The sequence below is a fragment of the Rhizobium pisi genome (assembly GCF_003938655.1).
GTDB lineage: Bacteria > Pseudomonadota > Alphaproteobacteria > Rhizobiales > Rhizobiaceae > Rhizobium > Rhizobium pisi.
The window spans coordinates 1-115,343 of the sequence record NZ_RJJT01000005.1; the positions used below are offsets into that span (position 1 = coordinate 1).

91 protein-coding genes and 2 pseudogenes (1 of these 93 running past the window's edge) are annotated in these 115,343 nt (G+C 60.6%); 62 read left to right on the forward strand and 31 right to left on the reverse strand.

The window, feature by feature from the left end; genetic code table 11:
• Positions 1-208: 208 nt before the first annotated feature.
• Positions 209-1,105, forward strand: a complete 897-nt coding sequence (locus EFD55_RS08050) for a LysR family transcriptional regulator (protein WP_125844121.1) — start codon at positions 209-211, stop codon at positions 1,103-1,105.
• 41 nt (positions 1,106-1,146) lie between these two features.
• Here the strand turns inward: EFD55_RS08050 and EFD55_RS08055 are convergent, their stop codons facing one another.
• Positions 1,147-1,827 (reverse strand): SDR family NAD(P)-dependent oxidoreductase, encoded by a 681-nt coding sequence (locus tag EFD55_RS08055; protein WP_245438424.1) that lies wholly within the window; start codon positions 1,825-1,827, stop codon positions 1,147-1,149.
• Here EFD55_RS08055 and EFD55_RS33665 point away from each other — a divergent pair.
• Positions 1,816-1,938 (forward strand): annotated as a pseudogene (locus EFD55_RS33665) (winged helix-turn-helix transcriptional regulator); the annotation flags it as partial. The gene EFD55_RS08055 and the pseudogene EFD55_RS33665 sit on opposite strands and share 12 nt — an antisense overlap.
• Before the next feature lie 84 nt (positions 1,939-2,022).
• Here EFD55_RS33665 and EFD55_RS08065 read toward each other — a convergent pair.
• Positions 2,023-2,517 (reverse strand): Lrp/AsnC family transcriptional regulator, encoded by a 495-nt coding sequence (locus EFD55_RS08065; RefSeq protein ID WP_125844123.1) that lies wholly within the window; start codon positions 2,515-2,517, stop codon positions 2,023-2,025.
• A gap of 173 nt (positions 2,518-2,690) precedes the next feature.
• Between EFD55_RS08065 and EFD55_RS08070 the strand changes: the two genes are divergently transcribed.
• The 3 genes from EFD55_RS08070 to EFD55_RS08080 all read left to right on the forward strand — a co-directional run bounded on the left by EFD55_RS08070 (position 2,691) and on the right by EFD55_RS08080 (position 9,432).
• Positions 2,691-2,897 (forward strand): hypothetical protein, encoded by a 207-nt coding sequence (locus tag EFD55_RS08070; RefSeq protein WP_125844125.1) that lies wholly within the window; start codon positions 2,691-2,693, stop codon positions 2,895-2,897.
• A 27-nt stretch (positions 2,898-2,924) separates the two neighbouring features.
• A complete protein-coding gene (putA, locus tag EFD55_RS08075; RefSeq protein ID WP_125844127.1) occupies positions 2,925-6,623 on the forward strand; it encodes a trifunctional transcriptional regulator/proline dehydrogenase/L-glutamate gamma-semialdehyde dehydrogenase in 3,699 nt (1,232 codons plus the stop codon).
• Between the two features lie 265 nt (positions 6,624-6,888).
• Complete coding sequence (locus tag EFD55_RS08080; RefSeq protein ID WP_125844128.1) at positions 6,889-9,432, forward strand: methyl-accepting chemotaxis protein; 2,544 nt, start codon at positions 6,889-6,891, stop codon at positions 9,430-9,432.
• Positions 9,433-9,546: 114 nt separating this feature from the next.
• Here EFD55_RS08080 and EFD55_RS08085 read toward each other — a convergent pair whose 3' ends face one another.
• Entirely contained in the window at positions 9,547-9,858 is a 312-nt protein-coding gene (locus EFD55_RS08085; RefSeq protein ID WP_125844130.1) for a hypothetical protein, read from the reverse strand.
• 255 nt (positions 9,859-10,113) lie between these two features.
• On the opposite strand from EFD55_RS08085, the gene EFD55_RS08090 reads away from it, so the two are divergent.
• Genes EFD55_RS08090 through EFD55_RS08100 form a run of 3 tightly spaced genes read left to right on the forward strand, consistent with a single transcriptional unit; the run spans position 10,114 to position 12,512 of the window.
• Positions 10,114-11,019, forward strand: coding sequence for a LysR substrate-binding domain-containing protein (locus tag EFD55_RS08090; protein WP_125844132.1), 906 nt, complete (start codon positions 10,114-10,116; stop codon positions 11,017-11,019).
• A 52-nt stretch (positions 11,020-11,071) separates the two neighbouring features.
• Positions 11,072-12,202 carry an HPP family protein gene (locus EFD55_RS08095; protein ID WP_125844134.1) on the forward strand — a complete coding sequence of 377 codons (1,131 nt, stop codon included), beginning with the start codon at positions 11,072-11,074 and terminating at the stop codon, positions 12,200-12,202.
• A gap of 31 nt (positions 12,203-12,233) precedes the next feature.
• Complete coding sequence (locus tag EFD55_RS08100; RefSeq protein ID WP_125844136.1) at positions 12,234-12,512, forward strand: DUF6522 family protein; 279 nt, start codon at positions 12,234-12,236, stop codon at positions 12,510-12,512.
• A gap of 91 nt (positions 12,513-12,603) precedes the next feature.
• On the opposite strand, the gene EFD55_RS08105 is transcribed toward EFD55_RS08100, so the two are convergent.
• The 3 genes from EFD55_RS08105 to EFD55_RS08115 all read right to left on the reverse strand — a co-directional run bounded on the left by EFD55_RS08105 (position 12,604) and on the right by EFD55_RS08115 (position 14,998).
• Positions 12,604-12,855, reverse strand: coding sequence for a hypothetical protein (locus tag EFD55_RS08105; protein ID WP_125844138.1), 252 nt, complete (start codon positions 12,853-12,855; stop codon positions 12,604-12,606).
• A gap of 51 nt (positions 12,856-12,906) precedes the next feature.
• On the reverse strand, positions 12,907-14,535 hold the full coding sequence (gene groL / locus EFD55_RS08110) for a chaperonin GroEL (protein WP_125844139.1): 1,629 nt from the start codon (positions 14,533-14,535) through the stop codon (positions 12,907-12,909).
• A 148-nt stretch (positions 14,536-14,683) separates the two neighbouring features.
• On the reverse strand, positions 14,684-14,998 hold the full coding sequence (locus EFD55_RS08115) for a co-chaperone GroES (RefSeq protein WP_125844141.1): 315 nt from the start codon (positions 14,996-14,998) through the stop codon (positions 14,684-14,686).
• Between the two features lie 395 nt (positions 14,999-15,393).
• On the opposite strand from EFD55_RS08115, the gene EFD55_RS08120 reads away from it, so the two are divergent.
• The 4 genes from EFD55_RS08120 (at position 15,394) to EFD55_RS08135 (ending at position 17,068) form a co-directional block, all read left to right on the forward strand.
• Positions 15,394-15,684 carry a hypothetical protein gene (locus EFD55_RS08120; RefSeq protein WP_125844143.1) on the forward strand — a complete coding sequence of 97 codons (291 nt, stop codon included), beginning with the start codon at positions 15,394-15,396 and terminating at the stop codon, positions 15,682-15,684.
• A gap of 189 nt (positions 15,685-15,873) precedes the next feature.
• Positions 15,874-16,227: a hypothetical protein gene (locus EFD55_RS08125; protein WP_125844146.1), complete on the forward strand. Its 354-nt coding sequence runs from the start codon at positions 15,874-15,876 to the stop codon at positions 16,225-16,227.
• Between the two features lie 89 nt (positions 16,228-16,316).
• Positions 16,317-16,643 carry a DUF2934 domain-containing protein gene (locus tag EFD55_RS08130; protein ID WP_125844148.1) on the forward strand — a complete coding sequence of 109 codons (327 nt, stop codon included), beginning with the start codon at positions 16,317-16,319 and terminating at the stop codon, positions 16,641-16,643.
• A 5-nt stretch (positions 16,644-16,648) separates the two neighbouring features.
• Complete coding sequence (locus EFD55_RS08135) at positions 16,649-17,068, forward strand: HD domain-containing protein (RefSeq protein WP_125844150.1); 420 nt, start codon at positions 16,649-16,651, stop codon at positions 17,066-17,068.
• A 121-nt stretch (positions 17,069-17,189) separates the two neighbouring features.
• Here EFD55_RS08135 and EFD55_RS08140 read toward each other — a convergent pair whose 3' ends face one another.
• Positions 17,190-18,197: a LacI family DNA-binding transcriptional regulator gene (locus EFD55_RS08140; protein WP_125844151.1), complete on the reverse strand. Its 1,008-nt coding sequence runs from the start codon at positions 18,195-18,197 to the stop codon at positions 17,190-17,192.
• Between the two features lie 205 nt (positions 18,198-18,402).
• Here EFD55_RS08140 and EFD55_RS08145 point away from each other — a divergent pair, with 205 nt between their 5' ends.
• The 6 genes from EFD55_RS08145 (at position 18,403) to EFD55_RS08170 (ending at position 26,199) form a co-directional block, all read left to right on the forward strand.
• Positions 18,403-19,731: an alpha-L-fucosidase gene (locus EFD55_RS08145; protein ID WP_125844153.1), complete on the forward strand. Its 1,329-nt coding sequence runs from the start codon at positions 18,403-18,405 to the stop codon at positions 19,729-19,731.
• Positions 19,732-19,779: 48 nt separating this feature from the next.
• Positions 19,780-21,000, forward strand: a complete 1,221-nt coding sequence (locus EFD55_RS08150) for an ABC transporter substrate-binding protein (protein WP_125844155.1) — start codon at positions 19,780-19,782, stop codon at positions 20,998-21,000.
• 79 nt (positions 21,001-21,079) lie between these two features.
• Positions 21,080-22,054 carry a carbohydrate ABC transporter permease gene (locus tag EFD55_RS08155; protein ID WP_183736887.1) on the forward strand — a complete coding sequence of 325 codons (975 nt, stop codon included), beginning with the start codon at positions 21,080-21,082 and terminating at the stop codon, positions 22,052-22,054.
• The gene (locus tag EFD55_RS08160; protein ID WP_125844157.1) at positions 22,044-22,928 is read left to right on the forward strand and encodes a carbohydrate ABC transporter permease; all 885 of its coding nucleotides are present in this window, start codon (positions 22,044-22,046) and stop codon (positions 22,926-22,928) included. Before EFD55_RS08155 ends, EFD55_RS08160 begins: the two co-directional genes overlap by 11 nt.
• A 180-nt stretch (positions 22,929-23,108) precedes the next feature.
• Positions 23,109-24,038 (forward strand): substrate-binding domain-containing protein, encoded by a 930-nt coding sequence (locus EFD55_RS08165; protein WP_125844159.1) that lies wholly within the window; start codon positions 23,109-23,111, stop codon positions 24,036-24,038.
• 16 nt (positions 24,039-24,054) lie between these two features.
• Complete coding sequence (locus EFD55_RS08170) at positions 24,055-26,199, forward strand: methyl-accepting chemotaxis protein (RefSeq protein ID WP_125844161.1); 2,145 nt, start codon at positions 24,055-24,057, stop codon at positions 26,197-26,199.
• 157 nt (positions 26,200-26,356) lie between these two features.
• Here EFD55_RS08170 and EFD55_RS08175 read toward each other — a convergent pair whose 3' ends face one another.
• Complete coding sequence (locus EFD55_RS08175) at positions 26,357-26,725, reverse strand: antibiotic biosynthesis monooxygenase family protein (RefSeq protein WP_183736889.1); 369 nt, start codon at positions 26,723-26,725, stop codon at positions 26,357-26,359.
• Positions 26,726-26,822: 97 nt separating this feature from the next.
• Between EFD55_RS08175 and EFD55_RS08180 the strand changes: the two genes are divergently transcribed.
• A complete protein-coding gene (locus EFD55_RS08180; RefSeq protein WP_125844165.1) occupies positions 26,823-27,299 on the forward strand; it encodes a MarR family winged helix-turn-helix transcriptional regulator in 477 nt (158 codons plus the stop codon).
• A 243-nt stretch (positions 27,300-27,542) separates the two neighbouring features.
• Here EFD55_RS08180 and fcl read toward each other — a convergent pair whose 3' ends face one another.
• Genes fcl through EFD55_RS08210 form a run of 6 tightly spaced genes read right to left on the reverse strand, consistent with a single transcriptional unit; the run spans position 27,543 to position 35,148 of the window.
• Positions 27,543-28,613, reverse strand: coding sequence for a GDP-L-fucose synthase (gene fcl, locus EFD55_RS08185; protein ID WP_125844167.1), 1,071 nt, complete (start codon positions 28,611-28,613; stop codon positions 27,543-27,545).
• A complete protein-coding gene (gene gmd / locus EFD55_RS08190; RefSeq protein WP_125844169.1) occupies positions 28,606-29,709 on the reverse strand; it encodes a GDP-mannose 4,6-dehydratase in 1,104 nt (367 codons plus the stop codon). The genes fcl and gmd overlap by 8 nt, the downstream gene beginning before the upstream one ends.
• 54 nt (positions 29,710-29,763) lie before the next feature.
• On the reverse strand, positions 29,764-31,968 hold the full coding sequence (locus EFD55_RS08195; protein ID WP_125844171.1) for a GumC family protein: 2,205 nt from the start codon (positions 31,966-31,968) through the stop codon (positions 29,764-29,766).
• Positions 31,965-33,107 carry a glycosyltransferase gene (locus EFD55_RS08200; protein ID WP_125844173.1) on the reverse strand — a complete coding sequence of 381 codons (1,143 nt, stop codon included), beginning with the start codon at positions 33,105-33,107 and terminating at the stop codon, positions 31,965-31,967. The genes EFD55_RS08195 and EFD55_RS08200 overlap by 4 nt, the downstream gene beginning before the upstream one ends.
• A complete protein-coding gene (locus tag EFD55_RS08205) occupies positions 33,101-34,201 on the reverse strand; it encodes a glycosyltransferase family 4 protein (RefSeq protein WP_125844175.1) in 1,101 nt (366 codons plus the stop codon). Before EFD55_RS08205 ends, EFD55_RS08200 begins: the two co-directional genes overlap by 7 nt.
• The gene (locus tag EFD55_RS08210; RefSeq protein WP_125844177.1) at positions 34,198-35,148 is read right to left on the reverse strand and encodes a glycosyltransferase family 2 protein; all 951 of its coding nucleotides are present in this window, start codon (positions 35,146-35,148) and stop codon (positions 34,198-34,200) included. Before EFD55_RS08210 ends, EFD55_RS08205 begins: the two co-directional genes overlap by 4 nt.
• A gap of 621 nt (positions 35,149-35,769) precedes the next feature.
• Here EFD55_RS08210 and EFD55_RS08220 point away from each other — a divergent pair.
• The 6 genes from EFD55_RS08220 (at position 35,770) to EFD55_RS08245 (ending at position 44,884) form a co-directional block, all read left to right on the forward strand.
• Complete coding sequence (locus EFD55_RS08220) at positions 35,770-37,089, forward strand: O-antigen ligase family protein (RefSeq protein WP_125844181.1); 1,320 nt, start codon at positions 35,770-35,772, stop codon at positions 37,087-37,089.
• The gene (locus EFD55_RS08225; RefSeq protein ID WP_125844183.1) at positions 37,086-39,212 is read left to right on the forward strand and encodes a right-handed parallel beta-helix repeat-containing protein; all 2,127 of its coding nucleotides are present in this window, start codon (positions 37,086-37,088) and stop codon (positions 39,210-39,212) included. The genes EFD55_RS08220 and EFD55_RS08225 overlap by 4 nt, the downstream gene beginning before the upstream one ends.
• 397 nt (positions 39,213-39,609) lie before the next feature.
• Positions 39,610-40,464, forward strand: coding sequence for a WecB/TagA/CpsF family glycosyltransferase (locus EFD55_RS08230; RefSeq protein ID WP_125844185.1), 855 nt, complete (start codon positions 39,610-39,612; stop codon positions 40,462-40,464).
• 18 nt (positions 40,465-40,482) lie between these two features.
• On the forward strand, positions 40,483-41,970 hold the full coding sequence (locus EFD55_RS08235) for a sugar transferase (protein ID WP_125844187.1): 1,488 nt from the start codon (positions 40,483-40,485) through the stop codon (positions 41,968-41,970).
• A 45-nt stretch (positions 41,971-42,015) separates the two neighbouring features.
• Positions 42,016-43,059: a UDP-glucuronic acid decarboxylase family protein gene (locus EFD55_RS08240; RefSeq protein WP_125844189.1), complete on the forward strand. Its 1,044-nt coding sequence runs from the start codon at positions 42,016-42,018 to the stop codon at positions 43,057-43,059.
• A gap of 4 nt (positions 43,060-43,063) precedes the next feature.
• Positions 43,064-44,884, forward strand: a complete 1,821-nt coding sequence (locus tag EFD55_RS08245) for a glycosyltransferase family protein (protein WP_125844191.1) — start codon at positions 43,064-43,066, stop codon at positions 44,882-44,884.
• 294 nt (positions 44,885-45,178) lie between these two features.
• On the opposite strand, the gene EFD55_RS08250 is transcribed toward EFD55_RS08245, so the two are convergent.
• Complete coding sequence (locus tag EFD55_RS08250; protein ID WP_125844193.1) at positions 45,179-45,958, reverse strand: response regulator transcription factor; 780 nt, start codon at positions 45,956-45,958, stop codon at positions 45,179-45,181.
• A gap of 552 nt (positions 45,959-46,510) precedes the next feature.
• Between EFD55_RS08250 and EFD55_RS08255 the strand changes: the two genes are divergently transcribed.
• The 6 genes from EFD55_RS08255 to EFD55_RS08280 are packed head-to-tail and all read left to right on the forward strand — an operon-like array spanning position 46,511 to position 52,042.
• Positions 46,511-47,017 carry an acyltransferase gene (locus EFD55_RS08255; RefSeq protein ID WP_125844195.1) on the forward strand — a complete coding sequence of 169 codons (507 nt, stop codon included), beginning with the start codon at positions 46,511-46,513 and terminating at the stop codon, positions 47,015-47,017.
• The gene (locus tag EFD55_RS08260) at positions 47,014-48,051 is read left to right on the forward strand and encodes a Gfo/Idh/MocA family protein (protein ID WP_125844197.1); all 1,038 of its coding nucleotides are present in this window, start codon (positions 47,014-47,016) and stop codon (positions 48,049-48,051) included. The genes EFD55_RS08255 and EFD55_RS08260 overlap by 4 nt, the downstream gene beginning before the upstream one ends.
• Positions 48,048-49,151: a DegT/DnrJ/EryC1/StrS family aminotransferase gene (locus EFD55_RS08265; RefSeq protein ID WP_125844199.1), complete on the forward strand. Its 1,104-nt coding sequence runs from the start codon at positions 48,048-48,050 to the stop codon at positions 49,149-49,151. Before EFD55_RS08260 ends, EFD55_RS08265 begins: the two co-directional genes overlap by 4 nt.
• Positions 49,141-49,860, forward strand: coding sequence for an acyltransferase (locus EFD55_RS08270; protein ID WP_125844201.1), 720 nt, complete (start codon positions 49,141-49,143; stop codon positions 49,858-49,860). Before EFD55_RS08265 ends, EFD55_RS08270 begins: the two co-directional genes overlap by 11 nt.
• Entirely contained in the window at positions 49,857-50,828 is a 972-nt protein-coding gene (locus tag EFD55_RS08275) for an NAD-dependent epimerase/dehydratase family protein (protein WP_125844203.1), read from the forward strand. Before EFD55_RS08270 ends, EFD55_RS08275 begins: the two co-directional genes overlap by 4 nt.
• Positions 50,825-52,042, forward strand: coding sequence for a DegT/DnrJ/EryC1/StrS family aminotransferase (locus EFD55_RS08280; protein ID WP_125844205.1), 1,218 nt, complete (start codon positions 50,825-50,827; stop codon positions 52,040-52,042). Before EFD55_RS08275 ends, EFD55_RS08280 begins: the two co-directional genes overlap by 4 nt.
• Positions 52,043-52,113: 71 nt before the next feature.
• Here the strand turns inward: EFD55_RS08280 and EFD55_RS08285 are convergent, their stop codons facing one another.
• Together EFD55_RS08285 and EFD55_RS08290 are read right to left on the reverse strand one after the other, a co-directional pair.
• A complete protein-coding gene (locus EFD55_RS08285) occupies positions 52,114-53,622 on the reverse strand; it encodes an O-antigen translocase (protein ID WP_125844207.1) in 1,509 nt (502 codons plus the stop codon).
• A gap of 136 nt (positions 53,623-53,758) precedes the next feature.
• Complete coding sequence (locus EFD55_RS08290) at positions 53,759-55,084, reverse strand: polysaccharide biosynthesis/export family protein (RefSeq protein WP_183736891.1); 1,326 nt, start codon at positions 55,082-55,084, stop codon at positions 53,759-53,761.
• A gap of 574 nt (positions 55,085-55,658) precedes the next feature.
• On the opposite strand from EFD55_RS08290, the gene EFD55_RS08295 reads away from it, so the two are divergent.
• Together EFD55_RS08295 and EFD55_RS08300 are read left to right on the forward strand one after the other, a co-directional pair.
• Complete coding sequence (locus EFD55_RS08295) at positions 55,659-62,690, forward strand: DUF4082 domain-containing protein (protein ID WP_125844211.1); 7,032 nt, start codon at positions 55,659-55,661, stop codon at positions 62,688-62,690.
• Between the two features lie 101 nt (positions 62,691-62,791).
• Positions 62,792-63,976, forward strand: a complete 1,185-nt coding sequence (locus EFD55_RS08300; protein ID WP_125844213.1) for a GTP-binding protein — start codon at positions 62,792-62,794, stop codon at positions 63,974-63,976.
• A 101-nt stretch (positions 63,977-64,077) separates the two neighbouring features.
• Here the strand turns inward: EFD55_RS08300 and EFD55_RS08305 are convergent, their stop codons facing one another.
• Entirely contained in the window at positions 64,078-64,428 is a 351-nt protein-coding gene (locus EFD55_RS08305) for a hypothetical protein (protein ID WP_245438426.1), read from the reverse strand.
• Positions 64,429-64,843: 415 nt separating this feature from the next.
• Between EFD55_RS08305 and EFD55_RS08310 the strand changes: the two genes are divergently transcribed.
• The 7 genes from EFD55_RS08310 (at position 64,844) to EFD55_RS08340 (ending at position 77,101) form a co-directional block, all read left to right on the forward strand.
• Positions 64,844-70,180: a DUF4082 domain-containing protein gene (locus tag EFD55_RS08310; protein WP_183736748.1), complete on the forward strand. Its 5,337-nt coding sequence runs from the start codon at positions 64,844-64,846 to the stop codon at positions 70,178-70,180.
• Positions 70,181-70,225: 45 nt separating this feature from the next.
• On the forward strand, positions 70,226-71,452 hold the full coding sequence (locus tag EFD55_RS08315; RefSeq protein WP_125844217.1) for a GTP-binding protein: 1,227 nt from the start codon (positions 70,226-70,228) through the stop codon (positions 71,450-71,452).
• 33 nt (positions 71,453-71,485) lie between these two features.
• The gene (locus EFD55_RS08320; protein WP_125844219.1) at positions 71,486-71,794 is read left to right on the forward strand and encodes a hypothetical protein; all 309 of its coding nucleotides are present in this window, start codon (positions 71,486-71,488) and stop codon (positions 71,792-71,794) included.
• Between the two features lie 40 nt (positions 71,795-71,834).
• The gene (locus EFD55_RS08325) at positions 71,835-73,979 is read left to right on the forward strand and encodes a peptidase domain-containing ABC transporter (protein ID WP_125844221.1); all 2,145 of its coding nucleotides are present in this window, start codon (positions 71,835-71,837) and stop codon (positions 73,977-73,979) included.
• A complete protein-coding gene (locus EFD55_RS08330; RefSeq protein ID WP_125844223.1) occupies positions 73,976-75,418 on the forward strand; it encodes an HlyD family type I secretion periplasmic adaptor subunit in 1,443 nt (480 codons plus the stop codon). Before EFD55_RS08325 ends, EFD55_RS08330 begins: the two co-directional genes overlap by 4 nt.
• Before the next feature lie 237 nt (positions 75,419-75,655).
• Positions 75,656-76,405: an NYN domain-containing protein gene (locus tag EFD55_RS08335; RefSeq protein WP_125844225.1), complete on the forward strand. Its 750-nt coding sequence runs from the start codon at positions 75,656-75,658 to the stop codon at positions 76,403-76,405.
• A 255-nt stretch (positions 76,406-76,660) separates the two neighbouring features.
• Positions 76,661-77,101 (forward strand): lipid-binding SYLF domain-containing protein, encoded by a 441-nt coding sequence (locus EFD55_RS08340; protein ID WP_125844227.1) that lies wholly within the window; start codon positions 76,661-76,663, stop codon positions 77,099-77,101.
• A gap of 180 nt (positions 77,102-77,281) precedes the next feature.
• On the opposite strand, the gene EFD55_RS08345 is transcribed toward EFD55_RS08340, so the two are convergent.
• From EFD55_RS08345 to EFD55_RS08360, 4 genes are all read right to left on the reverse strand, one after another.
• Entirely contained in the window at positions 77,282-78,073 is a 792-nt protein-coding gene (locus tag EFD55_RS08345; protein WP_125844228.1) for an SDR family NAD(P)-dependent oxidoreductase, read from the reverse strand.
• 121 nt (positions 78,074-78,194) lie between these two features.
• Entirely contained in the window at positions 78,195-79,013 is an 819-nt protein-coding gene (locus tag EFD55_RS08350) for a GNAT family N-acetyltransferase (RefSeq protein WP_125844230.1), read from the reverse strand.
• Between the two features lie 106 nt (positions 79,014-79,119).
• A complete protein-coding gene (locus tag EFD55_RS08355) occupies positions 79,120-79,746 on the reverse strand; it encodes a pyridoxamine 5'-phosphate oxidase family protein (RefSeq protein WP_125844232.1) in 627 nt (208 codons plus the stop codon).
• A gap of 98 nt (positions 79,747-79,844) precedes the next feature.
• Positions 79,845-80,819: an alpha/beta fold hydrolase gene (locus tag EFD55_RS08360; RefSeq protein WP_125844234.1), complete on the reverse strand. Its 975-nt coding sequence runs from the start codon at positions 80,817-80,819 to the stop codon at positions 79,845-79,847.
• A gap of 442 nt (positions 80,820-81,261) precedes the next feature.
• Between EFD55_RS08360 and EFD55_RS08365 the strand changes: the two genes are divergently transcribed.
• Together EFD55_RS08365 and EFD55_RS08370 are read left to right on the forward strand one after the other, a co-directional pair.
• Positions 81,262-83,169, forward strand: coding sequence for a PAS domain-containing sensor histidine kinase (locus EFD55_RS08365; protein ID WP_125844236.1), 1,908 nt, complete (start codon positions 81,262-81,264; stop codon positions 83,167-83,169).
• Complete coding sequence (locus tag EFD55_RS08370; RefSeq protein ID WP_125844605.1) at positions 83,159-83,782, forward strand: response regulator transcription factor; 624 nt, start codon at positions 83,159-83,161, stop codon at positions 83,780-83,782. Before EFD55_RS08365 ends, EFD55_RS08370 begins: the two co-directional genes overlap by 11 nt.
• Positions 83,783-83,952: 170 nt before the next feature.
• Here the strand turns inward: EFD55_RS08370 and EFD55_RS08375 are convergent, their stop codons facing one another.
• Positions 83,953-84,273: a DoxX family protein gene (locus EFD55_RS08375; RefSeq protein ID WP_125844238.1), complete on the reverse strand. Its 321-nt coding sequence runs from the start codon at positions 84,271-84,273 to the stop codon at positions 83,953-83,955.
• 1 nt (position 84,274) lies between these two features.
• The gene (locus EFD55_RS08380) at positions 84,275-84,655 is read right to left on the reverse strand and encodes a DUF4267 domain-containing protein (protein WP_125844240.1); all 381 of its coding nucleotides are present in this window, start codon (positions 84,653-84,655) and stop codon (positions 84,275-84,277) included.
• Positions 84,656-84,774: 119 nt separating this feature from the next.
• Between EFD55_RS08380 and EFD55_RS08385 the strand changes: the two genes are divergently transcribed.
• Complete coding sequence (locus EFD55_RS08385) at positions 84,775-85,386, forward strand: TetR/AcrR family transcriptional regulator (RefSeq protein WP_125844242.1); 612 nt, start codon at positions 84,775-84,777, stop codon at positions 85,384-85,386.
• A gap of 151 nt (positions 85,387-85,537) precedes the next feature.
• Positions 85,538-86,455, forward strand: coding sequence for a DUF1003 domain-containing protein (locus EFD55_RS08390; protein WP_125844244.1), 918 nt, complete (start codon positions 85,538-85,540; stop codon positions 86,453-86,455).
• A 134-nt stretch (positions 86,456-86,589) separates the two neighbouring features.
• Here EFD55_RS08390 and EFD55_RS08395 read toward each other — a convergent pair whose 3' ends face one another.
• Positions 86,590-87,852 carry a DUF3422 domain-containing protein gene (locus EFD55_RS08395; RefSeq protein WP_125844245.1) on the reverse strand — a complete coding sequence of 421 codons (1,263 nt, stop codon included), beginning with the start codon at positions 87,850-87,852 and terminating at the stop codon, positions 86,590-86,592.
• Between the two features lie 293 nt (positions 87,853-88,145).
• Positions 88,146-89,432 (reverse strand): ABC transporter substrate-binding protein, encoded by a 1,287-nt coding sequence (locus tag EFD55_RS08400; protein WP_125844247.1) that lies wholly within the window; start codon positions 89,430-89,432, stop codon positions 88,146-88,148.
• A 190-nt stretch (positions 89,433-89,622) separates the two neighbouring features.
• Between EFD55_RS08400 and EFD55_RS08405 the strand changes: the two genes are divergently transcribed.
• The 10 genes and pseudogenes from EFD55_RS08405 to EFD55_RS34280 form a co-directional block, all read left to right on the forward strand.
• Positions 89,623-92,145: a hypothetical protein gene (locus EFD55_RS08405; RefSeq protein ID WP_125844249.1), complete on the forward strand. Its 2,523-nt coding sequence runs from the start codon at positions 89,623-89,625 to the stop codon at positions 92,143-92,145.
• A gap of 16 nt (positions 92,146-92,161) precedes the next feature.
• Positions 92,162-93,256 carry a beta-galactosidase BglB gene (gene bglB, locus EFD55_RS08410; protein WP_125844251.1) on the forward strand — a complete coding sequence of 365 codons (1,095 nt, stop codon included), beginning with the start codon at positions 92,162-92,164 and terminating at the stop codon, positions 93,254-93,256.
• The gene (pglB, locus tag EFD55_RS08415) at positions 93,253-94,617 is read left to right on the forward strand and encodes a polygalacturonase PglB (protein ID WP_125844253.1); all 1,365 of its coding nucleotides are present in this window, start codon (positions 93,253-93,255) and stop codon (positions 94,615-94,617) included. Before bglB ends, pglB begins: the two co-directional genes overlap by 4 nt.
• Positions 94,605-95,711, forward strand: a complete 1,107-nt coding sequence (locus tag EFD55_RS08420; RefSeq protein WP_125844255.1) for an ABC transporter ATP-binding protein — start codon at positions 94,605-94,607, stop codon at positions 95,709-95,711. The genes pglB and EFD55_RS08420 overlap by 13 nt, the downstream gene beginning before the upstream one ends.
• Positions 95,712-95,713: 2 nt before the next feature.
• A complete protein-coding gene (locus tag EFD55_RS08425) occupies positions 95,714-96,700 on the forward strand; it encodes a carbohydrate ABC transporter permease (RefSeq protein ID WP_125844257.1) in 987 nt (328 codons plus the stop codon).
• A 1-nt stretch (position 96,701) separates the two neighbouring features.
• The gene (locus tag EFD55_RS08430) at positions 96,702-97,748 is read left to right on the forward strand and encodes a carbohydrate ABC transporter permease (RefSeq protein ID WP_125844259.1); all 1,047 of its coding nucleotides are present in this window, start codon (positions 96,702-96,704) and stop codon (positions 97,746-97,748) included.
• 152 nt (positions 97,749-97,900) lie between these two features.
• Positions 97,901-98,122 carry a hypothetical protein gene (locus EFD55_RS08435; RefSeq protein WP_125844261.1) on the forward strand — a complete coding sequence of 74 codons (222 nt, stop codon included), beginning with the start codon at positions 97,901-97,903 and terminating at the stop codon, positions 98,120-98,122.
• Between the two features lie 229 nt (positions 98,123-98,351).
• The gene (locus EFD55_RS08440) at positions 98,352-98,492 is read left to right on the forward strand and encodes a hypothetical protein (RefSeq protein WP_245438427.1); all 141 of its coding nucleotides are present in this window, start codon (positions 98,352-98,354) and stop codon (positions 98,490-98,492) included.
• Positions 98,493-98,506: 14 nt separating this feature from the next.
• The gene (locus EFD55_RS08445) at positions 98,507-98,815 is read left to right on the forward strand and encodes an excisionase family DNA-binding protein (RefSeq protein ID WP_148102903.1); all 309 of its coding nucleotides are present in this window, start codon (positions 98,507-98,509) and stop codon (positions 98,813-98,815) included.
• A gap of 193 nt (positions 98,816-99,008) precedes the next feature.
• Positions 99,009-99,137 (forward strand): annotated as a pseudogene (locus EFD55_RS34280) (PIN domain-containing protein); the annotation flags it as partial.
• A 255-nt stretch (positions 99,138-99,392) separates the two neighbouring features.
• Here EFD55_RS34280 and EFD55_RS08455 read toward each other — a convergent pair.
• Both EFD55_RS08455 and EFD55_RS08460 read right to left on the reverse strand, forming a co-directional pair.
• Complete coding sequence (locus tag EFD55_RS08455; protein WP_125844266.1) at positions 99,393-100,430, reverse strand: LacI family DNA-binding transcriptional regulator; 1,038 nt, start codon at positions 100,428-100,430, stop codon at positions 99,393-99,395.
• A gap of 467 nt (positions 100,431-100,897) precedes the next feature.
• A complete protein-coding gene (locus EFD55_RS08460; protein WP_125844268.1) occupies positions 100,898-101,530 on the reverse strand; it encodes a TetR/AcrR family transcriptional regulator in 633 nt (210 codons plus the stop codon).
• 111 nt (positions 101,531-101,641) lie between these two features.
• Between EFD55_RS08460 and EFD55_RS08465 the strand changes: the two genes are divergently transcribed.
• The 5 genes from EFD55_RS08465 to EFD55_RS08485 all read left to right on the forward strand — a co-directional run bounded on the left by EFD55_RS08465 (position 101,642) and on the right by EFD55_RS08485 (position 109,761).
• A complete protein-coding gene (locus tag EFD55_RS08465; RefSeq protein ID WP_125844270.1) occupies positions 101,642-102,715 on the forward strand; it encodes an efflux RND transporter periplasmic adaptor subunit in 1,074 nt (357 codons plus the stop codon).
• Positions 102,712-103,797: an efflux RND transporter periplasmic adaptor subunit gene (locus tag EFD55_RS08470; RefSeq protein ID WP_125844272.1), complete on the forward strand. Its 1,086-nt coding sequence runs from the start codon at positions 102,712-102,714 to the stop codon at positions 103,795-103,797. The genes EFD55_RS08465 and EFD55_RS08470 overlap by 4 nt, the downstream gene beginning before the upstream one ends.
• Positions 103,794-106,865, forward strand: coding sequence for an efflux RND transporter permease subunit (locus EFD55_RS08475; RefSeq protein WP_125844274.1), 3,072 nt, complete (start codon positions 103,794-103,796; stop codon positions 106,863-106,865). Before EFD55_RS08470 ends, EFD55_RS08475 begins: the two co-directional genes overlap by 4 nt.
• A gap of 179 nt (positions 106,866-107,044) precedes the next feature.
• A complete protein-coding gene (locus EFD55_RS08480; protein WP_125844276.1) occupies positions 107,045-108,196 on the forward strand; it encodes an alpha/beta hydrolase in 1,152 nt (383 codons plus the stop codon).
• Positions 108,197-108,309: 113 nt separating this feature from the next.
• Positions 108,310-109,761 (forward strand): NCS1 family nucleobase:cation symporter-1, encoded by a 1,452-nt coding sequence (locus EFD55_RS08485; protein WP_125844278.1) that lies wholly within the window; start codon positions 108,310-108,312, stop codon positions 109,759-109,761.
• Positions 109,762-109,835: 74 nt separating this feature from the next.
• Here EFD55_RS08485 and EFD55_RS08490 read toward each other — a convergent pair whose 3' ends face one another.
• On the reverse strand, positions 109,836-111,719 hold the full coding sequence (locus EFD55_RS08490) for a HAMP domain-containing methyl-accepting chemotaxis protein (RefSeq protein WP_125844280.1): 1,884 nt from the start codon (positions 111,717-111,719) through the stop codon (positions 109,836-109,838).
• 268 nt (positions 111,720-111,987) lie between these two features.
• On the opposite strand from EFD55_RS08490, the gene EFD55_RS08495 reads away from it, so the two are divergent.
• From EFD55_RS08495 to corA, 3 genes are all read left to right on the forward strand, one after another.
• Complete coding sequence (locus EFD55_RS08495) at positions 111,988-112,272, forward strand: type II toxin-antitoxin system TacA family antitoxin (RefSeq protein ID WP_125844282.1); 285 nt, start codon at positions 111,988-111,990, stop codon at positions 112,270-112,272.
• 207 nt (positions 112,273-112,479) lie between these two features.
• Positions 112,480-112,785: a GNAT family N-acetyltransferase gene (locus EFD55_RS34285; RefSeq protein WP_376774097.1), complete on the forward strand. Its 306-nt coding sequence runs from the start codon at positions 112,480-112,482 to the stop codon at positions 112,783-112,785.
• A 200-nt stretch (positions 112,786-112,985) separates the two neighbouring features.
• Positions 112,986-114,032 (forward strand): magnesium/cobalt transporter CorA, encoded by a 1,047-nt coding sequence (gene corA, locus EFD55_RS08505; protein WP_125844284.1) that lies wholly within the window; start codon positions 112,986-112,988, stop codon positions 114,030-114,032.
• Here the strand turns inward: corA and EFD55_RS08510 are convergent, their stop codons facing one another.
• The gene (locus tag EFD55_RS08510; protein ID WP_125844286.1) at positions 114,033-114,806 is read right to left on the reverse strand and encodes a phosphotransferase enzyme family protein; all 774 of its coding nucleotides are present in this window, start codon (positions 114,804-114,806) and stop codon (positions 114,033-114,035) included.
• Between the two features lie 27 nt (positions 114,807-114,833).
• A protein-coding gene (locus EFD55_RS08515) for an MBL fold metallo-hydrolase (protein ID WP_125844288.1) crosses the window boundary here: on the reverse strand, positions 114,834-115,343 show its 3' portion. 366 nt of this gene lie beyond the right edge of the window; 510 of the gene's 876 nt are visible here — the last part of the coding sequence; its start codon lies off the right edge, out of view — the gene reads right to left on this strand; the stop codon is at positions 114,834-114,836.

Here is a 115,343-nt window from a genome sequence, read left to right on the forward strand (position 1 = left end):
CCATGAGTTCGCGAAAACCCAAGTAAGGTAGGCCAAACAGCGCAAGGCGTGACTGTCCCAAGATCATCTGCATCTCAGAAATCCGTTCTCTCAATGCTGGGCGCGGCCTCTTTCATGCCACCTCCTGTCCGTTGCCTAAGAGATAGCCGGGCTGGTTTTGCGCGACTAGAAGCTATAATCTGAACGCCGTGATGAAGGAGATTCAACAATGCGGCGCGACGAATTCACCGAGATGCGTGCGTTCCTGGAGGTGGCTCGGGAGCGGAGTTTCACGCGGGCTGCATCGAAGCTGGGCGTCACGCGCTCGGCGCTCAGCCATACGATCAGCGCGCTCGAAGCACGGCTCGGCGTCCGCCTTCTTTCCCGCACGACGCGTGACGTGGCGCCTACGGCGGCCGGTGCGCGCCTGGTGGAAAGCATTCAGCCGCACTTCGAAGGCATCGCTGCGGAAGTCAGCGCCATCCGCGCACTACGCGACAAACCCTCGGGTCACATCAGGGTCGTGTGTCCCGACGATGCCGTCGACCTCGTATTCCGTTCAAGGCTGCCGGCATTTCTGCGGGATTACCCCGATATCAGCGTTGAACTCATCGTCGACAACGGTTTCACGAATATCGTCGAGCGTCAGTTCGATGCCGGTGTGCGGCTCGGCGAAGCAATTGCGCGCGACATGGTGGCTGTGCGCATCGGTCCCGATGTCTCCTATGCTGTCGTGGGATCGCCGGGATATTTTGAGGGCCGCGCTGCACCTGCGACCCCGCACGATTTGACGGACCACAATTGCGTCAACCTGCGGCTTCCCAGCTCAGGCGCGCTCTACGCCTGGGAGTTCGAAAAGGACGGGCGCGAGTTCAGCGTTCGTGTGGAAGGCCAACTTGTGATGACCAACATAGGATCGGCGATCAATGCCGCTCTCGATGGCGCGGGGCTATCCTATGTCCCGAGGGACCTCGTCCGGCACTATTACGACAGCGGTCAGTTGAAGGAAGTGCTCGTAGACTGGGCGCCAACGTTTCAGGGCTATCATCTCTACTATCCGAGCCGGCGCCATCCATCCCCTGCTTTCTCCGCTTTCGTCGAAGCCTTCCGCCACCGGCAACGGTAAGCCGAAGGGGCGCGCGCCCCGCGCCCCTTGCTTGCTGGTGGTTATCGGGCGCTGTCGATGATTGCCCCGCCGTCGGGGGTGAGGCTGTAGCCCGTGATGAACTGCGAATCCTTGCTGGCAAGGAACAGGACCACCGGGGCAATGTCCTCTTCCGGCGAGCCGAAACGAGCGAGCGCACTCATCGGCGGAGGAACATCCTTTTCCGCAGCCCCCCAGGTGTCGGCGATCGGCAGGACGTTGTTTACGGTGATCTTGTCAGCACCCCATTCACGGGCCGCCGTGCGGGTCAGCGCGCGCACCGCCTCCTTGGCCATGTTGTACGGGCCATAACCAGCCAGCCCGCTGGTGGCGGCCATCGAGCCGAAGTTGATGATCCGGCCTTCGCCGCTTTCCCTGAGATGAGGATAGCAGGCCTGCATGAAGCTGAGATAGGCGATCGGCCCGGTATCGAAGTTCCGTTGCAATTGCTCGACCGAGAGGTCGATGACCGAAGACAAGACCGCGGAACCATCGAAAGCATTGTTCACGAGAATGTCGATACGACCGTACGCCGCGACAACCTTGTCCACTGCGGCGGTGATCTGCTCGGCCTCACCGACGTCGCAGACGATGCCGACTGCCGTGCCGCCCGCTTCGACGATGTCAGCGGCGACACGTTCGACGCCTTCGGATGTGCGTGAGAGAATTTCGACCTTTGCGCCTTCGGCTGTGAGATCACGCAAAAAGCGCGGGGTCTCGGCCCCACGATGGAAGCTTTGACGGCGTGGTGGAACGAGTATGGCAAAAGCGTCCCGGTGAAGCCGAGCGCACGCGGCCGGAAAGCGAGAGTATGATGCTGAAAAGTGGGCGGGGTTTTCCGACGACTCCCTATTCTGGGAGATGGCTGAACTGCTTCTGGCCCATCGCCGGCAACAGGCTCAGGAAAGACTCGACCCGAACTTGTCCCAGCCTTCCTTGATCGTCTCCATCGCGACATTGGTCGAGGTGTTGGCAACGTGGGGCAGCGTCGAGATGCGCTCGCCGAGGACGCGGCGGTAGCGGCCGATATCGCGGGTGCGGATTTTCAGGAGATAGTCGAACCTGCCGGCGATCATGTGGCACTCCTCGACTTCGCTGATCTTCTTGATGGCGTCGTTGAAGCTTTTCAGCGCATCTTCGCGGGTATCGGATAGCTTCACTTCGACGAAGGCGATGTGGTCGAGCTGCATTTTCGATGGATTGAGGACGGCCTTGAAGCCTTCGATATAGCCTTCGCTGATCAGCCGCTTGAAGCGGAGCTGGCACGGCGTCTTCGACAGGCCGACGCGCGCTGCAAGATCGGTGATCGACAGCCTTCCATCCTCGGCGAGAGCCGCGAGGATTTTTCTGTCGAACTGGTCCAATTCACTAAAGATGTCGGGTTCGCTAGCCATTTGAACTTTCAAGTGCCATTTAATAAGTTCATACAGGTTGAAAATGGCGAAAATCAAGTGAGATCGCGATCGGCGATCTGTGATACCTTATGCGTCGGCAATGGGATGGAAGGCGCAGGCGCTTGACGCATCGTCAGGATCGCATCGGTGCCGCACGCAAAACGGGGTCATGCATGCCTAGGGAAGAACCGGATGACGATCAGAAGCCGGACCTGCTCGCTCACTACCGGCCAGTGGCGATAAGAGCGGTAGCAGCCGCACTCACCCTCAAGCGCGATAAGCCGGATGCGCGCCCGCTCAGCGAGACGGAATATTCCGGCCCTGCTGTCACGGACGATGCGCTCTCAGACGACGAGCCCGGCGTTTCATTCATCCGTTAAACCAGTCTTCGATTGATAGGTATCTTCATGTTGAACGCAGCGATCGACAACACGCCATCCAATGATCCCGCGCCGTTCTCGGCGTTTGCGCCGCCGATCCGGCCGCAATCGGGGCTTCGCCAGGCCATCACGGCTGCCTATCGCCGACCGGAAACGGAATGCCTGCCGCCGCTCGTTGCTGCCGCGCGCGTCTCCGAGGCGAAGCGTTACGACATCCGCAGCACGGCCCGCACCCTGATCGAGGCCCTGCGCGCCAAGCATAAGGGCACCGGCGTCGAGGGGCTGGTGCAGGAATATTCGCTTTCCAGCCAGGAAGGCGTGGCGCTCATGTGTCTCGCCGAAGCGCTGCTGCGCATTCCCGATACGGAAACCCGCGATGCGCTGATCCGCGACAAGATCGCCGAGGGCAACTGGACCTCGCATATTGGCGGCGGCAAATCCATGTTCGTCAACGCCGCCACCTGGGGGCTCGTCGTCACCGGCAAGCTCACCTCGACGGTCAACGACCGCAGCCTGTCAGCGGCGCTGACGCGGCTGATCGCGCGCGCCGGCGAGCCGGTCATCCGCCGCGGCGTCGATATGGCCATGCGTATGATGGGCGAGCAGTTCGTCACCGGTGAAACGATCGAAGAGGCGCTGAAGCGCGCACGCCCGTTGGAAGCGCGCGGCTTCCGCTATTCCTATGACATGCTGGGCGAGGCCGCGACGACCGCCGCCGATGCCGAGCGCTATTTCAAGGACTACGAAAAGGCGATCCACGCCATCGGCAAGGCGTCGAACGGGCGCGGGATCTTTGACGGCCCCGGCATCTCGATCAAGCTTTCGGCCCTGCACCCCCGCTATGTCAGAGCGCAGGCCGGCCGGGTGATGGGAGAGCTGCTGCCGAAGGTCAAGGCGCTCGCCGTTCTCGCCAAGTCCTATGATATCGGCCTCAATATCGACGCCGAGGAAGCCGACCGGCTGGAGCTTTCGCTCGATCTGCTCGAAGAGCTCTGCTTTGACTCGGAACTGGCGGGATGGAACGGCCTCGGTTTTGTCGTGCAGGCCTATGGCAAGCGTTGCCCCTTCGTCCTCGACTACATCATCGATCTCGCGCGCCGTTCCGGACGTCGGATGATGGTCCGTCTCGTCAAGGGCGCCTATTGGGATGCGGAGATCAAGCGCGCCCAGTTGGACGGTCTCGACGATTATCCGGTCTATACCCGCAAGATCTACACCGACGTCGCCTATATCGCATGTGCTCGCAAGCTGCTTGCCGCCGCCGATGCCGTTTTCCCGCAGTTCGCCACCCATAATGCGCAGACGCTCGCCACGATCTATCATCTGGCCGGTCCCGATTTCGCGGTCGGCAAATATGAATTCCAGTGCCTGCACGGCATGGGCGAACCTCTCTATGACGAAGTGGTCGGTAAGGAAAAGCTCGACCGGCCCTGCCGCATCTATGCGCCTGTTGGAACGCATGAGACGCTGCTCGCCTATCTGGTGCGGCGCCTTCTCGAAAACGGCGCCAATTCCTCCTTCGTGCACCGCATCTCCGATCCGAACGTTTCGGTCGAGGCGCTGATCGCCGATCCGGCCGAGACCGTCTCGGCCATGCCCGTCGTCGGTGCGCCGCATGTGCAGATCGCCGCGCCGAAGGCCCTTTACGGCAGTGCCCGCGCCAATTCGAGCGGCCTCGATCTCTCGAGCGAGGCGACGCTTGCAGATCTGGCGCAGACGCTCGCCTCCACCGCCACGGCCCCGTGGCATGCGCTTCCGATCCTCGCCGACGGTTCCGCCGATGGGGTGACGCGTGACGTCCTCAATCCGGCCGATCACCGTGACGTCGTCGGCACGGTCACCGAACTGAAGATCGAGGAGGCTGCCCGTGTCGTTGCGATGGCGGCCGAATATGCACCGCAATGGGCTGCCGTGCCGCCGGCCGAGCGCGCCGCCTGCCTCGATCGGGCGGCCGACATCATGCAGGCCCGCATCAAGGTGCTGATGGGCATCATCATGCGCGAGGCCGGCAAATCCGCGGCCAATGCGGTCGGCGAGGTGCGCGAGGCGGTGGATTTCCTGCGCTACTATGCCGATCAGGCCCGCAAGACGCTCGGCCCATCACATCTGCCGCTCGGCCCGATCGTCTGCATCAGCCCATGGAATTTTCCGCTGGCGATCTTCACCGGGCAGGTTGCCGCCGCACTCGTGGCCGGCAATCCCGTACTGGCGAAACCCGCCGGCGTCACGCCGATCATCGCCTCGGAAAGCGTCAAGATCCTCCATGAGGCCGGCGTGCCTGTCGGCGCCCTGCAGTTCGTGCCGGGCAGCGGTCGCCTCGGCGCCGGCATGGTCGGGGCTCAGGAAACGGCGGGCGTCATGTTCACCGGCTCGACCGAAGTTGCCCGCATGATCCAGGCGCAACTGGCCGAACGGCTGTCGGCGACCGGTAAGCCGATCCCGCTGATTGCCGAAACCGGCGGTCAGAACGGCATGATCGTCGACTCGTCGGCCCTGGCCGAACAGGTGGTGGCCGACGTCGTGACATCGGCCTTCGACAGTGCCGGCCAGCGCTGCTCGGCTCTGCGCGTGCTCTGCCTGCAGGACGATGTGGCCGACAGGACGCTTGCCATGCTGAAGGGCGCCTTCCGTGAACTGACGATCGGCCGCACCGATCGGCTGAGCATCGATGTCGGGCCTGTCATCAACGACGGCGCGAAGGCGGAGATCGACCAGCATATCGAAACGATGCGCGGCGCCGGCCGCAAGGTGGATCAGCTGCCGCTGCCGGAAAGTGCGGCGGCCGGGACCTTCGTTCCGCCGACGATCATCGAGATCAAGTCGCTGTCGGACCTCACGAAGGAGGTCTTCGGACCCGTCCTGCATGTCGTCCGCTTCAAGAGAAACGGGCTCGACCGCCTGATCGACGATATCAACGCCTCGGGTTACGGGCTGACATTCGGGCTTCACACCCGCCTCGACGAAACGATCGCGCATGTGACGAGCCGCATCAAGGCCGGAAACCTCTACGTCAACCGCAACATCATCGGCGCGGTCGTCGGCGTCCAGCCCTTCGGCGGCCGCGGCCTGTCGGGAACCGGCCCGAAGGCCGGCGGCCCGCTCTATATCGGCCGGCTGGTGCAGCCTGCGCCCGTACCGCCGCAGCAGGATTCCGTTCATACGGATCTCGCCCTTCGCGACTACATCATCTGGCTCGACAAGAAGGGCTTGCCAGGTGAGGGCGAAGCCGCGCGCTTCTATGCGAGCCGCTCGGCGCTCGGGCTCGAACGCGAACTCACCGGCCCCGTCGGGGAGCGCAATCTCTACGCACTCCATCCCCGCGGCCGCATTCTTCTTGTGCCGCAGACCGAAAGCGGGCTCTATCGCCAGATCGCCGCTGCCCTTTCTACGGGCAACCATGTGGTCGTCGACGCGGCTTCCATATCGACGTCGGTGCTGGCGGATCTTCCGGCGGCTGTCGCCGGCCGGATTTCCTGGACATCGGATTGGGAAAAGGACGGGCCATTCTCGGGCGCGCTCGTCGAAGGAGATCGCGACAGGGTTCTTGCCGTCAACCGCAGGATTGCCGCGCTGCCCGGCCCGCTTCTTCTGGTCCAGGCCGCAACCACTGAGGAACTGGCGAGCGATCCGGAGATCTATTGCCTCAACTGGCTGCTGGAGGAGGTGTCGACCTCGATCAACACCGCGGCTGCCGGCGGCAATGCGAGCCTCATGGCTATCGGCTAATTGGAGACTTGGAGAGTGCAGACATGCGCTCTCCAGGCTGCGGACAAGACTGCCAACTCCTCTTTCGTCATGCTCGGGCTTGTGCCCCAAGCATCTGCGGCGGTCGAGATGTGGTAGATCCTCGGCGCAAGGCCTGGGACGACGTAGGATGGGCCGTCGACCGTGCCAACGGCTCTCAACAAACTCGACACCATTGACCATTTTTTTAGCAGTTGCGGCTATGGTCGCGCCATCAGGCGTGAGCATTCCTGGGCGGGGCTATTTTATGGCATTCATTGATCGACTGTTGCAGCGCATGCGGATCGTGACGAAGGTTCTCTTCTTCGTGGTGCCGCTGATCGTCCTCATCGCCGGCATTGGTCTTTTCGGCTATTTCACCGCCGGTACGCTCAAGGGCCAGATGACGCTCACTCGCCAGACGATCGACACCCTTTCCAGTTTCCAGCAGCTGCGATCCTCCCTGACGGCCTTTACCGACCTTCCGACAGCGGCCACGCGCGATCGGCTGATCGCCGGAATTTCCGATCAGGAAAAGGGCGCTGCGACGCTCGACGCCATGCTCTCCGATCCCGCGCAGAAGCAGCAGATCTCCGCAGTGCGCGAACTCGGCGGCAAGATGCAGGGCAGCGCCGACGCGCTGTGGGCAGTGTCGCAAGAGCGCGCGAATACCGAACACGAGATCGATGATGCCGTGGCGCAGCTTTTCAAGGAAAGCCAGACCGCGCGCAAGCAGCTCGACGTTCTCCAGGATCAGGCGAACGGAAAGGAAGCCTTCGTCCGGGCGCTTCTTCTCGATGCCTCAGCCTACAAGAATATCGCGCAACGTATTGCGAAGTTGCGCAAGGCGACCGCGCAGGCCACCGCGCCTGCGGATCTCGCAGAGGCTCTCGGCAGCCTCCTGCCGCCGCTCGTCAAGGAGATGGGCGGGAGCGCCGCAGTCGCCTCCGACAAGGCCCAAAGCCAGATTGCCGCGCTGAAGCCGGTATCGGACAAGCTCGCGGCGATGGCCAAGGACAGCGCCAACCTGACGCTCGAGGGTTATGCTCCCGTCGACCAGGATCTGCAGGGCTTTGAGGAGAAGTTCGGAAAGCTCGCCTCCGGGAATGCGGATACTGCTATCGAGCGTTTTGTCGGCATGGATGCGAACATCGCCACGCTCCGCTCGATGGTGACGATCGTCAACACCGCTTTCAAATCGATCGACGATCTGCGCCTGCACCTAAGTGAACTGAACAGGCGGGTTGACGGCCAAGCGCGGGATGCCGTTCTCGCCGATCTCAAGGCGCTGCGCGAAAGCGCTGCACAGCTCGTACCCTTGAGCGGGAAAAACGCGGCCTTGCAGGAACTTGCGAAGAAGATCGAGCCATCTCTTGCCTCGATCGAAAAGGACAGCTCGCTTCTGATATCGATCGCGGACCGGTGGCAGAAGAACAGAGAAGCGGCGACCGAGCTCGTGGCGGCGGCAAGTCACACGCTGGAACAATTCGTCAGCACGGCGCAGGAGAGCGGCAGGGAAATCAGCCAGCGCTCGGCGACGATGTCGCTCTCGACCATGATAGCCGGCACCGTGCTTGCGATCATCGGCGGCCTGATGCTGATCGAAACGCTGCGCGGACCGCTGAAGCGGATCACCCAGACGATGATGCGGCTTGCAGACGGCGATCTGAACGTCGCGATCGGCGACGGCAAGCGCGGCGACGAGATCGGCGACATGATCCGCTCGGTAACCGTCTTCCGCGACCAGGCGCTGGAGAAAACCAGGCTGGAAGAGGTCGCCGAGGCAAACAGGACACGTGACGAACAGGAGCAGGCCCGCCGCGCGGCCGAGCAGGCGCGTATCGAGGCCGAACAGAGCGAGGCTCTGAGCGCCCTGTCGGATATGCTCGGCAAGCTTGCCAACGGCAATCTCACCGCCGAGATGAGCGAAGATCTCGCCGCGGAATATGTCGCGATGGCGCGGACCTACAATCACGCCATCGATGCGCTGCGCCTGACGCTCGCGGAGGTTCGCAACACGACCTACGAGATCGCCGAGGGCAGCACCAACCTTTCGGGTGCCGCCGACGATCTGGCCCGCCGCACGGAACAGCAGGCCGCGGCCCTCGAGGACAGCTCGCGCGTGCTCGGCGAACTCACAGTCAGCGTGCGGACGACGGCCGAAAACGCGAACCAGACGTCGCGCTCGGTCGCCGAGGCATACCGACAGGCGGAGCATTCCGCGGCCGTCGTCGCCAAGGCCGTCGATGCCATGGGGGCAATCAACCGGTCGTCAGAGAAGGTCAGCAGCATCATCGGCGTGATCGACGAGATCGCCTTCCAGACCAATCTTCTCGCGCTCAATGCGGGCGTGGAAGCCGCCCGTGCGGGAGAGGCCGGCAGGGGCTTTGCCGTCGTCGCGCAGGAAGTTCGCGAGCTTGCGCAGCGTTGCGCCACCGCCGCCCGCGAGATCAAGGGGCTCATCTCCACCAGCGCATCGCAGGTCGGCGCGGGCGTCAAGCTCGTCGAGGAGACCGGCCAAGCGCTGTCGGCGATCATGGAGCACTTCACCTCGATCAACGGGCTGGTGCAGGTCATCACGTCCTCCACGACCACGCAATACAAGGGTATCGAGGAGGTCAACAACGCCGTTCGCGATGTCGAGCACATCACCCAGCACAACGCTGCCATGGTGGAAGAAAACACCGCGGAAATTCACAGGCTTCGCCATCAGGTGGAAGTCCTGAACGAAAGAATCTCGCACTTCCAGACCGCTGTCGCCGATGGCCGCAGGACGTACGCGGCCGGCCAGTCGATGTCCTTTGCTTCCTGAGGGTAACGCCGATTGCGAGAAACCGCTGGGGGTTTCTCGCTGGGAAACGATCACCTCGACTTTAGCTTCGATACCACAGGGTAGGCCGTATTGCCGCGCAGCCTGCCGGACGGCTCAGCCGATCGAACGCAACCCGAGATAGGCGGCGAGGCTGACGACGGAAAGCGCGATCGTCAGCTTCGGCTTCGCATCGTCAAAGGTGGCCGCCAGGAAAAGGCCGAGCATCAGGATGACGGATTTTGCCCAGAGATTCTGATCGGAGACGGTGAAGGCGATCGCGGCCAGAAAGACGGCGCTTGCAACGACCGTCACCGGGGCGGACTTCTCGGCGAGGTCGCCGCCCTGGAAATAGGGCAGAAGAAAACGCCGCATGCTCAGGCCCGAAGCGACGCTCAGGAGAAGACAGGTCAAGACAAGGTGCAACATGGGCCGTCGCCGATCAATCTGCAGATAGACTTGTGGATGCAAACCCCATGCCAGCCGCAAACCCCGGAATTGTCTTCCGGCAGAGGCAATATCGCGGCTTCCTGGCTATTCCCTCGGCGTCGCGATCCTTTTTTCGGCAATTACTTCCCGCTTCGCTTGATCGGCTCCAATTATATCGTGATACGACTTGAGCTGCGGAAATGATTTTTATATAGAGAATTATCCGCCTCCATAATTCCGGAAACGAGATTTTCATTGGATCTTTCGTCGATCGAGATATTCCTCGCCGTCGCCAGCGATCGCAGCGTCACGAAGGCCGCCAGGGCCGTCGGGCGGGTGCCTTCGAATGTGACGACGCGCATCCAGCAGCTGGAGGAAGATCTCGGCACGTCCCTCTTCAGCCGCGACGGCAAGAAGATGACGTTGACACGGGAGGGCGAAACCTTCCTCGCCTATGCCAACAAGCTGACGGCGCTTGCGCTGGAGGCGCGCCAGGCCGTGCGGCCGGTCGCCCCGTCCGGGACATTGCGGGTCGGCACGATGGAAAGCACGGCGGCAAGCCGGCTGCCGCCGGCGCTGACCCAATTCAAGCAGATGTGGCCCGATGTCTCGCTTCACCTGACGATGGGCGCCTCCCGCGATCTTGCTCGCGACGTGCTGGCCGATGCGCTGGATTGTGCGCTGATTGCCCGCCTGCCCAAGGCGATGCGCGGGGAAGACGCTGGTTTCGATGCCGAGCTCATAGCGCTCGACATGGAGCCGATCTTCGTCGAAGAGCTGCTGATCGTTCTGCCGTCGGGCCATCCCTCGATCAAATCGGCTGCCGACCTCCGCGTCGGCGCGCTCGCCGCTTTGGAGCCCGGCTGCACCTATCGCCGGATCGCCGAAAGCTGGGCGCGCAAATCGAACACCCTGCCGACGAGCGAACTCGGCTCCTATCATGCGATCCTGGCGAGCGTTGCGACCGGCAACATGGCGGGCGTCATACCGAAATCCGTTCTCGATCTCATGCACTGGCAAACTGTGGTTCAAACCCATCCGCTGGGGCCTGTCGAGACACTGCTCGTCACTCGCAAGAACGACCGCCCCAGCGCGTTCAATGCATTCCATGAAGTCCTCAGCGCGACAAAAAGTAGAGATCCCAGGCTGTCTACGAACTAGCGCCTCTCTTCCCCTGGTCCGCCGAATAATCCTCATCAACATTGGTCTTGTCATGCAGTATCCCGTTTCCCCCAAGGTGGGGCAGAGCCGCTTCCGGCGCTTTCGCTTGTTCTCGCCGATCCTGGCGGGCGCGACCTTGCGGGAGCGATTGATCGCCTGTTTCGGCGCCTTGCTGGCGATCGGCCTCACCGGTGTCATCAGCGGCTATCTCTTCGGGCAGGGACCACATCTTCCGCTGATCGTCGCCCCAATGGGCGCGTCGGCGGTGCTTCTCTTCGCGGTGCCGGCAAGTCCGCTGGCGCAGCCGTGGTCGATCATCGGCGGCAACACCATTTCCGCCATGATGGGCATCATCGCTTCCTATTTCTTCAGAGATCCGATCATCGCGACCGGCGTTGGGGTGTCGCTTGCCATCGGCGCGATGTCCTTCACGCGCTGCCTTCATCCGCCGGGAGGGGCAGCGGCGTTGACCGCCGTCCTCGGCGGTCCCGTCGTTGCCGGCTGGGGCTTTCTCTTTCCCTTCGTGCCGGTCGCGTTGAATTCCTGCATCCTCGTCGGTCTCGGCCTGCTGTTTCACAAACTTTCCAGGCGAAACTATCCGCACGTCGTTCCCAAGCCCGCCGAGAACACGCATCAGACCGTCGACCTGCCGTCCGCAGCGCGGATCGGCTTCCGCGACGAGGATGTCGATGCGGCTCTCGAAGCGCTTGATGAAACCTTCGATATCGACCGGGCGGATTTGAGCCGGCTGCTGCAGCAGGTCGAGCTGCAGGCGGTCATCCGCTCGAACGCTGGGATCAGCTGCGCCGATATCATGTCGCGTGACGTGATCGCCGTCGGCGAAGCTTCCGAACCGGAATCCGCGCGGCATCTGCTCCTGAAGCACAATATCCGCACGCTGCCGGTGAAGGACCCGGAGGGCCGCCTGATCGGCACCGTCGGCTTGCGGGAACTGGCGACGAGCACCGAAACGATCTCGGGCGCAATCGCAAGACCGGCGGTCGCAAGGCCTTCAGATGCCGCTCTTTCGCTGCTGCCTGTGCTGACGGACGGGCGCACCCATGCCGTCATTATCGTCGACGACGATTACCGGATCCTCGGCCTGATATCGCAGACGGATCTGCTGAGCGCCGTGGCGCGGCTGCTGCCGAACGACAGCGCCGCCATCCCTGATGTCGCATGAGCAACGGTTGTGAACCACTGGAGAAAAACCGATGCTGATCGAACGCGACGCGAACGGCGATTTTATCCTTGATTCATCCGAGCTCGCGGAGCGGTTCGGTCTGTCGCTGGCCGATCTTCGCCGCCACATGCGCCATGGCGCCGTCGTCAGTTCCGTGGAAATCGGCACCGCCGAACACGCGGGCACAAAGCGGGTGTCACTTCGCCTCGGCAACAGGCTTTGGCGCGCAGTGCTGAACGACCAGAACGAAGTGCAGCATGAGGAGATGAGCGTCATTCGCCCGAACTCGCCCGGGCGGCGCCTGCGCTGACATAGGTCATGCAGGCCGTGCCACGGCTTGTTGAGCGGCGAGAGCGAAGTCCTCCCCGTTTTCCCGTCTCGGCAAATCCGCTTTCGGGCAATCAGGCCTTCGGTTCATCACCGCTTTCAGGTTCGAACAGGCCGCGTGCTGCCTCGACCATCGCGCTTAGGTGATTGGGATCGCGTACGCCCTGCCGGTAGAGATCGATGATGATGCTCGCCATTCGTTCGGCTTCGTCACTGTCCTTTGCCACCGCGTGGTCGGCGCTGATCTTGTCGAAGACGCGCTGGCAGGTTTCCAGATCGCAGGAATCCAGCGGCACCTGCGATCGGTTTCTGATCGGTTGAACCATCTTCATTCCCTCGGAAAGGCCTGTCCGGCGATGCGGGCAGGCCGGTGCTTGTCAGTAATCCATGCCGCCGCCGGGAGGCATCGCCGGCGTGGCGTCCTTCTTGGGTTTCTCGGCGATCATGGCTTCCGTCGTGACGAGGAGACCGGCAATCGACGAGGCATCCTGAAGTGCGGTGCGAACGACCTTGGCCGGATCGATGACGCCCTGTGCGTAGAGGTCGCCATATTCGCCGGTCTGGGCGTTCCAGCCATAGGAGAACTCGGTCTTTTCGCGCAGCTTGCCGACGATGACCGAGCCTTCCGCTCCGGCGTTTTCGGCGATCTGGCGCGCCGGCGCCTCGAGTGCGCGGCGGACGATGTCGATCCCGACACGCTGCTCGTCATTGGCGGTTTTGATGCCGTCGAGCGCCTTGACGGAGCGCAGCAGCGCCACGCCGCCGCCCGGCAGGATGCCTTCCTCGACCGCCGCGCGGGTCGCATGAAGGGCGTCGTCGACGCGATCCTTCTTTTCCTTGACTTCGACTTCCGTCGAGCCGCCGACGCGGATGACGGCAACGCCGCCGGCAAGCTTGGCAAGACGTTCCTGCAGCTTCTCGCGGTCGTAGTCGGAGGTTGTCTCTTCGATCTGCGCCTTGATCTGGGCGATGCGGCCGGAGATATCGGATTTCGACCCGACGCCGTCGATGATGGTCGTATTCTCCTTTTCGATCGACACTTTCTTGGCCCGGCCGAGCATGTCGAGTGTCACGGATTCGAGCTTGATGCCAAGGTCTTCGGCGATGACGGTGCCGGCGGTCAGGACGGCGATGTCTTCGAGCATGGCCTTGCGGCGATCGCCAAAGCCCGGAGCCTTGACGGCAGCGATCTTCAGGCCGCCGCGCAGCTTGTTGACGACGAGCGTTGCAAGGGCTTCGCCTTCGACGTCTTCAGCGATGATGAGGAGCGGCTTGCCGGTCTGGACGACGGCTTCGAGAACCGGCAGCATCGACTGCAGGTTCGACAGCTTCTTTTCGTGCAGCAGGATATAGGGATCCTCGAACTCGGCCCGCATCTTGTCGGGATTGGTGACGAAATAGGGGCTCAAATAGCCGCGGTCGAACTGCATGCCTTCGACGACTTCGAGTTCGGTCTCGGCGGTCTTGGCTTCTTCAACCGTGATGACGCCGTCATTGCCGACCCTTTCCATGGCTTCTGCCAGGAAGCGGCCGATTTCGGCGTCGCCGTTTGCCGAGATCGTGCCGACCTGGGCGATTTCCGCATTGTTGGAGATCTTGCGGGCATTGGTCTTCAGTTCGCCGACGATGGCGCTGACCGCAAGATCGATGCCGCGCTTCAGGTCCATCGGGTTCATGCCGGCGGCAACTGCCTTGGCGCCTTCGCGAACGATCGCCTGGGCAAGAACCGTTGCGGTCGTCGTACCGTCGCCGGCGATGTCGCTGGTCTTCGACGCGACTTCGCGGACCATCTGGGCGCCCATGTTTTCGAACTTGTCTTCGAGCTCGATTTCCTTGGCGACCGAAACACCGTCCTTGGTGACGCGCGGAGCGCCGAAGGACTTGTCGATCACGACGTTGCGGCCCTTCGGGCCGAGCGTGACCTTGACCGCATCGGCAAGAATATCGACGCCGCGCAACAGCTTGTCGCGGGCTTCGATGCTGAATTTGACTTCTTTAGCAGCCATGTCCTCACTCCTTCATGGGCAACTGGTGCAATTCCAGGAAAAGTGCGAAGCGGTTTTCCGTTCGGAATTGCGTAAAAACAAAAGGTTGGAGCGGTTCTCCGTTTTCATGAAAGCCGAAGCGCCCCAGTGTTGATCTGTGCAGCTTGTCTCAGGCGGCCTGTCGCTTTTCGTCCTGCGCCTCGATGATGCCCATCACATCGCTTTCCTTCATGATCAGCAGCTCCTCGCCGGCGATCTTGATCTCGGTACCGGACCACTTGCCAAACAGGATGCGGTCGCCAACCTTGACGTCGAGTGCCTGGATTTGGCCGGCGTCGTTGCGCGCGCCGGGACCGGCGGCAATGACTTCGCCTTCCTGCGGCTTCTCCTTAGCGGTGTCGGGAATGATAATGCCGCCCTTGGTCTTTTCCTCGGAGCTGACCCGGCGGACGAGAATGCGATCGTGAAGCGGTCGGAACGACATGTCTTCCTCCATGAATAAACGATGCTGCGTTGTTCCCCCGCCGGACCGGATGATCAGTCCAGGCGGAGTGGCAAAACTTCGCTGGGCGGCCTGCAGAACCCGCGCGGGCGGGGGCGGAGCCGCGAGCGCTTTGTGCAATTGATCTGGTTTGGCGGGGTTCGATTTCAAGAGGTTAGAGGAAAAATTTAGCACTCTCGGTCGTTGACTGCTAACGCGCCGAGGGAACGGAAAAACGGCTTTCGCGTTGGAAACAACGGCGACAGTCGTCGCGCTCGGATTTCGAAGGCGAGTTCAAGTCGCCGCAAGGCTTGAATCCGGATTTCGGCATTCCCAGCTCTTGGGTGATCGAGGCTTGATGAGCTCGATTGTACCCCACGTCTAAAGGAGTGGCTGAAATGGAAGAGAAGACCAATCTAATCAAAGACCTCAGCATCGAGGAACGCGAGGAAATCTTCGTCGATATCGCTCGTACGCTGGAAGACACGGCGCGTGAGGCGCTGGTCGAGGGCAACAGGCAGTTTGCGGCCGTTTCCACCAATATGGCCGAAGCGATCCGCGTCAACGCCGACGAACTCGCCCGTGAGGATCCCGAGAATGCCGAGCGTGTATTGCAGGAAGCAACGGCTGTGATTTTGCAGTTCGAGGCCGTGCATCCTTATCGCATGGTGAGCATGGCCGTTCATTGATGCCGGCCGGGCGCCCGACCTCAATCAATCCTCACTTCTATCATCGCCGGCCGGAACTCTCTGGGCCTGCAAGGGTTATTGGATCACAACAGCGAAAGCTGATCCATGATGCCCGCCGCTGCTCGGATCATGCTTCCGCGCGGCGGCAAGCCATGGGCGCCTTCGCATGAAGGGAAGGAGGACCACGGCATGATTTCGATATCCACCGTGCCGCCGGAAAGCGGCACCGACGATGCGCGTTGCGCTGACACGGAAGAGGCCGAAAACGATCGCAAAAGGGCATTGGAAAACGCCCACCGCAATGCGAGAGAGGCGTCGGTTCGCGGGCGAGACACCGAAACCCCGAGCTTGAGGCTTGCCAGGGAATATCTGCGTCTTGGCGGCCATCGCCGCTCCAAGATCGACGACAACATCATCACAGTTCGCCTTTGGGAGGAGGATCCGCCGGAGGCCGAGCGCTTCTGGAAGGAGCGCGTGGAGACGCTTTCAGGGTATGAGCGCCACCAGGTGGAGCATTTTCTCCCGACCATCAACACGCCCTGAGGGCGTCGATACCTGCCGATGCTGCGCTGGAGGCTGCCGCGAGACGGCAGCCTGACGTTCTCGATCGGCCGCGCGAATTGGAGTAGATCATGGCCACAGACAAGCACGAGCAGATACGTCGCCGCGCCTACGAGATCTGGGAGGCTGAGGGCCGACCCGAGGGCGCGGAGTTGCGCCATTGGCTGCAGGCCTGCGACGAGCTGGCCGGCGAGGACGAAGATAAGACGCTGCAGGATCTGATCGACCAGGACGACCGGGACGATGCGGCTCTGCTTCAAGGGGCAGGCGAGAGCGGTGATTTCGATCCGCCTCGCGCCGGCGCCGGCCGGGCTGTCGAAGCGACCGTGCCCGAAATCGAGATCACGACCGGCGAAAAGCTTTCCCGGCCGAAGATCGGGAAGATCGAAGGACAGTGATTGCCATGCAGCATCTCGACCATGCCATTCAGATCGCTCACGACGCGCATGAGAGACAGATGGACAAGACCGGCGGCCCCTACTTTGCGCATTGCCAGAGGGTCGCGGGTCTCGTTTCCGGCGACGAGGAACGAACGATCGCCTATCTCCATGACGTCGTCGAGAAAGGCAGCGGCTGGACGCTCGACAGGCTGAGGGAAGAGGGCTTTCCGCCAGCGGTGGTCTCCGCCGTCGACGCACTGACGCGGCGGCCGGACGAGGCGGACGATCAATTCGTCCGACGGGCAGCCTCGAACCCGCTTGCTTTGCCGGTCAAGCAGGCAGACCTCGAAGACAATCTTCAGCAGGCCGAACAAGCGGGTAAAAACCCAGAAAAATACCAGCGTGGCCTCGACCTCCTCCGCGACATCAGGAACGGGCGATAAGCCTGCTCGGCAGATGGCGGCGAGATCGGAGGGCAACGCAGAAGCTTTGCCTGGCATGAGATCCCAACGTCGGTGCCAGCCAAGCGCAACTCATCGAATGGCTCTCCTCTACGGGGTTATCTCACAGCCGCCTGGTTGATTCCCCGCGCACGAATCTCGGCGTCAGGATGATGTCCTGTGGCGGCTCGGCGGCGGCCTCGGGGCTTGCAATTCTGGCCAGCAGCCGCTGTGCGGCCAGTTGGCCGAGCTTGTGCGCATCCTGGACGACCATGGTGATGCGGGGCGTAATGACGTTGCTCCAGGGCACGTCGTCGACCATGGCCAGCGATACGTCGTCGGGGCAGCGGAAGCCCATCTCCTGCATCACCTGCAGGGCTGCCAGGCCCGTCATGTTGTTGGCGCCGATGATGGCAGTCGGCCGGTCGCGGCGGGTCAGCAGCCGCATCGCCTGCGCGTGGCCGCCGCTCCTGGTAAAGCCGCCCTCGACCACCAGCGAAGGATCGACTTCGACCCCGGCGCCGGCCATCGTGTTCAAGAATCCCGTCAGGCGCTCGTTGGCGGTGTGCAGGCTGCTCGGGCCGGAAATCAAGGCGATGCGCCGATGGCCGAGCTGCAGCAGGTGCTCCGTCAGGATGGTCGTCGTCAGCGGATTGTCGGAGCCGATGAAATCGCGTCCGGCACCCTCCACCTTCTGGTCGAACATCACGATCGGCGTCTTAAAGTCGCGCAGGAAGGTTGCGTATTCCTCGCCGTGCCCGTTTGCCGCCAGCGCGATGCCGGCGATCTTCTGCGCCTCCAGCCGTTCCAGCAGCGCCCGTTCGAGATCGGCCCTGCCGGCGGAATCCGCAATCAGGACGAAATAGCCGTTGTCGAGCGCTTGATGCTCGATCTCTCGGCGGATGTCGCCGAAGAACATGTTGCCGAGATTGGCCGCAACGAAGCCGAGCAGCGAGCTTCGCCCGCGCGCCAGCGTCTGGGCCACCGGATCGATGCGGTAGCCCGTTGATTTTATCGCCTGCTGGATGCGGTCGAGCGTTTCCGCGCCGACCCGCTTCGGGCTGTTGAGCGCCAGCGAGACGGTCGAGATTGAAACCCCCGCAAGGCGCGCGACGTCTCGTATGGTCGTCATATCTATCGAACCGGTTCTAAACCTTTCTTTTGTCAGATTTTATGCGCCGTTGCAATACATCTGACCAAATTACGCCCTCTATAGGCGCTTCCTCCAAAGTTTTGCGACTATCGAATTTCGGCTTGACAGGAGCAGGTTCAGGAAAGATGATCCATCACCGAACCGGTTCGACATGATGTTGGCCGGAAACAGGGAGGAGTAACCTGTGACGATTTCGGAGCGTTTCCCGGAAAATCCGGCATTGAAAGGGGCGGGAAAGCACGCCTGGTTCAGCCACGATCGCCTCGGCATGTTCATCCATTGGGGCCTCTATGCGCTGGGCGCCAGGCATGAGTGGTTGAAGAACCGCGAAGAGCTGACCGACGAGCATTACCAGCGCTATTTCGACAATTTCGATCCCGATCTCTACGATCCCAAGGAGTGGGCGCGCCGTGCGCGTCTCGCCGGCATGAAATATGTCGTGGTGACGACCAAGCATCACGAGGGTTTCTGCCTCTGGGACAGCAAGTTTACCGATTACAAGGCGCCGAACACGCCCTGCGGCAAGGATCTTCTGACGCCGCTGGTCGAGGCCTTCCGCGCCGAGGGACTGAAGATCGGCTTCTATTATTCGCTGCTCGACTGGCATCATCCGGATTTCCCGATCGACCTCCACCATCCCTTGCGCAACCATCCTGACGCCAAGGCGCTGAATGCCGGCCGCAACGTCGCCAACTATGCGGCCTATATGCGCGAACAGGTGCGCGAGCTTCTGACCGGCTTCGGCCGCGTCGACATCATCTGGTTCGATTTCAGCTATCCCGGACCCGCGCGCGAATATCGCGGCCTTCCCGGCAAGGGACGCAACGACTGGCAAAGCGAGCGGCTGGTAGAGCTGGCGCGCGAGCTGCAGCCCGAAATCATCATCAACAACCGCCTCGATCTGCCGCCGGGAACTTTGCCCGACATAACCACGCCGGAGCAATATACGCCGCGCGTGGCACCTGCCATCGCCAGCCAGGGTGTGCTTTGGGAAGCTTGCCACACCTTCAGCGGCTCCTGGGGTTATCACCGTGACGAGGATAGCTGGAAGAGCCCGGAACAGATCATCCAGCTGCTGATCGATTCCGTTGCGCTCGGCGGGAACCTCCTGATGAATGTCGGCCCGACCGGGCGGGGCACGTTCGATGCCCGCGCCATCGACGCGCTCGAAGTCTACCAGAACTGGATGGCCGTCAACGCACGCGCCATCTACGGAGCCGGCCCGTCCAAACTTCCGGCGCCGGCCGGCTGCCGCTACACCCAGCGCGGCAACCGCCTCTACCTGCATGTCTACAACTGGCCTTACCGCCACATCCACATCGAGGGCATCGCCGACAGGATCGCCTATGTGCAGTTCCTGCATGATGCCAGCGAGATCCACTGGGTCACCCACACCAGGGATGTGGATCCCAATGTCGGCGTGATGGTGCCGGAAGGCATTGTCATGTTGGAACTGCCGGTTCGGCGGCCTGATGTCACCGTGCCGGTGATCGAGATCGTCCTCAAGGCGTAGTCGATCCCACGTGCGTGTCCATTGCATTCATGGAGGGAGGAGAAACCCATGAAGGTTCTGAAGAAGACGCTTATGCTTGCCGCAATCGGTGGCAGCCTTTTTGCTACAGCCGCATCGGCCGAACAGGTCAACCTGACCTGGCAGATGTGGACCGGTTCCGATGCCGATACCAAGAGCTGGCAGCACCTCGCCGACATGGTGACTGCCAGATATCCCGATATCAAAGTGACGCTGACAACGACAGGCTGGGTCGACTATTGGACGCGGCTGCCGGTGTTGGCGGCATCGGGCCAGCTCGCCGACATCGTTTCCATGCAGTCGCTGCGCATGCCGAACTTCTATTCGCTGCTCGAGCCGCTGAACGACCGCATCGCGGCCGACAAGTTCGACGTCGCCGCCTTCACTCCGTCGATCATCGGCGGCATGTCGGTCGACAAGCAGCTATATGGGCTACCCTATGACGTCGGTCCGTGGGTCATCTACTACAATCAGGACGTCTTCGATGCCGCCGGCATTCCGCTGCCGAAACCGGGTTGGACGCTGGCCGAGTTTACCGATGCCGCCAAGAAGCTGACGAAGGACGGCAAGTACGGCTTCGGCATTACTCCGCAGAACTATTCGGTCCTGGCCTCGGCCTGGGGCGATAAATACGTCAACGATTCAGGGGCGCTCGACCTTACCAATCCCGGCGCCGTTGCCGCCGCCGACAAGGTGATCGGCTTTGCCGCCAAGGACAAGATCGCGCCGCTGGTACCCTCCAGCGCGGATGCCGGCAACGTCATCCAGGGCCGGTTCTATTCGGGTAATGTCGCCATGTATGTCGACGGTCCGTGGTCGATCATCGGTATGAAGGACAAGGTCAAGTTCAAAGTTGGTTCCACCACCCTGCCGCGCGGAGAGGGAGAGCTTACCGCCGTCACTGCGGGCTCAGGCTTCGGCATCTCAACGGCGAGCAAGAACAAGGATGCGGCCTGGAAGGCGATCCAGGTGCTGACCAGCCCGGAAGCGCTGGCTTACCTTGCCGAGGGAGGGCGTGCCCTGCCGGCGCGCACCGCCTCGCAATCCTCCTGGTACAAGGTGGCGGCCAAGGACATCACCAATGGCGGCGAGGCGATCGACTATTCCCTGGCGCATTCCGTGCCCTACGTGATCACCAATAACTGGGCGGCGGTGGAAAACCTCTTCAACCAGTATTTCCCGCCCGCCTTCGCCGGCAGCGCCGGTGCCAAGCAGACGATGGACGCCATCCAAAGCCTCGCGCAGCAATAAGGCGCCGTGCGTCGCGAGACGCGCCGTTTCCTTGAATCCGCGCATGACCCTTCCGGAATCGATTTCTACTTGAGGGGTCATGCGCCAGCTCTCGCTGCGGCAGGAATTGCCGTGCATGGAGGAAGATATGTCGGAAAGCGCCGTCGCCGAACTTCCCTTGCAGCCGGTTCAATCACGGCGCTTCCTGAAGCCTGAAACGCGGACGGCGATGGTGTTCCTGCTGCCGAGCTTCCTCGGCTTCATGATCTTCATGGCCCTGCCGATCGTGGCGTCGCTGGCGCTCTCCTTCACCAGCTGGCAGCTGATCTCGACGCCGTCCTTCGTCGGCTTTCAGAATTACGTCAGGCTCTTCACCGTCGATCCTGCCTTCTACACCATCTTGAGGAACACCCTGTTCTTCGCCGTCGAGTATCTGGCGCTGAACATCATCGTGTCGCTGACGCTCGCCGTCTGGATATCGAGCGTCAAACACGGCAAGGCGATCTTCCGGGTGATCTTCTTCCTGCCGACCTTTACGCCGACGATCGCGGCCTCCGTGGTGTGGCTGCTGATCTTCACGCCGGACGGGCTGGCCGACACCATCATCCGCGCGCTCGGTCTCGGCCTGCCGAATTTCCTGCTGAACCCGAGCTGGGCGATGCAGGCGATCGTGCTCGTCACGCTCTGGGCGAATGTCGGCTACAACGTCGTGATGTTCAACGCGGCACTCGATCTGGTGCCGAAGCATTATCTGGAAGCCGCGACGATCGACGGCGCCAATGCCTGGCAACGCTTCTGGCGCATCCGCCTGCCGCTCATCTCGCCCACCATCTTTTTCGCCACTGTCATGACGGCCATCACCTCGCTGCAGGTCTTCGACGAGATCTATGCGATGACACGCGGCGGCCCGGGTTCGGCGACGGCCACACTCGGCTTTGCCATCTACCAGAAAGGCTTCGCCAATTTCCAGATGGGCTATGCCTCCGCTCTCGCCTGGGTGATGTTCGTCATGATCATGGCGCTCACCGTCCTGCAGTTCCGCATGCAGCGCAAATGGGTGCACTATGACGAATAGCCCAACCTCACGGCATCCGCATTCCGTCTCGGCGAACCGGCGTCGCCTGTTGTGGCGCATCGGCGTCTTTACCAGCTACGCCGGGCTTTCGCTGGTCGCGCTGCTGTTCCTCTTCCCCTTCTTCTGGATGGTGTCGAATGCGGTGCGCTCCGATACCGAGGTGCTGGCCGTGCCCGTTCGCATCTTTCCCGAGGAATATCAGTGGGGCAACTTCGTCGAGGCTTTGGTTTCGCTGCCCTTCGGAACCTTCCTGCTGAATTCCTTGGTCGTCGCCTGCGGCGTCACCGCGATCGTGATCGTGGTATCCTGCCTCTCGGCCTATGCTTTCGCCCGGCTGCGATTCCCCGGTCGGGAGGGGTTGCTGCTCACCTATCTCAGCACGCTGATGATCCCGCAGGTGATGCTGGTCATTCCGCTCTTTCTCGTCGTCAGCAAGCTCGGCTGGATCAACACCTATCACGGCATGATCCTGCCGGTCGCCTTCTCTTCCTTCGGCACCTTCCTGCTGCGCCAGTTCATCCTCGGCATTCCCAAGGATCTCGACGAGGCGGCGATGATGGACGGGGCTTCGCGCCTGCGTATTCTGGTCACGGTCATCGTTCCCCTTGCCATGCCGGCGATCGGCCTGCTCGCGCTCTTCACTTTCATCGCGCAGTGGAAAAGCTTCCTCTGGCCGCTGATCGCCACCAGCGGCGTCGAAAAAGCCACGCTGCCGCTCGGCCTCACCCTGTTCCAGACGCAGCAGGGCACCGCCTGGAACTACATCATGGCGGGCGCCACCATTTCGATGGTGCCGGGCGTCATCCTGGCGATCGTGCTGCAGCGGGTGATCTACAAGGGCATCAGCGTCAGCTCCGGCTTTGGTGGTCGTTGATATCTAAAAAAACCAAAGGCTTACGGTCACCTCATCAAGTCTAGCTTGAGCCATTCCAAACCAGTCGGCTAACGTGGCGGGACCACGCCCCGATCCGTTACTTCTCCTTTGCCGGCGCAAAGTAAAATTTAACTATGTTTTGACATAACGGCATTGCATTCACATCGCGCAGGAAAATTCATGAAAACGGCCACCCTTGCATCCATCGCCCTGGCGATGTCGGTCACTGCCGCCAGTGCCCAGACGATCGGTATCTCGATGTCCAATCTCGACAAATTCAGGACGGCGCTCCTGAACGGCGTCGTCTCGCACGGGCAGACGATATCCGGCCTCAAGCTCGTCACCGAAAACGCCAAGGGCGACAACGAGGTGCAGAAGCAGCAGGTCCAGAAGCTCATCGCCGACAAGGTTGATGCGATCATCCTTGCCGTCTCCGATGGCGATCTCGGGCCGCAAATGACCAAGATGGCGGCGGATGCCGGCATTCCGCTTGTTTATATCAACAACGTCCCCTCCAACCTGCTCGACCTGCCCGAAAATCAGGTGGTGGTTGCCTCCGACGAGAAGGAATCCGGAACGCTGGAGACGAAGCAGGTCTGCGCGCTTCTCAAGGGCAAGGGCCGCGTCGTCGTGCTGATGGGCGAAACCTTCCATGCGGCCGCTCGCGCCCGCACCCAGGACATATCGGACGTCATTGCCACGCCGGAATGCAAGGGCCTCGAGATCGTTGAGCGGCAGGCGGCTTATTGGTCGCGCGATTATGCGGACCAGCAGATGCAGGAATGGCTCTCGGCCGGCGTCAAGTTCGACGCTGTTATCGCCAACAATGACGAGATGGCGCTCGGCGCGATCCGCGCCATGAAGAAGGCCGGCATGCCGATGAAGGATGTCGTCGTCGCCGGCGTCGATGCGACCGACGACGCGCTTGCCGCGATGGTATCAGGCGATCTCGACGTCACCATTCTCCAGAGCGCCGTCGGCCAAGGCGCGGCAGCTGTCGACGCTGCCGTGAAGCTCGCGAACAAGGAGAAGGTGCCGCGCGAAAATAGCGTTCCCTTCGAGCTCGTGACACCCGAGAACATCTCCAAATATCTGCCGAAGAGCCAGTGAGCGTAAGAGAGCTATCATGTTGCATTTCTGGAATAAATTCGGCATTCGCGCGCAGATCACTTCGGGCTTCGTGCCGCTGATCCTGCTGATGAGCCTGCTGACCGTCAGCGCGATCTCGGGCATGAACGGGCTTGCCTCGATCTTTGCCTCCTACCGCGCCACAGCAGGCCAGAGCCTCGCCATCTCCGATTACAGCAACCAGCTGCACGAGATCCAGATGTCGGCGGAAGCCTTCCGCTCCACGCCGACCCAGGCCGTCGTCGACAGCTTCCGCGCCGGCGTGAAGGCCTTCGATGCCGACGATCCGCGTTTTGCTGGCAACAAGGACCTGCAGTCCGGTCTTGTCGCGATCCGCGAGCACATTGCCGCCTACGGCAAGGCGTTCGAACAGATTGTCTCCCTTCAGGCTCGCCGCGACCTGCTGATCTCCAAGGTCACCGAATTCGGCCCCTGGACCAGCATCGCGCTCAACGACGTCATGCGCAGTGCCTGGCGCCAGAACGACGTGGCTCTGCTGCACATGACGGCGGCGACGCTGGAGGCCCTGAACCGCAGCCTCTATTTCTCCGAGCGTTTCGTGCATTCCAACGATTTTGCCGCTTACGACACGGCGCAGGCAGCCCTTGCCGAAGCGGTTTCGCTCAACGATGCCGCCGCCGCGGCCGCAAAGAACGAGCTGCAGAAGAAGCGCCTGATGGGCGCCGGCCAGCTCATGCAGAACTACACCGCCCGCCTCAGCGACATGAAGGACGTGCTGCAGGCCTCCGGCAATATCCGCCAGACGCAGCTCAACGTGCTGGCGCCGAAGATATCGGACGAGTTCAAGGATCTGCAGGCGACGGTATCAGGCGCGCAGAAGAACCTGGACGGTTCCGTCGAATCCATGGTTTCCTCCGCGACCAGCACGACCCTCGTCATCAGCGGCTTCCTGATCGTCATCGGCCTCGTGCTGTCCTACTTCGTCGGCCGGCTGATTTCCTCGGCGGTGCGCAACATGGCGCATTCCATGGAGCAGCTTGCCCGTGGCGAGGAAAAGATCGTCGTTACCGGCGTCGAGCACCGCCACGAACTCGGCGCCATGGCGCGGTCGCTGAAGGTGTTCCAGGAGACGGGACGCGCCAAGCTGATCGCCGAAGCCAATGCTGAGCGCGCACGCCTCGCCGCGGAAGAAGAGCGGTTGCGCCAGGAAGCCGAGCGGCTCTCCGACGCGCAGGTGATGGAGCATGCCTTCCGCCAGATTTCACTGGGCCTGGACGCACTCTCCAAGGGCGACCTCACCGTCCGCGTCGGCGAAGTCGACGCGCGTTATGTCAGAATCCGCGATCATTTCAACAACTCGGTCGCGAGCCTCGAAGAGGCGATCGACTCCGTCATCCGCGCGGTTACCACGATCCGCTCCGGCCTTGCGGAAATCTCCACCGCCTCCAACGATCTCGCCCGCCGCACCGAACAGCAGGCCGCTTCGCTCGAACAAACCGTTGCGGCGCTCGGTGACGTCACCCGCGGGGTCAACGGAACGGCTGAGGGCGCAGGCCGCGCCCAGGCCGTCGTGGCGACGGCCCGCACCAATGCCGAAAAGGGCGGCGAGATCGTCTCCCGCGCCATCGCCGCGATGACGGAGATCCAGAATTCGTCGTCGAAGATCGGCAACATCATCAGCGTCATCGACGAGATCGCCTTCCAGACCAATTTGCTGGCGCTGAACGCCGGCGTCGAAGCGGCGCGTGCCGGCGAAGCCGGCAAGGGCTTTGCCGTCGTCGCCCAGGAAGTGCGCGAGCTTGCCCAGCGCTCGGCCAATGCGGCAAGGGAGATCAAGCAGCTGATCTCCACCTCTTCGACGCAGGTCAAGACGGGTGTCGAGCTGGTCGGCGAATCCGGCGTCTCGCTCGAGCAGATCGTCGAGCAGGTGACCGCTATGAGTGCGACGGTCGCCGAGATCGCGGTCGCCGCCCGCGAGCAGGCCACAAGCCTGCGAGAGGTCTCGGCCGCCGGCGACCAGATGGACAAGGTGACGCAGCAGAACGCCGCGATGGTCGAAGAGACCACGGCGGCCGCCCAGAGCCTGACGCATGAAACCGAAAGCCTCGCAGAACTGCTGGCCCGGTTCAGGACGGGCAGCGGCCGGGCATCGGAACATCGCCATTACGCCATGGCGTCCTGACGACACCGCATGCGTGTCAGACTTTCCCGCCGGAGCAAGCCGGCGGGAAGAGTGACGTCATCCAAACGCGAAAGCTTCGATATGGATGCGGGCAGGGATATGCCCGCTTTTCGCAGATCTGCGATCATCACCCGCGAGGGCGCCGCCGGCCTCTGAGCTAGGCGACGCAGATGCCTGCTACTGCGACCTTCTGGAAAAGGTGCGGTGACGCAACCGAGGAGGAGGGATAGGCCGACATTTTCGCCCTGAACTCAGGATGGACAAAAGCGGCTTGGAAATGCGCGGTGGATTCCCAGACTGCGTAGTTGAGATAGGTCGGGTTTTCGCCGAGTGCGCGGTGCAGTTGCGTGGAGATGAAGCCGGGCTGTCGCTTCATAAAGGCGGCGTCGTCCTGCCAGACCTCAAGGAATTTCGGTTCGTCCACTTTGTCGAGGGTGAAAAGGTTGATCAGCACGACCGGGGAGGCTTCGAGCCCGAGTTGCCGGTCGATTGGGAAGGCGGGATCCATCGGACGAAAATGTGACATGACTTGCTCCATTCGATATGGTTCCATGATGTCAATTCGACATGAAAGAAACATATGATATTGACATTATGATGTCAATGTAATTGCATGGTGACAAATGGCCGAAACCGAGCGAACCGCTGCTGGATCCGCATTGACCAAACTCATCCTTGATTTGTTTCGGCTGAATAACCGGATGCTCACATCAGGTGACAGGCTCGTCGCCCCTCTCGGGCTAACGAGTGCACGCTGGCATGTTCTCGGCACCATCGGAGCGTCGGAACGTCCGCAGCCGGTCGCCTGGCTGGCGCGCGACATGGGAGCCAACCGGCAGAACGTGCAGCGCATCGTCAACGATCTGGAAAAAGAGGGGCTCGTCGCCTTTGCAGCCAACCCCCATCACCGGCGCGCGCAGCTCGTCGTGCTGACGGAGAGGGGACGCAACACCTACGACGCGGCAATGCACCTCCAGGCTCCCTGGGCGAGTGGTCTCGCCGACGGTCTCGAGGTCTCCGAGATCGAGACAACGCACCACGTCATGAAGGCGCTTCTTTGCAAGCTGGAAGGAAGCGAAGACGTCGGGGAACAGGCCTGAGGTCCGCTTGCGGCAGGCTGCGTGGCACTGCGATTTTTATCTGTGCTTTAGGCGCTGCTGGACTATCCGCTTAATAGCGTGACAAGCGATGTCGGCATTTCGGCCGGGAAAAGATCCATTACAGCACCGATAATTATCACCCACGCCGCTATTACGAAAATGAGTGCTGCGATCCTGATTTCTACTGGTCCCAGCATATGCCTCCCCCCAAGCAAAACCTTCTTCACCGCTGGCTCAAATTCGCTATCGCGAGGGATGATGTGCGACTGTCGCGTGCGTGGGCGCATGCCGCGCGGAGGTCTTGGCTCTCTCAAAACTGATGTCGCTTTGACCCATCAAATCGCCGGACACAGTCCCGTTGCTTCGCTCGAGATAATGCCCATCAAGGAAGGCGTGGTAGGCGTCTGCAATGCCCTCCTTCAGTCCTATTTTCGGTGACCAGCCGAGCGCGCGGAGCTTGTCGGCGCTCATGAGCTTGCGTGGCGTGCCGTCCGGTTTGGTGAGATCGCGCGTGATCTGGCCTTCAAATCCGACGACCTCTGCGACAAGCCCCGCCAATTCGAGGATGCTGATGTCTTCGCCTGAGCCGACATTCACGTGACTTTCGGCGGAATAGGTCTTCATCAGATGGATGCAGGCGTCGGCGCAATCGTCGACATGCAGGAACTCGCGCAGCGGCGTTCCGGTGCCCCAGATGCGTATTTCCTTCTCGCCTTTGACCTTGGCCTCATGCGCCTTGCGGATCAGCGCAGGCATGACATGGCTTGAATCGAGGTCAAAATTGTCGCCTGGCCCATAGAGATTGGTGGGCATGGCCGAGATGAAATCCTTGCCATGCTGTTTTCGGTAGGCAGCGCAAAGCTTCAGTCCGGCAATTTTGGCGATCGCATAGGATTCATTCGTGGGTTCGAGCGATCCGCTGAGAAGCGCCTCTTCGACGATCGGCTGATCGGCGAACTTCGGGTAGATACAGGACGAACCCAGAAACATCAGCTTTTCGACGCGAACTTTATAAGCGGCGTGAATGACGTTCGCCTCGAGGATCAGGTTGTCGTAGAGGAAATCGGCCGGATAGGTATGGTTGGCGAGGATACCGCCAACCTTCGCAGCCGCCAGGAAGACGGCATCGGGACGGTTTTTTCCCATCCATGCCTCCACCTGATCCTGCCGTCTCAGATCGACCTCGGCGTGCAGGGCCGTCAGGATCTCGCAGCCCTCGGACGCGAGACGCCGCACGATCGCAGAGCCCACCATGCCGCGGTGCCCCGCGACATAGACTTTCTTTCCGGCAAGGCTGTAGATGACCTCAGGCATGGACCAAGCCCCTGTTCGCGCCGACCAACGGAACATTGCGGGCCATGACTTTCAGGTCCTCGCGAACCATCTCAGAAACCAGCTGGTCAAGACTGATCTCGTGTTTCCAGCCGAGCTTTGTGTGCGCCTTCGTCGGATCGCCAAGCAGAAGGTCGACTTCAGTGGGCCGAAAATAGGCCGGATCGACCTCCACCACGCAGCGGCCGGATATCTTGTCGTATCCCTTTTCCTCAGGCCCCTCCCCACGCCAATCAATCGGCATGCCTACCCTGGCAAAGGCCTTCTCGACAAAGGAGCGAACCGAATGCGTTTCGCCGGTGGCAAGAACATAATCCTCCGGTTCGTCCTGCTGCAGCATCAGCCACATGCCGCGGACATATTCTCGTGCATGTCCCCAATCGCGCTTGGCATCCAGATTGCCGAGATAGAGCCGGTCCTGCAGGCCGAGATGGATGGCAGCCACCGCCCGGGTGATTTTGCGCGTCACGAAGGTTTCGCCGCGGATCGGGCTTTCGTGATTGAACAGGATGCCGTTCGAGGCATGCATGCCATAGGCCTCGCGATAGTTCACGACGATCCAATAGGCATAGAGCTTGGCAGCGGCGTAAGGGGATCTCGGGTAGAAAGGCGTCGTTTCGTTCTGCGGGACCGCCTGAACTTTGCCGTAGAGTTCGGAGGTGGATGCCTGGTAGAAACGGGTCTTCCTGGTCAGGCCCAGCAGGCGAATGGCTTCAAGCAGCCGCAGGGTGCCCGTCCCATCCGCGTTGGCGGTATATTCCGGCGTCTCGAAAGACACCTGGACGTGGCTTTGTGCGGCAAGATTGTAGATCTCGTCGGGCTGCGTTTCCTGGACGATCCGGATGAGGTTTGTTGAGTCGGTCATATCCCCGTAGTGCAGGATGAAGCGCGGGTTCTCGACATGAGGATCCTCGTAGAGATGCTCGATGCGACTGGTATTGAAGGACGACGAACGCCGCTTGACGCCGTGAACAATGTAGCCCTTGTCCAGGAGCAACTCGGCCAGATAAGCACCGTCCTGACCTGTTACGCCGGTAATCAGTGCAACTTTCCTGTCATGTCTCATTCCGGTATCCATGATGCTCTCCAACTCGAGTACGAATGCAGAAGCGGATGATTCTGTATGATGTATTTAGGATTTTAAGCTATAGTACTTCATAAGAGATCTAGAAAATAACTCCGAATCACTGAAGTTATACAAGGCGTGTATCTTGGGATCCACGTTGTTGATCGCCACAACTATTTCCGAATTTCGCGAGCCTTTCATTTGCTGCAGGCTGAACTCGAATGCGCGGCGGCTCGTTTTTCCCCATCTGACAACTGCCAGCGTTCTTTCCGCCAGGGCAGCCAGATGCACGGTGTCTGCCGAGGCGAGCACCGGCGCGCTGTCGAAGATGACAATCCGGCCGGCCGCGCTCCCCAACTCGATGATGTCTGCCAGGCCGTTCGAACGAACGCGCCGCTGGAGACTGAATCTTCCGGATGGAATGAAATCGATACCGCTTGGATGGTGGTAGACGATGTCGCGGAGATCGGCCTGACCGTTCAGGAATTCGTTCAGTCCGTGCGTTAACCCCGACCTGAAAAAGGAATCGAGTTTTCCCCGCCGAAGGTCGCCATCGACCAGCAGCACTGGAATTGCGGCGGCGGCAAGTTCGATAGCCAGCGATCTCGCGACAAGCGACTTGCCGTCCCCGCTGTGGGCCGAGGTAACGACGATACTGCTCGGCAACTTGCCGCCGTTGGACTGCTTGAGTGAAAGCACCACGGTCCGGATTGCTTCGTCAAACATCGGGACTGGCATATGCTCGAACATCGTTTTTGAATTTTCCCGCCGCGCCAGACGCGGGATAAGGCCAGCCGGTATCGTGCGCGCCATTCCAGCTATTTGGTCGAAACTCCGAACCGTCCGGTCCCACATTTCGATCACGAAAGCAGCCGTTACGGCTGCCGAGATTGCAGCCAGGAGGGCGCCTATCAGATAGAAAAGCCGTCCACGCCCCTGTGGCGTGAGCGGCACTGAAGCCGGCGAGAAAACCTCCAATTCCGCCCCCGGCAACCTGGCCTTGGCGGCAAGGTCGCGGCGCTGGTCCTCAAGCTTGTCGAGTGCCGCTTGCTCCTTCTCGGCAATACGCTGCAGTCGCGTCAATTCCGTCTGCGCCAGGGCATCGCGCGTGCGCTTTTCCTGAGCATCAGCCAAGAGGGATTCCAATGCGCTAGCTTCATGGTCAAGTGCGGCGAGCTTGGCGCGCATCGTTTGCAGATATTGCTTGGTCGCACGGTCGAGATCGGCACGGGATTGTTCGATCTTCCCACGTAAATCCACCACGGCCTCGGCATTGCCGTCATATGTTTCAAGAAGACGGGCGAGATCTTGCTCCTGCGCGTGAAGGTCGCGTTGCTTTGTAGCAATGTTGTCGGGAACGGCGATATTCTGCGCCGCGGCAGAAGCGTTATCCGCTCCTTCCAGCGTGGATATCGTCGCCTTTACCTCAACCCGGCTTTCCTCGATTTTCCCTTCGCGGCCAGTCAGTTCCAGGAGTGATTTGATACGTTCATCCTGAGCATCCTCTTTCGAGACGATGTCCATCGATTCTTGATAGTTGCGGGCAGCGTCGCGAGCGGTATCTGCGCGAGCCTGCTGTTCGGCGACGCGCTGTCGGAGCCAGTCTCCCGCTGAAACCAGGCGGCCACGGACACTGTCTTTCCGCTCATCGAGGTAAATGCTGACGACCCGGTTCGGAACCGCGGCTGCGAGTTCAGCATCACTCGCAGTGAAGCTGATCTGGATAACTTCACTCTTATCTTCGTGCCACACGCCGAGCGCCTGATAATATTCCGGGATGGTGGCTTCGATGCCGTCTCCTGCCGGCAAGGTGGGTTTTTTCGCGTCGAACAGGCCGCGCAACGTCGCTCGGATCCTGTCAATGAACGAGATCTTCCGCAGCGCTGGATTGAATTCCTGCAGCTCGTTAAGCCGCAGCTCGCGGACGACTCGCTCTGTGATACCTCTGGATAGAAGCCGCTCGGTCTCCGATTTCACGTCAATGAGATCATTGCGGCTGGTATCGTCCACACCAAGTAATGTTGCGAGAGGCTGGCGGATAATCAATCGGGCCGATCCCTGATAGGCGGGCTTCAACCCAGAGATCATCATCGCTGCGGGCACCATCAGCAAAACCGCTATCGTGATGATCATGATCATTCTTCGCCGGACGAGACCGACGGCGGCTGCCAGATCGAATTGGTCCGCCTTGGTCTCGACCTGAAAGCGAGGATCATAGCGCATCGGCGAGATCGGAAGGTTGCGGTCCGGCGGAAGAGTGGAAATCGTCATCGTGCGCCAACCATTGCTTGAGGTTTTGCGGAAACGGTTTCGTAAAGTTTCTCGATCGACCGCATATAGGCCCTCATGCTGAAGTGGTTGAGGTAATGCGCGCGCCCCTGGGCCGCGAGCCGGATGCAGATTTCAGGATCGGACACCAGCTTCGCCAGAGCTGCAGCCAGGGCATTCGGGTCCCCGACGGGGACGAAGATCCCGGTTTCGCCGTCGGTAATGACTTCGTCATGCGCCCCGACACGCGTGGTAACGACCGCGAGCCCGTGGGACAGCCCTTCGAGCACGGCCATTGCCAGACCCTCGGCGTGCGAGGGCAAGACCAGGATATCTGCGCGCGCGCACAAGGCCCGCGCCTCACCGGCGTCAAGCCAGCCGGGCATTTCTACCAGATCTGAAAGCGCCAAGGCGCCAGCCTGACGGCGATAATCCTCGACAGGTCCGTCGCCTGCCAGCACAGCCCGCCACTGGAGTGCTCTCATGACCGGATGGCTGAGCGCCAACAGAAGCTCCGTGACACCTTTGCGTTCGCTCAACCGGCCGAGGAATACGATCAAGGGCGTCTGGCCGACGCGTATAGTGTGCGCCCCGGGGTCGGGGACGCAATTATGGGCCACGACCGTGCGGCGCTCATCAACGCCAAGAAGTGTCGTCAGCGTCAAGCGATCGCGCTCGCCCAGCGCCACAACGCAATCGGCGTTCTGAAACATCCGGCGGATGAGCCGCTGTTGACGCGGCGAGCGTTGCGCAAAGTCGCCGGCGTAATCGTAGTCGTGCAGGTGCAACATGTGGCAGCATCCGAACAAGCGGGCGGCCTCCGTCAGGATCAATTTTCGGGAGGTGCTGCCGCGGCCGGCGATATGGATATGGTGAATGCGGGCTGGCGCAACGATCCGGTCCTTTGCCATCGTCAGGATGGCGCCGAGCAGGCGTGCGGGTGACGTCACCTTCGACCATCGAGCCCCTCTGGTATCGGTGACGAAATGTTTCGTGCCGGTCTCTTTCGCCGTCTCTGTTATATAGCCGACCAGCCTGCCAATGCCGCCGCCGTTCTCGCAACCGCCCGGAACATAGTGGCGCACGCTAGCCGCGCACCCTACAGCCATTCGATTTCTGTCCGTAAGGGCCTCCATCAGCATGATCCGACCACCTCCCGATAAACAGCCGCAGCCTGGGCGCCGACCCGTTCTGGCGAATTCGGTCCTTTGGCCCATTCGAGCGCGTTGTCGCCGAAAATGCTTCTAAGCGCGCCGTTGTCTGCCAATGTCCTGATCGCTGCCGCGAGCTCTTTGGCATCTCCGGGAGGGACCACTAATCCCAGCCCATTGGGCTGAACCGTGTCTCGCAACTCGCCGACGTCAGTAACGATGACCGGTTTGCCAAATGCCGCGGCAAGGTTGAGCACACCGCTTTGAGATGCTTCCGTGTAGGGAAGCACGACGATGTCGGTGTCCAGGAAGAGCTGGGCGACCTCTGCATCCTCGATAAAGCGATTGCGAATATCGTAGCGGTTGGCATCTCCCATAAGCGGCTTGAATATCAGCGGATTGTCGCCACGGCCTGCGACCGTGATGCGCAGGTTGGGAAGCGCGTCCTTGAGCATCGCCTCGGCTCGGACCAGATGTTCCAGGCCCTTGTAGGCAAAAATCCGTCCAAAGAGCAGGACGCGGACAGTTCCATCCGCTTCACGCGGCGCCATTTTCAGTTGCCGGGCGAGCTCCGCATAACGAAGGATGGAGGGATGCGACAGGACATGGACACAGCCCGGCGATTTCGAATATCGGTCGAGCACCAGCCGCTTCAGGCCCTCGCCGTGGACGACGATATGTCCGGATTGCTTCACCATCAATTCGGGGGCCCAGCCGGGCAGCGTACGCGTATCGGAATCGCCGGGGTGGATTGCCACGTCATGAACGGTCGTCACAAGCGGGATCGGGCGCCAGAACGGCACGGCGAGGTTCAGCCAAAGTGTAGAATTGCTGAGGAGATGAATGAGGTTCGGCTGTTCCTGCCGGATCAGACGCGTGAGATGGTACAGAAACCAGGGATTGGAGAGAGAACGGTGTCTCGGCCAGTCCAGAAGGTGTAGATCGACAGCCGGATCGATGGAGGAGGCGAGATGTGCGTAGCGCCGGCGCGGCACGGCAAGCACAACGTCCAGGTGTTGGGCAACGCCGCTGGCAAACGAGATGGTGTAGTCTTCCAGTTCGGAAACCAAGAGCAGCGCCTTCATGTCGCCGCCTCCGACAAGCCGACGTCCAGACCGAGCCGTGACAGGCCGCGCGCCGCGCGCAAACTATCGCGCGTCCGCCTGAGCAGGTTTGGTTCGCCGGCAAAGAAGAGCCCTTCGACAGCAAGCTTGAACCGGGTGCGTGCATCGGCTCCCTGCAACTTTGCCGACGCGATGCGATAGGGATAGTGATCCGTCAGATGTAGTCTTGCCGGCAGTTGATGGGCTGAGAGAAACAGGTTCGTTGCTTCAACGGTCCGCTGCCAGTGCGTCATCCGCCTCCTTAACGTGGTGGCATCCTCCGTCGAGCGATACCAGTTGTTATTGTGGATGCGGTAGAATCCCAGCGGATCCGGCATGGCAATGACGTCCCCCAGAAACGGATAGATCCCCACGAGCCAGGAGTCGGCTGATATGCGGAATTGCTCGGGAATGCTGCCCGCGGCATCCCACGCGCTACGTCGTACCGCGACGGCTGACGTCATCGGAAAGGGCCACCAGCCGGCCGATCTGGTGAGGAGCGGCGACAAAGCGCCCGAACACAGGGTCCGAGGGATCGGCTTGGAAGTCGGCGTGCCATCGATAAGCGTTGGCTGCAGTCGGTGATAGACGAGCGATGCCTGAGGGTTTGCGCGGAACGCTGCAGCGGTCGCCGACAGCTTGCCCGGCGCCCACCAGTCGTCGGCATCGAGAAAACAGAGGATCTCGCCCATGCTTGATGCCACCGCGGTATTGATCGCGGCGGCCTGTCCTGCGTTCTCCTGAAAGATCACCTTTATGCGGCTGCCATAGGCTTCCAGAACAGACCGCGACTGGTCGGTAGAGCCGTCATCGACGACGATTATCTCGACGTTGCCAGCGTCTTGGCTCAACACGCTGTCTATCGCCCGCCCAACGAAGCGAGCGTAGTTGTAATTGTTGATGAGGACACTGAGGGCCGGCCGCTCCATGACGCGCCCTCAGGCGGGTTGCCGCGATGCACGGCTGTACAGCTGTGCAAAGTTGCTCATGAGGCCGACCTTTACACCGCCACCGAGGTTTTGAGCCTCGGTGATGGTGATGTCCAAAATACCTTGCCGGCCGAACAGCATCTCCCGCAGAGCCGATGAGATCGTTACGACGAGTAGAGGGCCCGTCGTGGTGCACAGAGAACTAGGATCATGACGCAGAAACATAGCAATCCTAAACCTTCCAGGCTTCGACTGCAGAGTGAACCTCTGTCAGAATTGTTGCCTCATTCCAATGAAATCGCGGCTTACCCACCACGCGTCGCAGGACATTCATCGCCACGGTAGCGGTGAACGGACATGCGCAACATCTGCTCTTAAGGGCAATCTCCGGTCATGAAGACCCGTCTTTTGGGTAAACACCGGCTGAAAGCTTACGCACAACATCGTCTTTGGGTGGAGCGAAGGTGCATTAGGCGTAGCCCGCCCTTCACTAGGACAGGTTGACTGTGGATGTGCCTGGATGATTGCTTGAGAGCAGTGCAGCCACGAAGGCCGAGCACCTGTTTTTTGATCCGCCGCGATCAATAGTCGCTTGTCTGTTCAAGTCAGTCGAGACAGATAATGAGAGTAGATAGCCTCAAAACTGCCGGCGGACCAAGCATCAGTTGGCGGGCCATAGAATGCTGGGGCGCCGGTATATCCCTTTTTTTTCAGGCAGGCGCCGTTCTGCCGCTTATCCTTGCAGATGCGGACGGAGCACTCAGCGATTCTGCCAGATCTATACTGCGTATTCCTTGCCTTCCTGTGTATGCATTTACAATCGTGATCCTGATACGCAATTTTCCGCAATTTCTAACGGCGCTCAGGCGAAATCTGATTGTTCCCTCGATCCTTTTCTTGCCGTTTTTGTCTACCCTATGGTCAATAGGACCTCCAACGAGCTTGAGGCGGGCAATCGGCCTTTTGTTTTGCGTGCTTCTTTCCTATGTCCTGGCGATACGTTTCACGCCAAGGCAGTTGCTGCTCCTGTTATTTGTGACCTTGGGAAGCTGTATCGTCCTCAGTGTGGCTATGTCAGTGGTGTCACCAAGCCTTGCCAATATGCCGGATGGTACTATGCGGGGCGTCTTCATTCATAAGAACGTCCTGGGCTGGTACTCGTCTCTGATGATCTTGGTGGCGTCGGCCGTGCTGATCGACGGGACGCTCGGCCTGCGACGAACCGCGTTCACCTTATTGGCCGCGGGCGTGATCTGCCTTGCAAGCTCCGGATCGATGACCGCGATCATTGCAACGATAGTGGCCTATTGCCTGATCGGCTTTTATTCCCTCCTGCAAAGAAGCAGCAGCATCGGCCGCGTCGTCATCGTCCTATTTTTCGTTCAGCTGGCTGTCGGCATTCTGATTTCGCTTCACGAGTTCCTGGTTCCGGCTCTTGAAGCGCTCGGCAAGGACGCGACTCTGACGGGTCGGGTGCCATTGTGGGAGTTGGTTGACCGCGAAATATCCGATCGCTGGATGCTTGGTTATGGTTACCAGGTTTTTTGGACAGTCGAGAACCCCGTAGCGACGCACATCTGGTTAATGCTCGGATGGGCGGCGCCCCACGCGCATAATGGATATCGCGATATCTTGTTGAGCTTTGGAATCATGGGGATGATTCCGTTTGTTGTGCTGCTTCTCCATGCAATCCGCCAGGGCGCGAGCCTTCAATGTCATGATCCGCAGTACGGGTGGCTCTGGCTCAATGTTTTGACGATCATGATTCTGGTGATGAATCTGACCGAGAGTATTTTTTTCGCTCAGAATGACGCCATCTTCATCCTCTTTACCGCAGCCATCATCATGTTTTCGCTGTACGCGCCCGTGGTTTCGACCAGCCATTCGCCATCTTGGCAGGCGCCCTCGCGTGGCCTTGCGAGCGGGTTGCAGATATCATGAGGCGGCGTTTTGGATTGGTCCTGAGCGTTTTGCCTGCCATGCTTTTTCCGCAGTCCGGCAATCCGGCTTCCGTCGGAACAGAGATAGATGCGCCCGAGCACCTTCAGATGCTTGTCAGGGAGGCGACTTGCGCGGAAGCTCCCGCGACTTCATCAGCCAGGTTGAATGGGACTTCTTTAAGCGGCGTATTGAGCGGCAGCACCGCGGCGCGGACGATATTTTACGTTTCGCCCGATGGCAAAGACAGCTGGAGTGGCCGCCTTCCGATTGCGGATCAGCAAGGAGACGATGGCCCTTTCGCCAGCATTGAAAGGGCTCGCGATGCTGCCCGTGAGAAGGGCGGCACCAACACGATCGCGCTGGGTAAAGGCGATTACTACCTTACTCAACCGATCGCCTTTGACGCCCGCGATGCGGGTTTGATCCTCACCGCAAGATGCAATGAAGCACCGATTTTGCATGGGGGGCTGCGCGTGCGCGACTGGGCACAGCAGGCCGATGGCCGCTGGACGGCGCCGCTGAAATTGCCACCGGATGAAGGGGTCGGTGACCTCTTCATCAATGGGACACGCCAAACTCGAGCTCGATTCCCCAACGCTCCCGCTGATGGCGATCCACGCAAGGGATGGTTGTTTGCCGCGAAGTGCGAGCCGGCCATCGACATGCGGGAAGCAAACACGCGCTTTTGTTTTCATGCCGGCGATCTTCCGGCAGTGGGGGATGCAAGCGGACTGGTCGTGGACATCGTTGGAGGGTATCAACCTGGAAGCCAGTGGGGCAATGATACGCTCCCGGTCGTATCCATCGATGGCCCGGGCCGGACTGTCCATACGAAAGGCACAGGCTATTTCTTTACCGCTGAAGGCAGCCGTTATTTCCTGACAGGAGCCAAGGCCTTGCTCGATGCTCCCGCAGAGTGGTGGTACGACCTAGGCGCGGGCCAGATTTATTATGTCCCCGTCGATCAGGCGTTCTCCAACTCCGTCGTTGTTGCCGGGGTTCTGCCGACATTCTTCAAGTTGGACGGGGCCAATGGGATGGTTATCTCAGGGCTCGAGCTCAGAGATGGAGCTCCTGAAGGCAGCGGCAAGTTCAATACGGAGACCAGAGGATTTGGCGCCATACGGATCGAACGCGCTGACGGCGTCAACATTCTCGGCAACACTATCGAAAATGTCGGCGTCGGCGTCCATGTGTCGGAAAGCAAGGATGCGTTGATTGCCGGTAATGTGATTGCGGATGTGGCCGGCAACGGGATTTACGTCGGCACAAATTATGGCACGTTCGGTAAGTCGAACGGCGCCAGGATCCTTTCAAACCATATCCATGACATCGGAAAGGTTTACATTGAAACTGCCGGAATATGGTTCCAGGCGGCTGACAATGTCAGGATCGCCGACAACCTGATCGAAAACACGGCGCAGTTCGGGATATCAGGCGGTTCGCTGTGGGGTTCCAATGACGCCGTCTATAACGCTGTCATCGAGCACAACGTGATCCATAACGCCAATCAGCAGACGGCAGATGGCGGCGCCATCAAGATGATGGGCGAGCAGGGCGACTCTCTGAAGAGCATTATCCGCTCCAATCTCGTGACCGGAACGGATCAACTTATGAACAGGGCCGATGGGACGTTCTGGCCTCCCGGATATGAGAATACCGGCGAATGGCCGTCTCCCATCAGTTGGGCGATCTATACGGATGGGAAGGCGAGTGGTCTGCGGATCGAGGGAAATACACTCTCCGGCAACATCACGGCGATCGGCATCAACGGCGGTTGGAGCAACCTGGTGGTGGGAAACGTCATCACAGACGGATCGGGCGCGGCTTTTCGCGTTGATGACAGCACCGGCAGGGGCTGGCGTCCGCCATGGGCAAGCCCTAATCGTATCGAGGGTAATACCGTGTCGATCGACAGTAGCAGTGGGCTTGCAGCTTATGTCTACGCTCCTGACCACGGGCCTGGATACGTACAGTTCGCGCATAACCGCTACATCGGCAATTTGAACGACAAGAGCTTCCGAATATCTCCGGGGATCATGCGTTCAGGAGAATTTGGCAGTCTGCTGGATCTTCAGAAGGCTGGGGCGGACACCGGAAGCGTAGTCGCGCCGGCCGACTGACAAAAGGGCGCCGCGCGGTATTCGCAGGCACACGCCGATACAGAGTATCTACATCAAATTCCCGACCGGGAAACCCGCTTGGTTGCGACCATTTTCCGGCTGAGCAGCTCTCACGGCTTGTTCTCCATCCCTCTCTCCCAGCTTTGTCCGCGCGATAGCGGCTATCTCCCGCGGCTTTGCGAAGATGAAACCGCTCTTTCGGAACGGTACTCATCAAAAAGAGCAACCGCAAAAGTAGTAGGGGTACATTACCTTACTTCTAATATTGTAACTTATCCCGGCGTAAGGCGTAGAAATATGAAGTCTCATCTACGTCCAATAGTTGGAACTGCAAGTATGGAGGCAAACGCTTTGAAAGCATATTCTAATGACAGTTTAGAACGCGAAAGCGCATGTCATGAGAAAACAAACAGAAGACAGCGGCCAAACTTCAGTTCTTAATTCGAAGGGCTCCATGGGATGGACTAATGTCCTTGGTGTTCGCATTTCGGCAGTAAATCTCAAAAGCGCGACTGGATTTATTCAAAAAGCGATCGAAGACGGCAGGAAGGAATATGTGTGCGTTCGCGACGCACACGGCGTCGTCCGGTGTCAGGATGATCCGGAGCTTCGGTCGATCCATAACCGGGCGTTTCTCGTGACCCCCGACGGCATGCCGTTGGTATGGGCATTGAAGCGCGCCGGCCATTTGGAGAGCGACAGGGTCTATGGACCTGACCTGATGCTGTCTGTTTTCGAGGCCTGCACATCGAAGGGTATTCGCCACTTCCTTTATGGCGCAACAGCCGAGACGCTGCAGCAGTTGCAGGCGCGCCTTCTCGCGAGATTCCCAGGAGCTGAGATAGCCGGCTCCTATGCACCGCCTTTTCATAAACTGTCACCGCAAGAGGAAGCCGATATTGCAGACCGCCTCAATCGGTCCGGCGCCGATATCATCTGGGTCGGGCTGAGCAGTCCCAAGCAGGAGCTCTGGATGGCGCGCATGCGCGATCGTCTGGACGCATCGATGCTCATCGGCGTCGGAGCTGCATTCGACTTCCACGCCGGCCTGAAGCGGCAAGCTCCAAGGTTCATTCAAAGAAGCGGCTTCGAATGGGCGTTTCGGCTTCTGTGCGAACCGCGACGGCTGTGGCGGCGCTATGCGCTCGTCGTGCCGGCCTTCATCTCACTGACAGCATTCCAGAGACTGGGTCTTCGGAAGTTTCCGATCGAAGACGCCGTTTCTGGATCGGGTGCGTCGGGACAAATTTAGTAGAGGAGTAAAAGCGTCATGTTTGCGCCGTCAGCGATGACTACAGGCCGGTCGAAGCCATCCACATCAAATGACATGACGTCGCGGGCGATTGCGGCAAGTTCCGTGCCGCCTATAGCATCCAGGACCGTTGATCCCTTTATACAAGCAGGGTTGAATACTTCAGCTGCACTACGGCGCCGCTTTCCTCGGCTTGCAACGTCGTCCTTTCTGGTCGCCGGCGACATTGCAAGCTATTTGATTGCCTATTTTGTTCTGCTGTCCTTTCTCCCCGGTAGTTTGGAGGGCACGATAGCGGAGCGGGCGTTCACGATCGCGGCACTGTCGGCGATCGTTCTTTACGCATCGGCCGGCCTCTATCCTGGATATCGGCTGCATGGCCACGAACATCTGCGGCGGCGCACGATAGCTGCCGTCAAAGTGGCTGTCCTGACGGCATTCGGAGCCATTATCCTGCCGGAGGCGGAACGACTGCCACTTGCCATGATTGTATTTCTCGGTCTCGGGCTGATTATTCAGCCACTCGTACATTGGCTCGCACGTGGCCTGTGCTTTAGACTTGGAATGTGGGGGGAGCGCGCGGTTGTGATCGGAGGGCGCAACCTTACTCCGGCGCTCGTGGCGCATTTCACGGACCACTGGCAGTCTGGCATCAGGCCGGAGCCCTTTTCCCCCGATACTTTGGAGGCATTGCCCGATGGCGGACCATCCATTGCCGTCATTGCGGGCGACGCAGGTTCGCTTGTGCCCGACTTGGCGGCGATGCGTCGGAAGTTCACCGAAGTCATCTTGCTGTGCGACACGCCGAGCCTCAAGGTCAGCGGATTGCGACCTGCAGATGTCGGCGGAGAGATCGGTATTCGCCTGACCACCGGCGGGAGTTCGGTCAACTCGGATCTGGTTCGCCGGATCTTCGATCTCGCAATCGCCATCCCTGCAGCGATCGTGGTCACGCCATTCATCGGGATTGCAGCGGCCGCAATCTATGCCATCGATCCAGGCCCCGTCTTCTTCCGGCATACCCGGGAAGGACGGTTCGGCAAGCCGGTGCATGTCCTGAAATTAAGGACGATGTACCAGGATGCAGAACAGCGCCTTGAAGCACTGTTCCGAGACAACCCTGCCATGCGCGCCGAGTGGCTGAGCCACTTCAAGCTCAAGGACGATCCGCGCATCCTTCCGGTTATAGGACATATGCTGCGCTCTTCGAGCATCGACGAGCTCCCGCAACTGGCGAACATCATCGCGGGCCAGATGGCCATCGTCGGACCGCGTCCATTTCCGGAATATCACCTCTCGGCGATGGATAGCGAATTTCGAGACAAGCGCCGTTCCGTCACGCCGGGTCTCACGGGCCTTTGGCAAATATCCGAACGAAGCGATGCGGATATCGAGCTGCAGCAGCAACTCGACGGCTTCTACATCGACAACCGGTCCTTGTGGTTCGACTGGCACATCCTTCTCAGCACAATTCCCGCGGTCTTAAAGGGCAAGGGAGCTTGCTGACCTGTTTCTCGTCCTGAAGGCAATCATCAACAACGGAGCACACCAATGCACGGACACAAGCGTATTATGGTCACCGGCGGCACCGGATTTCTGGGGTCATTCCTGTGCGAAAGGCTTTTGCGAGAGGGCAATGACGTCCTCTGCGTGGACAATTACTACACCGGTTCGCGCGACAATGTGCTGCATCTTCTCGACGATCCTCGCTTCGAGATCCTTCGCCATGACATTACCTTCCCGCTTTATGTGGAGGTCGACGAGATCTTCAATCTCGCCTGCCCGGCATCTCCGGTCCACTATCAGCACGATCCCGTGCAGACGGTGAAGACCAATGTGCATGGTGCCATCAATATGCTCGGCTTGGCCAAACGCACCAAGGCGAAGATCTTCCAGGCATCCACCAGCGAAGTTTATGGCGATCCGGCAGTCCACCCTCAACCGGAGGAGTATCGAGGCAGCGTTAATCCCATCGGTCCGCGGGCATGCTATGACGAAGGCAAGCGATGCGCCGAGACCCTGTTCTTCGACTATCATCGCCAATATGGCGTGGAAATTCGCGTGGCGCGGATCTTTAATACCTATGGGCCGCGCATGCAGACCAATGACGGCCGCGTCGTCTCCAATTTTATCGTTCAGGCGCTTCAAAACGAGCCGATCACCATCTTCGGAGCCGGTACGCAAACACGCTCCTTCTGCTATGTGGATGATCTGATTGAAGGCTTCATCCGCCTGATGGGCGCGCCTGATGGCGTGACCGGTCCGATCAACCTCGGCAACCCCGGGGAGTTCACGGTTCGGGAACTGGCCGAAATGGTCGTCGAGATGACGGGGTCGAGGTCAAGCATTGTCTTCAAGCCTCTTCCGATCGACGATCCGACGCAGCGCAAACCGGATATCAGCCGCGCAAAGCAGGAACTGGGCTGGCAGCCGACGGTGAACCTGCGTGAAGGGCTTGAGAAAACGATCGCTTATTTCGAGTGGAAGCTCTCCGGCGGATCGAGGAACATGCCTACCGTCAGGCCCGCGCAACCGGCTTATACGCATCTGCCTGTTCCGGTGGTCGGTCTTCCTGTTTCGGAAGCCACGCGATAGGGACATGAACAGTATCGACACTCATCGCAAACCGAAGCTCGTTTTCTTTCAATGGGATCATCAGCCCAATGCGAACGCAGCCGGTTACCTGCTGCTGCATATGCAGCAGCAGGTCAAATGCCTCAGCACGCACTTTGAGGTCGTCGTTGTAAACCGTGACTGCGACTGCGCCGAGATATGCGAAAGATACGAACCGGACCTGACGCTGTTTGAGAGCGGCTACCGGTCACATGGCTCACGGCGGATAAAAATCACCAATACCGGTGCTTGCGCCGGCGTTCCGAAGCTGGGACTTCATAACGCCGATCCATGGTGCGACCGGCGCAGTGGCTTCCTTTCCGATATGGAGCAGTGGGGCATCGAGACATATTTCTCTATTGCGACTCTGGCTCCGGAATATATGCCGGCGGTGAAGGACAACCTGTTCGTCTGGCCGAATTTCATCGATCCCGAAGTCTTTCAAGACTATCACCATCACAAGATCATACCTGTGACGCTCACGGGCCAGGTCAACGGCCTTTACCCTTGGCGGCAGAAGGTCTTTCCGATCATCCGCGACCACTATCCCTGCCTCGTTTCGCCGCAACATAGCTATGAGAGCAAGCTTGCCTCCCAGCTGCTGTCTGGAGAAGCCTATGCGCGCGCACTCAACGCCAGCCTCTTCGTGCCGACATGTGGAACCATGGCCGGCGAAGTCGTGCGAAAGCATTTTGAGATACCTGCGGCGAATTCCTGTCTCGTGACGGAACGGACGGCCGGGCTGCAGGCTGCAGGCTTTGTCGATATGGAGAATTGTGTTTTTACCGACCACCACGACGTGGTTGAGCGATTGGAATACCTCTTTGCCCATCCCGCCGAGATACAGCGCATTTCGGCGGCGGGTCATAGTTTGGTCCACGCGCGTCATACGCTGAACCACAGACCCCAAATATATCAATGGTTCATGTTGAACAGAGGCCTGCGATCTGGCGAAAAGATCATCCAGCTCGGGCCTTTCGCCGACCTTGCAAAGGTCGAACGCACCTCACAGCAAGAGAGCATCCATGTTGTTGGTGAGGCGGGCGATCGCGCCTTGCTGAAGCAGGGCGATTTGCTTCTTGAGCAGGGCAGGGTGGAGGAGGCCAAATGCTGCTACCTCAGCTGTCTGGGCTATGTGTCCTACCTGCCGGAGGCTAAACTCCGTCTTGCCATCTGCGCATTGTGCGAGGGCGATGCTGATCACGCCTATGACCTTATGGTGAACCTGATCACGATTACGATGATCGACTACGGGGCGTCTGACCCGGATCCGGTCGAATGGGCTTATTTCCTCCTTGCTTTGGTCTGCAAGGGGCATTTCGAACGTGCGCGGAGGTTGCAGGACTTCTATCCGTGCCTGTCCCACGATGAACTCAGGCGCGTGCGCCTCATCCTCGAGCAGCCGGGCAATCGGGCTGCTTCGGGAGGGCCCCGGAATGATCGAAAAAGCATCCACCAGCTTCCCAGGCGCAGCGATCACGAATGGTTTTCATGGGTTGCCGATATTCTCGAGCGTTGTCAGAAGCCGGATCTTGCGAACGCTCTTCGTCATGTCCCCGTTGTCGTAAACGAAACTGGCGAGCGTTTGGGATCTCGACGCTTCAAACGCGATCTTGGCTGGCCCCTACGATTCTTCCTGGGCATAGATGGCCTGATGATCAAACTGCGTCTGAACAGCCTAAGGCCGAACGTGCCACCTTTGCCGGAGTTCCGATATGTCAGGTATCTCGCAAGGGGCCTGGTTCCCCGTTCACAAAGAACTCGGTTACGCAAGATCCGAATGGCGCTTTCCAGGCCTTCTTCGTGACCGCTGGCAATTGACTTATGTACGCGAGGCGGCCTTACCAGCGAAGCCGCGCGTCACGACTTCCGCAAACTCCGGCCGATGCTGCACGGCCTGACGCAGCGCGGCGCTAAAGCGCGCCGCATCGAACTGGATTCGTGCAACGCGCTTTAGCTCGTTGTTTTCACACCTGTCGGCATTCCTTCCGGGCGACTTGAATCGGATCGCTGCTTCGGCGGCAAATTCGCTTTGGGCCGCCGAGGACAGTTTAAGGCAAGATGCGCTTGTAAGGTGAAAGAGACTTGATTGGCTGCGCTATCAGCACAGTTCCCTGTTCATTCCCGAGCCGGCGAGACTATCGGGATAGAGATCGTTGAGCTTGAACACGACCTCGGTCCTATTCGTTGCCTTGACCTTTTTCATGATGTTGCGAACATGCACCTTGACGGTGCTTTCCCGCAGATTGAGCTCATAGGCAATGATCTTGTTTGCCTTTCCGCGCCGCAGTGCCGCTACGACTTCGGCCTGACGATCTGTGAATATCCCGGCCATCGGGTGCACTGTCGAGCTGCTCGACTGCAGCAAGTGACGCATGGCGAACAGGGCGCTTGCGGGAACAAAAAGTCCTCCTGCTACAGACAGCGCGATCAGCTCCATGCAGACGCTGATGCTGACGGTGGCAGGTATGTAGCCCTTAGCTCCAAAGTCGATCGCCCGCACGATTTGGGCGAAATCGTCGCTATCAGCCAATATGATGACCGGTGTCGACGCAAATTCTGACGAAAGGTTCTTGATCTGCTCCGAAACGACAGGATCGTCGACCATCCTGCCGCCGACGTTCAAGATGATTGCCGAAAGTGGAGGATATTCTTCGCGCTTTTGCTTCCACTCCTCAATGGATCCAAATGCAAGAACAAGAAAATCTTTCGTGTGGGCGGCCATGCATTGTGCAAGGCAGTGCCGGTCAAGTTCCCTCTTGTCGAGAATGACAAGTGAGTGTTTTGGACCTGGCGGCCGGGTAAGCATTGTCGAACCGCTTTCTATCTCCAGGGGAAGAGATATGTTTTCCTGCCGGTGGTTTATATTTACTGAGTCCAAAGCCCGATCCTCCCGAGTTTTTTCACGCCATAAACCAAAAGTCGAATATTCATACACCCTCTAAACATGGAGTGTTTTTTAGCAAAAGTGCTGATTTAATACCACACTTCCGTGGTTCTAACAGTAACCAATAGTGGCTATACCAAGACTTAAGTCCCATAATACGGTTTAAGTTTTTAAGCTGATCATTCCGTTTTCTAAGTCGTTGGCATGTCTCTATATGAAGCTGCCGTATATATTCAATTGACTTCGCTAAACCCATGTAAACCATGCCCGTCTTCGGCTTATGGACGGAATCGAACGGGGCGTGATCTTTCGTCGTCACCGGGCGATGGTCCATAAACTTCGGCATGCGACCCTCATCCAACCTTTGTAAGTCCCTACTCCTTTAGGCGGATTAGTTTAAACGTTTTGTTTCTTTACTTGGGTGGAGAAAACAATTCTTTTTGAAGGAGAAGAAATATTTCGCTCTGCTGAAACGAAACCTTGGATCCATCATGCGGTCATCGTTTTTCAGCCAAAAGCAGGGCTTGTTGAAGGGGTGCAGGCGTAATGATTGCATCGAACGTTAAGCTGGATGATGACTGCGTCATCCATCATCGAGATCTCGTGAATCTCTATGGGTGCACGATCGGCGCGAGAACGCGCATCGGCACCTTCGTTGAAATCCAGAAAAACGTCCTCGTCGGAAAAGACTGCAAGATCTCCAGCCATTCCTTCCTGTGCGAAGGCGTGACGCTGGAAGACGGCGTTTTCATCGGCCACGGGGTCATGTTCACCAATGATACTTATCCGCGCGCCGTCAATACGGATGGCGGTCTGCAGACCGAAGCCGACTGGGTTGTCATCCCCACTCTGGTCAAGCGCCACGCGTCGATTGGCAGCAACGCCACCATTCTGCCTGGCGTGATCATCGGAGAAGCCGCACAGGTCGGCGCCGGCGCAGTCGTAACCAAGGATGTGCCCGACGGCGCCATTGTCGTCGGCGTTCCGGCCAGGATCATCGGTCGCGTTCATGACCGATCAGTCAACATGCAAGCGTTGGGAGAAGTGCAATGATCGGTATCGCCGTTGTTGGGTATGGGTACTGGGGTCCGAATCTGGTTCGCAACATCTCGGAGGCGGCCGGCGCGCAGCTGATTTCAGTCTGTGATCTCAATGTCGAACGGTTGGCGGCTGTCAAAAGTCGCTACCCCGCAGTGACGATCACCGATGATTTCGAGGAAGTCCTGCGCGATCCAAGAGTGGATGCGATCGCTATCGCGACGCCGGTCTTCACCCATTTCAAGCTCGCAATGCAGGCTATGATGGCCGGAAAGCATGTCTTCGTCGAAAAGCCGATGGCTTCGACGACGGAGGAAGCCTCGCGGATGGTCGAGGAAGCTGCGCGCCGACGCCTCGTGCTGGCCGTGGATCATACCTTCGTCCACACCGGCGCCGTCCGCAAGATGCGCGAACTGGTCGAAAGCGGCCTGGGCGACATGTATTACTACGACTCCGTCCGGGTCAATCTGGGGCTTTTCCAGCACGATGTCAGCGTCATCTGGGATCTTGCCGTGCATGATCTCTCCATCCTGGACCATGTTGTGCAGGAAAGGCCGGTAGCTGTTTCAGCAACGGGCATGAGCCATGTGCTCGGCGAGCCGGAGAACATCGCCTATCTGACGCTCTTCTTCGAAAGCAAGCTTATCGCCCACGTCCACGTCAATTGGCTGGCACCGGTCAAGGTGCGCCGCACACTGATCGGCGGCAGCAACAAGATGGTCGTCTACGACGATCTGGAGCCCAGCGAAAAAATCAAGGTTTACGACAAGGGCATCACGCTGAACCCGAATTCTCAGGCCTATGGCGAGAACGTGCATCAGATGATGGTCGGCTACCGCAGCGGCGACATGTGGGCGCCCAAGCTCGATATGACCGAGGCATTGAAACGCGAACTGGATCTGTTCGTCGAGTGCATCGAGCAGAGTTCGCGCCCCATTACGGACGGCCAGGCCGGACTGCGCGTCGTTCGCATCCTTGAAGCAGCAAGCCGGTCGCTCGCCCAGCGCGGTCGTATCATCGAGCTCGAAGAGGCGAGGCGCATTGCATGATCCCGTTCCTGGACCTGAAAGCACAATATCAATCGATCAAGAGCGAAATCGACGCCGCAGTGCTCGGCGTCCTGGCCTCGGGGCAATACGTCCTGGGGGAGGAAGTCATCCGCCTCGAGCAGGAATTCGCGGACTATTGCAACGTCAAGCATGCGATCGCCGTCAATACCGGGACGAGTGCTTTGCATCTCTCCCTTCTTGCGGCGGGCGTCGGCCCCGGCGATGAAGTGATCACCGTGCCATTCACCTTCGTCGCGACCGTGTCGGCGATCTGCTATGCAGGTGCACGACCTGTCTTCGTCGATGTCGAGCCCGTGACACTCACGATGGATCCGGCTCAGCTCGAGGCAAAGATTTCGCCCCGAACCAAGGCCATTGTTCCCGTCCATCTCTACGGTCAGATGGCCGAAATGGACACGATCAAAGCGATTGCCGACCATCACCGGATACCGGTCATCGAGGACGCCTGCCAGGCGCATGGAGCGCAATACAAAGGATCGCGCGCCGGCAGCATCGGCACATCAGGCTGCTTCAGCTTCTATCCCGGCAAAAATCTCGGCGCCTGCGGCGAGGGGGGTATCGTCGTTACGAACAGCGACGAACAAGCCAAGACGATGCGCATGCTGCGCGACTGGGGGCAGGAACAGCGCTATCACCACCTGCTGAAGGGCTTCAACTATCGCATGGATGCCATTCAGGGTGCGATCCTGCGCGTCAAGCTCCGGCATCTCGAAGCCTGGACCGAAGCGCGGCGCGCCCATAGCCGCCGCTACTCGTCGCTGCTTGGCGGCTCGGCAAATTTAACGACGCCTGTCGAGAAAGCCGACCGTCGTCACGTCTACCACGTCTATGCCATCAGAAGCCGCGATCGCGACGAGCTTCAGCGTGTCCTGAGCGCGGAGGGCATTCAGTCTGGGCTGCACTATCCGATCCCGGTTCATCTGCAGAAGGCCCATGCCGACCTTGGCTACCAGACCGGCGATTTCCCAATCTCGGAAGCCGCCGCACGGGAGGTCCTCTCGCTGCCGATCTATCCCGAGATGCCGGTGTGGCACGTCGATCAGGTGGCCGCTGCGCTGGAGTACGCCTATGTCAGCTGATCGTGCGGGCGAGGCCCGCGTCGTGCAGGCGGTCCATGGCCGTCATGGAGCGCCGGTAGATCCTGCCTACCTGGCCGGGTTGGCCGATGAGCTCAGGCAATCATATGGGCGTGCCGGCTTGATCGAACTTTACGGTCGTTTCGCCAGCGGTGACGGTGTCGTCGACACGATGATGCGGAAAGCCATCTGGCAAGCGGTTGCGCGGCGTTGCGGCACGGGGTTGCAGGTTGCAGGTGGTGCCGGTTTCAAACATCCGGAAACCTTCGAAATTGGCAATGGCGTGTTCATCGGCGCCCAGGCCTATATCCAGGGGCGCTTCGACGGCACCTGCGTGATCGGCGACAATGTCTGGATCGGCCCGATGGCCTATTTCGACGCGCGCGACCTGGTCATTGAGGATTCCGTCGGCTGGGGGCCTGGCGCGAAGGTCCTTGGCTCGACCCACACGGCACTCCCCGTGGATGTTCCCATCATTCGCACCGATCTCGAAATCAAGCCGGTCCGCATTGGCGCATGGGCCGATATCGGCACCAACGCCACAATTCTTCCCGGCGTAAGCATCGGGAAGGGGGCGATCGTCGGAGCGGGCGCCGTCGTCGTCTCCGATGTCGAACCGTTTTCAGTCGTCGCCGGTGTGCCGGCGAAGTTCATACGCTGGCGCACGGAGGCCGATCCTGTGCTGGATATATCGCATGGAGGAAGATCGTGAGAAATCAGCGGGTACTCATTACCGGCGGAGCCGGCCTGATCGGGTCGCATATTGCCGATCTCGTCGCATTGGAAAAGCCGCGTGAGATCATCATCCTCGACAATTTCGTGCGCGGACGCCGGGACAATCTCAGCACGGCAATATCAAGTGGCTCCGTCAACATCATCGAGGGGGATATCCGCGACAGAGCGCTGCTCGCAAAAACCTTCGAGGGCGTCGACATCGTCTTTCACCAAGCGGCCATCCGCATTACGCAATGCGCGGAAGATCCGCGGCTCGCCTTCGATGTTCTGGCCGAGGGCACGTTCAATGTCCTTGAAGCCGCCGTGAAGGCAGGTGTGTCGAAGGTCGTCGCGGCCTCTTCTGCCTCCGTGCTGGGGCTTGCCGAAAGCTTCCCGACGACCGAGCAGCATCACCCCTACAACAACCGGACAATCTACGGCGCGGCCAAGACATTCAACGAGGGCTTGCTTCGCAGCTTTGCTGACATGTACGGCCTGCGCTATATCGCGCTGCGTTATTTCAACGTCTACGGACCGCGAATGGACGTTTACGGCGCCTATACGGAAGTTCTGATCCGCTGGATGGAGCGCCTTGCGGCCGGAATGCCGCCGCTCATCTATGGAGACGGCAGCCAGACGATGGACTTCGTCGATGCACGCGACATCGCGCGGGCAAACATTCTCGCGGCGAAGAGCGACGTCACCGACGAAGTCTTCAATGTCGCGAGCGGCCAGGAAATAAGCCTCCTGGAGCTCGCTCAGATGCTGAGCAGCGTCATGGGCGTTTCACTCGAGCCGCAACACAAAGAGGCCCGGACCGTCAACGGCGTAACCCGCCGTCTCGCCGATATCAGCAAGGCCGAACGGCTCCTCGGTTTCAAGGCGGAGATATCAATGGAACAGGGGCTTCGCGATCTCGTTGCCTGGTGGCAGCAGCAGACTGTCGCGGGGGGAGCGGCAGCATGAGCTCACCTCAATCGACAATTCCGGTCGCCAAACCCGTTCTCGGGGAGGAAGAGGCCGAGGCTGCGCGTCGCGTCATTCTGTCAGGATGGGTGACGCAGGGACCCGAAGTCGCGGCCTTTGAGAAGGAATTCGCAGCCTTCGTCGGCGCCGAGCACGCTTGCGCCGTTTCCAACTGCACGACCGCGCTTCATCTCGCCTTGATGGCGGTCGGCGTCAGCGCCGGCGACGAAGTCATCACGGTCAGCCATTCGTTCATCGCCACCGCGAACGCTGTTCGATACTGCGATGCAGTGCCCGTCTTCGTCGACATCGAGCCGGATGGCTACAATATCGACCCCGGCTTGATCGAAGCGGCGATCACGCCGCGCACCAAGGCAATTCTCTGCGTGCACCAGCTCGGCATGCCGTGTGATCTCCGCTCGATAGTGGAGATCGGCAAGCGCCATTCGATACCGGTGATCGAAGATGCGGCCTGTGCGACGGGGAGTGAAATCCTCTGGGAAGGGCGTTGGGAAAAGATTGGCAAACCGCATGGCGACATTGCCTGCTTCTCCTTCCATCCCCGGAAGGTCGTCACGACGGGTGACGGCGGCATGCTGACGACGGCCAATCCCGAATATGACCGAAAATTCCGGCTGTGGCGTCAGCATGGCATGAGCGTCACCGACGCTGTCCGCCACGGCTCAAAGCAGGTGATCTTTGAGGACTATGATGAGCTGGGCTACAACTACCGTATGACCGACCTCCAGGCCGCAGTCGGACGGGTGCAACTGCGGCGGCTGCCGGAACTGATTGCCCACCGACGGCGAATTGCCTCGCAGTATTGCGAGCGCCTGTCCGCGATCCCAGGTCTGTCGATTCCGGCCGAGCCCCGCTGGGCACGCAGCAACTGGCAAAGCTTCTGCGTGAGATTGTCTGATGAGATCGACCAGCGGGCAGTCATGCAGGCGCTGCTCGATCAAGGGATATCGACCCGACGCGGTGTGATGAACATTCATCTGGAGGGCGCCTATGCCGATCAGAGCTCCCATCGCGCCGCCACCGGCCTGACGCGAAGCGTATCGGCGCAGCGGCAAACCGTCATCCTGCCGCTTTATGCTCAGATGACGGAGGTTGATATCGTCAGGGTCGTCGAGACATTGCGCCAGGCCCTTGCTGACGGCGGCACCGGGCGCATCGTCCGTCAGCCCGAGCAGGACGTCGTACCTGCCTGAAGTGATATCTGCATATCGCGGAAATGGATACAACATCAGGAAAGCGCGCATCATCTGAAGCGCGCTTTTTCTCATGCGGATTTCGTGATCCATCCTCTGACGATTGCGGGCATCGACTCCGGTGGAAGCAGTGCGACCAACATGCGCAGCGAGTAAAGCCCGGTCACAACAACGGCGACGCAGCCAATCACCATCGCCGACCATGGCGGTAGGAGCAAAAAGGCCGAGACGACCAATCCCGATGCGGGCAGGAAGAGAAGCGCGTGCCTGCGATTGGCGGACGACCAGCGAAAGCCGGTGAGCCGTCGCACGATCACGTAAATCAGAATACTATGCCAGATGTAGAGGCCGAAAAACGCCATGCCGGCGCCTGTGGTGCCGAGCTTCGATACCAAGAGCCAGGCCAGCCCGACATGCACCAAAGTCGCAGCGACCTCCGTCCAGAAGAAAATAGTCTGCGCACCCTTCGCCAGGACGATGAAACCCATCGGCCACGCGACAATCCTGAGCATCATCCCAAGGCAGATCCAGCGCAGAAGATCCACCGCCCCATGAAACTCCGCGGAATAGAACAAACTCATCACGAGCGGCGCCAGGGTCAACGTGGCGATCAGACCGGGGCCGGCCAGCAATATGCTGATTTCCGCCTGCTCATTGACCAGCCGATTGCACTCGGCATGATTGTTCGCGATTGCGGTCAAGCGCGGATAGAAGTCCGTTCCCATCGCCTGCAGGATGAAACCGGCGTAGAGACCGCCAAGCGCCCAGGCCGCCTGATACAATCCCGCCGCGACCACGCCCCCTTCGTTCAGCACGATAATGCGGATGGCGTAGGCCGCGCCGAAGGTCAGAAGTCCGCTTGCCATGAAAGCGACGCCGAGCCTGAACAGGGCTTTCGCTTCCCCGCCGAATTCGCGCGCCGACATGGGCGGCGGCTGCGCGGAGATTTGTTTGCTGTACCACCAGGTGGGAAGGACCGAGACGGCCGCGATCGCCACGAGAGAGGGTGCGATCGCCTTTTCGCCGAACAGATAGATCAGCGGAATGCTGACGATCGTGGCGAAGAGCCCTGACAGCACGTTGATGCGGGCAAGATTTGCAATGCCTCGCAAGCCCTGGATCAACGCAGCTTGCCCGGCAGACATGAGCCGAAAGAATACGGCGAGGGAAAGCAGCACAATGGCGCCGGCGTGCTGGTAGTCGCCGAAGGTGAACTTCGAGACCGGAAATGCCAGCGCCGCAAGCAAAAGCCCGCCAAGCAGCCCGAGCGCCACCGAGATACGTCTGAGCGCTGTCGCCGACCGCGCGATCCTGTCTTCGTCGCCGGCGCCCGCCGCCTCGGCGACCCGGCGCACACCGCTGCTGCTCACGCCCAGACCAGCTATCGCCTGCGCGATATCGAGGATTGCCCCGTAAAGGCCGAGAAGCCCCACGCCTTCAGGACCGAGCAGAACGGCGAGGGCCTTGTTGCGAATGATGCTGAGGGCAACATTAACAAGCGAGGAACCGCCCATCAGCATCGTCGATTTGAGGATTTGGGTATAAGTCTGACCGCTGGGCGGGATCATACGCAGGTTCATCACTCAGCCCTAGCTTCCAGGTTGGATTCAGGCCGGTCCATATCAAGAGCGATTTCTTTGAGGCAGACGGCCTGAGCGCCTTGGTGGCGCTCGAACCTCCGCTCCAACGTTGTTGAGAACACGTGCACGCCGCGGTTCACTGGCCGGCTCGATCTGCAAGCGTTTGGGTCTCGAAAGATGGGCTTGTGTCGGCCCGAGGCGAATTGTCCAAAATGTGCGGCTGAATGACCCTCACCACATCGCCCGGCGCCAGCGCCGTCGTTTCCGAGGCTTGGAACTGATTGATTTGTCCTGCGGTCCGGCGGGTCACGCTAAAGGTAAGCGGGAGGTCGTCGGTAAGGCTCTTGACGCTGTCATTGCTCCCAAGGTCCGCGATGAGCAGCTTCTGTAGTGTTTCGCGCTTCAGCTTGAATTGATCGAGACTTGCCCGTTCGGATTGTGCTTCGGTCGCCACTTCGCTCCGGCGTGCGTCGTAAAGCCCCTCGAGATTCCGCGTTGTCTCGCTGATCGCCTGGCGGCCCCGCATGACGGCTGTGACAAGGTCGAGCTTGTCGGAGCGGTAAGTCGTCAACAACCGTTCCAGATCCATCTGCCTTGACGAGATCGTCAGGCCTTTCTGGACCAGGGACTTGACGCTGACCAACTGGTCCTCGACCGATTTGATATTGTCGTCTGCGCCCGACAGTTTCTCTTCCAACGTCGATATTTCCTTGATCAAAAGATCGCGTAATTCCGTAAACGCCCTTGACTGCCTGTCCATCGCATTGGCGCGAGCCCGAAAGATAACCCTTTCCTCGTTGTATATCCCGGCAGCAAATTGCTGATCGACGTCGGTCGTCTGGTCGAAGGTAATCTCGTCGGCTTCATCCATCTCCGCCTGGAGCCGCGCCAATCTCGCGGTGCTGCGCAGGATCGAGTGATCGATTTCGCGCAACTCCCCTACGATCTGGATCGAATGCGTTTGCTGCTCCTCTTTGGCGCGACGCGGCCCGCCGCTCATTGCCAGGGATTGCAGGACGGTAAGTCCGGGGCGGAAACTGTACTGCCCAGGCGTGGTTACGTCTCCCACGACGTAGATCGGCGGGTATTCGAGAATTTCGATGGTGACCGCCGGCGCCTGAACCAAGCCGATTTTTTCCTGCAGACGCTTGGCTATCTCGTTTGTGAGGTCGGCGTTATCTAGATTGCCGATGGAAAGGGTTCCAAGAAACGGCAAAAGGACCGTGCCGTCATCCGACACCGTGTATTCGCCGCCAAGCGCATCCCATCGTTCATATTGGCCCCTGGATTGCATCCATTGGACGATCGTCACGCGGATCTTCGTTTGTGGAGCCAAGGTTTGCGGAGGTGGGGGTGCGCTGTCGGCGAGAGCCGGCGGCACAGCTCCGGCAAGAAATACGAGTGCTCCGATGACAGCTGTCGCACGAAAAAAGAGGTGGAGCGTGCGGTGCGATGAATTCATGTACATATCTCGCCTGCAAACATCCTTAAACGGATGCCGGTCCAATGCCTTGACGCCGTTCGACGGCCGGACGGCAGGTCCGAATCCGCATCGCTAGTGTGCAGCCTGGCGAAGCCTTGAGGAAGGTGGAGGCCGTTTGCTTTGCCTCATCATTATTGATGAGGTGGGGGCTGGTGCTTCACCCTGTATCGAACGGAAGCATATATCCCTGCGCGGCAAAGAGGCATTACCCTGGAAAATCAAAGGTTATGCACGCAGAAATAGGCGCGCTCGCCGTGAGGGACGGCGAGCGGGTACGGAGTTGGACCGACCCGTGCCCGATCGAAGACGCCGCGATCCCAAAGGCTTTTGCCATCACCCGAACCGGTCCAGTACACGATTTTGTGACTTCGCGTGTCTCGCCCATTTCTTGGCCATGCGGCACGGCCGTTCCAAAAGGATGCAGCCAATAGAGCAAAAGGCGTAGGATATACTCGCTTCTTTTTCGACTATACTTCAGTGCCTCGTATGAAGCGATTTCGTATGAAGCGAACCTCATAGATTGATCCTCATAATCTCGCGAGAGGTACCCGCTATGTATCGCAACGCTCGCCGCTGGACTTCGCGCTCACTCCTGGTGGATTCGTTGATTCCCCGATGGTTCACTGTTGGCGGAGGCGGAAAGGAAAGGCCGCGCAAGCCTGCCGAACCGCGCGAGGATAGTGCTCAGCTTGCGGCCTCGGTGCAAACTGCGACTGGAACCAATCAGGGCGCCCTTGTCGACGATCCCCATAAGGACGATCCCCATAAGGATGCGGTGCTCAGCGAGAATGATGTTGGACAGACAGCGGGCGTGAACGGCGACGCGGACGGTCGGGCCGACGATAGGCTCGTAGCGCCGCCCTTGCCTGACACTTTCACAATCAATCGCGAAATGGGAGAGCGCAGCGGTGACCTGGCTGCCGCGTCGGCATCATCCGCTCATACGCCAAGTTTTGCACATTTCGCGCCGGATGCGGACAGAGTTGCGTTCGGGGCGGCACCATCGCTTCCGCGCGCCTATGCTGGAATGAGCTTCATAGGCGACGATCCTCTGGCTTCGTATTTGCCGCAAAGCCCTGCGCCGACAGCTTCAGGGCAAGATTCTGCTGCCGTGGGGGGCGAACGTTCTCACTCGGGCAAGGTCGTCATTCTCGAATCGACGCCATCAGCGCAGTCGACTGCGCATCATGCTGGAGCCGCGCTGGCGGTTGGCATGCCCTATGGTGTGTGCGGATGCGGCTACTATACCTCCCCCACGCGGATTCTCGATTGGGCCCATGGCAGCGGCCTGCTTCAGCAGGACGGTCAGTTGCCGGGGACCAAATTTACCGACGGGCCGGATTATGTGTCGACGATCAAGAAGGCCATCGGCGCCTCGGTCAGTGATCCGCTTCTCGATCGTGACGTATCCTCGTTCGCGGGTTGGCGCGGAACCGCAGAGTGGACGAACTCGGCGATCTCCAACGGATCATTGCCCGGCGGCGGAGAGATGGGAACGGGAACCGGCACCAAGGGTAAAGCTGTCCTTTCCGGCTCGGTGACGACGCCACCTCAACCTTCTGCGCAGCGGTCGTTGGCAACGCAAGATCTGGCGGCCGCGGCAGTGGCGAGCAATGCGATCGTGCTGGAAAATCAGAAGCAGGGCAATCCGGAGAGCGAGTGGGGCATCGACACTGCCAGCACCAACATCGAGGGGTTTGCGACCGACATCAGCGTCGACAACGGCAACACGGTCAGTTTCAAGATCAATACGAATTCCACCAACTATCGGATCGATATCTATCGGCTCGGCTATTATGGCGGCATGGGTGCCCGTAAGGTCACGACCATACAGCATACCGGATTGCAGACGCAGCCCAATCCGCTGCGCAATGCCGCGACCGGCACGGTGGACGCCGGCAACTGGGCCGTCTCGGCGTCCTGGACCGTACCTAGTGATGCCGTCTCAGGCGTCTATATCGCTAAGCTCGTGCGCCAGGACGGCACCTTCGGCGAAAATCAAATCCCGTTCATCGTGCGCGATGACGCCAGCCACAGCGACATCGTCTTCCAGACCGCAGACGAGACCTGGCAAGCTTACAACGGCTGGGGTGGCGCAAACTTCTATGGCGGCAACGGCCCGGCGACGGGGCAGGGGGCAGGCCGCGCCTATGCGCTCAGCTACAACAGGCCGATTGCGACCCGCGACGGGGTCGGCACCTATGCCGGCCCGCAGGACTATTTGTTCGGCGCCGAATATGCGGGCATCTACTGGCTGGAACAGAACGGCTATGACGTCTCTTATATGTCGGGCCTCGACGTCGACCGCTATGGCAGCCTATTGCTCAATCACAAGACCTATGTCGATGCCGGGCACGACGAATACTGGTCGGGACAGCAGAGAACCAATGTCGAAGCCGCACGCGATGCGGGCGTCAATCTGATGTTCTGGAGCGGTAACGAGGTCTATTGGCGTACCCGTTGGGGCAATGCCTACAGCGCCGACGGAACACCTTATCGTACCCTGATCTCCTACAAGGAGACATGGGGCCCCCAGGGGGTCAGCCTCGATCCTACCAACGAATGGACGGGCACCTTCCGCGATCCGCGCCTCAGCCCACCTGCCATCGGCGGCGGCAATCCCGAGAACTCGCTGACCGGCCAATTGTTCAAGGTCGACGACGTCGGCGGCAATCTTGCCTCGATCAAGGTTGCCTATGACGATGCCAACCTGCGCTTCTGGCGCAATACGAGCGTCGCAAACCTTCAGCCTGGCCAGACGGCAACGCTCACCAAGAATTATCTTGGTTACGAGTGGGATGAAGCGCCTGACAATGGCTTCGATCCGGCCGGGCTCGTAAAACTGTCATCGACGACGCTGCCCGTTAGTACCTATTTGCTCGACTACGGAAATACGACCGGTAGTGCGAACGCGACCCACAATCTGACACTCTACCGCGCCCCCAGCGGTGCGCTGGTGTTCGGCGCCGGTACGGTTTATTGGACATGGGGCCTGAGCGACAATCACGATAACGAGGCGACCCCGACCGATCCTCGCGTGCAGCAGGCCATGGTCAATCTGCTTGCCGATATGGGCATTCAACCGGGGACGCTGCAATCCGGGCTCACTGCCACGACTGCTTCGTCGGACCATGTTGCGCCGACCTCCACTATCACCGTACCCGCCACGGTGACCGCTGGATCCACCGTGACGATTTCGGGCACCGCTGCCGATACGGGCGGCGGGGTCATCGCCAGCGTCGAGGTTTCGACCGACAATGGTGCGAGCTGGCATCCGGCGACAGGCGATGAGAACTGGACTTATAGCTGGGTGCCGGCGATCGCCGGTACCTACACGATCCGGTCGCGGGCCGTGGACGACAGCATCAATCTCGAGACACCCTCGGCGGGGCGCACAGTCACCGTCACCGGGCCGACCTTTACATCACTCTTCGGTGGCGCGACGCCCGCGGTCGTCAACACCGACGATGCTGCATCTGTCGAGCTCGGGGTCAAATTCCAGTCCTCCGTGGCGGGCACGGTCAGCGGTATCCGGTTTTACAAGAGCAGCTTGGATACGGGCACACATACCGGGTCACTCTGGTCAAGCACGGGTACGCGACTTGCGACCCTCACCTTCACCAACGAGACTGCGAGCGGCTGGCAGAACGCTTCTTTCACGAGCCCGGTGACGTTGACAGCCGGACAGACCTATACGGCATCTTACCATACGAATGTCGGCAACTATTCGACGACCGCCAATTACTTCCTCTCCAATGTGACGAGTGGGCCGCTGACGGCGCCAGCAAGCGGCAACGGCGTCTATAACTATGGCAATAGCGCGTTCCCGACGAGCAGCTTCGACCAGACGAACTATTGGGTCGATGTGATGTTCAATCCCTCGAATGCGAACAACACGACGCCGACGGCGGTTGCCGATGCGGGGGATGCGACCGAGAAGGGCGGTGTCGCCAATGGTTCGGGTGGTGTGGTTGCCAGCGGCAACGTGCTGACCAACGATACCGATCCGGATGCTGGCGACACCAAGACGGTGAGTGCCGTCAGCTTCGGCGCGACCTCAGGCACGCTCGGTTCAGCGTTGAACGGCACTTATGGCAGTCTCGTTCTCAATGCATCGGGCACCTATACCTATACGATCAACGAAACCAATTCCGCCGTGCAGGCTCTGCGCCTGTCGACCAACACGCTGAACGATGTCTTCAGCTATACGATGCGCGATACCGCCGGGGCCACCGCCACGGCAAATCTGACCGTCACCATCCATGGCGCCAATGACGCGCCGGTGCTGGCCGTCCAGACGGCGACCCAGAACGCCGCTGTCGGCTCGGCCTTCTCCTACGTGCTGCCGACGACCACCTTCTCCGATGTCGACAGCGGCGAGACGCTGGCCTACGCGGCAACGGCTGCCGACGGCACCGCACTTCCCAGCTGGCTGAGCTTCAATGCCTCGACGCGGACCTTCTCCGGCACGCCGACGACAGGCGGGACCTATGGCGTCAAGGTCACGGCAACCGACCTCGGCGGCCTTGCCGCCAACGAGACCTTCAACATTGCCGTGTCGGTGCCCGGCAACACGACGCCGACGGCGGTTGCCGATACGGGGGATGCGACCGAGAAGGGTGGTGTCGCCAATGGTTCGGGTGGTGTGGTTGCCAGCGGCAATGTGCTGACCAACGACACCGATCCGGATTCAGGCGACACCAAGACGGTGAGTGCGGTCAGCTTCGGCGCGACCTCAGGCACACTCGGCTCGGCGCTGAACGGCACTTATGGCAGTCTCGTGCTCAATGCATCGGGCACCTATACCTATACGATCAACGAGACCAATTCCGCCGTGCAGGCGCTGCGCCTGTCGACCAACACGCTGAACGATGTCTTCAGTTACACGATGCGCGATACCGCCGGCACCACCGCCTCGGCAAACCTCACCATCACCATCCATGGCGCCAATGACGCGCCGGTGCTGGCCGTCCAGACGGCGACCCAGAATGCCACCGTCGGCTCCGCCTTCTCCTTCGTGGTGCCGACGACGACCTTCACCGATGTCGACAGCGGCGAGACGCTGACCTATTCGGCAACGGCTGCCGACGGCAGTGCACTTCCCGCCTGGCTTGCCTTCAATGCCTCGACGCGCACCTTCTCCGGCACGCCGACGACAGCAGGCAACTATGGCGTCAAGGTCACGGCAACCGATATCGGCGGCCTTGCGGCCAACGAGACCTTCACTATCGCCGCCGCGGCGGGGCCATCGACCTACAGCCTGTTCTCCGCCTCCAGCACGCCGGCCCAGACGAACCTCAATGATGGTCAGCAGCTCGAGCTCGGCGTCAAGTTCCAGTCGAACGTCGCCGGTGACATCACCGGCATCAAGTTCTACCGCAGCGCCAACGACAACGGCCAGAACGTCGTCGATCTGTGGAGTTCTACGGGCACCAAGCTTGCTTCCGCCACCTTCTCCACCACCACGGCGAGCGGCTGGCAGACGGTGAACTTTACGACACCCGTCACCATTGCCGCCAACACCGCCTATGTCGCCTCCTACCACACGACAGGCGCATACGTGGCGACCGCTAATTTCTTCACCGCCGCCGTCACCAGCGGTCCGCTGACGGCGACAGCCACCGGCAACGGCGTCTACCGCTATGGCGGCTCTGCCACCGCAGGCATTTTCCCGAATGCCACTTACAGCGCCACCAATTACTGGACCGATGTGGTCTTCCGCCCCTCGAATGCGAACAACACGACGCCGACGGCGGTTGCCGATGCGGGGGATGCGACCGAGAAGGGCGGTGTCGCCAATGGTTCGGGTGGTGTGGTTGCCAGCGGCAACGTGCTGACCAACGATACCGATCCGGATGCTGGCGACACCAAGACGGTGAGTGCCGTCAGCTTCGGCGCGACCTCAGGCACGCTCGGTTCAGCGTTGAACGGCACTTATGGCAGTCTCGTTCTCAATGCATCGGGCACCTATACCTATACGATCAACGAAACCAATTCCGCCGTGCAGGCTCTGCGCCTGTCGACCAACACGCTGAACGATGTCTTCAGCTATACGATGCGCGATACCGCCGGGGCCACCGCCACGGCAAATCTGACCGTCACCATCCATGGCGCCAATGACGCGCCGGTGCTGGCCGTCCAGACGGCGACCCAGAACGCCGCTGTCGGCTCGGCCTTCTCCTACGTGCTGCCGACGACCACCTTCTCCGATGTCGACAGCGGCGAGACGCTGGCCTACGCGGCAACGGCTGCCGACGGCACCGCACTTCCCAGCTGGCTGAGCTTCAATGCCTCGACGCGGACCTTCTCCGGCACGCCGACGACAGGCGGGACCTATGGCGTCAAGGTCACGGCAACCGACCTCGGCGGCCTTGCCGCCAACGAGACCTTCAACATTGCCGTGTCGGTGCCCGGCAACACGACGCCGACGGCGGTTGCCGATACGGGGGATGCGACCGAGAAGGGTGGTGTCGCCAATGGTTCGGGTGGTGTGGTTGCCAGCGGCAATGTGCTGACCAACGACACCGATCCGGATTCAGGCGACACCAAGACGGTGAGTGCGGTCAGCTTCGGCGCGACCTCAGGCACACTCGGCTCGGCGCTGAACGGCACTTATGGCAGTCTCGTGCTCAATGCATCGGGCACCTATACCTATACGATCAACGAGACCAATTCCGCCGTGCAGGCGCTGCGCCTGTCGACCAACACGCTGAACGATGTCTTCAGTTACACGATGCGCGATACCGCCGGCACCACCGCCTCGGCAAACCTCACCATCACCATCCATGGCGCCAATGACGCGCCGGTGCTGGCCGTCCAGACGGCGACCCAGAATGCCACCGTCGGCTCCGCCTTCTCCTTCGTGGTGCCGACGACGACCTTCACCGATGTCGACAGCGGCGAGACGCTGACCTATTCGGCAACGGCTGCCGACGGCAGTGCACTTCCCGCCTGGCTTGCCTTCAATGCCTCGACGCGCACCTTCTCCGGCACGCCGACGACAGCAGGCAACTATGGCGTCAAGGTCACGGCAACCGATATCGGCGGCCTTGCGGCCAACGAGACCTTCACTATCGCCGCCGCGGCGGGGCCATCGACCTACAGCCTGTTCTCCGCCTCCAGCACGCCGGCCCAGACGAACCTCAATGATGGTCAGCAGCTCGAGCTCGGCGTCAAGTTCCAGTCGAACGTCGCCGGTGACATCACCGGCATCAAGTTCTACCGCAGCGCCAACGACAACGGCCAGAACGTCGTCGATCTGTGGAGTTCTACGGGCACCAAGCTTGCTTCCGCCACCTTCTCCACCACCACGGCGAGCGGCTGGCAGACGGTGAACTTTACGACACCCGTCACCATTGCCGCCAACACCGCCTATGTCGCCTCCTATCACACGACAGGCGCATACGTGGCGACCGACAGCTTCTTCACCACCGCCGTCACCAACGGTCCACTGACGGCGACAGCCACCGGCAATGGCCTCTATGCCTATGGCGGCTCCGCCACCGCAGGTCTCTTCCCGACCAGCACCTTCAATTCAGCGAACTACTATGCCGATGTGGTCTTCCGACCGCAGCTTGCCGCATGACGGATCAAGGAGGTCGGGAACGGGATCGGAATGAGGCTCATACGACGCAAATGCTCGCCGCGGCGCCGATCGCCCCGCACGTCCACATCCGAGAGGCGTCGATGAGCGGGATCGACCGGCTACCCGTGACAGTGCTCACCGGCTTTCTCGGAGCCGGCAAGACGACGCTTCTCAGCCATGTGCTGATGAATCGTCAGGGCCTGCGGGTCGCCGTCATTGTCAACGATATGAGCGAAGTGAACATAGACGCCAGTCTCATTCGGGACGGCGGCTGCAACCTCTCGCATACGACGGAGACATTGGTCGAGCTCAGCAATGGCTGCATATGCTGTACCCTGCGCGACGACCTCCTGACGGAAGTGCGGCGACTGGCCGAAGAGGGGCGATACGATTATCTGTTGATCGAGGGGACCGGCATTGCCGAGCCATGCCCGATCGCGGCAACCTTTTCCTTCCGTGACGAGAACGGTGTCTCGCTCGCCGATTTCGCCAGCCTCGACACAATGGTCACCGTGGTCGACGCTGCAAACCTGTTAGCCGACTATAGCAGTGCCGATCTGCTTGCCGACCGCGGCATGCAGCGTGACGGTGAGGACCGGCGCACACTCATCGATCTGCTGGTGGACCAGATCGAGTTTGCCGATGTTGTCGTGATCAACAAGATCTCGGAGGCGAGCGACGAGATCCGCGCTGATGTCCGCAAAATAGTTGCCGCGCTCAACCCGGATGCGCGTCAGGTGGAGACTGATTTCGGCAAGGTTTCTCTTGAAACCATCCTCAATACAGGCCTCTTCGATGAAGCAAAGGCCGCCGCGCACCCGCTGTGGCACAAGGAACTGTACAGCCCGGGCGACCATGTCCCGGAAACGGAGGAATACGGAGTATCGAGCTTTATCTATCGCACGAGGCGTCCCTTCGACCCCATGCGGTTTCGAGCATTCCTGGACGAGCCCTGGCCGGGGGTGATGCGTGCCAAAGGCCACTTCTGGCTTGCCACGCGCCCGCGTCATGTGGGCCTGATGTCGGCTGCCGGCGTCCAACGGCGCTGCGAGCCCATGGGACTCTGGTGGGCAGCCGTGCCTCGGCAGGACTGGCCGAACCATCAGCAGTTTCGTCAGCATCTCGAGAGCCGGTGGGACAGCGCCTGGGGCGACCGTCGGCAGGAGCTCGTGTTCATCGGTGTTGATATGGACGAGACAGGTGTGCGGACCGCACTGGACGGATGCCTCGCCAGCGCCGATCCGCGCGACTGGGCCACGCTCGAAGATCCGTTTCCGGCCTGGTAGCGCGGGCGGCGCAGGACGACGTAACCGGCTCGAGCAGCCGGCCGGCCCAGAATTCCTTATCAACCAGCGTCAGCCACCTAGGTCATCACCCTTGCCCATCGTCACGGCTTGGTTCGGCAGCCATTTGCCAGCCGAGATATCTGGTCTCGCGCCCCCGTAAGTTCAAAGCCGGTGCTGTAATCTATCTCACCGGCCTTGAGGGCGAACATAGTGGCGAAATCAGCGCCAGATGTCAGGGCGGCAAGCAGCTTCGGATGCTTTGAGAGAACAATCGTTCGCCGATCGGGACTGTTCCCGTCGAGGCGGATCGTCTCTTTGTACTTCCCAATCTCGAAGCGCGCCGATCGCAGGCCCCTCTCACCAACAGTGGCTTCGCCAATCTCGAAGATGAGACCGCTCTTGGCGTCGCACCGGACCATGTAACAAGCCTCGATGTCGCTCGCATCAACCATTGAGCATGTTCCGACCGCTCCGGTATGCGAACCGGTGAGCTTAACCCATGGAGCGGGCGGCTCGACTTCCTGTGTGAGCGCAGGCGATGCCGCAAGGCCCGCGCCAAACACACACGCTGTCACGCCAACCACGCCTGCGACTACCGGTCTGCGGAACCTCATCCTATCCTCGTTTTTCTACGACGTTGCGAGCCCAATAGCGTCTCGACTTGGACGCGCTTGTCAAGATCGATTGAGAGGAGACGCAGAGCTTCGCAGTAGCCGCAGGCAGCTTTGCGACTTTGTCGGCCGGTATGCGTTGAGGATCATCATATCGGCGTAGGGGATACCTCCCTCATACCCCTGATTGCTGTCGTACGTTCCCTTAGCAAAGGTGCCAGAATGAACGTCTTGCTATAGGCCGAAGGGCCGGCCGATGCGGAAGGGGATGCCGCTGATGCGGAGAATTCGCGTTAGTAACCGTGAGTACCTGAGTACATTTGGTGGAGCGTTGAGTATCTGTCGTGCACCCTCAGCCTGGAGCGCAGTGCTGGGAACCGCGACGGTTGTATCTTCCACGAGTACCGATGGTTCCCTCAGTTTTGCCAATCTCGACGGGGCTGCCGTCCCGTCCTCCTTCACAGGTTCCTTTACCGGCAATATCATGCAGCCCGCCGCGCCGATCTCATCGGGCGGCGTGCTGACTGCCTCGATACCACCGACGGCGATGCCTGCGCCTGCAGGCGACGGCGGCGCGCAGAACACGTCCGCCAAGACGGCGTCGGTTGCGACGGTGTTGCAGACGACGACCACGCCATCCGAGCGCACCGTGCTCGGCCCCGACCCGTACGAGGAGGCTGCGACGCTGCCCGCCGCGCCTACGCTGACGGGTGTTACCAGCGATGCCGGCACGGGAGGCGCTACCACGCCGCCGGCCGATCCTGCCGCCGGTTCCGGCACGACGTCATTGCGCCTTCAGACCTCGATAGCCTCCATCTCGCTGGGGCCAAGCCAGGACGCTTCCGCCGACACGGCTGCGGCGCCTGCGGCGCTTGCAGCACCGGTGGCGGCGGCTGCGGCTGCTGCAACTGCGGCGACGCCCAACAAGATCGCGCTCGAGAACATGAAGCAGGGCAACCCCATCAGCGAATGGGGATTGACGGGCGATGGCAACGGCACCATCCAGGGCTTTGCCACCGAAATCAGCACCAATATCGGCCAGACGGTCGATTTCAAGATCGCCACGGATTCCACCCATTACCGCATCGATATCTATCGCATGGGCTATTATGGCGGGGCCGGCGCGCGCAAGGTCGACTCGATCGAGAAATCGCTGACCACGGCGCAGATCCAGCCGCATCCGATCGTCGACATGTCGCTCGGTCTCATCGATTGCGGCAACTGGTCGGTCTCGGCCAGCTGGCAGATCCCTGCCGATGCCGTCTCGGGCGTCTATTTCGCCAAGCTGGTGCGCGAGGACGGCACCGCGGACGCAAGCATCATCCCCTTCGTCGTGCGCGACGACGCCTCCACCAGCAATATCGTCTTCCAGACCTCGGATACGACATGGCAGGCCTATAATGCCTGGGGCGGCGCCAGCCTCTATTATGGCGAAGTGCCCGTCGATCCTGCTGCCATGATCGGCTACCTGCCGCCGAACTGCAGCTGCGGCCTGCAGGCGATCGGCCGTGCCTCGGCGGTCAGCTATAACAGGCCGATCATCACCAATACGAGCCCGGTCGGCGGCTCCCACGATTATATCTTCGGCGTCGAATCCTCCGCCATCTCGTGGCTGGAGCAGAACGGCTACGACGTTTCCTATATATCAGGCGTCGATGCGGCGCGCAGTGGCAGCTTGCTGCTCAACCACGATGCCTATCTCTCCGTCGGCCATGACGAATACTGGTCTGCCGAGCAGCGCGCCAATGTCGAGGCGGCCCGCGATGCGGGTGTGAACCTCGCCTTCTGGAGCGGCAATGAGTGCTACTGGAAGGTTCGCTGGCAGAGCAGCATCGACGGCAGCGGCCAGGCCTATCGCACCATGGTCTGTTACAAGGAGACCTGGGGCACGAGCACGGATCCGAGCAATGTCGGCACCGGCACCTGGCGCGATCCGCGCTATGCCGATCCGGGGCAGGAGCCGGAGAATGCGCTGTCGGGCACCATGTTCCAGGTGGACGCCTACCGCCAGGATACGATCTCCATCCCCTACGACTATTCGAACCTGCGCTTCTGGCGCAATACCGATGTCTCCCAGCTGAATGAAGGCCAGACCTACAGTCTGGTGCAGAACTTGCTCGGCTATGAGTGGGATTCCGATGTCGAGAACGGCTTCCGGCCGGATGGTCTCATCAACCTGTCGCTCTCGTCGGTCTCGGTCGATACCTATCTGCGCGATTACGGCACGACGGTCGGTTCTGCAGTCGCCACCCATAGTCTCACCATGTACCGGGCGGAAAGTGGCGCGCTCGTCTTCGGCGCCGGCACCGTCTTCTGGTCCTGGGGATTGAGCGACAACCACCAGGGCCCGGCCACGTCAACCGATCGCAACGTGCAGCAGGCGATGGTCAACATGTTCGCGGACATGGGCATCCAGCCGACCACGCTCGATGCCAGCCTGATCCTCGCGACCAAATCGACCGACATGCTGAAGCCGACCTCGTCGATCTCGTCGCCCAACATTGGAGCAAGCTTCCTCGAAGGCCAGCACGTGACGATCACGGGAACGGCGCAGGATTTCGGCGGCGGCATCATTGCCGGCGTGGAAGTCTCCACCGATGGCGGCCAGCACTGGTTCAAGGCGACAGGCCGCGAGAACTGGAGCTATAACTGGGTCGTCCAGGCAAGCGGCACCTACACGATCATGTCGCGCGCCGTCGACGACAGCGTCAATCTTGAGGCGCCATCGGCCGGCAAGCAGGTCACCGTCACGCTGCCGGGAACGACGGGCCTGTGGACGCTCGCGGAAAAGCCGGCGACCGAAGTGGCGATCGATCGCGATCCCGTCGAGCTCGGCCTGCGCTTCCAGACAACGACCGCAGGTTCCGTGCAGGGCATCCGCTTCTATAAGGGCTTCTACAATATCGGCGACCATGTTGTCAGCCTCTGGAAGGCCGACGGAACGTTGCTGGCGACTGGCGTGTCCGTCGATGAATCGCTCTCCGGCTGGCAGACGGTGATGTTCTCCAGCCCGGTCCAGATTGCGGCCGGTACGACCTACGTGGCCTCCTATCACAGCAGCGGTTACTACTCGGTGACGAGCAATTATTTCAACGGCGGCACCTATGCCAGCGGCGCGGTGAAGGCCGTCGATGGCGGTGGCGTCTTCGCCTACGGCAGCACTGCCGGCATATTCCCCGGCCAAAGCCCCGGCACCGGCACCAATTACTGGGTCGACGTGGTCTTCGATGCCGGCCCCAATAGCGCGCCCGTCGCGACCGACGATACGGGCCTGACTATCTCCGGCAACGATACCGTTGTGATCTCGATCGCCTCGCTTGTCGGAAACGATACCGATCCCAATGGCGATGCGCTGACGATTTCGGCCGTTGGCAATGCCGTCAACGGCACGGTGACGCTCAACAAGCAGAACGGCACCGTCATCTTCACGCCGACCAACAATTATTCGGGGCCGGCAAGCTTCACCTATACGCTGTCGGATGGGCGTGGCGGCACGGATCAGGGCAGCGTCAGCCTCACCGTGAACCCGGGTCCCGCCGGGGAAACGCTGTTTACGTCAGGCGAAGGGCCGACGGGCGCAAGCTTCAACGACGGCCAGTCGATGCAACTCGGCATGAAGTTCGTCGCTTCGACCCGCGGCACGATTACCGGCATCCGCTACTACAAAGCGGCCGGCGATAGCGGGCCCCATACCGGCTCCCTGTGGACGGCAGACGGAACGCTGGTTGCGACCGTCACTTTCGCCGACAGCGGATCCGTGAGCGGTTGGCAGACCGCGACATTCACCAACCCGGTGCATATCACAGCCGGCACGACCTATGTCGCCTCCTACAGCACGACAGGCTCCTATGTGGCGACGGCAAATTATTTCACGTCAGCCCATACCCATGGCTCGCTGACGGCGCTCGCCGGCAGCAATGGCGTCTACGCGGTCGGGGTTTCGGCATTTCCGACTTCGAGCTACCAATCGTCGAACTACTGGGTGGATGTCGTCTACAACCAGGCGACGGGCAACGCGGTGCCGGTTGCCGCCAATGACAATGGCTACACGACCTATTCCGACACGGCGCTGTCGATTGCCGCAGCCAGCCTGCTTGCAAACGACACCGATGCGGATGGCGATCCGCTCAGCATCACCGGTGTCAACGGTGCGGTCAACGGAACGGTGACTTTCAACAGCCAGACCAAGTCCGTCACTTTCACGCCAACGGCGGGTTATACGGGTGCGGCTAGCTTCTCCTATTCAATCTCGGATGGGCTTGGCGGAACGGCGTCGGCCACGGTCAGCCTCACTGTCGGCACGCCGCCCGGCGGGGGCACGACGTCGAGCCTGTTTACCGGCGCAGACACGTCGGGGGTTGCCGGCGCCAATGACGCCAACTCTGTCGAACTCGGCGTCAAGTTCATCGCTTCCGCCAATGGCCAGATCACCGGGCTCACCTATTACAGGAGCGCCGGGGATAGCGGCACGCATATCGGCTCGCTGTGGACCGCGAGCGGCCAGTTGCTCGGGCAGGCAACCTTCATCAACGAGACGGCGAGTGGCTGGCAGACGGTGAGCTTCACCCAGCCGATCAGCATCACCTCAGGCACCACCTATGTGGCGAGCTACCATTCCAACGGCTTCTACTCGGCATCGGCCAATTATTTCACGACCGATCATACGAGCGGCGCGCTGACGGCGCCGGCAAGTTCGGTCAGCGGCGGCAACGGCGTCTATGCCTATGGCACGGGCAGCCTGTTCCCGACCGCTTCCTACAATGCCACCAACTACTGGGTCGACGTGCTCTATAAACAGGGCGCGCAGAATGCGGTTCCGGTCGCCGTCAATGACAGCGGCTTTACGACCAACACGGGAACGCCTGTGACCATCCAAGCTTCGGCTCTGCTGGCAAACGATACCGATGCCGATGGCGATCCCTTGTCGATCACCGGCGTCAGCGGCGCGGTTAACGGCTCGGTCGCCTACAACGCCCAGAACCAGACGGTGACTTTCACGCCGACGGCCGGCTATTCCGGCCCGGCGAGCTTCAGCTACGCCATATCAGACGGCAAGGGCGGCACGGCGGCAGCCAATGTTGCGCTCACCGTCAACAACCCGGCGGCAGGACCGGAGCAGAACGTCTTTGCCGCCAATGCGACGCCCTCGGTCGTCTCGGTCAACGACAACCAGCCGGTCAATCTCGGCATGAAATTCCAGGCCGATACGGCAGGCTGGATCACCAGCATCCGCTTCTACAAGGGGGCAAACAATACAGGCCCGCACAGCGGCTATCTGTGGACGGCGTCGGGCACTCTGCTCGGCAGCGTCACCTTTAACAATGAGACGGCCAGCGGCTGGCAGACCGCGCAGCTTACCCAGCAGGTCGCGATCCAGGCGGATACGACCTACGTCGTTTCCTACTCGACATCAGGCAACTACTCGGCAACAGGCAATTACTTCGGCAGCGACGTGACGAATGGCGACCTGAAGGCACCCGCCGGCAACAACGGCGTCTATGCCTACGGATCGGGCGGGTTGTTCCCGACGAGCAGCTACAACAGCACAAACTACTATGTGGACGTGGCGTTCAAACCGCAGCTCGCGGCGTAAAGCCCGCGAGTATGCAAGGCATGCTGTAAAAGGTGAGTATCGACGATGCGTACAGACAATAGATTGCCGGTCACGGTTCTCGCCGGGTTTCTCGGCGCCGGAAAGACGACTGTGCTCAACCATGTGTTGAGCAATCGTGAAGGTCGCCGGGTAGCTGTCATCGTCAATGATATGAGCGAGGTCAACATCGATGCGGATCTCTTGCGCGAGGGGGGCGCAGACCTCTCGCGCACGGACGAGACGCTGGTGGAGCTCACCAACGGATGCATCTGCTGCACCCTGCGCGATGATCTCCTGAACGAGGTCCGGCGGCTCGCCGCCGCCGGCCGTTTCGATTATCTGCTGATCGAGGGCACCGGCATTGCCGAGCCGCTGCCGGTCGCAGCCACCTTCTCCTTCCGCAACGAGAGCGGGGCAGCGCTCTGCGACGTGGCAAGGCTCGACACGATGGTCTGCGTCGTCGATGCGGTCAATCTGCTTGCCGATTACCAAAGCGCCGAATTCCTTGCCGATCGCGGCGAAAGACGTGACGGCGATGATGAGCGCAAGCTCGTCGAACTCCTCGTCGAGCAGATCGAGTTTTCCGATGTCGTCATCATCAACAAGGCAGGCGAGGTGCCGCCCGCAACGCTCGCCGAGGTTCGCCGGGTGGTCGCGGCGCTCAATCCGGATGCCCGGGTCATCGAGGCGGTCTTCGGCCAGGTGCCGCTTGACGCGATCATGGATACCGGCTTCTTCAGCGAGGCGAAGGCCGCTCGTCATCCGCTCTGGCACAAGGAACTCTTCGGCTGGGGCGACCATGTGCCGGAGACCGAGGAATACGGCATTGCAAGTTTCGTCTATCGCAGCCGCCGGCCCTTCGATCCCGCGCGGCTGAGCGATTTTCTGGCCAGGAAATGGCAGGGCCTCATCCGCGCAAAGGGCCATTTCTGGCTGGCCACAAGGCCTGATGAGATCGGCCTGCTGTCGATTGCCGGCACCCAATGCCGCATCGATACCAGGGGGTTCTGGTGGGCTTCCGTGCCGCGGGCGCAATGGCCGCGTTATCCGCAGTTCCGCCAGCTGATCGAGCGGCACTGGGACGATGTCTGGGGCGATCGCCGCCAGGAGCTCGTCTTCATCGGTTCCGGATTCGACGGGCAAGCCATCCGCAGCGCGCTCGACGATTGCCTGGCCGGGGAGGAGACGGGCTTCGATCCGGAGACCGCCATCGGCCTTCGCGATCCGTTTCCGGCATGGCGGCACGATACGCACGCATCGGACCGAAGATGAACAAGTTTTTGAGATCAACCAAAGGAGAGAACAATGAGCAACGAACTTTATGCTGACGGCATCGGCGAAATCACCATCACCGGCACGATCGTGCGCATCGACCTGATGTCGCTGTCGGCGACCGACCGTGACGCCAACAACAATCCGAAGCCGGTCTTCCGCCAGCGCATCATCATGCCGGTCGACGCCTTCGCCAATGCCGTCGATCTCATGCAGAAGGCGCTTGGCGGCCTGGTCGAGGCGGGTGCGGTTCGCCGGATCGGCGATATGTCGGCTGCCGCGGCCGCCGATATCCAGTCGACGCAGGCCGGCGCTTCGAACGCTTCGCCGAACTTCAACTGATAAACAAATATCGCTTCGGTCGTAATGTTTCGGGTGGGCCATGAGTGGTTTTCTGCATACAAACCTGCACTGTCTTGCGCTCGTCGCACGTCATCACGGCGTCGATCTTTCTCCTGAGCGCTTGCAGCACGATTATGCTGTCGGCAACGATCCCGTTGCCGTGCGGCAACTCTTGCGCATGGCAAAGGATGCGGGGCTGAGGGCCAAGCATCTTGATCTCAACTGGCGAAGCCTGTTCCAGCTCGGCGAGGCCTTCCCGGTGCTTGCCGAACTCACCAACGGCAATTGGGTGGTCATCGCCGGCGCTGTCGGGGAGGGCGAGGACGAAAGGATCCGTGTTCTCGACCCGCTCGCCACCCGCCCGGACGTGATGATGCTGAGCGAGGAGCAGTTCGCCAAGGCCTGGCTCGGCTCGGTGGTTCTGCTGAAGCGCAACTATCGCATGTCGGATGAAGACCGGCCCTTCGGCTTCCGCTGGTTCATCCCTGAGGTCATCAGGCAGCGAAGCTTCTTCCGCGATGTCGCGCTTGCCGCCTTCGTGCTTTACGGCCTGGGGCTGATGACGCCGATCTTCTTCCAGCTCGTCATCGACAAGGTGCTGGTGCATCAGAGCTATGCGACGCTGACGGTTCTGACGATCGGCATTGCGATCGCACTCGTCTTCGACGCGACCTTCAGCTTCCTCAGGCGCTATCTGCTGCTCTACGCCACCAACAGGATCGACATCCGCGTCGCGACCCGCACCTTCGGCCATCTGCTCAACCTGCCGATCGCGCTCTTCGAGCAGGCCTCGGCCGGCGTTCTCGTCAAGCATATGCAGCAGACGGGACGCATCCGCGAATTCCTGACCGGCCGGCTGTTCCTGACGCTTCTCGACGGTGTCTCGCTCTTCGTCTTTGTGCCAATCCTGCTTCTTTACAGTGTGAAGCTGACGCTCGTGGTGCTCGGTTTCGCAGCGCTTGTCGGCCTTGTGGTATTGATGCTCGTCGGGCCTTTCCAGCGCCGCCTGAAGGCGCTCTATCAGGCCGAAGGCGACCGGCAGGCCCTGCTGGTGGAAACCGTGCACGGCATGCGCACCGTCAAATCGCTGGCGCTGGAGCCGCGCCAGCGCAAGGTGTGGGACGATTATTCGGCCCAATCGATCTCGGTGCGTTTCCGTGTCGAGAAGATGTCGACCATCGCCCAGTCGCTCACGGGATTGCTGGAAAAACTGATGAGCGTTGCGATCATCGGCCTCGGCGCGCTCGATGTCTTCAGCGGCGCGATGACGATCGGTGCGCTGGTTGCCTTCAACATGCTCGCCGGCCGCGTCTCGGGGCCGCTCGTGCAGATCGTCACCATGGTGCATGAATATCAGGAAGTGGCGCTCTCCGTGCGCATGCTCGGCGAGATCATGAACCAGCGGCCGGAGCAGGCGGGTCGCGGGCGAGGGGTGCGGCCGCATCTGCAAGGCCGCATCGAATTCGACAAGGTCAGCTTCCGTTATGCGCCTGATGCCGCGCCGGCGCTCGACAATGTCTCCTTCGCCATTCCGGCAGGCTGCGTCTTCGGCGTGGTCGGCAAGAGCGGCTCGGGAAAGACGACGATCACCCGGCTCATCCAGGGGCTCTACCAGAGCCAGGAGGGACTGGTGCGCATGGATGGCTACGACAGCCGCGAGATCGACCTCGTGCATTTGAGAACCAGTATCGGCGTCGTGCTGCAGGATAATTTCCTGTTCCGCGGCTCGGTGCGCGACAACATTGCCGCGGCCAAGCCCGATGCCAGCATCGAGGAGATCATGGAGGTCGCCCGCATCGCCGGCGCCGAAGAGTTCATCGAGCGCCTGCCGCGCGGCTTCGACACGATGCTGGAGGAAAATGCCGCCAACCTCTCGGGCGGCCAGAGGCAGAGGCTTGCCATTGCCCGCGCTTTGATTACCGACCCGAGGCTGCTGATCTTCGATGAGGCCACAAGCGCGCTCGACCCTGACAGCGAGGCGATCATCCGGGACAATCTCAGCCGGATCGCTGCCGGCCGCACCGTCATCATCGTCTCGCACCGGCTTTCGACGCTTGTCGACGCCGATGCCATTCTCGTCATCGATCGCGGCAAGGTCGCCGATATCGGCCGGCATGATCAGCTCGTGTCGCGCTGCATGACCTACCGCCACCTCTGGGCACAGCAGATGAGGCAGGTCGCATGAACGCGCACGTCGGAAAACCCAGCGATAACCTGCCGGTCCCTTCAGGCAAGGGGCCATCGGACAAGGGCCCGGAAAAGGGCAGGGAACTTATCGCCCGCCCGCCGCTGCCGCCGGCAATTGCCGAGTTCCAGTCCGATGCCGTCGAGCTCGAAGAACGCGCGCCGCCGCGTGTTGCCCGCATGACGCTCTATTGCGTCACCGCGCTGCTTGCCGCGGCGATCACCTGGGCCTCGGTCTCCTCCATCGACGAGGTGGTGGTTGCGCCGGGCAAACTCGTCACCACCCAGCCGACCATCGTCGTCCAGCCGCTCGAAACCTCGATCATCCGCACGATCGACGTGAAGGCCGGCGAGGTGGTTCGTGCCGGCCAGACGCTGGCGACGCTCGACGCCACTTTCAGCCAGGCCGATGTCGGGCAGCTGAGGGCGAAGTTTTCCGCCCTCGACGCCCAGGTGAAGCGCCTGGAGGCCGAGCTTACCGGCGAGGATTATTCGAAAATCGCCGGCAACACGCAGGATGAGCAGCTGCAGCTGCAGCTCTTCGACCAGCGGCGGGCCTTCTACACGGCGCAGCTGCAGAATTTCGAACAGCAGATTGCCGGCCAATCGTCTGTGCTTGCGGCAAACCGCAATCAGGAAGCCGTGCTGAACGACCGGCGCGACAACCTTTCGCAGATCGAGGCGACGCGAAAGAAGCTCTATGACTCGGAAAGCGGCTCGCTGCTCACCATGCTCGGCTCGCGCGACGCCCGCCTCGATGTCGAGGCCGATATCACCGCCGTACGCGGCAAGGCCGACGAGGCAGTCCACGCCTATGCGAAACTGCGCGCCGACCGCCAGGCCTTCATCGAGGATTTCCGCCGCGCCGCGATGGAGCAGCTGGTGGATCTGCGCGGCCAGCGCGACATGACCGGCGAAGAACTGAAGAAGATGGAGCTGCGCCGCAACATGGTGGCGCTGACCGCCCCCGCCGATGCCGTCGTGCTCGATCTCGCCCAGCGCTCGGTCGGTTCGGTCGTGCGCGAGGCCGAGCCGGTCGTGACGCTGGTGCCGATCAACGTGCCGCTCGAAGCCGAAGTCTCGATCAACACCCGCGATATCGGCCGCGTGGCGGTCGGCAAGGAAGCCCGCATCAAGCTCGACGCCTATCCCTTCCAGAAGTATGGTACGGCAACAGGCGAAGTGCGAACGATCAGCGAGGACACCTTCCTCACCGGCCAACCGGAACAGACCGCTACCCCGAGCCAGCCATCCGCGCCCTTCTTCAAGGCGCGCATCCTGCTGGCCGATACCAGACTGAATGCTGCCGGAGCGCCGGTAAGATTGCTGCCTGGCATGACCGTGTCGACGGAAATCAAGGTGGGTACCCGCACGGTGATCTCCTATTTCCTCTATCCGCTGCTGCGCGGGCTGGATGATGCGATCCGCGAGCCGAATTGAGGGGGCGCAGGCGAGGTGTAGGCAAGGGGCACGCCTACACCAAGCCAGGGAATGGGGGTGGCGCCAAGGTTCGCGGCGGCCGCCCCCAAACCTATTTGATGCCGGGAGCCCGGTGGGAGCGTGCCCCCTCGTCTCCGGCTTGCATCATTATTCGACAAATAGCGCTCGGCCAATTGCAACCGACTGGGACGTCGGCCATCGTGAATAGATCAAAACGCGTTGCTGCGGAGCTTCTAAATGTCTGAAACGCGTTCGCCACGTCTCGCGGTGCTCATAGATGCTGACAACGCGTCCGCGAAAATTGTCGACGGTCTGTTCGAGGAAATTGCCAAAATTGGCGAGGCGAGCGTGCGACGCATCTATGGCGACTTCGCCAGTACTCGCTCCAAGGCTTGGATCGACGTTCTCGCTCGACACGCGATAATTCCGCAACAACAATTTGCCTACACGACGGGTAAGAACGCCTCCGATATAACGCTCGTCATCGACGCGATGGACCTCCTGCACAGTGGAAGATTTGACGGCTTCTGCTTGGTCTCTTCCGATAGCGACTTCACTCGCTTAGCATCACGCATCCGGGAGCAAGGCATCGACGTTTTCGGATTCGGCGAACAGAAGACACCGGAAAGCTTCCGACAAGCCTGTCGCCGATTCATCTACACCGAAAACTTAGCTCCACCTGTCGCGACAAACGAAGCAGATGCTGTACAGGCAGCGCGCTCACTAGAGCCGCCGAGCGCTGCCACACCGATAATCAAGAGGGTGATTGCGCAGATGGAGACCGAGGATGGATGGGTGCCGCTGGGCGCGGTTGGGACTCGACTTGCGAACCTGGCACCTGACTTCGATCCAAGGACCTTCGGTTTCAAGAAATTGAGCGATCTGGTGAAGAAGACAAATTCGTTCGAGGTGGATCATGCTGAAGGACGTCCCGTTCGTATTCGTCTCAAGCCTCCGGCCAAGAAACCTTTGAAATCGACGATCTAAGCCGTAGCAGATGATTGCGTGAGGGCTGAAAAGCGCCCCATGTTGGGCCTGAGTCAGCCGGGCGTTGGCTGCCACCGGCTCTGCCACCGAGACTATGTTTGCCACCCGCCTCGTTTCGTGGTGGCCTTCTCGCAGCCGGATTCTGGCCGCGTGCTTGGAACTAATGACGGGCGAGAATGTTTCAGCAGTAACTTTGGCCTGACGCTTACGTGCCCTCCTGGCTGGGTAAGCCTCGATTTTGAGGAGACTCGCATCATGAAGATTTCGTCGAGATTTCGTTCGGTCGCGGCCGCGGTTATCGCTGCAGCAGGAATCAGCTTTGCCGGCGCCGCGCATGCCGACAGCGGTACGATCAGCTTCTCAGTCTACAAGGCTGCCTTCTTTGTCGGTGGTTCTGGAGGCGAGGGCACGCTGACCTTCCATGGTCGCCGCTATCCCGTCTCTGTCGGCGGCATCTCGGGCGGCCTCGCCTTCGGGGCTTCTAAGACCTATTTCCATGGTACCGTTCACCACATTCGCCGCGCCCGAGACGTGACGGGGGTCTACGGTGCGGCGGGCGGTGGCGGCGCCGTCGGCAAAGGCGCCCAGGTGATCGTCATGACCAATGAAAAGGGCGCCCAACTCGAGCTCTCAGGCAAGCAGGTAGGCCTGCAAGTCAACGCCGATCTCAGCGGTATTGCCATCACGGTGAAGTAAGGGCCGTCGTCCCTTCAGTCCGGCCCACTACGCTTTCAGTGCTACCATCCAGGAAGCGGCCGTTCCACTGTCGACCGCCTCTGTACTGCGCCCATCCACGAGCCGATGGTGGGCATGGTCGATGAGGCGATCGGAAGGCTCCGCCCTCTGAACAACTGGCAGGTGAGGTGAGGGATCACCTCAGAGCGTGTCGATCAATCCTCCGTCCACGCGCATGGAAGCTCCGGTCGTCGCGGATGCCAAAGGCGACGCCAGATAGGTTACGAGGTTGGCGATTTCCTCGACGCTTGCAGCTCGTTGGATGATCGAACTGCCACGATGCTTCTTGACGAAGTCCGCCGCGACCTCCTCGATCGGCTTGCCCGTCTTCGCACGCTCTTCGGCAAGCATTGCCTCGACGCCTTCGGAGAGTGTCGGGCCGGGGAGAACCGAGTTCACGGTAACGCCCGTACCAGCCATGCGCTTGGCGAGCCCACGGGCAACCGCAATATCGGCGGTCTTGCTAACGCCGTAATGAATCATCTCCACCGGAATGTTAAAGCCGGATTCCGATGCGATGAAGATGACGCGACCCCAGCCAACGTTCTGCATGCCCGGAAGGTAGGCACGCGAAAGCCTGACGGCCGACATGACGTTTACCTGCCAATGGCGATCCCACACCTCGTCGCTGGCCTCGAAAAAGTCGAGCGGCTGGAAGATGCCCGCATTGTTGATCAGGATATCGACATGAGGAACCTTGGCGACGAGAGCGCCACACCCTTCAGCGGTTGCGACATCGGCTGCGACGGCGGCTACGGTGCCCTCGGCACCTTCGCCTTTCAGGCGTTCGGCGGCCTTTGCGGTCTTTTCTTCAGACCGCCCGTTGATCACCACGTCCGCGCCAGCCCTCGCGAGCTGGCGGGCGATCGCGTAGCCGATGCCTTCGGTAGATCCGGTAATCAGAGCGGTCTTGCCTGCGAGGTCGATCTGCATCTGTTGCTCCTTCTGAGGTTGGATCAGAGAAACGTATGACCTGGCGGACGGTCTCGCAACAGCCCACGACGTCGATGATCCTTTCGGGCTCGAGTCGCAGACCCAAGGTGTCTGACGTCCCTTATGGGCCGTCCGGAAACCGGTAATTCATTCTCGTATAAATCTGCTCGAATCCTGCCACGATGAGATTGGCGTAAGAGATATTCGGCTCATCGGCCGAAGGCTGGGCGGTTTCGACGACGAATGTGTGCGCGCCCTGACCGGTACCTTGGTTCAGACGCGCGGTAATGAGTGCCTTCTGTGCCCCTCGATTGCGAAAGTCGGGAACGGTCGCGCCACCGCCAAGCCACGCAAAGCCGTCTGCCGCATACATCGCGCCGGTCGCAATCGGCCTGCCGTCCAATTCCGCGAAAAAGCAGCTCCAACCGCCCTTCCCGACGATCGCTGACCAAAGCGGTGTCAGGTTTGCCGGAAAGTTAAATCCGGCGCACATCATCGAGCCGAAGATTTCGGCTTCGGTGACTTTGACCTGCCGGGTAGCGACCTCTCCAGAATGGATGAGTGGCGTAGAAGGCGCTGTTCGCCGTAGCTTTGCCCATCCGTTACCTTGTGGAACAAGGCCCCGTTTCCTTGTCCAATCGTGTGTCTGTTGAGGTGCGGTGGCAGCGTTCATTTGTAAGTAGCGGCGGCCTGCCTTTTTGCTCATCCATTCATAGGCCGTGTCGAGATCTTCAAGTGCTACAATGCCGAGCACACGATTGAGACCGATGGCGGGCGCGCTGGGTAGCGATATTGCGCAACCTGCAGCTAATTGCATGCAGCGAAACTCAGCCTGGTCGACGAGCGTCTGGGGCGCGATCATGAACAGGTCGACAAAAGCCTTCGCTTCGATGATATCTTCTTCCGGCACCGTTTGGCGCGATGCTGACGGGCGATTCATGGGAGTGTCCTTAACTATCAACAAGCCAAACAGACTTCACCCCAGCGAAGTCAGCAACGGAGGATGCAGGCTGAGGTTGCAAGCGCGGGCGGCAATGGGGGCTCCATTATTTTCCTCCCATGGCCTCGAGCCGAGTACGCAATTGTGCATTCTCCAGCTCCAATTCGGCCAAGCGTTCCCGCAACGGTGCTACCGCTTTCTCGACCTCGTGTTCGGTGTAACGCGGTGTGATATGTTGAGGGCAGTTCCAATCGAAGGCTTTCAGCCGCAGCCGGAAAATCCGTTCTGCCTTTGCTCGGTAGCCGGCGTCGAAAACAAGGTCGGTCAGTGCCGGGTCGGCATCGAGTGTCAGCTTCTCGACATGCATATATATCTTGAGGCGTGCTCGTCGTGGGTAATCCACCAGAAAGAGACAGGCCCGGTCATTTGCGGCAAAGTTTCCGGTACTGATATATTGGCGGTTGCCCCTGTAGTCGGCAAAAGCCAGCGTTTTCTTGTCGACGATTTTCAGAAAGCCCTTTGGCCCACCGCGATGCTGAACATATGGCCAGCCGGTTTCCGACACAGAGGCAATGTAGAAGCTGTCCCGTGCGGAGATGAAAGCCAGTTCGCTGTCGGTGAAGTTGTCGGATTCTCGATGGTGGTCGCCTAACCAAATCTGATCGGCACCCATTTCAGCTTGTGCAAGCCGTACATTCGGCGTGATTGCAACTTCCAAAAAATGGTACGGCATGGGGATCTCCAAAATCTGGAATTTAGTAACCGCTGTTCAGCGGTGCGACCTCGGCTTGGCGGAACCTTGGTCGCACCGCCGGTGACCATGCCTGATGGTCACTTCTTTGCGACGTTGCGATCCAGGAAGTCGTTGATTAGCGGAGCAGCCACGTCCAGCTTTTCTTCGAGCAGGAAGTGACCTGAGTTCAGGATATGAATTTCGGCATCCGGAAGATCCTTGAGATAAGGATGAGCGCCGGCCTCGGGAAAGATATAATCGTTCTTGCCCCAGACGATGAGCGTGGGCGGTTTGCGTTCGCGAAAGAAACTTTGGAACGCAGGGTAAAGCGGCACGTTGGTGCGATAATCATACAGCATATCGAGCTGGATATCCTTATTGCCCGGCCGGTCCAGAAGCGCCTGGTCGTGAACCCAGTTGTCAGGGCTGATGCGCGACACGTCTTCCATGCCATCGGTATACTGGAACTTGGTCGTTTCGAGCGTGACCAGACCGGAGAGCGCCTCACGGCTCTTCTCTGACCCATCGGACCAGTAGGTCTTGATGGGATCCCAAAATTCCTTCAGCCCTTCATCATAGGCGTTGCCATTTTGGATGATCAGCGCACTGACCCGTTCCGGATGTTTCAGCGCCACGCGGTAGCCCACCGGTGCACCATAATCCATGACGTACATCGCGTAGCTTTTGACCGCCAATTGATTCAGTAACTTGTCGACGATATCGGCGACGCCGCTAAACGTGTAGGCAAACTTGCTACGATCGGGGGATTCGCTTTGCCCGTAACCCGGATAGTCCGGCGCAATGACGTGGTATCGGTCTGCAAGAAGCGGGATCAGACTCCGGAACATGTGGGAGGATGTCGGAAAACCATGGAGTAGCAGCACGACCGGAGCGTCGACCGGACCGGCTTCCCGGTAGAAGATATCGAGGCCCTCGATCTTCGCAGTTCGGTAGTGGATGGGAACCGGAGCCTCGCGAACGTCCGTCGTGGCGTGCGCGGGAAGCGCGCTTACCATTGTTGCCGCGGTCATGCTGGCTGTCGCCAACATCAGGCACATAATCAAACTACGCATAATAGTCTCCCCATAAGTCGAGATGAAACGAAAATTGGTTTCGAGTGAGGGCTGCTTTGGGCCGTTCAGACCGAGCAAACGCCGTCGCGATAAACAACGTCACCGGAGGCTGTTGCGTCAGGTCAGGAAATGGCAGTGATGTAGAATTTCAATGCACGTTCGATGTGACGGCGAGGACGGACCTGCCGACGTCGCCATTCATCAAGGGCCTCTTTGTGTAGGAGTAAGCGGGTTTCTGATCGCTCTCAATTGCGATCTAGGTCACGTGCAACTAGACGATGGCATTGCAACCATAGACCTTCGTATATCGATTCATCCTTACGCAACGCCTGGAAATCCCGTAACTATTTCCGGCGGACGATCGGCCATCCTTCTCTATTTCCTGACATTGAGTCGGAACTTCCAGGCTGCGGAACGTCTCAAACTCTGAACGGAGAGTGCGGTGGAACGAGAGCCGGAAACCGATCCCATTATTGATCTGATCCCCGCCATGGTGTGGTCCGCAACGTCGGAAGGCATGCTCGATTTTGCCAACCAGCACTTTCTCGAGTTTATCGGGGCGCCGCTTGAGGAAATCTCTGGAGTGGGATTCTATAAGCTATTTCATCCTGACGACACGTCACATCTTGCTTCGGAATGGCATGACATCATGGCCTCGAAGCATGCCAGAGAGGTCGTGGGCAGGCTGAGGCGCGCAGATGGCCAATATCGTTGGTGCACGCTTCGGCAGAAGCCGCGGCTCGATGCCGAAGGAACCGTCTTGAGATGGTATGGTGTGGTCCTCGATATCGAAGACCGCAAACAGGCCGAAAACGCATTGAAGGAAACGAAGACTGCACTTGCGGCCAGCGAGCAGAACCTTAGCCTTATCATCAATTCGCTGCCTGTTCTCGTATGGTCAGCCCGACCGGATGGCAGCGCCGATTTTGTCAATAAAAGCTGGCTGGACTATGCAGGCCGTCCTGCTGACCAAATTCTCGACTGGGGCTTCCTGGAGCTTTATCACCCAGACGATATTGCCGGTATGGTGGACATCTGGAAGAGAGACCTTGAGCATTCCGACCACACTGTTTTGAAAGGACGCATTCGCGGAGCAGACGGTAAATACCGTTGGTTTTACTTTTCAGGGCGAAAGCTAGTCGATGCCACCGGCGTCGTTCGTTGGTTTGGTGTCAACATCGATATCGAAGACCTGCAACGTGCGGAGAATGCTCTTCGGGAAAGCGAAGCTGCGCTCAGGGAGAGTGAACACAAGCTCAGTCTTATTATCAACACGATACCCGCCATGGCTTGGTCCTGCACCTCGGATGGCCGGCTTGAATATTTTAATCGAAACTTGATCGATTATGTCGGTCTACCTTTTGAAGAGATCGTCGGTTTCGGTTTTTATCGCATGTTTCATCCTGATGATGTCGAGCCGATGCGTGTGGTCTGGGACGATATCGTAGCCTCAAAAAAAAGCCGCCCGGTAGACGCCCGTATCAGACGCGCCGATGGCGAATATCGGTGGTTTAACCTTCGACAAAGTCCCCTTCTGGATTCAGATGGAAATGTTGTGAGATGGTACGGCGTCGTCGTGGATATCGAGGATCGTAAACGGGCGGAAGAGTCGTTGCGGCAAAGCCAGAGTGACCTCGCGCATGTGACCCGGATGACGGCCACAGGTGAACTTGCCGTTTCGATTGCCCATGAAGTCAACCAGCCGCTGATGGCAATCGTCACGAATGCCGGAACATGTCTGCGCTGGTTACAGCCGGGTCACATCGATCTGGAGCGGGCGCGTCTGGCAGCCGAAAGTATCGTCAGGGACGGACACCGCGCGGGCGACATTATCGCCAGCATCCGGTCAATGGCTCAGAAGTTGCCTGCTAAAATTGAGAAAACTGACTTCAAACCCGCCGTGCGTGAGGTGCTGAATCTGTTGACCGGCGAACTTCAAAGGCGCGGGATAGAGGTTGGTCTCGAAATGGCAGAACACCCTATCGAAGTTGTTGGAGATAGGACGCAACTGCAACAGGTTGTTCTCAACTTGGTCATGAACAGCGCCGAAGCGATGACAGCTTCTTCAATAGCAAAACGCATCAACATCAGATGCGCTGTGGAGGAGCAGCTTGTCCGCGTGAGTGTTTCAGACACGGGGCGTGGGGTCCCGATCGGTGAGCTGGACCGGATTTTCGAAGCATTCTACAGCACGAAGGCCGACGGTATCGGAATGGGCTTATCGATATGCCGTTCAATCGTCGAAGCGCATGGTGGTCGTATTTGGGCTTCAGTGGGGGAGAGCAGCGTCGGGGGCCTGTTTACGTTCACCTTGCCAATGGCGGAGGGCGCTGTTGTCCATGATAGATAATCGCAAGAGAGGCCGGCCGACAGTCATCATCATCGATGACGACCAAAGTGTCCGCGAAGCTCTGAGAGGATTGTTCGAATCTGTCGGACTTGTCGCTGAAACTCATGGCTCGGTGGCAGAGTTTCTTACAGCGGATGACCATGATCGTGCAGGCTGCATCGTCCTGGATATTCGCTTGCCGGGCCAGAGCGGCCTGGAGTTTCAAGAGGAGCTCGCAAAAGGCCGGCACCCAAGGTCTGTGGTGCTGATCAGCGCTCATGTCGATGTGGCGATGGCTGTCCGCGCCATGAAGGCCGGAGCTATCGATGTCCTGACCAAGCCAGTGCGGGAGCAGGACCTACTCGAAGCAGTGAACCGCGCTTTGGCAAGTGATAGCGCTCGACGCGAAGAGGCAAACCAATCGGCTGCATTGCGCCAAAGATATTCCAAACTTACCGAGCGTGAGCGGCAGATTATGACATTGGTTGTCGCCGGGAAGCTGAACAAACAAATTGCGGCCGAGGTTCAACTCGCTGAGGCCACAGTGAAGCTTCACCGCGGTCACATGATGCGGAAAATGCACGCTTCGTCGGTTGCAGACTTGGTCAGGATCGCGGGCATTCTGGAGGGCTGAAAGCAGCTATTTGGAGGAAACGTGGTTCGATCCCTTGCAAGAGCTGAGGGTGCTACATCGGCAGATGGTGATTGAGCCTTTTGCCTGTGTGCCACAATCCCGACCTGAAAACTCCGCGCTTCGATCTGAACGTCTTCTACTACCGCCCCCAAAGCGGACAAGCGCCTTGCTCAAGATGAAATCGTGGCAAGAGCGATCAGGCTGACGAAGACACTCAGCGGCGGAAGGTGCTGATAGTCGCGGTGGCGCAGGACGGTGAATATCGCGGCTGCGATGACGACTGCCCCAAGCGCCAGGCCAGGAATGCGGCTGACGGGAATGGCGATCAGGGCGGCGCTCGATATTTCAAGTCCGCCCGTCAAGATACCCCACCAGCGCGGATAGCCCCACCGGGCAAAATCGCTTCGCGTGCCTGATGTGCCGATCGCATTGACGATCCCCGCGCATGACAATGCGACGCCTAAGAACCAGAGTGAAAGAATGTGTACCATCTCAATGCGCAGCTGTGATCATCGGAATGGCAGCCAGGAGCATGATTGCAGCCGTGAGGCCATGAATGCCGAAGGCGCTCTTCGCGGAGCCTTTCGCCGCGAGAATGACCAGCATGTCGCCGACAGGGATCATTGCCTCGACCAGCAGGATGATGCCGATCTCGCGTTGGGCACCCCACAGCATGAATGCAAGCAGGAGCAATCCCGCCACGATGTCGCGAACGCCCTTGAGGCGAAGCCACCAGGGGATAGCAGGGTCATCTCCAGGAAGCGGCAGGCCAAAACTGCGCACCATAGTCGTCGGGCTAGCAATATAGCCGGTGCCGATCGCGATAATTGCGAGGGCCACAAGCAGTCCGATCCCATTGAGAAGCCAATCCATCACGCCATCCTTCTAGCGGTTTCAAATAATCTAGCGGTGCTAGGTTTATCCTAGCATTGCTAGATATTCAAGCCGTGATATGATTCCGATATTGCGGAGCAGAGGCACGGAGGTAGGGAATGGGTATCGCAGAGCGAAAAAGCCGGGAACGCGCCGATCGCGAAGATCGTATCGTCGCGGCAGCCCGTGCAATTGCGGAGAGCGAGGGATGGGATGCCGTCACGATCCGCCGTCTGGCCAAGGAGATCGAATACAGCCAGCCGGTCCTCTATTCACATTTCGAAAACAGGGACGCCATCGTAGCAGCAGTCGCAGTCGAGGGTTTCGAGGAGCTCACGGCCGTTCTTCGGGCGGCGGTGGATCGGGCGAACAGCCGACGAGATGCCCTCACGGATGTCGCCACGGCCTATTTCGCCTTCGCGCATAGCCGCCCGTCGCTCTATGAGGCTATGTTTATCCTCCCGACCCAATTGCGGTTCGCCGAGGCTGACACGCGAGCGGAACTTCGGGCCGGTTTTGAGGTGCTGGCAACAGCGGTATCTCCGTTCTGCGCCAATGCAGAGATCGTGACCGAGACCTTCTGGGCAGCCCTGCACGGACTTGCCGAGCTAGAACGGTCGGGCCGCGTTCGGCCCGGCATGCGTGACGAACGCATTGCGCTCGTCGTCCGAGCGATCGTGGATGCAGGAGGCAACCCGCCCGGGCCCGGCTCGCATCGCCCCGCCGAATGACCTTCTTGTGCCGTGGGACCGCAGTTGGCCGCACGCGCAGAGCGGCTGCGCTACACACTATCGCGCCTGCATCATTACGGCAAGATTGATGTCACAATCCTGTTGGAATTGATGGCTAGACGGGCGAAAAATCGGCAGCGAGGATCAGCAGATGGCAGAAGGGAAACCCCTGGATTTAACAGGAGAAATCGTCGACTTCGACGCCGGGCACGGGGAGGCTGCCACCGTCGAGATGGACGACTATTCCAAGAGCCTGGCTCAGGCCAAGGCAAAGTCGGTCAAGCTGGTGGACGCGATCACTGGCGCGGCACTGAAGAAGAAGGACGCCTTCCATTTTGACGATTTGCGCCCTTCGCTTGCGGATTTCGTGCGGCAGAAACACCCCGGCATCCGCTCGGACGACTATATCAGTCGTAAATTGGTCGATGACTATCGCGGCCAATACATCGCCGAATTGCTGCGCGACGAACGCGGTGAACTCTCGAACCTCGAGGACGAAGTCGTCGAGAGCCTGAAGACCCACGACACGCTCGCCGAAAACATCGAAGAGGATTACGAGGAACGCCGTTCGCTCGGCGATCGTGTCGCCGATGTCGTCGCGACCTTCGGCGGAAGCTGGACCTTCATCATCTCCTTCTGCTTCTTCCTCGCCGTCTGGATGGGGATCAACCTGCTGCTGGGCGAGAAGGCTGCCTTCGACGTCTATCCCTTCATCCTGCTGAACCTTATCCTTTCGACCATTGCCGCCCTGCAGGCGCCGATCATCATGATGAGCCAGCGCCGCCAGGAAGCAAAGGATCGGTTGCGGGCGCTCAACGACTATAAGGTCAATCTCAAGGCCGAGCTGGAAATCCGCCACCTGCATGAAAAGGTCGATCACCTGCTGAACCGGCAGTGGGAACGGCTGACCGAGATCCAGCAGATCCAGATCGAAATGATGCTGGAACAGGCCAAGGCCGCCAATCGAGCGCTGAAGTTGAGCAAGGCGCAAAAATCCAAGACCAACGCGCTCAAGAGCCTCTTCAGCACCAAGCCCACGGCGGAGGAGACCGACGAAAAGGGGGAATAGCCGGTCCAGCCGGTTCGGTGATCACCATAAATTGCCGTCCATGACGCGCACGGGGTTCGGCCCGGCCTTGTTCCAGGTCTCGCGGATTTCCTTTCCGGCGAAAGGGAATTTTCGCTTCACCACGCCTCTCAGCGTCAGTGGCTTCCGGATACCGGGCTGTGCGGTGCGCTGGCAATGCTTCTGCGGACATGTCGAACGGCGGTCCAAACGGCAAAGAGCACGAGCGGGATGGCTGCGAGCACGGCGAGTTTGGCCATATGCGGATCGACGCCCAGTTCGGAAATGCTTTCGAGGCAGATCTTGGCGAGGCCGACGGTGTAATAGGTGATGGCGATGACGGAAAAGCCTTCGACCGCCTGCTGGATATGCACCTGGATGCGCGCCCGCTCCTCCATCGAGGTCAGCAGCGAGGCGTTCTGATCCTCGAGCTGAACCTGCACGGTGGTTCTCAGGAGGTCGCCGGCGAGGCTGACCCGTTCGGCGAGTTCATCGAGACGGCGTTCGGCGGCGCGCACCGAGCGTACGGCCGGCTGGAACCGCCGGTCGATGAAGGTGCCGATCCGCTGGCGTTGCTCGGCGCGTTCCTCGCGCAGCTCCGACAGCCGGCTGGCGACGATCTCGGCATAGGCCTTCGTCGCCCCGAAACGGTGGCGGGCAAGGGCGGAGAAGTTAAGGACATCGGAGGAAAGCCTGGTCACTTCGGAAAGCAGCGCCTTGTCGACTTTGACGGCGCTCTGCATGTGCGCGATCAGGAGATCGAGGCGCCGGTCGAAGGCCGAGAGCTGCGAGAGCGTCTCGCGCGCCATCGGCATCGCGAGCAGAGACATCATCCTGTATGTCTCGATCTCCAGGAAACGCCGGACCATGCGGCCGGTGCGATAGGCGTTGAGGTTGCGGTTGAAGAACAGGAATTCGACGAAACCGCTGTCGCTCAGCCGGAAGTTCGAATGCACTTCGGCATCGCCGCCGCCGACCTTGGAGGCGACATAATCGAGCTTGGGTTTCTCGAGCGCCTGCCCGTCCTTTTCGTCGCGCACCAGCACCCGGACGGCGGCGATCACCTTTCCGTCGATCCTGTCGCAGCAGGCCTGAAAGGCCTCGGGCGGATGGCTGCCGGGGGCTGAGACTGCTGATGTGACGAAGGTGAGGGTGAGGAACTCGGTATGCGCCTCCCACTTCAGCCGGCCATCGCCGAAGCGGCCGATGCCGTGATTGCCCTCGGTGGTGGTGGAGACATCCTCCAGTCCCGGCAGGAACTGCGGCATTGCAGGAGGGGCGTTGTCACCGACGATCGCGACATGCCAGACATCGGTGTCGCCATCGAAATAAAGCGACGGCCGCGCGTGCAGCTCGTTGTGAAGTTCCCTTCGCAGCGGATGCTCGGAGCCCATCGGCATGGAAATGCACCTCTGTACGGTAGACGGTCGCTGGACGTGGCCGGGCCTGCCGGCATTTGAACTGATCACGACGCCTATAGCCTCTCCCGCGGCGCGTGTCACGACGACTTCTCCGCCAGAGTGAAAGACCGCCTGAATATACTTGATCGGGCAGTAATTCCGGCAAAATTGCTCGACCGTTCAGAGGGAGCGCCAGGCAGTGAGGCTTTCGAGCAGCACGTGCCTGGACAAAAAAAACGATCAGCCACGGCCCGTTGCGAGGTCGTGGCTGATGCAGCGCGCAATCTGTGGGGTTATTTGTTGGCGGTGAGCGCCACGTTGATCTTGTCGACGTCTGCGCTCATCGCCTTGAAGGTGTCTTCGAGGGAGAGCTCGCCGACGATCAGCTGGCTCATGCGCTGGACGATCAGCTGATACATGGCCCCAGATCCCTTGAGGCGTTCCAGGTCGCGGGCGGCCTGCGGCGCGCTGTCGCGGGCTGCGAGGAAGACGGCCATGGCGTCCTTGGCGTTCTTGCTGGTCAGCTTGTACTGCGGATCCTTGATGTTGGCGCCGGTCAGGATCACGTAGTTTTCGGCGATCTCACGCTGGACCTTTTCAGAGCCGAGGAACTCGATGAACGAGGCGACGGCCTGCGGATACTTGGTGCGCTTGAAACCGACGATCGCCGTGCCGCCCGGCATCGCGTAGCAGCCGGCATCCCCGCAAGGCGCGCTGATTGCCGTCCAGTCGAAGCCGTCGCCGATCTTCTGCTGGAACGGATTGACCATCCAGTTGCCGGCGATATAGGTCACGACATTGCCGTTGACGAACTCGTCACCCATGTTCTTGTATTGGGTTCCGCCGGCAGCGCCCCACATTTCCTTGGGGAAAGAGCCGTCCTTCGTCCAGTTGTAGAGATCGGTGATGTAGCGCTTGGCGGCATCGTCGGGGAACTGGAACTTGCCGTCCTTGACGTAGTTGGAACCGTAGGAGAAGGCAGCACCCGAGAAGCGGTGGCCCGAACGGTCCATCGTGAAGGGGATCTGGGCGCCCGTCGCCTTGGCGACGCGGGCGGAAGCTTCGACGATCTCCTTCAGCGTGGCGGTCGGCTTCGGGAGCGGTTCCTTGGCCTGTTCGAAGAGCGTCTTGTTGACGAACGGCAGGTTGAAGGTCTGCGAGGCGACATAGCCGTTGATCGAATTCGGATCGTTGACGCCGGGGAAGCGAAGCGTGTTCAGGCTGTCGCCGTGCAGCTTGGCGAAACCGTCCGGATCCTTCATCAGCGGGCGCATGTCGAGGTAATAGGGCGCCAGCTGCCAGTCGGTGATCTTGGCGATGTCGGGGCCTTCGCCGATGGCGAGCTGCACCGGCAGCTGCTTGGCGACGGCATCATAGCCCGACGAGACGAAATTCACCTTGATGTCGGGATGCGCCGTCTCGAATTCCTTGCTCAGCGCTTCCATCCGTTCGACGTAAGCCTGGTCGTCGTCGGTGAAGAGAAAGGTGATCGTCTGGGTTTCCGCCATGGCCACGCTGGACCATGCGAAAGAAACGGTGGCCAGCGCCAGTGCGAGAGCCCCTGAGAGATAGGTTTTCATTTTCATCCTCCCATGAAAACATTTTCATCAATCGCGGCCTCAGCCATCGATAAACGAATTTCATATACTTGACATTCCTGCCGTCAAGCTATTTTCTACGGCAATCGCGATGTTTTTGAGCAATTTTCAAAGCGACGCAGTGAAATAAAGTAATGAAAATATTTGCATATGATTGCGGAGGAGGCGATCTGTGCAGACGGAAAGCGTCAAGCAGCCGGACGACATGGCGCCAGCCTATGGCGTCGCCAAGGGTCAGACGATAACGGCATGGGCCGTGTCCGGTCTCATCGCCAATTATTTTCCCGGCGAGCCGGCCCCGGCCGAAGATCGCGTGAACTATCGCTTCATCAATGGTTTCGTCGATGTCGGCGACCTGCCCTGCCGCAAGGCCTTCTGGTCGACCATGGTTGGGCGGCCGCTTCTGCCCGACACATCCTGGCCGACAGAAAGCCTCTATCTTCCCGGCTCGAACCGCCGCGTCGAATTCACCAGCTTCTGGCATGTGCCGACGCATGTCAGGAAATGGCTGAAGGGCACGTTCAGGACCGAGGCCCCACGCACGCTCGATCTCGCGCTCAAGACCTGCGGCGGGGTTCGCATATGGGTCAACGGCCGGGAAGCGGTGTGCTTCGAGCCGTTTAGGCGCAACGTCGAGAGCGCAACCCGAATACGCCTGGCGCTCGAAGCCGGGGACAACGAGATTCTCGTCCACACCGAAGACCTTGCCGAGCGCGACACGACCTGGTTCTTCGAACTCGAAATGCTGGACGAGGAGCCGCTTTCGGTGCTGCTGCCGGTATCGCTCGACCAGGACGAGGTCCGTGAACTGGAGGCCCTGTCGCGCGGCGTGCGGCCAGTGCGCGATGTCTTCGTCAATCAGCCGCTGGAGATCATTTTCGACACGGCGCCCGCGCGCGACCTGCCTGTGGAACTCAAGGTCGTCGGCCATGGTCACGAACGGCCCATCCTCGCCCATGCGAAACTGACCCTGCGCGCCCATCAGGACCGCCTGACCGTCGATGACGTCTGCGGCATTGCCGACGGTTATCACGGTATCCACATGACGATCGGTTCCGGCCCCGGTTCGGTCACGCGCGTCATTGACGCGGCCTTCATGAGCAGCGTTTCTCCATTGCCGGCCGAGGCGTCGCTTGCCGCCCGCAAGCGGCAGGCGCTGGAATACAGCGCCCACTTCGGCGCCAACCGCGCCGGGCGCCTCATCGCGATGATGGAAACCGACTATAGCGACCGGGAAAGTTTCGACCGCATCGTCGATGCGACGCTCGCCTCCATCGACGCGCGGGAAGATTGCTCTGACTTCATCATGGTGCCGCTCCTGTGGCTGCTCGGCGCCTATGGCGACCGGATGCCCGAGGCCACGGTCGATCGCATCCGCCGTTCCGTTCTCTCCTACCGCTACTGGGTCGACGAGCCGGGTAACGACGCGATGTGGTTCTGGAGCGAGAACCACGTGCTCTGCTTCCATACGAGCCAGCTTCTGGCCGGGCTTCTCCTGCCCGACGAGGTCTTTTCAGCCTCCGGCAGGACGGGACGGCAGCAGGCCGAACTCGCCGTCGAGCGTCTCGGGCGCTGGTTCGACAGCGTCGAAGCCCATGGGCTGGCGGAATGGAACTCGGCCGCCTACTACCCGATCGATTTCATCGGCCTCTTGGCGCTGGAACGCTGGGCAGAGAGCGGGATCGCCGATCGGGCGCGCGGCCAGATCGATCTCATCTTCCGCATGATCGCCCTTCACACGCTCGCCGGCGTGCCGGCGGGATCGCAGGGGCGCGCTTACGACAAGGAACTGCGCGCCGGTCCGCTGACCGAGCTGGCGCCCTTCGCCCAGGTCGCCTTCGGAACCGGCTTCCTCAACAACGGCGTGGCTGCTTTGACCATGTTCTGCGCCGGCGGTTACGAGCCGCCCGCCGATCTCGCCGGGCTTGCCGCACTTCCGCGAGGACGAAACGTCGAGGCGCGCTACAGCCAGGGGCTCGAGAGCGGGAAGCTCGTGCTGTTCAAGAACGAGGCAGCCCAGCTTTCGACGGTGGTGGATCACAAGACCGGCCAGAAGGGACACCAGCAGCACGTCCTCGATGTCAGGCTGGCCGGCCACCCGATGGCGCGGCTCTGGGTCAACCATCCCGGTGAAGACGATCCCTGGGGCAATCAAAGACCGTCCTATTGGGCCGGCAACGGCATTCTGCCGCGCGTCGCCCAGCATCGCGACGTCGCTCTCTTGATCGAAGATACGGGTGATGCGCGGCATGCATGGACGCACGCCTATGTCGGCCGCGACGGCCTCGACGATCTCATCATTGAAGACAAGTGGCTGATTGCGCGATCGGGCAGGGGATTTTCGGCCCTTTGGGCGTCGAACGGGCTGGAGCTGATCACCGACGGCCCGACCGCCGGGCGCGAGGCGCGCTCCTACGGGGCGCTCTGCGGCTGGGCTGCAATCATCGGCTGCGGCAATGGCGACGCCTTCAAGGCCTTCATCGAGCGCCTGTGCCAGACGGCGGTTTCCTTCGATCCCGCGCATCGGCGTCTCTCCCTGACACCGCCGGGCGGCCCGGCGATGTCTCTCTCCTATGCCGACGGTCTTTCGATCGGCGGCACGGCCCGGCCGTTCACGCACGATCAGCCGCATCCGATCCTCACCCACGACAGTGCGGCATCCGGCGCCGGCACTGACGGGCCTTTCTACTCCTGAAACATAGGTCTCCAGCATGAACACAACATCTGTCGATAACGCCGCCCTCCTGACGACGATCGATCGCGTGGCGACAGCTTTCAGCCGGCTCAGAGGCATCAAGGAAGGTCTGGTGACGGACAGTGCCGCATCCGGAATCCAGTTCGACGAATGGGACTGGGAAGTCGGTGTCGGCCTTTACGGATTCTTGCGCCGCGCGATTTCCGCCAACGACCAGAAGGCGCTGCAGGAGCTCGTCGCCTGGTACAGCGGCCAGATCGAACGCGGCCTTCCGCCGCGCCAGATCAACAGCACGGCGCCGATGCTGCCGCTTGCCATCCTCGTCCAACATGTCGACCGCCCCGATTTCCGCGCCCTCGTCGAGGATTGGGCCGAATGGCTCGTCAAGGAATTGCCGAAGACCGAAGACGGCGGCTTTCAGCACGTCGTCAAGGAGCGCCTCAACGACGGCGAATTGTGGGACGACACGCTGTTCATGGCCTGTCTGTTCCTCGCCCAGGCCGGCGTGCTCTGCGAGCGCAGCGAATGGATCGATGAGGCCGTCTACCAGTTCATGATCCACACCCGCTACCTCTCCGATCCGGTGAGCGGCCTCTGGTATCACGGCTGGACCTTCAACGGCCGGCACAATTTCGCCAATGCCTTCTGGGCGCGCGGCAATGCCTGGATCACCGTCGCGATCCCCGAACTCTTCGACCTCGTTCCGACGCTCGGCGAGAAGGACCGCCGTTTCCTGTCGAACGTTCTCGTCAGCCAGGTGCGTTCACTAAAGGCCTGCCAGCGGCCGGACGGCATGTTCACGACGCTTCTGGACGATCCGTCCTCGCCGCTGGAAACCTCTGCTACCGCAGGCATCGCCTATGGCATGTTGCGCGCCATCGATGCCGGCATTCTCGACAAGAGCGACAAGGTCTATGCGGATCGCGCGTTTGCGGCGGTGCTGGCTGAGATCGACGAGGAAGGCGTCGTCCATGGCGTTTCGGACGGCACGCCGATGGGCCATGACCTCGATTTCTACCGGCGCATCCCGAACCTGCCGACACCTTACGGCCAGGCCCTGACCATGCTGCTCTTGACGGAAGTCCTTATCGAGAGCGGCCGTCGCTCATGAGTGCGATCTCCCTCGTCGCGATTGAGGCACTCGACGGCGACAATACCGACCGCCTGCAGGCGGCGATCGACGGCCTTTCGGCGTCCGGCGGCGGGCGCCTCGAGCTCCTCGCCGGCATCCACGTCTGCCGGGGGCTCCGGCTGCGCTCCGGCGTCGAGCTGCATCTTTGCGCCGGCGCGATCCTGCGTCCCGTTCCAGACTATGCGGCTTACGCGCATACGCGCGTTTCGGTGATCGCGGAAAAATCGGATCGCGGCATGATCGTGGCGAGGGATGCGCGGCGGATCAGTCTGACGGGGGAAGGGCGCATCGAAGCCGGCTGCGACAGCTTCATCACGGGAGACGACGAGACGGTGGGAACCTTCATCCCGGCCGAATTCCGCCCCCGCGTCGTCGTCTTCGAAGGCTGCGACGAGGTCGAGATCAGGTCCATCCATATCAGCCGCTCGCCGATGTGGACGCTGCACTTCGTCAACTGCACCGATGTCGCGGTCCGCAATGTCACCATCGAAAACGACCGCCGCCTTCCCAATACGGATGGCATCGTGCTCGACGCCTGCCGCGGCGCCGTCATCGAGGATTGCAGCATATCGACGGCCGATGACGGCGTCTGCCTGAAGACGAGCATCGGCCCGGAAGGCGTCGCCATCGGGCGATGCGAGAACATTCTTGTCCGCCGATGTGCCGTTCAGAGCTTGAGCTGCGCGCTGAAGATCGGCACGGAAACGCATGGCGACGTCACCAACGTCGTGTTCGAGGATTGCAGCGTCTCGTCCTCCAACAGGGCGCTCGGCATCTTCTCTCGCGATGGCGGGCGGATATCGAACGTAAGGTTTTCGAGAATTGTCGTGGAGTGCCGCGAAACGCTTGATGGTTTCTGGGGCTCGGGGGAGGCGCTGACCGTCAATGTCGTCGACCGCGTCGCCGAACGGCCCGCTGGCGCCATCGAAAATCTCATCGTCGAGGACGTGACCGGGCGCATGGAGGGGGCAATCACCGTCATCGCCGCCGCGCCCGCCGGCATCCACAACATATGGCTGAGGCGCATCCGTTTGGACCAGCAGCCCGGGCAGCTTGGTACCGCGCAGAGCTACGACCTGCGCCCGACCAACGCCGACCTCGCTCCGAAGGCCGATGGCGGCGGCCGCGCCAATGCCTGGACCCGCGGCGCGGACGGGCGGGTGATCGGCCTTGAGCGCTATCCGGGAGGAATGCCGGCCGTCTACGTGGCTGACGTCACCGGCATCTTGATGAACGAGGTGCGGATCACGAGGCCGACACCGTTGCCGCAAGGCTGGAACGAAATCGACGTCGTCTTCGAAACGGCGGCACCTGATGGGAGTGGGGAATGGCAGAACTGAAACTTTCCACCGTCAACAAGGCGTACGGCACGGTCAAGGTCCTGCATGACGTCGAACTCGACATCAAGGACGGTGAATTCGTCGTTTTCGTCGGCCCGTCGGGATGCGGCAAGTCGACCCTGCTGCGCGTCATCGCCGGCCTCGAAGAGGTCACGGCGGGCACGATCGCGATCGGCGGCAGGGACGTCAGCGCGCTCTCGCCCGCCGAGCGCAAGATCGCCATGGTCTTCCAGTCCTACGCGCTCTATCCGCATATGAGCGTGCGCAAGAACCTCGCCTTCGGCCTTGAAAATCTGAAGTTCAAGCGCGCAGAGATCGAGGCGCGGATCGCCGAAGCGGCGAGGATGCTGGCGATCGAACCCTATCTCGACCGGCGCCCGAAGCAGCTTTCGGGCGGCCAGCGCCAGCGCGTGGCGATCGGCCGGGCGATCGTGCGCGAACCCGATATTTTCCTCTTCGATGAGCCGCTGTCGAACCTTGATGCGGCGCTGCGCGTCCAGACCCGCGCCGAGATCACCAAGCTCCATCGCGAGATCAAGACGACGATGATCTATGTCACGCACGACCAGGTCGAAGCGATGACCATGGCCGACAAGATCGTCGTGCTGCGTGCCGGGCGGGTCGAGCAGGTCGGTGCGCCGCTCGATCTGTTCGACAATCCGCGCAACCTCTTCGTCGCCGGCTTCCTCGGCTCGCCGCGCATGAACATCCTCAAGGGCAAGGTCGCTGCCATCACGGAAAGCGGCATCGCCGTCGATGTCGCCGACGGCGGCAGGATCGTCAGCGATGTCGACCCCGCCGGCATTGCCGTCGGGCAGGAGGTTCTCGCCGGCATAAGGCCAGCCCATTTCTCGCGGTCCAGCGGACAGGGCCTGCCGTTCGTCGTCCAGTATCATGAAGGCCTGGGCACCGAGACCTATGTCTACGGCAATCTCGAGGGACAGGATGAGCAGATCATCATCCACGAGGCAGGTCATTTCGCACCTCAGCAGGGCGACCGGCTGCTGATCGACGCCGATCCGGCGCGTATTCATCTGTTCGATCCCAAAACCGAACTTGCTTTTGCCCGTCGATCTGGACAGGGGAGGCGCTGACCATGGCGGCTGGTGCATTGGTCTCCCAGGCGGGCGAAACGGCGATGAGGGTGGTCGAGGCTCCGATGAATGCGTTCGAGCGCGTCTTCGGCCGCAAACGCATGCCTTGGCTGTTCCTGGCGCCGAACCTCGTTCTGTTCGCCATCTTCACATTCCTGCCGATTGCGATCGCGGTCGGTTACGCCTTCACCGGCGGCACGAATCTTTTCGTCTCGGAGCGGCCCTTCGTCGGCTTCGACAATTTCCGCGCCCTGCTTTCCTGCGGCAATTACCTGCAGCCCGGCACCTGCCAGGAATCGCTGTTCTGGACCGCCGTCTGGAACACGCTCTGGTTCGTCGCCTGCAATGTCGTCGCCACATTGCTGGTGGCGCTGATCACGGCGCTGATCCTCAACCGGGCGATCTTTGCGCGCGGCTTCTTCCGGGCGATGTTCTTCTATCCGGTTCTGCTGTCGCCCGTTGTCATCGGCCTGATCTGGAAGTGGTTCCTTGATCGCAATGGGCTGCTGAACGCCTTCTTCCAGATGCTCGGCGTCCCGCCTGAAATTTTCCTGCTCGACGTCGGCTGGTCGCGCTTCTTCGTGGTCGTGGTGTCGGTCTGGTTCCACATGGGCTTTTACACCCTCATCCTGCTCGCCGGTCTGCAGGCGATACCCAAGGAACTCTATGAGGCCGCCTCCATCGACGCCGCTTCGCCGCGTCGTACGCTGTTCAGGATCACGCTTCCCCTCCTTGCTCCGAACCTGCTCGTCGTCTTCATCCTGCTGATGATCAAGTCCGTGCAGATCTTCGACGAGGCCTGGGTTCTGACGAACGGCGGCGGCCCGGGCACGGCCAACAGCTTCATCGTCCAATACATTTACCAGATGGCATTCAGCAGCGATCTTCGCCTCTTCGGGCTTGCCTCCGCCGCATCGGTTCTCATGGGGCTAGTGCTTCTGGTTCTCACCCTCATACAGCTGCGCTTGGGCAAGCGAATGGAGTCCTGAGATGAACCCGATCAGCTTTCTCTCGCGCACGCGCCGGGCCGGACGCATCGATATCACCGACATATTGTCCTGGGTCTGGCTGGTCGGCGGAACGCTCGCCGTGCTCGTTCCCGTCGTCTGGGCGGGGCTCTCTTCGCTGAAGCCGGCCGCTGAGATCACCCGCTTTCCGCCGACGCTGCTTCCCCGCGCCGCCGTGGAGCAGACCGTGCCCGGCTACGACAAGCCGCTCAGCCTCTGGCAGGTGACGGTCGACGGCAAGTCACGCGAAATGGCCATGATCCGGCGCATCGGCCTCAAGGCCCAGATGGTCGATCCGGCAAATCCGGGCCAGCCCGTCAGCGTCGACGTCAAGGAGATCAGCCCCGTGCAGCGGCTGACCATGGCGACCGAGAACTACACCGATCCGCTGACGCGCTTCAACTTCCTGACGTTCCTGAGGAATTCGGTGTTCGTCACCGTGGTTGCGACGCTTCTGACGCTTGTTGTCAATGCCATGGCGGCCTTTGCGCTGTCGAAATACAAATTTCGCGGCGACACCACGGTCTTCGTTATCATCATTTCGACCCTGATGATCCCGCTCGCCGTCGTCATGGTGCCGGCCTATCTCGTCATCGTCGGGGTCGGGCTTGCCGACAATCTCTGGGGCGTCATTCTGCCGACGATCGCTTCCCCGACGGCCGTCTTCCTGCTGCGGCAATATATGCTGACGATACCCGACGAGCTGATAGAAGCGGCGCGCGTCGATGCGGCGAGCGAATTCTGCATCTTCTGGCGCATCATCCTGCCGCTGACGGCGCCCGCTCTCGCGGTTCTCGCGATCTTTTCGGTGCTCTGGCGGTGGAACGACTTCCTCTGGCCGCTTATCGTCCTCAACAGCCGCGAGAATTTCACCCTGCAGGTCGGCCTCAACGCCTTCCAGGGCGAGTTCTCGGTGCAGTGGCATTATATCCTGGCAATGACCTTCCTCAGCCTGCTGCCGGTCACCGTCGTGTTCCTGTTCCTGCAGAAGTACATCACGACGGGTATTGCCGGAACAGGCATGAAGTGAACGAGGTCGGCGTATAGACCCCGGGCGTTGAGAAGCCCTCCTGGCAAGCCGTAGAACCGCATTCCACGTCTGATTGCGCAACTGAAGCGCGCCGCATCGAACCCATGCGGCGCGCTTCTGCGTTTAGCGGCGGCTATACGAATCGAGCACGCATGTCCGATTTCCGCATAATAGGGAGTGCGTCACCGGCCTCCATCGATTTCAACGATGCCGTCCGGCAGCTTCAGCAGAGGCTGCGGGCAGTGGCACAATCGACCGGTCAGATCGATAGCGGGACCCGCGAGATCGCCGTCGCACTCCGCAAGACCGCCTCGGCCATGGCTGCGCCGGCGCGTAGCGCCAGCGGCCCGTCTCGCTCGGCAATCCGGGCGTGAGAGAGAAAGAATGGCGGAAAGGCCCCGACCTTTCCGCTACGAAGAGGAGCGGTTCAGGCTCGATCGCCTGAGCCGCTTATATCGTTCTAGGACTGCCTTTCACGCTGTTTCGCATGTGCGTTTGTTTCATTTGTTTCGGTTGTTTCGAATAAATGGTGACACTCGACGACGAGAATGCTTGTTTATGACCTACCTAAGTGTCTGCCCGCAAATGCCACAGGAGATGAAAATGCATGCACTCATGGACCAGACGCATGAGCCGTTTGTCGCCGATGAGGCGGAATCGGTTATTGCGCGCAAGGCTGCAGATAAACTCAAAGCCGTCGCAGAGGCGAATGAAGACGGTGCAGATCACGCTCGACGGCACTGAAGACAAGAAGATCATTGTCCCGCTTCCGGCGGGCCGTCGGGCTGATCTATGAGGTTTTGGAGGCGATGGCCAATCGGACGCCGATGTCCTTGATCCCCTATGATGCGGAACTGACCACGCAACAAGCCGCGGACTATCTCAACGTGTCCCGTCCGCATCTGGTACGTCAACTCGAAGCCAACAGACTTCCCTATCGAAAGGTCGGCAGCCATCGTCGCGTGAGGTTTGCAGATCTCATCGAATATGAACGCGCCTGCAAGCAGGAACAGAAGAATGCTCTAGGTGAGTTGAACGCCGAGGCGAGAAGACTAGGGCTCGAATGATTTCAACCTTTACGGCTTTCTTTGACGCCAACGTCTTCTATGGCGCAAGGCTGCGAAGCCTAGTGCTGCATCTTGCCCAGTCCAAGCTCTTCAGGGCGCGCTGGTGGATGCCGTGCACGATGAATGGGTGGCAAATCTCATCAAGAACCGTCCCGACCTGAGGCCGGAAAATCTTGTCCGCACCCGGCAGCTCATGAATGCGGCAGTTCCCGATTGTCTTGTCGAGGCCTATGAGCCTTTGATGGAGGGATTGAGGCTTCCTGATCCCGATGACCGACACGTTCTTGCTGCGGCGATATCCACGCGCGCTGATGTGATCGTGACCTTCAATCAGAGTGATTTTCGGGCTGAAATCATAGCGCCTCTACGCCTGCATACGAAGCATCCGGACGATTTTCTCGTGGAAGCGTTCAGCCTATCGCCCGGTGATTTTGTTGATGCAGTGCGCCAAGACTTTTCTCACTATGTCGAGCCCAGGCTCACATACGCTGATTATCGCGGCTTTGGCAAAGGCGGGAGTTCCGAAAATCACAAAGCCTTTGGCGCCCTTCGAGATATTGATGTCCTCCGATCTGCGTTAACGCGGTGGCGCGATGCTGCCGCGCAGGACAAGGTGGCAGCCGAGTTCCAGGCGGTGGGCCGGGCGTTGCGGGTCGTTGGCGATCAGCCGCTGTTCGATGAGGGCGAGCGCTGCGGCGCCGAGGCGGTCGGTCGGCACGCTGACGGTCGAAAGCGGCGGGCGGCTGAATTCGCCGGGGACGATGTCGTCGAAGCCGAGGACCGAGATCGCTTCGGGCACTCGTATGTTGCGGTCGGCAAGGGCCTTCAGGCAGCCGAGCGCCAGGTTGTCGGCGGCGCAGAAGACGGCGGTGGCGCCTTTCATCGTGGGGTCGCGGTCGAGCAGGGCGGAGATGGCGGCCTCGCCATGTTTCGGCTCGTATCCCTCGGCTTCCACGATCAAGTCTTTGGGTAGGGGAAGCTGGGCGGCGAAATAGGCGTCGGAAAAGCCGTCATAGCGACGCTGGATCGTCGTGCGGCCCTTCCAGGTCAGGTGCAGGATGCGGCGATGGCCGAGTCCCAGCAGATGCTCGATGCCGAGCCGCGCTCCGAAGCGGTTTTCGGGCGTCACCGTATCGACCAGCATGGCCGGATCCTCGCCGTTGACGATGACGACGGGCATATCTGATGAGGCGAGGCTGCGGATGAGTTCCGGCTGATCGTCGTTCAACACCACGATGCCGTCGGCGCGCTCGGAAAGGGCTATCTGCCTGACCTGAGTCCCATCGATACGCCGGCCGGTGCTGACATAAGGCACGATCCTGATGCCGCGGCGCTCACATTCCTTGCGAAGACCGTTGAGGATCGTCCAGCTCACCAGGTTGAGATCGCTCTCCGGCGCGGCGTCATCGGGAATGGCGAGAAGCAGGACGCGCAGCGTCGCAATCGTCGCTTTCTTTCGGCGGCGTTCGAGGTAGCCGAGGCGTTTGGCCGAATCCAGAACCCTTTCGCGCACTTCAACTGTCAGCGGTGCGGTTCCGTTTAGCGCATGCGAGGCCGTGCTCAGCGATACATCAGCGTCGCGCGCGACATCCTTGAGATTGACTTTGCGTTCCACGTTATTCCGTCGCGAATTCAGGTCGTGCCTTCGAAGGCATAAGCTAACTCGATGTTTTCACATAAAGACTTCAGAAAAGCTACGTGCGTTGCTCGGTATTTTACTCTTTCGGCGAAATGGGCCGCAGCGCTGTCGCAAAAGGAGCCCCGCAGGGCGACTAAGGGAGCGGCGGCGTCTGCATATGCTCTGCAGAAATGCTGGGCGAAATTATCGGGAATTCGCTCCCTTAAAAACCTCCCTGCCACTGAATATGAATAGATTCAATATGTTAAGAGTGACAAAGAGGTTTCTAAGGAGACCAAACATTTTAAAAAATGGGTGCCGCAAAGATCCGCAGTCGATGTTTTGCGCATTCTTAAAAATGTTGGGCCTCCTTAAAAACGTCCTTCCAAACCTCCTTGGCGCAAAAATCGGCCGCCTCGCGTGGTGGCGCTTCGATGATCGACGGCGGGTGAAGCCATCGACGGTCAGCGAGGCTTGGCGAGCAGGCCGTTGAACAGGAGATCAAAATAGGTCCGCAGGAAGGCCTCCCTGTTGGGAGTGGGCACCCGGCGGTCGTCGAATATTAGCCGCAGAACCGTCGTCGTCAGGATGGGTGCGACCACGATGTCGGAGAATTCCACCGGAACGGCGCGAAACTCGCCTGTTGCAACCCCTTCCAGAATGAGAGCATCGATTTTGACGATGATTGGCTCAATGAACTGATCGTGGTGGCGGTCGATCAGGTCGGGGAACCGATGTCCTTCCGCAATGACGAACCGTGTCAGTTCGCGGGTCGTGCGATCCTCGGCGATTTGGTCGTAGAGCAGGCCGAGAATGGAAATCAGCCTGTCGGTGGCGCTGCCGCTGAGACTCTCGGTGATTGCCAGCAGTTGCTGAAACGGCACGGAGAAGTGGTTGATCATGGCTTCGAAAAGCGCTTCCTTGGTCTCGAAATAGACGTAGACGGTGCCCTTGGTGACGCCGACCCTGTCGGCAATGTCCTCGACGCGCGTGCCGGCGAAGCCGCATCTGACGAATTCCTCGAAGGCGGCATCGAGAATCTGGATAGGCCGCAGCGCCTTCTGTTCTGCGCGTGTGAGCTTCTTCTGAGCTGCCATTTTTCTCGCTTCCCTTCTCGTGTGCGCCCTCATTTCCTGCGGCACAAAGTTTCATTGACTAATGCGTCAGTCAATTATATATGAGCTGCCGTTGAGAGCAAGAGGTCAACTATGAGAACCATTCTGGTCGCCACAACGATCCTATGCGCCGTCGGCCTGGGATCATGCAGCGATGCCGGCGGGCCGGCCGAGCCCACCCAGCGGCAGGTCGCCGTCGTCGTCGCCAAGCCCGAGCCGCTGGTTCAGGGCGGCGCGATCACCGGGGAGGTCCGCGCCCGTGTCCAGACCGACCTGTCCTTCCGCGTCAGCGGCAAGATCACCGAGCGGCTGGTGGAGGTCGGGCAGTCCGTGAAGGCGGGGCAGCTGCTCGCGCGCATCGATCCCGAAGAGCAGAAGGCCGACCTGGATGTGGCGGCGGCCAATCTGCAGTCGGCTGAAGCGCAGCAGACCCAGGCGCAGCTTGCATTCGACCGCCAGCAGAGCCTGTTTCGAACGCAGGTGACGACGCGCGCCGCGCTCGACCAGGCACAGGAAGCGCTTCTGACCGCGCAGGCCTCGACGAAATCGGCGCAGGCGCTCTTCGAAACCGCCCAGGATACGCTGTCCTACACGGAGCTGAAGGCGGATGCCGACGGCGTGATCACCGCCCGCAATGCCGAGGCCGGGCAGGTGGCGCAGGCAGCGCAGGTCGTCTTCACCCTTGCCCATGACGGCGACCGGGATGCCGTCTTCGAAGTTGTGGAAAGCGCGTTCCTGCGCCCGATCGATGGCGACGGCACGGTCAACCTGCTGTCGGACCCCTCGCAGAAAATCACGGCGAAGGTTCGTGAGATTTCACCGACGATCGACGCCTCCACCGGAACCATCCGGGTCAAGGTTGCGATATCGAGCGACGCCCCCATTCCGCTTGGCGCTCCCGTGGTCGGCAGGTTCCGCTACCTCTCGCAGGACGTCATCCAGCTTCCCTGGTCGGCAATGACCTCCAAGGAGGGCAAGCCCGCCGTCTGGATCGTCGATCCCGCATCGTCCGCAGTTTCGGTCAAGGCGATCGATGTCGCCGGTTATGAGACCGGCAGCTTCATCGTGAAGTCGGGCGTGTCGGCAGGGGATGTCGTGGTGACCGACGGGACCAAGTTTCTCAGGCCCGGTGAAAACGTGTCTTATGTCAAGGAAGCTTCCAAGTGAGTATTCGACCCAAGATAATCGCACTGATGATGGGTACGGCCCTGATCTCCTCCTGCACCAAGCAGGAAGAAAGCAAGGAGGAGGCGCCCCGTCCCGTGCTGTCTGTGACAGTCAAGCAGACGCCCGCGACCAGACTCGGGCTGACCGGCACGATCGAACCGACGATCGAGACCGAGCTCGGCTTCCGGATTCTCGGGCGGATGATCGCCCGCAACGTCAATGTCGGGGATATCGTCAAGCGGGGTGATGTCGTTGCCGCCATCGATCCGGTGGCACTGGAGCTTGCCGTGCGCAGCGCCCAGTCCGATGTGGAAAACAGCGACGCCCAGCTCAGGAACGCGGTGACCACGGAGCAGCGCCAGCGCGCGCTCCTGGAATCGCGCTCCGGTACGGAAGCCTCGCTCGAAGAGGCCGAGCAGGCGAGGCGGACGGCCGCGGCCGCCGTCGCCAAGGCGCAGGCCAACCTCGACAAGGCCAAGGAGCAGCTTGGCTATGCGCAGCTTCAGGCAGAATTCGACGGCGTGGTGACGGCAACCTCGGCCGAAGTCGGGCAGGTCGTGTCGGCCGGCCAGACGGTCGTGACCATTGCCCGGCCGGACAAGCGCGACGCCGTGGTCGACGTGCCCCAGGCCGCCGCCCCGAAACTGAAGATCGGCGCCCCCTTCGACGTGACGCTGCAGCTCGATCCAACGATCCGCACTTCGGGGATCGTGCGCGAGATCGCGCCGGAGGCGGAAACCGCCACCCGCACGAGCAGGACCAAGATCGCGCTGACCGACCCGCCTGAAGCCTTCAGGCTCGGTTCTGTCATCACCGCCTCTGCAACCATCGCAGCAGATCCCGAGATCATGCTGCCGTCTTCCGCCATCCTTGCCGGCAGCGACGGTCCGAGCGTCTGGATCGTCGACGCACCGGCCAGGAAAGTATCGCTGCGCCGCGTGAAGATCGACGGCGATGTCGTCGACGGCGGCTCCGTCCGCGTCACCGAAGGGCTCTCCCCCGGAGAAAGGGTGGTCGTGGCAGGCGTGCATAAACTTGAAGATGGCCAGGCCATCCGGATCGACCAGGAGATTAGCCAGTGAAGTCCTTTAATCTCTCCGACTGGGCGCTCGAACACCGTTCGCTCGTCTGGTACTTCATGATCGTCTTCATTCTCGCCGGCACTTTCTCCTACCTGAACCTCGGCCGCGAGGAAGACCCGAACTTCACCATCAAGACGATGGTGATCACCGCCCAGTGGCCCGGCGCCTCCGCCGAGGAGGTGACGCGGCAGGTGACCGACAGGATCGAGAAGAAGCTTCAGGAACTGGAATCGCTCGACTACACCAAGAGCCAGACCGTTGCAGGCCAGACCACCGTCTTCGTCGAGCTGCTGCCAACAACCAAGGCGAAAGATGTGGCGCCGACCTGGTTGCGCATTCGCAACATGATCGCCGACATCAAGGGCGATTTTCCAAGCGGGGTCGTCGGTCCCTTCTTCAACGACCGCTTCGGCGACGTCTTCGGAAATATCTATGCCTTCACCAGCGACGGGCTGACCCAGCGGCAGCTTCGCGATCTCGTCGAAAACGCCCGTTCGGAGGTTCTGACCGTGCCCAATGTCGGCAAGGTCGATGTGATGGGCGCCCAGGACGAGGCGATCTATCTCGAATTCTCCACGCGCCAGATCGCAGCGCTCGGCATCGACCAGCAGTCCGTGATCCAGACCCTGCAGGCCCAGAATGCCGTCACGCAATCCGGCTTCGTCGATGCCGGGCCGGAGCGCATCGCATTGCGGGTGAGCGGACAGTTCACCTCCGAGGAGAGCCTCAGGTCGATCAACCTTCGCATCAATGATCGCTTCTTCCCGCTGAGCGACGTCGCCACGATCAAGCGCGGCTACGTGGATCCGCCGTCGTCGCTGTTCCGCTACGACGGCCAGCCTGCGATCGGGCTCGCGATCGGCATGAAGCAGGGCGCCAACCTGCTGGAGTTCGGCGAGGCGCTCGACGCCCGGATGAAACAGGTCGTTGGCGATCTTCCGATCGGCGTGGATGTCCACCGCGTCTCCGATCAGCCTGCCGTCGTCGACGAAGCGGTTTCGGGCTTCACCCGCGCGCTCTTCGAAGCGATCGTCATCGTGCTCGTCATCAGCTTCATCAGCCTCGGCCTTCGCGCCGGCATGGTGGTGGCGATCTCCATTCCCCTCGTGCTGGCAATCACCTTCGTGGTGATGGAATATTCCGGCATTTCGCTTCAGCGCATCTCGCTCGGCGCGCTTATCATCGCGCTCGGGCTGCTCGTCGACGACGCCATGATCGCCGTCGAGATGATGGTGGCCCGCCTGGAGGCGGGCGACGATCTGAGAAAGGCCGCCACCCACGTTTATACGTCGACGGCTTTTCCGATGCTGACGGGAACGCTCGTCACTGTCGCCGGCTTCATCCCGGTCGGTCTCAACAGCAGCGCCGCCGGCGAATTCACCTTCACGCTTTTCGTGGTCATCGCGGTTTCGCTGGTGGTTTCCTGGATCGTCGCGGTGCTCTTCACGCCGCTTCTCGGCGTCACCATCCTGCCGAAAACCATGAAGTCGCATCACGAGAAGAAGGGCCGCTTCGCCGCCGTCTTCTCCTGGCTTCTGGGGCTGGCGATGCGCTGGCGCTGGGTCACCATCGTGCTGACGGTCGGCGTCTTCGCCCTTTCTGTCGGCGGCATGGGGCTGGTGCAGCAGCAGTTCTTCCCGAACTCGGACAGGACCGAGCTCGTCATCGACTGGAACCTGCCCCACAACAGCTCGATCGCCGAGACCAACAGGCAGATGGCCAGGTTCGAAAAGGAAATGCTGGCCGGCAACAAGGATATCGATCACTGGACGACCTATGTCGGCCAGGGCGCGCCGCGCTTCATCCTGTCCTTCGACGTGCAGACGCCCGATGTCACCTTCGGACAGACGATCATCGTCACGAAAGGGCTCGACGTGCGCGACAAGGTGCGGGCGCAGCTGCAGGATTACCTGACGAAAACCTTCCCCGGCACCGACGCCTTCGTGAAGCTTCTCGACATCGGCCCGCCGGTGGGAAAGCCGGTCCAGTACCGGATCAGCGGCCCCGATATTCAGAAGGTTCGTGATATCTCCCAGCAATTTGCCGGCGTCGTCGGTTCGCATCCGCTGCTGTCGAACATGGTGCTGGATTGGAACGAGCCGTCCCGCGTGGTGAAGGTCGATGTCCTGCAGGACAAGGCGCGCCAGCTCGGCGTTTCCTCCGAGGACATCGCAACCGCGCTCAACGGCATCGTCGAAGGCTCGACGGCGACGCAGATCCGCGACGACATCTACCTGGTCAATGTCATCGGGCGGGCCAGCGCATCCGAGCGCGACTCCGTCCAGACGCTGCAGAATTTGCAGCTCTCCACCTCCAACGGCAAGGTGGTGCCTCTCTCGGCCGTGGCGAATTTCCGCTACGAGCTCGAGCAGCCGACGATCTGGCGGCGCGACCGGCAACCCACCATCACGCTCAAGGCAGCCGTCATCGGTTCGACGCAGCCCGCCACGATCGTCGACCAGCTGAAGCCGAAAGTTGAAGAGTTCGAGAAGAACCTTCCTGTCGGATACAAGGTGGAAGTGGGCGGCGCGGTCGAATCCAGCGCCGAGGCTCAGGGACCGATCGCCGCTGTCGCTCCGCTGATGCTCTTTACGATGGCGACGATCCTGATGATCCAGCTGCAGAGCTTCAGCCGCCTCTTCCTGGTCTTCGCGGTCGCGCCGACGGCACTCATCGGCGTGGTCGCGGCACTGTTGCTGAGCAATGCTCCCATGGGCTTCGTCGCGATCCTCGGCGTGCTGGCGCTCATCGGCATCCTGATCCGCAACTCCGTCATCCTGGTCGTACAGATCGAGCATCTGCGCGCCGAGGGCATGGCGCCGTGGCAGGCGGTCATCGAGGCGACCGAACACCGCATGCGGCCGATCATGCTGACGGCGGCGGCCGCCACGCTCGCGCTGATCCCGATCTCGCGCGAGATCTTCTGGGGGCCGATGGCCTACGCCATGATGGGCGGCATCGTTGTCGGAACCGCGCTCACCCTGCTGTTCCTGCCGGCGCTCTACGTCGCGTGGTTCAGGATCCCGAGGGATGAAGGTGTTCCGGCAGAAGCTGCGGCAGAGGCATGAGGAACAGGCCTTGTCGGCCATCGCCTACGGCCGCCCCGCGGCCGCTGCAACACGGGCCGCGACGAAATGGGTGGGATGGCGTAGGCGATGCCGTCCCACACCGGAGCTGGAGTGACATGCCGGAAAACGAAATGGGCCGATGCGCCCGGGAGCCCTTGGTCCCCAGGGGGAACGGATCGATGACGAAAGAACGCCCCCGGCAGCTGAAGGCAGTTCCTGCTATCATCTTCGCGATCGGCCTGGCGATGCTGACGGGTTGCACCACGAGACCATCGCCTGAAGTCCTCAAGCCCGTTCATCTGAGCGCGCCGGTTGGTTCCGAAGCGGCCCCGGACAGGGTGAGCGTGCTCGTTGCGACCAACAGAACTCCCGACACTGTGCGGGGCGGCTTCGGCGGCACGTGGGCCGAGAAGCTGACCTATGAGGAGTACGCGTTTTCGGTTCCTCCCGGCAGGAAGGATACCGCCATCACATATCCGACGACGAAGCCGGATCCGGAACGGCAATTTGCCGTCGTCGAGCGCAAGCAGCTGCCGAAGGACGTTTTCGTGCAGCAGGCGCTCGCCTCCGTGCAGGCGGACGGCACCATCGGCATCTTCGTGCATGGCTACAATTACAGTTATCAGGAGGCGCTCTATCGCACCGCCCAGATCGCCGCGGACGCCAACATACAGGGCGCGCCGATCCTGTTTTCCTGGCCTTCGGCCGCATCCGTCACCGGATATGTCGCCGATCGCGATGCAGCACTTTTCTCCCGCAGCGAACTCAATTCCCTCGTCACATCGCTCTCCGCTTCAGGCAAGGTAAAGCGCATCATCCTGTTCGGGCACAGCATGGGCGGGTTCCTGGTGATGGAGACGGTGCGCCAGCTCAAGCTGCAGCACCGCGACGATGTCGTCGGAAAGCTGGTTGTGGTGCTTGCCGCCCCCGATATAGACGTCGATGTCTTCCGGTCCCAGCTGGCGGATATCGGCCAGATGCCGGTCCCGATCTCCCTTCTCGTTTCCAAAGACGACGGGGCGCTCGTCGCTTCGAGTTTCATCGCCGAGGAGCGGGCGCGCGTCGGACGGCTCGATGTCGACGATCCCGTCATTCGGGAGGCCGCGTTGAAGGAAAGGGTTCGGGTCATCGACATCACGTCGATCCAGGCGTCCGACGGATTGGGGCACGACCGTTATGCATCACTTGTTAAATTCGGCGCACAGATTGCCAGCTTCGAAAACGGCAAGCGTTCGAGCCCAGGAGATGTCGGCGCCTTCGTCTTCGATGCCGCGGGTGCCGCCATCTCAAGCCCATTCCGTCTGGCCGGGCGCGTCGTTGGTTCGCAATAATCGCCTTCAAAAGAGCATGTGCATAATGTGACTATTAAATTGTCAGATGCATAAATGAAGAGCAGACTTCCGCCTGTGGTCGAATTTGACCATGAGGACATGGGAGGGCATTCATGAGCATACGAAATCCGTCTCCCTCGTTGCATAACGAGGATCTTGCACCCGCCGCGGAGCGCAAATGGGGTGCATTCAGCATCTTCAACGTCTGGACGTCTGACGTCCACAGCCTGTGGGGCTATTATCTGGCGGCGAGCCTGTTCCTGCTCTGCGGCAGCTTCGTGAATTTCGTCATCGCCATCGGTATCGGCTCTCTCGTCATCTTCTTTTTGATGAGCCTGGTCGGCAATGCGGGCGTGCGCACGGGCGTGCCTTTTCCCGTGCTGGCGCGCGCCTCCTTCGGCACGTTCGGCGCCAATGTTCCGGCACTGGTCCGGGCGGTGGTCGCCTGCTTCTGGTACGGGGCGCAGACGGCTGCGGCATCCGGCGCCATCGTCGCCCTGCTGATCCGCAACGAAAGCCTGCTCGCCTTCCACCAGAACAGCCACCTGCTCGGTCATTCGACGCTGGAGGTCATCTGCTATGTCATCGTCTGGGCGCTGCAGCTGCTGATAATCCAGCGCGGGATGGAGACGGTCCGAAAGTTCCAGGATTGGGCAGGGCCGGCCGTTTGGATCATGATGCTGATCCTTGCGGTCTATCTGGTCGTCAAATCAGGCACCTTCTCCTTCGGTTCCGAGATCCCGCGCGACGTGCTGATCGAAAAGACCAAGGATGCCGGCGTGCCGGGCGAGCCTGGTTCCTTTGCCGCGCTTGCCGCCGTCTCCGCCACCTGGATCACCTATTTCGCTGCACTCTACCTGAATTTCTGCGATTTCTCGCGTTACGCGACGAGCGAAAAGGCGCTGCGGAAGGGCAATCTCTGGGGCCTGCCGATCAACCTCCTGGCCTTCTGCCTCGTCGCAGGCGTCACCACCACGGCCGCCTTCACGGTCTATGGCGAGGTCTTGCTGCATCCCGAAATGATATCGGCGAAATTCGAAAGCTGGTTCCTGGCGTTGCTTGCCGCGCTGACATTCGCGATCGCAACGCTCGGCATCAACGTCGTGGCCAACTTCGTGTCGCCGGCCTTCGACTTCGCCAATGTCTTCCCGCGCCAGATCAATTTCAAACGCGGCGGATACATCGCCGCATTGATCGCTCTCGTGCTCTATCCGTTTGCTCCCTGGGAGACGGGTGCGGCGCATTTCGTCAACTTCATCGGATCGACGATGGGACCGATCTTCGGCATCATGATGGTGGACTACTATCTCATCCGGAAGAGCCAGCTGAACGTCGAGGCGCTCTACCATGAGAACGGCGAGTTCCGCTTCCAGAACGGATGGCACGCCAGCGCCTTCATCGCATTTGTGGTGGGTGCACTCTTCTCCTCCATCCTGCCGACCTTCACCAGCATCCTTCCGGACTGGTGGGGCACCTACGGCTGGTTCTTCGGCGTCGGCATCGGCGGAGCGATCTATTTCGTGCTGAGGATGGGCGCCCGGCGCAATCCGGCCTTCGCGTCCTGACAAACGAGAGGCGCCCGGCATTGCCGGGCGCCTTCACATGAGGTTTACGAGTGGCGATTGGTGCAGGCTGCCGTTCAGCGACGCCCGGCAGCCGCATGGATGGCTGTTCGGCCTGCCGGCTGCGCCATCGATCTTGCCGTCGAGCGAAGGGCTGCCGATTGGCTGAAGCCCGCATCGTCGAGCCTGAACTGGGCAACGAGTTCGCGAAGCTTCTGGGCTTCCTGCGCCAGCGAGTCGGATGCCGCCGTCGATTGCTGCACCATATGGGCGTTCTGCTGCGTGGACTGATCCATCCGGTTGACCGCGCCGTTGACTTCGCTGAGACCGATCGACTGCTCCTTCGCCGAGGTTGCGATCGAATCCATGTGCTGGTTGATCTGCGTGATGAAGCCGCCGATTGTCTTGAGCGCCTGGCCGGTATCGCGCACGAGCTTGACGCCGCTTTCCACTTCCTTCGAAGAATTCTGGATCAGCCCCTTGATTTCCTTGGCAGCACTTGCCGAGCGCTGGGCGAGTTCGCGCACCTCCTGGGCGACGACGGCAAAGCCCTTGCCGGCTTCGCCGGCTCTCGCTGCTTCCACGCCGGCATTGAGCGCCAGCAGATTGGTCTGGAATGCGATCTCGTCGATGACGCTGATGATGTTGGAAATCTGCTGCGACGAGGTCTCGATGCGTTCCATCGCCTCTTCGGCATGGGAAACGACGTCAGCGGAGATGACGGCGCTGTGATTTGCCTCGGTGGCGACCTTGCGCGTCTCCTCGGTCCGTTTGGTGGAGTTGGACACGTTCGCGGTGATCTCTTCCAATGCGGCGGCGGTTTCCTCGAGTGAAGCCGCCTGCTGCTCCGTGCGCTTGGAAAGATCGCTTGCACCCGAGGAGATTTCCCGCGTGCCTTCGTCGATCGTGCCGATGCTTTCGGAAATCGCTCTCAGCGTTGCGCCGAGCTGGGTGACGGACTGGTTGAAGTCGTGGCGCAACGCCTCGAAATCGGGTGCGAAGGTCTCGTTGAGCTGGAAGGCGAGATCGCCGTCGGCCAGTCGCTTCAGGCCGGCCGCAAGCCCCGAGGTGGCGATGCGCAGCCGTTCCGAGGCGTCGGCTTCCGCCTGGTTCTGGGCGGCAATACGGTCGGCCTCCGTCCGGCTGCGGCTTGCATCGGCTTCCATTGCCATCCGCTTGTTGGTGATCGCGGCCTGGCGGAAAATCTCCACCGCTTCCGCCATCGATCCGATCTCGTCGGCGCGGCCGGCAAACGGAATTTCCGAAGCGGTGTCCCCTTCGGCGAGCCGCCGCATCGCGGCGGTGATGCCGATGATCGGATTGGCAATGCCCGTCAGCACGAAGAATACCGCACCGAGAACGAGCAATCCGGCAAAGCCGATCGCGGCAAGCAGGTAGAATTCTATGGAGGCGAAGACCGTCTTGCTGAGCTCGGCGGCCTGGTTGCTGCCGCTGACGTTCAATTCGACCAGCGTCGCCGTGGCTTCCTTGAGCTTGTCGGAAAAGGCGCGCATCTCTCCGCCCAGATACTTCCCGGCTTCCTCGGTCTTGTTGGCGCGGGAAAGGACGAGCAGTTGCGCGCTGCTGGCGATGTAGCCTTCCACGCTTTCCTTGATCGTCTTCAGCAGGTCGCGCTCGCGGTCAGACGAGATCAGCGGAATATAGGCGTCCACCGACTTGCGGATCGTGCTCTCGGCGCTGGCGATGGCCTCTTCGCGCGTCTTCTTTTCGGGCTCCGTCTGCGCGATGATGTGATCGCGGTAGGCGAGGCGCAAATTCGTCATGTTGAGATTGATCGTCTGCGAAGCCTGCACGCTCGGCAGCCAACGGGTCGCAATTTCCTCGGTCGAGCCGTTGGTATTGCGAAGGCCGTCGACCGCAAGATAGGCGACAAGACCGAAAAGAAGAGCTATGCCGCTGAAAATCAACAACAAACTCGATTTGATGTTTGGTCGGCGCATAGAAAACCCTCAATCGAAACTCCGGCTTCAGGCCGGATTGATAGGGAGATTTCTACCAAAAAAAATTTAACGATTTGCGCAGGACCTAAAATGCCGTTTACCACCTTGCCGCCAAGCCCAGCGCCTTTTTGCGCAGGGATGTCCAAATGGCGCAAAAACCGTCTATCGATGCATCGTCGTCGATGACAGGAACCGAAATTGACGAAGCGCATTCCGACGTATTGCGTTCCGCGTTACATTTCTCTCCGGATGCCGCATGAGGAAAACCATGGCAAACACTGCTCCCCGCAAGGAAATACCAGTATCGATGCGCTTTCGCGATGATGATCTGGCAGTCGTTGACCGTGGTGCAGCGCTCACCGGTCTTTCACGCACGGAGTTTATGCGACGCGCCGCGGTGCATGAGGCGCAGATGGCGATCCTGAGTGAAAGCGTTATCCGCCTATCTCCGGATGCTTTCGATGCCTTTGTTGCAGCAATCGAAGCTGCGCCCTCTGCACCGCCGCCGAAAGTAGCAGAGCGCTTGCAGCGCAAGGCGCCATGGGAAAACTGACCGGTGGTGCTGTCGAATGTTGGACTTCTCGACGGGCGTCACCGACTTCAGGGGTTCTCTTGCGGCAAGCCGCCACTGGATTCTTGGTTGCAGAACTTTGCAGGGTCGAACCAGCAGCGTGGATTTACCCGCACCTTCGTCGTTTATGACGACGATAGGGTAATCGGCTAATACGGCCTCGCACCAACCGTCATCGAACCCAACATCGTGCCTCGCAAGATCAGGACAGGACGTCCGCATGATCCAATTCCATGCCTCTTGATCGGGCAATTGGCCGTAGATAGCCGCTACAAGGGCCAAGGCATCGGATCGGCGCTCGTGAAGGATGCCTTTCTTCGCTGCGTTGCCGGAGCCGATATCGTCGGTGGGCGGGCCATCGTCGTACGGGCGACCGATGAAGAAGCTGAGCGATTCTGGCAAGATTGGGGCTTTATACCGTCGCGAGATAACGCTTCGATCCTTTATTGTTCGCTGGAGGATATTCGCGCATGGCTTTCAGGTCGCGACGGGTAAAGAAGGAAGCGCTCTACCCTTCGGCTATCGGTTCCCTGCTTTTCCGGGCAGGGGACGGTCAATCGACCGCTCGCGCCGAGACGGATGATTGTTTTACGAAATAGCATTATGATCGGCAAAACGTCCGACCGGCGTTGGTCGCGGATGCATGACTGCGGGAGCCGCGGATATGCGATCCCGTAAACGGGGAGGAGCACAGATTGGAACGGCTGAAGGATCTGGAAAGTGTTCCCGCACGGGAAGGCAGCGCTTCGGCGTCGCCTCGGTTTGAACAACGCCCCGGTGTCGTGGCTGCTGCCGTTTATGAGCATGGGCAGCGCATTCGCGACATCAGGATCGAGGAAGCCGGCGAATGGCGAAACCGGGAGAACGCCGTCGTCTGGATCGGTCTGCACGAGCCGGATGAAATGCTGCTGCACCAGATCCAGGCCGAGTTCAATCTCCATCCACTGGCGATCGAGGACGCGGCGCAGCCCCACCAGCGTCCGAAGCTGGAGATTTATGGGGACGCGATGTTCATCGTCGCCCGGACCGCCCACATGAAGGACGACGAAATCATCTTCGGCGAAACGCATCTCTTCGTCGGCCGCGGTTATGTCGTCTCCGTTCGTCACGGAGAATCCTCCTCCTACCTGGCGGTGAGGCAACGATGCGAGGCGACGCCCGCCGCCCTTGCCCACGGCGAGAACTACATCCTCTATTCGATCCTCGATTTCATCGTCGACAATTACATGCCCGTCATCGAGGTGGTGCAGGAGGAAGTCGAGAAGCTCGAGGATCTGGTGCTGCGCGAACAGCTGGGAAAGTCCGACATCGAGCGGCTTTACCTGTTGCGGCGCAAGCTCCTGCGGCTGCGCAACGCCGTGGTGCCGCTGGTCGATGTCTGCCGGCGATACGAGCACATCGATCTTCCCGGCATGGATCCGACGCTCCAATCGCTGTTTCGCGATGTGACCGATCACGTGCGCCGGGTCCAGGAAGATATCGACGCCTTGCGCGAGGTCCTTGCCTTCGCCTTCGAAGCTAGCGTGATGATCGGACAGACGGAGCAGACGGCGATTGCCCGCAAGCTTGCCGCCTGGGCGGCGATCCTAGCCGTTCCCACCGCGATCGCCGGCATCTATGGCATGAACTTCAGCGATATGCCGGAACTGAAATTCCAGTATGGCTATTTTGTCGTGCTCGGCGTTATCGCCGTGCTGTGCCTTGGCCTTTTCGGCTTTTTCCGCCGCAAGAAGTGGCTTTAATCAGCGCAGTGCATCCAGCAGCCGGTCCCGATGCCTGCCGATATAGGTGATGTCGCCGAGATAAAGCCGGGCGTCCCCGGCATCGACGTCCTCCGTAAAGGTTTCGTCTCCGGCTGCGGCGCTTGCCAGCATGAAATCCACGAGCGCCTGGAGCCGTCCGCGGATCGTCTCGGGAAGATCGCGTCGTTCTTCCGCGGTTGCGCCGTAAGCGGTGCAGAAGATTTGCGCCCGCCGCAACTGTTCGTCGAGGCTGAAGGCCACGCCGGGATTGGCGGGATCGGAGAGAGGCGCCCAGCGATAGACCGCATAGGCGAGATCCCACAGGTGCGGCGCGGGATGGGCGGTGTCGAAATCGATGATCCCGACCGCCTCATCATCTACGGTGGCGATGTTGTAAGGCGCATAGTCGCCGTGGCAGATGATCTCGCGCGGCTCCCGTGGCGGCAGCATCCAGGTCTGGACCTCGTCATCCACTTCCAGAAACCCTTCAGATGCCGAATGAAAATCGCTGAGAAGCCTGGCCGCCGAAATCAGCATGCGCTCCGATCCGACAGAGGGATCGCCAAGGTCTTCGCAGACCCGCCCGGCGACGTAGCTGACGACCTCCTGGCCTTCCCCTGATATCTCGATGGGTTCAGGCGCTCCCTGAAAGCCCGTGCGCCTGAGATGACGCAAGAACCGATGGACCGTCGGCGTCCATGCGCCCGACGGCCTGACGACAGTATCGCCGTTGCGCCAGATCTGCCCGGTTCGTCCGCCCTCCAACTGTTTCACGCCATCGCCCTCCCGCGTGCGATCCCTCTATGTGGATTTCAGCTTTTCGATATGGGCCTGAACCGTGGCGCCAAGGTTCGTCTCATGGCAGTTCCGGTAGAACGTGGCTACATCGTCAGGCATCCTGTCGGCCATGGCGACGAAGTCTTCGAGCCGGAATCCGCTGGCGCTGCCGAGTTGCGGGTCTGCAAGCCGGCTTTCGCTCAGATCGCCGACGCGATCGGCCAGGGCTTCGAAGTAGGCGAGGTTCTCATCCACAGTCGAAGGCGAAGATGTCTGGCCATGTGCGGGGATGACAAGCCTTGCATTGAGGTCGCGGATGCGCGACAGCGAGGAACGGAGCAGGCGAAGATCATCGGCACGTCTGCTCCAGACTTCGGGGACGGGATATTCCACCGCATCGACGGCAAGACAGGTGCGAAGTTCTGGAATCCAGACGGCGACATGGTCGGGCGTGTGTCCCGGAGTATGGATGAGTTCCAGCGTCAGATCGCCGCCGTTCAGAACCATCGAGCCGGAGAAGGTGATGTCGGGACC

Coding starts and splice junctions, on each gene's coding strand:
- EFD55_RS08050 (WP_125844121.1), top strand. CDS start 209: ATGCGGCGCGACGAATTCACCGAGATGCGTGCGTTCCTGGAGGTGGCT.
- EFD55_RS08065 (WP_125844123.1), bottom strand. CDS start 2,517: ATGGCTAGCGAACCCGACATCTTTAGTGAATTGGACCAGTTCGACAGA.
- EFD55_RS08070 (WP_125844125.1), top strand. CDS start 2,691: ATGCCTAGGGAAGAACCGGATGACGATCAGAAGCCGGACCTGCTCGCT.
- putA (WP_125844127.1), top strand. CDS start 2,925: ATGTTGAACGCAGCGATCGACAACACGCCATCCAATGATCCCGCGCCG.
- EFD55_RS08080 (WP_125844128.1), top strand. CDS start 6,889: ATGGCATTCATTGATCGACTGTTGCAGCGCATGCGGATCGTGACGAAG.
- EFD55_RS08085 (WP_125844130.1), bottom strand. CDS start 9,858: ATGTTGCACCTTGTCTTGACCTGTCTTCTCCTGAGCGTCGCTTCGGGC.
- EFD55_RS08095 (WP_125844134.1), top strand. CDS start 11,072: ATGCAGTATCCCGTTTCCCCCAAGGTGGGGCAGAGCCGCTTCCGGCGC.
- EFD55_RS08100 (WP_125844136.1), top strand. CDS start 12,234: ATGCTGATCGAACGCGACGCGAACGGCGATTTTATCCTTGATTCATCC.
- EFD55_RS08105 (WP_125844138.1), bottom strand. CDS start 12,855: ATGGTTCAACCGATCAGAAACCGATCGCAGGTGCCGCTGGATTCCTGC.
- groL (WP_125844139.1), bottom strand. CDS start 14,535: ATGGCTGCTAAAGAAGTCAAATTCAGCATCGAAGCCCGCGACAAGCTG.
- EFD55_RS08115 (WP_125844141.1), bottom strand. CDS start 14,998: ATGTCGTTCCGACCGCTTCACGATCGCATTCTCGTCCGCCGGGTCAGC.
- EFD55_RS08120 (WP_125844143.1), top strand. CDS start 15,394: ATGGAAGAGAAGACCAATCTAATCAAAGACCTCAGCATCGAGGAACGC.
- EFD55_RS08125 (WP_125844146.1), top strand. CDS start 15,874: ATGATTTCGATATCCACCGTGCCGCCGGAAAGCGGCACCGACGATGCG.
- EFD55_RS08130 (WP_125844148.1), top strand. CDS start 16,317: ATGGCCACAGACAAGCACGAGCAGATACGTCGCCGCGCCTACGAGATC.
- EFD55_RS08135 (WP_125844150.1), top strand. CDS start 16,649: ATGCAGCATCTCGACCATGCCATTCAGATCGCTCACGACGCGCATGAG.
- EFD55_RS08140 (WP_125844151.1), bottom strand. CDS start 18,197: ATGACGACCATACGAGACGTCGCGCGCCTTGCGGGGGTTTCAATCTCG.
- EFD55_RS08150 (WP_125844155.1), top strand. CDS start 19,780: ATGAAGGTTCTGAAGAAGACGCTTATGCTTGCCGCAATCGGTGGCAGC.
- EFD55_RS08155 (WP_183736887.1), top strand. CDS start 21,080: ATGCGCCAGCTCTCGCTGCGGCAGGAATTGCCGTGCATGGAGGAAGAT.
- EFD55_RS08160 (WP_125844157.1), top strand. CDS start 22,044: ATGACGAATAGCCCAACCTCACGGCATCCGCATTCCGTCTCGGCGAAC.
- EFD55_RS08165 (WP_125844159.1), top strand. CDS start 23,109: ATGAAAACGGCCACCCTTGCATCCATCGCCCTGGCGATGTCGGTCACT.
- EFD55_RS08170 (WP_125844161.1), top strand. CDS start 24,055: ATGTTGCATTTCTGGAATAAATTCGGCATTCGCGCGCAGATCACTTCG.
- EFD55_RS08175 (WP_183736889.1), bottom strand. CDS start 26,725: ATGTCACATTTTCGTCCGATGGATCCCGCCTTCCCAATCGACCGGCAA.
- EFD55_RS08180 (WP_125844165.1), top strand. CDS start 26,823: ATGGCCGAAACCGAGCGAACCGCTGCTGGATCCGCATTGACCAAACTC.
- fcl (WP_125844167.1), bottom strand. CDS start 28,613: ATGCCTGAGGTCATCTACAGCCTTGCCGGAAAGAAAGTCTATGTCGCG.
- gmd (WP_125844169.1), bottom strand. CDS start 29,709: ATGGATACCGGAATGAGACATGACAGGAAAGTTGCACTGATTACCGGC.
- EFD55_RS08195 (WP_125844171.1), bottom strand. CDS start 31,968: ATGACGATTTCCACTCTTCCGCCGGACCGCAACCTTCCGATCTCGCCG.
- EFD55_RS08200 (WP_125844173.1), bottom strand. CDS start 33,107: ATGCTGATGGAGGCCCTTACGGACAGAAATCGAATGGCTGTAGGGTGC.
- EFD55_RS08205 (WP_125844175.1), bottom strand. CDS start 34,201: ATGAAGGCGCTGCTCTTGGTTTCCGAACTGGAAGACTACACCATCTCG.
- EFD55_RS08210 (WP_125844177.1), bottom strand. CDS start 35,148: ATGGAGCGGCCGGCCCTCAGTGTCCTCATCAACAATTACAACTACGCT.
- EFD55_RS08220 (WP_125844181.1), top strand. CDS start 35,770: ATGAGAGTAGATAGCCTCAAAACTGCCGGCGGACCAAGCATCAGTTGG.
- EFD55_RS08225 (WP_125844183.1), top strand. CDS start 37,086: ATGAGGCGGCGTTTTGGATTGGTCCTGAGCGTTTTGCCTGCCATGCTT.
- EFD55_RS08230 (WP_125844185.1), top strand. CDS start 39,610: ATGAGAAAACAAACAGAAGACAGCGGCCAAACTTCAGTTCTTAATTCG.
- EFD55_RS08235 (WP_125844187.1), top strand. CDS start 40,483: ATGTTTGCGCCGTCAGCGATGACTACAGGCCGGTCGAAGCCATCCACA.
- EFD55_RS08240 (WP_125844189.1), top strand. CDS start 42,016: ATGCACGGACACAAGCGTATTATGGTCACCGGCGGCACCGGATTTCTG.
- EFD55_RS08245 (WP_125844191.1), top strand. CDS start 43,064: ATGAACAGTATCGACACTCATCGCAAACCGAAGCTCGTTTTCTTTCAA.
- EFD55_RS08255 (WP_125844195.1), top strand. CDS start 46,511: ATGATTGCATCGAACGTTAAGCTGGATGATGACTGCGTCATCCATCAT.
- EFD55_RS08260 (WP_125844197.1), top strand. CDS start 47,014: ATGATCGGTATCGCCGTTGTTGGGTATGGGTACTGGGGTCCGAATCTG.
- EFD55_RS08265 (WP_125844199.1), top strand. CDS start 48,048: ATGATCCCGTTCCTGGACCTGAAAGCACAATATCAATCGATCAAGAGC.
- EFD55_RS08270 (WP_125844201.1), top strand. CDS start 49,141: ATGTCAGCTGATCGTGCGGGCGAGGCCCGCGTCGTGCAGGCGGTCCAT.
- EFD55_RS08280 (WP_125844205.1), top strand. CDS start 50,825: ATGAGCTCACCTCAATCGACAATTCCGGTCGCCAAACCCGTTCTCGGG.
- EFD55_RS08285 (WP_125844207.1), bottom strand. CDS start 53,622: ATGAACCTGCGTATGATCCCGCCCAGCGGTCAGACTTATACCCAAATC.
- EFD55_RS08290 (WP_183736891.1), bottom strand. CDS start 55,084: ATGAATTCATCGCACCGCACGCTCCACCTCTTTTTTCGTGCGACAGCT.
- EFD55_RS08295 (WP_125844211.1), top strand. CDS start 55,659: ATGTATCGCAACGCTCGCCGCTGGACTTCGCGCTCACTCCTGGTGGAT.
- EFD55_RS08300 (WP_125844213.1), top strand. CDS start 62,792: ATGAGCGGGATCGACCGGCTACCCGTGACAGTGCTCACCGGCTTTCTC.
- EFD55_RS08305 (WP_245438426.1), bottom strand. CDS start 64,428: ATGGTTGATGCGAGCGACATCGAGGCTTGTTACATGGTCCGGTGCGAC.
- EFD55_RS08310 (WP_183736748.1), top strand. CDS start 64,844: ATGCGGAAGGGGATGCCGCTGATGCGGAGAATTCGCGTTAGTAACCGT.
- EFD55_RS08315 (WP_125844217.1), top strand. CDS start 70,226: ATGCGTACAGACAATAGATTGCCGGTCACGGTTCTCGCCGGGTTTCTC.
- EFD55_RS08320 (WP_125844219.1), top strand. CDS start 71,486: ATGAGCAACGAACTTTATGCTGACGGCATCGGCGAAATCACCATCACC.
- EFD55_RS08325 (WP_125844221.1), top strand. CDS start 71,835: ATGAGTGGTTTTCTGCATACAAACCTGCACTGTCTTGCGCTCGTCGCA.
- EFD55_RS08330 (WP_125844223.1), top strand. CDS start 73,976: ATGAACGCGCACGTCGGAAAACCCAGCGATAACCTGCCGGTCCCTTCA.
- EFD55_RS08335 (WP_125844225.1), top strand. CDS start 75,656: ATGTCTGAAACGCGTTCGCCACGTCTCGCGGTGCTCATAGATGCTGAC.
- EFD55_RS08340 (WP_125844227.1), top strand. CDS start 76,661: ATGAAGATTTCGTCGAGATTTCGTTCGGTCGCGGCCGCGGTTATCGCT.
- EFD55_RS08345 (WP_125844228.1), bottom strand. CDS start 78,073: ATGCAGATCGACCTCGCAGGCAAGACCGCTCTGATTACCGGATCTACC.
- EFD55_RS08350 (WP_125844230.1), bottom strand. CDS start 79,013: ATGAATCGCCCGTCAGCATCGCGCCAAACGGTGCCGGAAGAAGATATC.
- EFD55_RS08355 (WP_125844232.1), bottom strand. CDS start 79,746: ATGCCGTACCATTTTTTGGAAGTTGCAATCACGCCGAATGTACGGCTT.
- EFD55_RS08360 (WP_125844234.1), bottom strand. CDS start 80,819: ATGCGTAGTTTGATTATGTGCCTGATGTTGGCGACAGCCAGCATGACC.
- EFD55_RS08370 (WP_125844605.1), top strand. CDS start 83,159: ATGATAGATAATCGCAAGAGAGGCCGGCCGACAGTCATCATCATCGAT.
- EFD55_RS08375 (WP_125844238.1), bottom strand. CDS start 84,273: ATGGTACACATTCTTTCACTCTGGTTCTTAGGCGTCGCATTGTCATGC.
- EFD55_RS08380 (WP_125844240.1), bottom strand. CDS start 84,655: ATGGATTGGCTTCTCAATGGGATCGGACTGCTTGTGGCCCTCGCAATT.
- EFD55_RS08385 (WP_125844242.1), top strand. CDS start 84,775: ATGGGTATCGCAGAGCGAAAAAGCCGGGAACGCGCCGATCGCGAAGAT.
- EFD55_RS08390 (WP_125844244.1), top strand. CDS start 85,538: ATGGCAGAAGGGAAACCCCTGGATTTAACAGGAGAAATCGTCGACTTC.
- EFD55_RS08395 (WP_125844245.1), bottom strand. CDS start 87,852: ATGCCGATGGGCTCCGAGCATCCGCTGCGAAGGGAACTTCACAACGAG.
- EFD55_RS08400 (WP_125844247.1), bottom strand. CDS start 89,432: ATGAAAACCTATCTCTCAGGGGCTCTCGCACTGGCGCTGGCCACCGTT.
- bglB (WP_125844251.1), top strand. CDS start 92,162: ATGAACACAACATCTGTCGATAACGCCGCCCTCCTGACGACGATCGAT.
- pglB (WP_125844253.1), top strand. CDS start 93,253: ATGAGTGCGATCTCCCTCGTCGCGATTGAGGCACTCGACGGCGACAAT.
- EFD55_RS08420 (WP_125844255.1), top strand. CDS start 94,605: ATGGCAGAACTGAAACTTTCCACCGTCAACAAGGCGTACGGCACGGTC.
- EFD55_RS08425 (WP_125844257.1), top strand. CDS start 95,714: ATGGCGGCTGGTGCATTGGTCTCCCAGGCGGGCGAAACGGCGATGAGG.
- EFD55_RS08430 (WP_125844259.1), top strand. CDS start 96,702: ATGAACCCGATCAGCTTTCTCTCGCGCACGCGCCGGGCCGGACGCATC.
- EFD55_RS08435 (WP_125844261.1), top strand. CDS start 97,901: ATGTCCGATTTCCGCATAATAGGGAGTGCGTCACCGGCCTCCATCGAT.
- EFD55_RS08440 (WP_245438427.1), top strand. CDS start 98,352: ATGCATGCACTCATGGACCAGACGCATGAGCCGTTTGTCGCCGATGAG.
- EFD55_RS08460 (WP_125844268.1), bottom strand. CDS start 101,530: ATGGCAGCTCAGAAGAAGCTCACACGCGCAGAACAGAAGGCGCTGCGG.
- EFD55_RS08465 (WP_125844270.1), top strand. CDS start 101,642: ATGAGAACCATTCTGGTCGCCACAACGATCCTATGCGCCGTCGGCCTG.
- EFD55_RS08480 (WP_125844276.1), top strand. CDS start 107,045: ATGACGAAAGAACGCCCCCGGCAGCTGAAGGCAGTTCCTGCTATCATC.
- EFD55_RS08485 (WP_125844278.1), top strand. CDS start 108,310: ATGAGCATACGAAATCCGTCTCCCTCGTTGCATAACGAGGATCTTGCA.
- EFD55_RS08490 (WP_125844280.1), bottom strand. CDS start 111,719: ATGCGCCGACCAAACATCAAATCGAGTTTGTTGTTGATTTTCAGCGGC.
- EFD55_RS08495 (WP_125844282.1), top strand. CDS start 111,988: ATGGCAAACACTGCTCCCCGCAAGGAAATACCAGTATCGATGCGCTTT.